84 protein-coding genes, 4 tRNA genes, 2 pseudogenes and 1 riboswitch (1 of these 91 running past the window's edge) are annotated in these 115,343 nt (G+C 65.4%); of the genes and pseudogenes, 64 read left to right on the forward strand and 26 right to left on the reverse strand.

The window, feature by feature from the left end; genetic code table 11:
* The 5 genes and pseudogenes from LQ564_RS10975 to LQ564_RS10995 form a co-directional block, all read right to left on the reverse strand.
* Nucleotides 1-538 (reverse strand): annotated as a pseudogene (locus LQ564_RS10975) (IS607 family transposase); the annotation flags it as partial.
* A 15-nt stretch (nucleotides 539-553) separates the two neighbouring features.
* Nucleotides 554-700: a Cif family virulence factor gene (locus tag LQ564_RS10980; protein WP_231058157.1), complete on the reverse strand. Its 147-nt coding sequence runs from the start codon at nucleotides 698-700 to the stop codon at nucleotides 554-556.
* 31 nt (nucleotides 701-731) lie between these two features.
* Complete coding sequence (dapF, locus tag LQ564_RS10985) at nucleotides 732-1,583, reverse strand: diaminopimelate epimerase (protein WP_231058158.1); 852 nt, start codon at nucleotides 1,581-1,583, stop codon at nucleotides 732-734.
* A gap of 54 nt (nucleotides 1,584-1,637) precedes the next feature.
* On the reverse strand, nucleotides 1,638-2,501 hold the full coding sequence (locus LQ564_RS10990; protein WP_231058159.1) for an LpxL/LpxP family acyltransferase: 864 nt from the start codon (nucleotides 2,499-2,501) through the stop codon (nucleotides 1,638-1,640).
* The gene (locus LQ564_RS10995) at nucleotides 2,498-3,538 is read right to left on the reverse strand and encodes a lysophospholipid acyltransferase family protein (RefSeq protein ID WP_269143515.1); all 1,041 of its coding nucleotides are present in this window, start codon (nucleotides 3,536-3,538) and stop codon (nucleotides 2,498-2,500) included. The genes LQ564_RS10990 and LQ564_RS10995 overlap by 4 nt, the downstream gene beginning before the upstream one ends.
* Between LQ564_RS10995 and metK the strand changes: the two genes are divergently transcribed.
* From metK to metF, 4 genes are all read left to right on the forward strand, one after another.
* A complete protein-coding gene (metK, locus tag LQ564_RS11000) occupies nucleotides 3,537-4,703 on the forward strand; it encodes a methionine adenosyltransferase (RefSeq protein ID WP_231058161.1) in 1,167 nt (388 codons plus the stop codon). The genes LQ564_RS10995 and metK overlap by 2 nt on opposite strands.
* A gap of 265 nt (nucleotides 4,704-4,968) precedes the next feature.
* Nucleotides 4,969-5,040, forward strand: a riboswitch (S-adenosyl-L-homocysteine riboswitch).
* 28 nt (nucleotides 5,041-5,068) lie between these two features.
* On the forward strand, nucleotides 5,069-6,484 hold the full coding sequence (gene ahcY, locus LQ564_RS11005; RefSeq protein WP_269143516.1) for an adenosylhomocysteinase: 1,416 nt from the start codon (nucleotides 5,069-5,071) through the stop codon (nucleotides 6,482-6,484).
* Between the two features lie 135 nt (nucleotides 6,485-6,619).
* On the forward strand, nucleotides 6,620-6,976 hold the full coding sequence (locus LQ564_RS11010) for a phage holin family protein (protein WP_231058571.1): 357 nt from the start codon (nucleotides 6,620-6,622) through the stop codon (nucleotides 6,974-6,976).
* Nucleotides 6,963-7,793 (forward strand): methylenetetrahydrofolate reductase [NAD(P)H], encoded by an 831-nt coding sequence (metF, locus tag LQ564_RS11015; RefSeq protein WP_231058163.1) that lies wholly within the window; start codon nucleotides 6,963-6,965, stop codon nucleotides 7,791-7,793. Before LQ564_RS11010 ends, metF begins: the two co-directional genes overlap by 14 nt.
* Nucleotides 7,794-7,923: 130 nt before the next feature.
* On the opposite strand, the gene LQ564_RS11020 is transcribed toward metF, so the two are convergent.
* Entirely contained in the window at nucleotides 7,924-8,520 is a 597-nt protein-coding gene (locus tag LQ564_RS11020) for a 5-formyltetrahydrofolate cyclo-ligase (protein ID WP_231058164.1), read from the reverse strand.
* 98 nt (nucleotides 8,521-8,618) lie between these two features.
* Between LQ564_RS11020 and LQ564_RS11025 the strand changes: the two genes are divergently transcribed.
* From LQ564_RS11025 to LQ564_RS11050, 6 genes are all read left to right on the forward strand, one after another.
* On the forward strand, nucleotides 8,619-10,589 hold the full coding sequence (locus tag LQ564_RS11025; RefSeq protein WP_231058165.1) for a lytic transglycosylase domain-containing protein: 1,971 nt from the start codon (nucleotides 8,619-8,621) through the stop codon (nucleotides 10,587-10,589).
* 21 nt (nucleotides 10,590-10,610) lie between these two features.
* The gene (locus tag LQ564_RS11030; RefSeq protein WP_231058166.1) at nucleotides 10,611-11,573 is read left to right on the forward strand and encodes a complex I NDUFA9 subunit family protein; all 963 of its coding nucleotides are present in this window, start codon (nucleotides 10,611-10,613) and stop codon (nucleotides 11,571-11,573) included.
* Nucleotides 11,574-11,595: 22 nt separating this feature from the next.
* On the forward strand, nucleotides 11,596-12,315 hold the full coding sequence (locus LQ564_RS11035; RefSeq protein ID WP_231058167.1) for a glutathione S-transferase family protein: 720 nt from the start codon (nucleotides 11,596-11,598) through the stop codon (nucleotides 12,313-12,315).
* A gap of 2 nt (nucleotides 12,316-12,317) precedes the next feature.
* Nucleotides 12,318-13,394, forward strand: coding sequence for a tRNA nucleotidyltransferase/poly(A) polymerase-related protein (locus tag LQ564_RS11040; RefSeq protein WP_231058168.1), 1,077 nt, complete (start codon nucleotides 12,318-12,320; stop codon nucleotides 13,392-13,394).
* An 84-nt stretch (nucleotides 13,395-13,478) separates the two neighbouring features.
* Nucleotides 13,479-15,029 (forward strand): diguanylate cyclase, encoded by a 1,551-nt coding sequence (locus tag LQ564_RS11045; protein ID WP_231058169.1) that lies wholly within the window; start codon nucleotides 13,479-13,481, stop codon nucleotides 15,027-15,029.
* Nucleotides 15,030-15,079: 50 nt separating this feature from the next.
* Entirely contained in the window at nucleotides 15,080-15,745 is a 666-nt protein-coding gene (locus LQ564_RS11050) for a GNAT family N-acetyltransferase (protein WP_231058170.1), read from the forward strand.
* Nucleotides 15,746-15,947: 202 nt separating this feature from the next.
* Here LQ564_RS11050 and LQ564_RS11055 read toward each other — a convergent pair whose 3' ends face one another.
* Complete coding sequence (locus tag LQ564_RS11055; protein WP_231058171.1) at nucleotides 15,948-16,460, reverse strand: Lrp/AsnC family transcriptional regulator; 513 nt, start codon at nucleotides 16,458-16,460, stop codon at nucleotides 15,948-15,950.
* Between the two features lie 216 nt (nucleotides 16,461-16,676).
* Between LQ564_RS11055 and LQ564_RS11060 the strand changes: the two genes are divergently transcribed.
* The 3 genes from LQ564_RS11060 to LQ564_RS11070 all read left to right on the forward strand — a co-directional run bounded on the left by LQ564_RS11060 (nucleotide 16,677) and on the right by LQ564_RS11070 (nucleotide 23,821).
* Nucleotides 16,677-20,225 carry an indolepyruvate ferredoxin oxidoreductase family protein gene (locus LQ564_RS11060; protein WP_231058172.1) on the forward strand — a complete coding sequence of 1,183 codons (3,549 nt, stop codon included), beginning with the start codon at nucleotides 16,677-16,679 and terminating at the stop codon, nucleotides 20,223-20,225.
* A gap of 121 nt (nucleotides 20,226-20,346) precedes the next feature.
* A complete protein-coding gene (locus LQ564_RS11065) occupies nucleotides 20,347-21,939 on the forward strand; it encodes a S41 family peptidase (RefSeq protein ID WP_231058173.1) in 1,593 nt (530 codons plus the stop codon).
* A 115-nt stretch (nucleotides 21,940-22,054) separates the two neighbouring features.
* Nucleotides 22,055-23,821 carry a M14 family zinc carboxypeptidase gene (locus LQ564_RS11070; protein WP_231058174.1) on the forward strand — a complete coding sequence of 589 codons (1,767 nt, stop codon included), beginning with the start codon at nucleotides 22,055-22,057 and terminating at the stop codon, nucleotides 23,819-23,821.
* 33 nt (nucleotides 23,822-23,854) lie between these two features.
* On the opposite strand, the gene LQ564_RS11075 is transcribed toward LQ564_RS11070, so the two are convergent.
* From LQ564_RS11075 to LQ564_RS11095, 5 genes are all read right to left on the reverse strand, one after another.
* Entirely contained in the window at nucleotides 23,855-25,027 is a 1,173-nt protein-coding gene (locus LQ564_RS11075; protein ID WP_231058175.1) for a helix-turn-helix transcriptional regulator, read from the reverse strand.
* A 66-nt stretch (nucleotides 25,028-25,093) separates the two neighbouring features.
* Entirely contained in the window at nucleotides 25,094-25,606 is a 513-nt protein-coding gene (locus LQ564_RS11080; protein WP_231058176.1) for a SixA phosphatase family protein, read from the reverse strand.
* A gap of 22 nt (nucleotides 25,607-25,628) precedes the next feature.
* Nucleotides 25,629-26,552: a tRNA 2-thiocytidine(32) synthetase TtcA gene (gene ttcA, locus LQ564_RS11085; RefSeq protein WP_231058177.1), complete on the reverse strand. Its 924-nt coding sequence runs from the start codon at nucleotides 26,550-26,552 to the stop codon at nucleotides 25,629-25,631.
* Nucleotides 26,549-26,947: a dihydroneopterin aldolase gene (locus LQ564_RS11090; protein ID WP_231058178.1), complete on the reverse strand. Its 399-nt coding sequence runs from the start codon at nucleotides 26,945-26,947 to the stop codon at nucleotides 26,549-26,551. The genes ttcA and LQ564_RS11090 overlap by 4 nt, the downstream gene beginning before the upstream one ends.
* 12 nt (nucleotides 26,948-26,959) lie before the next feature.
* Nucleotides 26,960-27,757: an SDR family oxidoreductase gene (locus tag LQ564_RS11095; RefSeq protein ID WP_231058179.1), complete on the reverse strand. Its 798-nt coding sequence runs from the start codon at nucleotides 27,755-27,757 to the stop codon at nucleotides 26,960-26,962.
* Nucleotides 27,758-27,796: 39 nt separating this feature from the next.
* Between LQ564_RS11095 and LQ564_RS11100 the strand changes: the two genes are divergently transcribed.
* The 18 genes from LQ564_RS11100 (at nucleotide 27,797) to LQ564_RS11185 (ending at nucleotide 51,509) form a co-directional block, all read left to right on the forward strand.
* Nucleotides 27,797-28,945, forward strand: a complete 1,149-nt coding sequence (locus LQ564_RS11100; RefSeq protein ID WP_231058180.1) for a class I SAM-dependent methyltransferase — start codon at nucleotides 27,797-27,799, stop codon at nucleotides 28,943-28,945.
* Between the two features lie 111 nt (nucleotides 28,946-29,056).
* Complete coding sequence (locus tag LQ564_RS11105; protein ID WP_231058181.1) at nucleotides 29,057-30,061, forward strand: J domain-containing protein; 1,005 nt, start codon at nucleotides 29,057-29,059, stop codon at nucleotides 30,059-30,061.
* 155 nt (nucleotides 30,062-30,216) lie between these two features.
* On the forward strand, nucleotides 30,217-31,878 hold the full coding sequence (locus LQ564_RS11110) for a tetratricopeptide repeat-containing response regulator (protein WP_231058182.1): 1,662 nt from the start codon (nucleotides 30,217-30,219) through the stop codon (nucleotides 31,876-31,878).
* A 14-nt stretch (nucleotides 31,879-31,892) separates the two neighbouring features.
* On the forward strand, nucleotides 31,893-33,431 hold the full coding sequence (locus LQ564_RS11115; protein ID WP_231058183.1) for an HDOD domain-containing protein: 1,539 nt from the start codon (nucleotides 31,893-31,895) through the stop codon (nucleotides 33,429-33,431).
* Between the two features lie 397 nt (nucleotides 33,432-33,828).
* A tRNA-Tyr gene (locus LQ564_RS11120) sits at nucleotides 33,829-33,913 on the forward strand.
* A gap of 35 nt (nucleotides 33,914-33,948) precedes the next feature.
* Nucleotides 33,949-34,022, forward strand: a tRNA-Gly gene (locus LQ564_RS11125).
* Nucleotides 34,023-34,057: 35 nt separating this feature from the next.
* Nucleotides 34,058-34,132 (forward strand) — tRNA-Thr (locus LQ564_RS11130).
* Between the two features lie 86 nt (nucleotides 34,133-34,218).
* Entirely contained in the window at nucleotides 34,219-35,409 is a 1,191-nt protein-coding gene (tuf, locus tag LQ564_RS11135) for an elongation factor Tu (RefSeq protein ID WP_231058184.1), read from the forward strand.
* 100 nt (nucleotides 35,410-35,509) lie between these two features.
* Nucleotides 35,510-35,585 (forward strand) — tRNA-Trp (locus LQ564_RS11140).
* Between the two features lie 36 nt (nucleotides 35,586-35,621).
* Nucleotides 35,622-36,011 carry a preprotein translocase subunit SecE gene (gene secE / locus LQ564_RS11145; RefSeq protein WP_231058185.1) on the forward strand — a complete coding sequence of 130 codons (390 nt, stop codon included), beginning with the start codon at nucleotides 35,622-35,624 and terminating at the stop codon, nucleotides 36,009-36,011.
* Entirely contained in the window at nucleotides 36,011-36,625 is a 615-nt protein-coding gene (nusG, locus tag LQ564_RS11150) for a transcription termination/antitermination protein NusG (RefSeq protein ID WP_231058186.1), read from the forward strand. The genes secE and nusG overlap by 1 nt, the downstream gene beginning before the upstream one ends.
* 107 nt (nucleotides 36,626-36,732) lie before the next feature.
* On the forward strand, nucleotides 36,733-37,164 hold the full coding sequence (gene rplK / locus LQ564_RS11155; protein ID WP_020653552.1) for a 50S ribosomal protein L11: 432 nt from the start codon (nucleotides 36,733-36,735) through the stop codon (nucleotides 37,162-37,164).
* On the forward strand, nucleotides 37,164-37,862 hold the full coding sequence (gene rplA / locus LQ564_RS11160; protein ID WP_231058187.1) for a 50S ribosomal protein L1: 699 nt from the start codon (nucleotides 37,164-37,166) through the stop codon (nucleotides 37,860-37,862). The genes rplK and rplA overlap by 1 nt, the downstream gene beginning before the upstream one ends.
* Nucleotides 37,863-38,144: 282 nt before the next feature.
* Nucleotides 38,145-38,669, forward strand: a complete 525-nt coding sequence (gene rplJ / locus LQ564_RS11165; protein WP_231058188.1) for a 50S ribosomal protein L10 — start codon at nucleotides 38,145-38,147, stop codon at nucleotides 38,667-38,669.
* 69 nt (nucleotides 38,670-38,738) lie between these two features.
* Nucleotides 38,739-39,116: a 50S ribosomal protein L7/L12 gene (gene rplL / locus LQ564_RS11170; RefSeq protein WP_211518321.1), complete on the forward strand. Its 378-nt coding sequence runs from the start codon at nucleotides 38,739-38,741 to the stop codon at nucleotides 39,114-39,116.
* Nucleotides 39,117-39,416: 300 nt separating this feature from the next.
* The gene (gene rpoB / locus LQ564_RS11175; RefSeq protein ID WP_231058189.1) at nucleotides 39,417-43,526 is read left to right on the forward strand and encodes a DNA-directed RNA polymerase subunit beta; all 4,110 of its coding nucleotides are present in this window, start codon (nucleotides 39,417-39,419) and stop codon (nucleotides 43,524-43,526) included.
* A gap of 222 nt (nucleotides 43,527-43,748) precedes the next feature.
* Nucleotides 43,749-47,996: a DNA-directed RNA polymerase subunit beta' gene (gene rpoC, locus LQ564_RS11180; RefSeq protein WP_231058190.1), complete on the forward strand. Its 4,248-nt coding sequence runs from the start codon at nucleotides 43,749-43,751 to the stop codon at nucleotides 47,994-47,996.
* Between the two features lie 207 nt (nucleotides 47,997-48,203).
* A complete protein-coding gene (locus tag LQ564_RS11185; protein WP_231058191.1) occupies nucleotides 48,204-51,509 on the forward strand; it encodes a metallophosphoesterase in 3,306 nt (1,101 codons plus the stop codon).
* Nucleotides 51,510-51,844: 335 nt separating this feature from the next.
* Here LQ564_RS11185 and LQ564_RS26020 read toward each other — a convergent pair.
* From LQ564_RS26020 to LQ564_RS11210, 4 genes and pseudogenes are all read right to left on the reverse strand, one after another.
* A pseudogene (locus LQ564_RS26020) lies at nucleotides 51,845-52,380 on the reverse strand (IS630 family transposase).
* On the reverse strand, nucleotides 52,377-52,688 hold the full coding sequence (locus LQ564_RS11200) for a helix-turn-helix domain-containing protein (protein ID WP_269143522.1): 312 nt from the start codon (nucleotides 52,686-52,688) through the stop codon (nucleotides 52,377-52,379). The pseudogene LQ564_RS26020 and the gene LQ564_RS11200 overlap by 4 nt, the downstream one beginning before the upstream one ends.
* 504 nt (nucleotides 52,689-53,192) lie before the next feature.
* Nucleotides 53,193-53,894, reverse strand: a complete 702-nt coding sequence (locus LQ564_RS11205; protein WP_231058195.1) for a hypothetical protein — start codon at nucleotides 53,892-53,894, stop codon at nucleotides 53,193-53,195.
* A 528-nt stretch (nucleotides 53,895-54,422) separates the two neighbouring features.
* Entirely contained in the window at nucleotides 54,423-54,773 is a 351-nt protein-coding gene (locus LQ564_RS11210; protein ID WP_231058196.1) for a hypothetical protein, read from the reverse strand.
* A 265-nt stretch (nucleotides 54,774-55,038) separates the two neighbouring features.
* Here LQ564_RS11210 and LQ564_RS11215 point away from each other — a divergent pair, with 265 nt between their 5' ends.
* The 4 genes from LQ564_RS11215 (at nucleotide 55,039) to LQ564_RS11230 (ending at nucleotide 60,241) form a co-directional block, all read left to right on the forward strand.
* Nucleotides 55,039-57,801 (forward strand): GAF domain-containing protein, encoded by a 2,763-nt coding sequence (locus tag LQ564_RS11215; protein ID WP_231058197.1) that lies wholly within the window; start codon nucleotides 55,039-55,041, stop codon nucleotides 57,799-57,801.
* A gap of 114 nt (nucleotides 57,802-57,915) precedes the next feature.
* Nucleotides 57,916-58,836, forward strand: coding sequence for a helix-turn-helix transcriptional regulator (locus LQ564_RS11220; RefSeq protein WP_231058198.1), 921 nt, complete (start codon nucleotides 57,916-57,918; stop codon nucleotides 58,834-58,836).
* Nucleotides 58,837-58,937: 101 nt separating this feature from the next.
* The gene (gene sodC, locus LQ564_RS11225; RefSeq protein ID WP_231058199.1) at nucleotides 58,938-59,462 is read left to right on the forward strand and encodes a superoxide dismutase family protein; all 525 of its coding nucleotides are present in this window, start codon (nucleotides 58,938-58,940) and stop codon (nucleotides 59,460-59,462) included.
* A gap of 56 nt (nucleotides 59,463-59,518) precedes the next feature.
* Nucleotides 59,519-60,241: a LamG-like jellyroll fold domain-containing protein gene (locus LQ564_RS11230; RefSeq protein ID WP_231058200.1), complete on the forward strand. Its 723-nt coding sequence runs from the start codon at nucleotides 59,519-59,521 to the stop codon at nucleotides 60,239-60,241.
* Nucleotides 60,242-60,332: 91 nt separating this feature from the next.
* On the opposite strand, the gene hpaR is transcribed toward LQ564_RS11230, so the two are convergent.
* Nucleotides 60,333-60,788: a homoprotocatechuate degradation operon regulator HpaR gene (gene hpaR, locus LQ564_RS11235; RefSeq protein WP_231058201.1), complete on the reverse strand. Its 456-nt coding sequence runs from the start codon at nucleotides 60,786-60,788 to the stop codon at nucleotides 60,333-60,335.
* Between the two features lie 114 nt (nucleotides 60,789-60,902).
* Between hpaR and LQ564_RS11240 the strand changes: the two genes are divergently transcribed.
* Both LQ564_RS11240 and scpC read left to right on the forward strand, forming a co-directional pair.
* Nucleotides 60,903-61,844 carry a bestrophin family protein gene (locus tag LQ564_RS11240; RefSeq protein WP_231058202.1) on the forward strand — a complete coding sequence of 314 codons (942 nt, stop codon included), beginning with the start codon at nucleotides 60,903-60,905 and terminating at the stop codon, nucleotides 61,842-61,844.
* 21 nt (nucleotides 61,845-61,865) lie between these two features.
* On the forward strand, nucleotides 61,866-63,374 hold the full coding sequence (gene scpC, locus LQ564_RS11245; protein WP_231058203.1) for a succinyl-CoA:acetate CoA-transferase ScpC: 1,509 nt from the start codon (nucleotides 61,866-61,868) through the stop codon (nucleotides 63,372-63,374).
* A 137-nt stretch (nucleotides 63,375-63,511) separates the two neighbouring features.
* On the opposite strand, the gene LQ564_RS11250 is transcribed toward scpC, so the two are convergent.
* The 3 genes from LQ564_RS11250 to LQ564_RS11260 all read right to left on the reverse strand — a co-directional run bounded on the left by LQ564_RS11250 (nucleotide 63,512) and on the right by LQ564_RS11260 (nucleotide 68,299).
* On the reverse strand, nucleotides 63,512-65,149 hold the full coding sequence (locus tag LQ564_RS11250; RefSeq protein ID WP_231058204.1) for a M28 family peptidase: 1,638 nt from the start codon (nucleotides 65,147-65,149) through the stop codon (nucleotides 63,512-63,514).
* 65 nt (nucleotides 65,150-65,214) lie between these two features.
* Nucleotides 65,215-67,494, reverse strand: a complete 2,280-nt coding sequence (locus LQ564_RS11255; RefSeq protein ID WP_231058205.1) for a M28 family peptidase — start codon at nucleotides 67,492-67,494, stop codon at nucleotides 65,215-65,217.
* Between the two features lie 136 nt (nucleotides 67,495-67,630).
* Entirely contained in the window at nucleotides 67,631-68,299 is a 669-nt protein-coding gene (locus tag LQ564_RS11260) for an energy transducer TonB (protein WP_231058206.1), read from the reverse strand.
* Between the two features lie 311 nt (nucleotides 68,300-68,610).
* Between LQ564_RS11260 and LQ564_RS11265 the strand changes: the two genes are divergently transcribed.
* The 6 genes from LQ564_RS11265 to LQ564_RS11290 are packed head-to-tail and all read left to right on the forward strand — an operon-like array spanning nucleotide 68,611 to nucleotide 74,287.
* Entirely contained in the window at nucleotides 68,611-69,261 is a 651-nt protein-coding gene (locus tag LQ564_RS11265) for a response regulator (RefSeq protein WP_231058207.1), read from the forward strand.
* A gap of 18 nt (nucleotides 69,262-69,279) precedes the next feature.
* The gene (locus LQ564_RS11270; protein WP_231058208.1) at nucleotides 69,280-70,254 is read left to right on the forward strand and encodes a hypothetical protein; all 975 of its coding nucleotides are present in this window, start codon (nucleotides 69,280-69,282) and stop codon (nucleotides 70,252-70,254) included.
* Entirely contained in the window at nucleotides 70,251-71,759 is a 1,509-nt protein-coding gene (locus LQ564_RS11275; RefSeq protein WP_231058209.1) for a HAMP domain-containing sensor histidine kinase, read from the forward strand. The genes LQ564_RS11270 and LQ564_RS11275 overlap by 4 nt, the downstream gene beginning before the upstream one ends.
* 16 nt (nucleotides 71,760-71,775) lie before the next feature.
* Nucleotides 71,776-73,464, forward strand: coding sequence for a M14 family zinc carboxypeptidase (locus LQ564_RS11280; RefSeq protein ID WP_231058210.1), 1,689 nt, complete (start codon nucleotides 71,776-71,778; stop codon nucleotides 73,462-73,464).
* A 5-nt stretch (nucleotides 73,465-73,469) separates the two neighbouring features.
* Nucleotides 73,470-73,979, forward strand: a complete 510-nt coding sequence (locus LQ564_RS11285; protein WP_231058211.1) for a GNAT family N-acetyltransferase — start codon at nucleotides 73,470-73,472, stop codon at nucleotides 73,977-73,979.
* 14 nt (nucleotides 73,980-73,993) lie between these two features.
* Nucleotides 73,994-74,287, forward strand: a complete 294-nt coding sequence (locus LQ564_RS11290) for a hypothetical protein (protein WP_231058212.1) — start codon at nucleotides 73,994-73,996, stop codon at nucleotides 74,285-74,287.
* Between the two features lie 22 nt (nucleotides 74,288-74,309).
* On the opposite strand, the gene LQ564_RS11295 is transcribed toward LQ564_RS11290, so the two are convergent.
* Nucleotides 74,310-75,071 (reverse strand): AraC family transcriptional regulator, encoded by a 762-nt coding sequence (locus LQ564_RS11295; protein WP_231058213.1) that lies wholly within the window; start codon nucleotides 75,069-75,071, stop codon nucleotides 74,310-74,312.
* A 101-nt stretch (nucleotides 75,072-75,172) separates the two neighbouring features.
* Here LQ564_RS11295 and LQ564_RS11300 point away from each other — a divergent pair, with 101 nt between their 5' ends.
* The 5 genes from LQ564_RS11300 (at nucleotide 75,173) to prfH (ending at nucleotide 79,616) form a co-directional block, all read left to right on the forward strand.
* Nucleotides 75,173-76,099: an NADP-dependent oxidoreductase gene (locus tag LQ564_RS11300; RefSeq protein ID WP_231058214.1), complete on the forward strand. Its 927-nt coding sequence runs from the start codon at nucleotides 75,173-75,175 to the stop codon at nucleotides 76,097-76,099.
* 90 nt (nucleotides 76,100-76,189) lie between these two features.
* Nucleotides 76,190-77,038, forward strand: a complete 849-nt coding sequence (locus tag LQ564_RS11305) for an alpha/beta fold hydrolase (RefSeq protein WP_231058215.1) — start codon at nucleotides 76,190-76,192, stop codon at nucleotides 77,036-77,038.
* Between the two features lie 104 nt (nucleotides 77,039-77,142).
* Nucleotides 77,143-77,556: a YybH family protein gene (locus LQ564_RS11310; RefSeq protein WP_231058216.1), complete on the forward strand. Its 414-nt coding sequence runs from the start codon at nucleotides 77,143-77,145 to the stop codon at nucleotides 77,554-77,556.
* Between the two features lie 243 nt (nucleotides 77,557-77,799).
* Nucleotides 77,800-78,993, forward strand: coding sequence for an RNA ligase RtcB family protein (locus LQ564_RS11315; RefSeq protein WP_231058217.1), 1,194 nt, complete (start codon nucleotides 77,800-77,802; stop codon nucleotides 78,991-78,993).
* Nucleotides 78,993-79,616: a peptide chain release factor H gene (gene prfH / locus LQ564_RS11320; protein ID WP_231058218.1), complete on the forward strand. Its 624-nt coding sequence runs from the start codon at nucleotides 78,993-78,995 to the stop codon at nucleotides 79,614-79,616. The genes LQ564_RS11315 and prfH overlap by 1 nt, the downstream gene beginning before the upstream one ends.
* Nucleotides 79,617-79,670: 54 nt before the next feature.
* Here prfH and LQ564_RS11325 read toward each other — a convergent pair whose 3' ends face one another.
* The 3 genes from LQ564_RS11325 to LQ564_RS11335 all read right to left on the reverse strand — a co-directional run bounded on the left by LQ564_RS11325 (nucleotide 79,671) and on the right by LQ564_RS11335 (nucleotide 83,192).
* Nucleotides 79,671-81,482 (reverse strand): DUF885 domain-containing protein, encoded by a 1,812-nt coding sequence (locus LQ564_RS11325; protein WP_231058219.1) that lies wholly within the window; start codon nucleotides 81,480-81,482, stop codon nucleotides 79,671-79,673.
* Between the two features lie 13 nt (nucleotides 81,483-81,495).
* Entirely contained in the window at nucleotides 81,496-82,623 is a 1,128-nt protein-coding gene (locus LQ564_RS11330) for a branched-chain amino acid ABC transporter substrate-binding protein (protein ID WP_231058220.1), read from the reverse strand.
* A gap of 83 nt (nucleotides 82,624-82,706) precedes the next feature.
* Entirely contained in the window at nucleotides 82,707-83,192 is a 486-nt protein-coding gene (locus LQ564_RS11335; protein ID WP_231058221.1) for an Lrp/AsnC family transcriptional regulator, read from the reverse strand.
* Between the two features lie 149 nt (nucleotides 83,193-83,341).
* Between LQ564_RS11335 and LQ564_RS11340 the strand changes: the two genes are divergently transcribed.
* From LQ564_RS11340 to LQ564_RS11365, 6 genes are all read left to right on the forward strand, one after another.
* Complete coding sequence (locus tag LQ564_RS11340; RefSeq protein WP_231058222.1) at nucleotides 83,342-85,276, forward strand: aminotransferase class V-fold PLP-dependent enzyme; 1,935 nt, start codon at nucleotides 83,342-83,344, stop codon at nucleotides 85,274-85,276.
* A gap of 212 nt (nucleotides 85,277-85,488) precedes the next feature.
* Nucleotides 85,489-93,483 (forward strand): glucoamylase family protein, encoded by a 7,995-nt coding sequence (locus LQ564_RS11345; protein WP_231058223.1) that lies wholly within the window; start codon nucleotides 85,489-85,491, stop codon nucleotides 93,481-93,483.
* Complete coding sequence (locus LQ564_RS11350; RefSeq protein WP_231058224.1) at nucleotides 93,480-94,346, forward strand: outer envelope protein; 867 nt, start codon at nucleotides 93,480-93,482, stop codon at nucleotides 94,344-94,346. The genes LQ564_RS11345 and LQ564_RS11350 overlap by 4 nt, the downstream gene beginning before the upstream one ends.
* Before the next feature lie 107 nt (nucleotides 94,347-94,453).
* Nucleotides 94,454-96,085 (forward strand): CehA/McbA family metallohydrolase, encoded by a 1,632-nt coding sequence (locus tag LQ564_RS11355; protein ID WP_231058225.1) that lies wholly within the window; start codon nucleotides 94,454-94,456, stop codon nucleotides 96,083-96,085.
* A gap of 83 nt (nucleotides 96,086-96,168) precedes the next feature.
* Nucleotides 96,169-98,022 carry a M1 family metallopeptidase gene (locus LQ564_RS11360; protein WP_231058226.1) on the forward strand — a complete coding sequence of 618 codons (1,854 nt, stop codon included), beginning with the start codon at nucleotides 96,169-96,171 and terminating at the stop codon, nucleotides 98,020-98,022.
* A gap of 24 nt (nucleotides 98,023-98,046) precedes the next feature.
* Nucleotides 98,047-99,639, forward strand: coding sequence for a serine hydrolase (locus tag LQ564_RS11365; RefSeq protein WP_231058227.1), 1,593 nt, complete (start codon nucleotides 98,047-98,049; stop codon nucleotides 99,637-99,639).
* Between the two features lie 111 nt (nucleotides 99,640-99,750).
* On the opposite strand, the gene LQ564_RS11370 is transcribed toward LQ564_RS11365, so the two are convergent.
* Complete coding sequence (locus LQ564_RS11370) at nucleotides 99,751-101,322, reverse strand: S1C family serine protease (protein ID WP_231058228.1); 1,572 nt, start codon at nucleotides 101,320-101,322, stop codon at nucleotides 99,751-99,753.
* 104 nt (nucleotides 101,323-101,426) lie between these two features.
* The gene (locus tag LQ564_RS11375) at nucleotides 101,427-102,221 is read right to left on the reverse strand and encodes a class I SAM-dependent methyltransferase (protein WP_231058229.1); all 795 of its coding nucleotides are present in this window, start codon (nucleotides 102,219-102,221) and stop codon (nucleotides 101,427-101,429) included.
* 284 nt (nucleotides 102,222-102,505) lie between these two features.
* Here LQ564_RS11375 and LQ564_RS11380 point away from each other — a divergent pair, with 284 nt between their 5' ends.
* From LQ564_RS11380 to LQ564_RS11425, 10 genes are all read left to right on the forward strand, one after another.
* Nucleotides 102,506-104,140, forward strand: a complete 1,635-nt coding sequence (locus LQ564_RS11380; protein WP_231058230.1) for a TldD/PmbA family protein — start codon at nucleotides 102,506-102,508, stop codon at nucleotides 104,138-104,140.
* Between the two features lie 14 nt (nucleotides 104,141-104,154).
* Nucleotides 104,155-105,489, forward strand: a complete 1,335-nt coding sequence (locus tag LQ564_RS11385) for a TldD/PmbA family protein (protein ID WP_231058231.1) — start codon at nucleotides 104,155-104,157, stop codon at nucleotides 105,487-105,489.
* Nucleotides 105,490-105,597: 108 nt separating this feature from the next.
* Nucleotides 105,598-107,235, forward strand: coding sequence for a TldD/PmbA family protein (locus LQ564_RS11390; protein ID WP_231058232.1), 1,638 nt, complete (start codon nucleotides 105,598-105,600; stop codon nucleotides 107,233-107,235).
* 11 nt (nucleotides 107,236-107,246) lie between these two features.
* Nucleotides 107,247-108,584, forward strand: a complete 1,338-nt coding sequence (locus LQ564_RS11395; RefSeq protein ID WP_231058233.1) for a TldD/PmbA family protein — start codon at nucleotides 107,247-107,249, stop codon at nucleotides 108,582-108,584.
* A complete protein-coding gene (locus LQ564_RS11400; RefSeq protein ID WP_231058234.1) occupies nucleotides 108,585-109,205 on the forward strand; it encodes a DUF4159 domain-containing protein in 621 nt (206 codons plus the stop codon). It abuts the gene before it with no gap.
* Between the two features lie 72 nt (nucleotides 109,206-109,277).
* A complete protein-coding gene (locus tag LQ564_RS11405; RefSeq protein WP_231058235.1) occupies nucleotides 109,278-110,201 on the forward strand; it encodes an AAA family ATPase in 924 nt (307 codons plus the stop codon).
* Nucleotides 110,202-110,203: 2 nt separating this feature from the next.
* The gene (locus LQ564_RS11410) at nucleotides 110,204-111,094 is read left to right on the forward strand and encodes a DUF58 domain-containing protein (protein WP_231058236.1); all 891 of its coding nucleotides are present in this window, start codon (nucleotides 110,204-110,206) and stop codon (nucleotides 111,092-111,094) included.
* Entirely contained in the window at nucleotides 111,091-112,062 is a 972-nt protein-coding gene (locus tag LQ564_RS11415) for a BatA domain-containing protein (protein WP_231058237.1), read from the forward strand. The genes LQ564_RS11410 and LQ564_RS11415 overlap by 4 nt, the downstream gene beginning before the upstream one ends.
* Nucleotides 112,046-114,040, forward strand: coding sequence for a DUF4175 domain-containing protein (locus tag LQ564_RS11420; protein ID WP_231058238.1), 1,995 nt, complete (start codon nucleotides 112,046-112,048; stop codon nucleotides 114,038-114,040). The genes LQ564_RS11415 and LQ564_RS11420 overlap by 17 nt, the downstream gene beginning before the upstream one ends.
* Nucleotides 114,037-115,343 carry the 5' portion of a carotenoid 1,2-hydratase gene (locus LQ564_RS11425; protein ID WP_231058239.1) on the forward strand. Its footprint extends 220 nt past the window's final position, so the window shows 1,307 of its 1,527 coding nt (coding positions 1-1,307); the start codon lies at nucleotides 114,037-114,039; its stop codon lies beyond the right edge, outside the window. Before LQ564_RS11420 ends, LQ564_RS11425 begins: the two co-directional genes overlap by 4 nt.

Genomic DNA, 115,343 nt, shown 5'->3' on the forward strand with positions numbered 1-115,343 from the left:
GAGAACACCGTGATGATCTCCGATACGTCGCTCGCCAGCTCTTCCTCGAAACTGCGGTCCTCACCCTGGTTGATGATCACGACTTCCACTTGTTTCGCCTGGCAAATGGCAAACACCAGTTCGGCACCGAAGCGCAGCAGCCGATCCTGTGGACAAGGACCAGGCGGCCGATGTTCCCGTCGCGGATCTCGCCGAGCAGCTTTTTCAGCCCCTTCTTGTGGTAGTTCATCCCGGAGCCAAGATCGGCGATGATCTCGAACGGCCAGCCTTGGGCGGCGCAGTACAATTCCAGCACCTGCTGCTGTCGCTCGAGGTCTGCTCGTTGATCGTGACTGGAAACCCTTGCATATGCTGAAGTCCTACGTGGCGTAGGTGTTCCGTGGTAGCGCTCTGGATGCATTGCAGCCAGGTCATAGCGCCGCTGCCCACCCTCCGTCCTGGCGGGTACGAGCTTGCCGGCAGCTTCCCAGCGTCTCAACGTACTAGCGGAGACCCCCAGTGCTTTCGCGGCAACGGTAATGGGGACGAACTTGCTCATATTGAATATGACTACTCAACGATGAAAAAGTTCTATGTGAACTGTTAAGCCCTCGGGTTCCGCGCGCAGGACGTCGGGGGCGAAGTACTGGCCGATGGCGTCGATGTCGAAGCGATTGATCGCGGCAAAGAAGCGGGTGAGTGTCTCGACTTCGGTCAGCATTCGCTTCTCCTGGCAAAACATCCTGTTGGAATCAGACCTCGACTTCGCCCTCGAACACCGTCACCGCCGGGCCGCTGAGGTAGACCGGCTCGCCGGGACCGGCCCAGGCAATGCTCAGCTCGCCGCCACGGGCGGACACGCGCACCGGCGAATCGAGCAGGCCTCGGCGGATGCCGGCCACCACGGCGGCGCAGGCGCCGGTGCCGCAGGCCAGGGTTTCGCCGGCGCCGCGTTCGAACACGCGCAGCTTGACGTGATTGCGGCCGAGCACTTGCATGAAGCCGGCGTTGACCCGCTGCGGGAAGCGCGGATGGTGTTCGATCAGCGGGCCGGTCTCGCCTACCGGCGCGCTGTCGACATTCTCGACCACCTGCACCGCATGCGGGTTGCCCATCGAGACCACCGAGACGAAGACGGTCTGGCCGCCGACCGTCAATGGCCAGTTGGTGTCCGCGCCTTCGGTCCGGCCTTCCAGGCCGGCGCTGTCGAAGGGCACCTCACCTGGCTCCAGGCGCGGGGCGCCCATGTCCACCGTCACGCTGCCGTCGCTTTCCAGGCGCGGCGCAATGATGCCCTTCATGGTTTCGACGCGGATGCTGTTTTCCTTGGAGAGGCCCTTGTCGCTGACGAAGCGGGCAAAGGCGCGCGCGCCGTTGCCGCACTGTTCGACCTCGCCGCCATCGTTGTTGAAGATGCGGTAGCGGAAATCGACGCCCTCGGTCACGGGACGTTCGACCACCAGGATCTGGTCGGCGCCGATGCCGAAGCGGCGGTCGGCCAGCTTGCGCCATTGTTCCGCAGTCAAGTCGACGTCCTGGTGGATGGCGTCCACGACGATGAAGTCGTTGCCGGCGCCGTGCATCTTGGTGAATTTCAGTTTCATAGGGACAGGGTAGTTCAGTTCAGCTAATCCATCTACAAAATGGATTAGCGCAGCTTAATCGTAGAACGAAGGTTCACCCGGCGGACGGGTCTTGAACCGTTTATGCGTCCAGAAATACTCCGCCGGCGCCTCGCGCACGCGCTCCTCGATAAAGGCGTTCATGCGGCGCGTCGCTTCGACCATATCGTCGCCCGGGTAATTCTCCCACGCCGGATAGAAGCGCACGCGCCAGCCCTGGTAGTTCGGCAGGTAGGTCGCGATCACCGGAATCACCTTGGCGCCGGTGGTCGCCGCGATGCGGCCCAGCGCCGTCAGGGTCGCGGCGGGGATACCGAAGAAGGGCACGAACTCCGCATCCTTTTCTCCAAAATCCATGTCCGGCAGCATGAAGTAGGGCAGGCCATCGCGCAGGGCGCGCAGGATCGGCTTGATGCCTTCCTTGCGCGTCACCAGGCGCACCGGGCCGTAGCGTTCGCGGCCGTGGCGCAGCAGCTTGTCGAAAGCCTCGTTCTTTTGCGGCACGTACATGCTGCACACCGGGATCACGCGCGAGGCGACGCCGGCCACGTCCAGGCAGACGAAGTGCGGGCACAGCAGGATGGTCGGGCCCGCTTCCATCTCGGCCTGCGGCACCGCCGGCTCGACATGGATATAGCTGCGCACGCGCTCCTCGCTCGCCCACCACAGGATCGAGCGCTCGAAGATGCTGCGCGCGTAGGCACGGAAATGCTGTTTCGCGATCGCACGGCGTTCGCTCTCCGACTTTTCCGGCATGCACAGGCGCAGGTTGATCAGGGTGATGCGCCGCCGCTTGCCCATGATCAGGAACATCAGGCTGCCGACCGCTTCGCCGAAGCGCCCCAGGATGGGCAGCGGCAGGAAATGCAGCAGCCACAGGAAACCGAGCAGGACCCTCATGCCGCGGCCTCGCTGTCCGGCCCGCCCACGCCTTCCGGCTGCTTGTAGCGGTTATAGCTCCAGAAATACTGCGCCGGGCAACTTGCGATCAGCTGCTCCATGGCGCGGTTGATCGCCGCCGCCTGCTCCGCGGCCGTGCCTTCCAGGCTGCCCTCGAAAGGCACGAAGCGCACCACGTAGCCGCGCCCGCCCGATAAACGCTCGGCGTAGACCAGCAGGATGTCGGCCTTGCCCAGTTGCGCCAGCTTGGCGGGCAGGGTCATGGTATAGGCGCTGCGGCCGAACCACGGCGCCCACACGCCTTCGCCTTCCTGCGGTACCTGGTCCGGCAGCAAGCCGATTGGCTCGCCGCTCTTCAGGGTCTTGGCCAGGATGCGTACGCCGGACAGGGTCGCCGGGGCAAGTTTGAGGTTGTGGCGGGCGCGCGCGCCTTCGACCAAGGGTTTCAGCGCATTCTTCTTCGGCGGGCGGTACATGACGGTCAGCGCCGTCTGCAGGGCGATCTGTTGGGCCGTCATCTCGAAGCAGCCCAGGTGTGGCGTCAGGAACACAATGCCGCGGCCGGCGTCGAGGCGCGACTGCACCAGTTCCCAGTTCTCGACACTGGCATGGCGCGCCACGCGCGCCGGGTCGGCGCACCAGACGAAGGCGAGTTCGATGATGGCCTTGCCGGCTTCGGCGACGGCGGCGTTCAGGTGCTGTTCATAGCCGGCCTGGACCAGGTTGGCGCGCAGGCGGCGGCGGTAGGAGCCGGACAGGAGATAGACGAGCCAGCCGAGGGCCGCGCCGAGGGCATGCAAAAACGGCAATGGAAATACCGAAAGTGCACGGAATAAATAAACTAACATGCGATTGATCAGGGTTGAACGCGCGTGGCGTAGTAGAGCAAAATTCTCGAAGGAAGCGTAAAATACCACTTTATGCAGGATCCGCCGAGTTAATAGACAACTTGCGAAGCGGAATATAAATGTCGCTAAAGCGTCGCAGGCAACCGTTGCTGCGGCATATACATAACACAGCAGTAATGGAGCCTCCATGTCCAACGACTACCTCTTCACTTCCGAATCCGTCTCCGAAGGCCACCCAGACAAGGTCGCCGACCAGATTTCCGACGCCATCCTCGACGCGATCTTCGAGCAAGATCCGCGCGCCCGCGTCGCCGCCGAAACCCTGTGCAACACCGGCCTCGTAGTGCTGGCCGGTGAAATCACCACCCACGCCAACGTCGACTACATCCAGGTCGCGCGCAACACCATCAAGCGCATCGGCTATGACAACACCGACTACGGCATCGACTACAAGGGCTGCGCTGTGCTGGTCGCCTACGACAAGCAGTCGCCGGACATCGCCCAGGGCGTGGACGAAGGCGCCGGCATCGACCTCGACCAGGGCGCGGGCGACCAGGGCCTGATGTTTGGCTATGCCTGCGACGAGACCCCGGAACTGATGCCGGCCGCTATCTATTACGCACACCGCCTGGTCGAGCGCCAGTCGCAGCTGCGCAAGGATGGCCGCCTGCAGTGGCTGCGTCCGGACGCCAAGTCGCAGGTCACCCTGCGCTACGTCGATGGCCGCCCGGTCTCGGTCGACACCGTCGTCCTGTCCACCCAGCACCACCCGGACGTGACCCACTCGCAGATCGAGGAAGCGGTCATCGAAGAGATCATCAAGCCGACCCTCCCGCGCGAGTGGCTGCAAGATACGAAATTCCTGGTCAACCCGACCGGCCGCTTCGTCATCGGCGGCCCGCAGGGCGACTGCGGCCTGACCGGCCGCAAGATCATCGTCGACACCTACGGCGGCGCAGCCCCGCACGGCGGCGGCGCCTTCTCGGGCAAGGATCCGTCGAAAGTCGACCGCTCGGCCGCCTACGCCGCCCGCTACGTCGCCAAGAACGTCGTCGCCGCCGGCCTGGCGCGCCAGTGCCAGGTGCAGGTCAGCTACGCGATCGGCGTGGCCCGCCCGATCAACATCACCGTCTACACCGAAGGCACCGGCGTGATCTCCGACGAGAAGATCGCCCAGCTGGTGATGGAACACTTCGACCTGCGCCCGAAAGGCATCGTGCAAATGCTCGACCTGCTGCGCCCGATCTACGCCAAGACCGCGGCTTACGGGCACTTCGGGCGTGAGGAGCCGGAGTTCACGTGGGAGCGTACCGACAAGGCGGCGTTGCTGCGTGCGGAAGCGGGTCTGTCGTAATCAGTGGCTAGTGCGTGCGCTGTCAGTGCGCACGCAAAATTGGGTCCCGGCCTCCGCCGGGACGACGGTCTTTAAGACGCGTTTCGAAATATCGATCGTGTCCTGCAGCCTAAAAGCCGTCGTTCCGGCGAAGGCCGGAACAATGCCACTGGCATTGTTCCGCCCAATTCCGCAGCATAGCGACTGCTTATCCTCGCACCACAAACCCCAGCATCCCAAACAACACAAGCAGGCACAATCAGCCTTCCTTCGTGTTAAACTCTCGAATTCCGAGGAGCGTTGCGACGAAGTTTCCCCACTTCGCCAGGCTCGGATATCAACACCGCGCTCACGTTACTTTTTTCAACCATTGAAAGGAGGGCGTGATGAGCGCCGTACTCAAAGACACCACCCAGGATTACCTCGTTGCCGACATCGGCCTCGCCTCGTGGGGCGAGAAGGAAATCCGCATTGCTGAAACCGAAATGCCGGGCCTGATGGCGATCCGCGAGGAATACGCTGCCAACCAGCCGCTGAAGGGCGCGCGCATCGCCGGTTCGCTGCACATGACCATCCAGACCGCGGTCCTGATCCGCACCCTGGAAGCCCTCGGCGCGCAAGTGCGCTGGGCGTCGTGCAACATCTACTCGACCCAGGACCACGCCGCCGCTGCCATCGCATCGGTCGGCACCCCGGTGTTCGCCATCAAGGGCGAGACCCTGGACGAGTACTGGGAATACACCCACCGCATCTTCGAATGGCCTGGTGATAACCATGCCAACATGATCCTGGACGACGGCGGCGACGCCACCCTGCTGCTGCACCTGGGCGTGCGTGCCGAGAAGGACATCTCGGTACTGGACAAGCCGGGCTCGGAAGAAGAGATCTGCCTGTTCAACGCGATCAAGGGCCGCCTGGCCGTTGACCCGACCTGGTACTCGAAGCGCCTGCCGTGCATCCTCGGCGTGACCGAAGAAACCACCACCGGCGTGCACCGCCTGTACCAGATGCACCAGGAAGGCAAGCTGGCCTTCCCGGCGATCAACGTCAACGACTCCGTCACCAAGTCGAAGTTCGACAACCTGTACGGCTGCCGAGAATCGCTGGTCGACGGCATCAAGCGCGCGACCGACGTCATGGTCGCCGGCAAGATCGCCGTCATCGCCGGTTACGGTGACGTCGGCAAGGGCTCGGCCCAGGCCATGCGCGCGCTGTCGGCGCAAGTGTGGGTTACCGAGATCGACCCGATCTGCGCGCTGCAGGCCGCGATGGAAGGCTACCGCGTCGTGACCATGGACTACGCCGCCGAACACGGCGACATTTTTGTTACCTGCACCGGCAACTACCATGTCATCACCGAGCAGCACATGCTCAAGATGAAAGACCAGGCGATCGTCTGCAACATCGGCCACTTCGACAACGAAATCGAAGTCGCTGCGATCAAGAAGTACGAGTGGGAAAACATCAAGCCGCAGGTCGATCACGTGATCTTCCCGGACGGTAAGCGCATCATCCTGCTGGCCGAAGGCCGCCTGGTGAACCTGGGCTGCGGCACCGGTCACCCGTCGTACGTGATGAGCTCGTCGTTCGCGAACCAGACCATCGCCCAGATCGAGCTGTTCGCCAACACCGCCAAGTACCCGGTCGGCGTCTACACCCTGCCGAAGCACCTGGACGAGAAGGTCGCCCGCCTGCAGCTGAAGAAACTGAACGCCCAGCTGACCACGCTGACCGAAGAGCAGGCCGCCTACATCTCGGTGAAGCAGGAAGGTCCGTACAAGCCGGACCACTACCGCTACTGATCCGAGGACACCTATCTGCTAGGATAGGTTCCAGTAGCTAATGCGGGCGCGGCGTTGATTCAACCCGCGCCCGTTTTTCCAACAGCCGGCGTTTTCATACGTGAAAGCCGCCGTGTACCCATGAAAGACGATGCGATGCGCTTGCTGATTACCTGGCTGATCAATGCCGTGGCCCTGATGGCCTTGCCCTTCTTGATGTCCTCCGTTCACGTCACCAACTTCACGACCGCGCTGATCGCCGCCCTCGTGCTCGGACTGGTCAATACCTTGATCCGCCCGGTGCTGGTCATCCTGACTTTGCCGGTAACCTTGGTGTCGCTGGGCCTGTTCATCCTCGTCATCAACGCGCTGCTGTTCTGGATGGTGTCGCATTGGGTCGACGGGTTCAACGTGGACGGCTTCTGGTCCGCCTTCATCGCCGCCATCCTGTACAGCATCATTTCCTGGGCACTTTCGACCCTGCTCCTCAAAGACAAAGATGGAAACGCATAATTTCAGTATCGAGTTCTTCCCGCCGAAGACGGCAGAAGGCGCCGACAAGCTGCGCGCCGTGCGCAGCAAGCTGGCCGAGCTGCAGCCCAAGTATTTCTCGGTGACCTTCGGCGCCGGCGGCACCACCCAGCAGGGCACCCTGCAGACCGTGCTCGAGATCAAGGACGCCGGCTTCGACGCCGCGCCGCACCTGTCCTGCATCGGCGGCACCCGCGAATCGCTGCGCGCGATCCTGCAGGAATTCAAGGCCAAGGGCATCCGCCGCGTGGTGGCCCTGCGCGGCGACCTGCCGAGCGGCTACGGCGCCGGCGGCGAGTTCCGCTACGCCAATGAGCTGGTGGAATTCATTCGCCAGGAAACCGGCGACTGGTTCCACATCGAAGTGGCGGCCTATCCGGAAATGCACCCGCAGGCGCGTTCGCCCCAGGACGACCTGCAGGCCTTCGCCCGCAAGGTGCAGGCCGGCGCGAATTCGGCGATCACGCAGTATTTCTACAACCCGGACGCCTACTTCCAGTTCGTCGACAATGTGCGCAAGCTCGGCGTCGACGTGCCGGTGGTGGCGGGCATCATGCCGATCACCAATTACACGCAGCTGATGCGCTTCTCGGACATGTGCGGCGCCGAAATTCCGCGCTGGGTGCGTGTCAAACTGGCCAGCTTCGGCGACGACAGCGCGTCGATCAAGGCCTTCGGGCTGGATGTGGTCACTGGCCTGTGCGAGAAGCTGCTGGCCGGCGGGGCGCCGGGGCTGCATTTCTACAGCATGAACCAGGCGGCGGCGACCACGGCGATTTGGCAGCGCTTGGTGAAATAAACGCTGACAGGTGTAGGGTGGACGGCTCTGCCGTCCGCGCGTTCAACTACATGGGAAATTGACACGCATCGTCCATTTCCACGCTGGTTGAACGCGTGGGCGGAGGCCCGCGGGGCCGCCCAGGCCCACCCTACTCGGTAATCACCTGGTCGAGGGGGATGTCATATTCCCCGATCTCGAAATCGACCTGCTGGCACGCATACGCGATGCCCACTGTCTTCGGACGCGGCTCCGCCTCCAGCGTCCTGTCATAAAACCCCCCGCCATACCCGACCCGATAGCCGCGCGCATCGAAGCCGAGGCACGGTATCAGCAAGGCGGACGGCCGATCCACCATGCGCAAGTCCGCCGGCACCGCGATCCCCATGCTGTCCGCCAGCGTCGCTTCCCCCGGCAGCCACTGCGCAAATCCCAGCGCCGCATCGCGCGCCACCACGACAGGCAGGGCCAGCCGTACGCCTGCCTCCGCCAATTCCGCGTAGGCTGGACGCAAATCCGGTTCGCCGGCGAGCGGCCAATAGACTCCCAGCACCTCGACCGCATGCTCGCGCGCCCACGCCACCACGCGCGCGCCGATGCGGTCGTCCCAGGCGCGTTTCAGGGGCGGAGCGATGGCGCGGCGCGCCTCCTTCAGCAGGCGCCGCAACTGTGGTTTATCGGGTGCATGGCGTGCGCCTTCGTCTGGCAGGAGCCCGGGGGCGCGTGGTATTCTTGGATCGCCGGTCATGGTGTAAATGCAGCGTTGAATGAGAGTTGTGGATGTTTCAATCGAGATTGACAACCGGCGTCCTGCCGGCCGCCATTTTGCTTGCAACTGCTTCGTGGATGCTGCCCGCCGCCGCAGTCCATGCCGAATCTCCGCCAGACGCGGCGCCCGCGGAACAGCAGACCATTTCTCCGGTGCCGGCCGGCGCACCCACGGTGCCCGGCGCCACCGCGCCCGACTCGCGCGCCGATGACGATACCTTCCTGCTGCTGCGCGAAGCCGCGCGCCAGAACGATGCGGCCAAGGTCAATGCGCTGGCATCGCGCCTGCCGAACTACGTGCTGGCGTCCTACGTCGACTATTATCGTCTGAAACCCCGCCTGCGCGAGGCCACGCAGGAAGAGATCCGCGAGGTCCTGCGCCGCCACGAGGGCACGGCGGTAGCCGAGCAGCTGCGCACCGAATGGCTGCTCGATCTCGGCCGCCGGCGCGACTTCGCCGGCTTCGAACGCGAAGCCGGCCAGCTGGCGCGCGGCGACAACCTGCAGATCCGCTGCTACGCCCTGCTGGCGCGCGCCGCCCGCGGCGAACAGGTGGCCAATGAAGCACGTGCCCTGCTGCAAAGCCCGCCAGGCTACGGCGAGGCCTGCGCCGGCCTGATCGCGCAACTCTACCAATCGCGCCAGTTCAACGAGGACGACCTCTACTGGCAGCTGCGCCTGGCCGGCGAAGCCGACGCCACCGGCCCGGCGCGCCGCATCGCGCTGCTGCTGGGCGCTTCCGACACCCGTGCGGCCCAGGCCGTCGACGTGCCCGCCGTCGCCATGGCGCGCGGCATCGGCAAGACCCGCGCCGAACGCGCGATCTACCTGGTCGCGGTCGGCCGCATGGCGCGCACCAGCCTCAAGCTGGCCGCCGTCGCGCTGGACAAGAACAGCCCGAAACTCACGCCGGACGAACGCGCCACCGGCTGGGCCAGCCTTGCCCACGCCGCCTCGATCGGCCTCTCGCCCGACGCCGCCACCTACTGGGGACGCACCAACGGCATCCGCCTCAGCAACGAGCAATTGCAATGGAAGACCCGCATCGCCCTGCGCCGCGGCGACTGGAAGCTTGTCCGCGCCACCATCGAGGCCATGCCGCAGAACCTGAAGGCGGATAACGCCTGGGTCTACTGGCTGGCCCGCGCCGACAAGGCCGAGGGCAGGGCGCAGGAAGCGAACGCGGCTTTCGAGCGCATCGCCAGCCAGCACAATTATTATGGCCAGCTGGCGCTGGACGAACTCGGCCGCCAGGTCACGGCGCCGCCGGCGCCGAGCCCGCTCACGCCCGACGAACTGGCCCAGGCCGGCAACAACCCGAGCCTGCTGCGCGCCTTGAAGTTCTATTCCTTGCGCCTGCGCGCGGAAGGCAACCGCGAATGGAACTGGGGGCTGCGCGGCTTGTCTGACCGTCAGTTGCTGGCCGCCGGCGAACTCGCACGCCGCAACGAGCTGCTCGACCGCACCGTCGAGACCTCGCTGCGCACGCGCACCGAATTCGATTTCGCGCAGCGTTTCCCGGCGCCGCACTACGACGTCCTGCACCCGACCGCGCAGGGCCTGGGCCTGGATAAAGCCTGGGTCTACGGCCTGATCCGCCAGGAATCGCGCTTCGTCACCGATGCGCGCTCCGGCGTCGGCGCCTCCGGCCTGATGCAGGTGATGCCGGCCACCGGCAAGTGGGTGGCGGCCAAGATTGGGATGGACAATTTCGTGCATGGCATGCTGACCGACCTGCGGACCAACATCACGCTCGGGGCGAATTACATGAACATGGTGCTGGAGAACTTTGACGGCGACGAGATCCTAGCCACGGCCGCCTACAACGCCGGCCCGGGGCGGGCGCGCACCTGGCGCGGCCAACTCGACCAGCCGATGGAAGGCGCGATCTTCATCGAATCGATCCCGTTCTCCGAGACCCGCAACTACGTGCGCAACGTGCTGGCCAACGCCACCAACTACGCCGCCGTGTTCGAGAACAAGCCGCAGTCGATCAAGACCCGCGTGCGGCCGGTGCAACCGCGCGAGCGCGCCGCCATCCTGCCCTGAACCTGTCATGAGGAGCTGGCCATGCGTACACAGAACGTGGTGGTCATCGGCGGCACCGGTTTTATCGGCTGCCACCTCCTGAACCGGCTGGCGCGGGACGGCTTCAACACCCTGGTGCCGGCGCGCCATTACGAGCGCGCCAAGCACCTCACCACCTTGCCCTATTTCGATCTGGAAGTCGCGGATATCCACGACGACGCCACCCTGCGCCGCCTGCTGACAGGCCGCGACGCGGTGATCAACCTGGTCGGCGTGCTGCATGGCGGCCAGGGCAGCCCCTACGGCCCCGTTTTCAGACGCCTGCACGTCGAGCTGCCGCGCCGCATCGTCCAGGCCTGCGCCGAGATGGGCGTGCCGCGCTACCTGCACATGAGCGCCCTCGGCGCCAGCGCCACGGGCGCCTCGATGTACCAGCGCTCCAAGGCCGACGGCGAGCTGGCCGCGCGCAGCCAGCCGCAGGTCGCCGCCACCATCTTCCGGCCCACGGTGGTATTCGGCCCGGGCGACCATTTCCTCACCACCTTCGCGGCCCTGCAGCGCCACCTGCCGGCGATCCCGCTGGCCTGCGCCGCGGCGCGCTTCCAGCCGGTCTACGTGGAAGACGTGGCCGCCGCCTTCGCCGCAGCCCTGCGCTCGCCGCGCACGGCGGGCGCCACCATCGAACTGGCCGGCCCCACGGTCTACACCCTGGCCGAGCTGGTGCGCCTGGCCGGGCGCTATGCCGGACACGAACGCCACGTGTTCGCGCTGCCGGAGTGGGCCGCGCGCATGCAGGCGGGCCTGTTCGAACTGCTGCCGGGCGCGCCGGTGATCAGCCGTGATAACCTCGACTCGATGAAGACCGACAATGTGCTCCATCCCGACGAAGCGGTCTTGACAGCGGACGCGCTGGGAATCAAGCTCACGGGGCTCGAGGCCGTCGCGCCGCACTACCTGGCGCCCGCGCACGGACTCGACGACTACCGCGAGCACGCGGGCCGCTGACCTTTCAACCATACCCGACACCATGCAGACCATCGACCTCGACCCGACCCTGTCTTCCACCCTCGAACAGGCGCGCCAGCCGGGCCTGACCCTCGTCATCGGCAACAAGAACGTCTCGTCCTGGTCGATGCGTCCGTGGGTGGCGGCGGTGGCCTTCGGGATCCCGTTCACCGAGGTCCGCGTCCTGCTCGACCAGCCCGACACCTCCGCCAACATCGCGCGCTACTCGCACGCCGGCCGCGTGCCGGTGCTGCTGGCGGGCGAGATGACGGTCTGGGACAGCCTCGCCATCATCGAATACCTGGCCGAGCAGTTCCCGGACAAGCACATGTGGCCGCAGGACGTCGCGGCGCGCGCGCTGGCGCGCTCGATCGTGGCCGAGATGCACTCGGGTTTCAGTGAGCTGCGCACCCAGATGTCGATGAACATCCAGGCGCGCCTGCCGGGCCGCGGCCGCACCCCGGGCGCCCAGGCCGACATCGGCCGCATCTGCGAAATCTGGGAAGACTGCCTGTCGCGCTTCGGCCACCATCGCTTCCTGTTCGGCGAGTTCTCGATCGCCGACGCCTTCTATGCGCCGGTGGTGTGCCGCTTCAAGACCTATGGCGTGGCGCTGGCGCCGGCCATGCAGGCGTATTGCGAGCGCGTGTTGGCGCATCCCGCGGTGGCGCGCTGGGTCGAGGAAGCGATGCGCGAGAACGACCCGACCCCGCTGCACGACCTGGACATGCCGCGGGAGTAAGGATGCGCAGTTACGTCGTCGGCGGCGCCGTGCGCGACGCCCTGCTGGGACGCCCGGTGAGCGACCACGACCACGTGGTGGTCGGCGCCACGCCCGAGCAGATGCTGGCCCGGGGCTTCCGCCCGGTCGGCAAGGACTTCCCGGTCTTCCTGCATCCGCAGACCCAGGAGGAATACGCGCTGGCGCGCACCGAGCGCAAGACCGCCCCCGGCTACCACGGCTTCGTGTTCCACACCTCGCCCGAGGTGACGTTGGAGGACGACCTGGTGCGGCGCGATCTGACCATCAATGCGATGGCGCGCGCCGAGGACGGCGGCATCGTCGACCCCTATGGCGGCCAGCAGGACTTGCGCGACCGCATCTTCCGCCACGTGTCCGATGCGTTCGCCGAAGACCCGGTGCGCATCCTGAGGGTGGCGCGCTTCGCGGCGCGCTTTCCGGATTTCCGGGTGCACGCGAGCACCAACGAGCTGATGCGCGCGATGGTCGCCGGCGGCGAGGTCGATGCGCTGGTGCCGGAACGCGTCTGGCAGGAACTGGCGCGCGGCTTGATGGAGGAACGTCCCTCACGTATGTTCGCGGTGCTGGACGATTGCGGAGCGTTGGCGCGCATTCTGCCGGAACTCGCGGCCGATGCGGCCCTGATGGCGCTGGTCGACGGCGCCGCAGGGCAGGGCGCGCCGCTCGAGGTGCGATTCGCGGTGCTGCTGCACGCCCTGGATCAGCCGGCCGTCCTGGAAGTGAGCAAGCGCTTGAAAGTGCCGAACGAGTGCCGCGACCTGGCCCAGATGACGGTGCGCGAACGCGCCACCCTCGAGCGTGCCGGTGAACTCGATGCCGAGGCCGCCGTCACCCTGTTCGAACGCTGCGACGCCTTCCGCAAACCGGATCGCTTCGGCCAGCTGCTGCAGGCAGGCGCCTGCATCGGCTTCGACGGGCCGGCGCGCCTGCCGCCCGCCTTGGGGGCTGCGCGCGCCGTCGATGCCGGTGCGGTGGCCTCGCGCTGCGCCGGCGACAAGGCCCGGATCCCGCTGGCCGTGCACGCGGCGCGGGTCGATGCGGTGGCGACCGTGTTGTAGTGCGGCAACTCAGGAGTGCGCGGCTGATCCGCAAGCTTTTGCTATGCTTCTCCGGATAACGATGGATGTAACGAAGGAGACAATATGGTTGCAGTGCCGGCACAGCGGGTAGCACCTTGGACACCGCGCCGCCGCCTGCAACTGGCCGGCGTGACGGTGCTGGTGCTGGCCTTGCTGCTCGCCTTCCTGTTCGTCCGCTCGGAAGCGGCCGACCCCGAGATCCGCAACGACGTCATGCTCGGCGTGCGCGAGCTGGAAAAGCTCGACGCCGAGTGGGACGCCAACATCCTGCGCGCCCACATCGGCCGCGCGCCCGCCACCCCGCAGCTGACCACCGGGCTGCCGCGCATGCGCGCCCTCCTGGTGCGCCTGGGCGAAGCGGTGCCTGACAAGGGCAATCCGGCGCTGCGCAGCGCCTATGCCCAGCTGAGCGACGCCATGCAGCGCAAGGAATTGATCACCGTCCAGTTCGCGCGCCACAATCCGCCGCTGCGTGAAGCGCTGACCTATCTGCCGCCCGCCGTAGCCGATTTGAAAACCGAACTCGGCGGCATCGAAGGCGCGCTGGCGCCGGCGCGGCTGGTGGTGCGCCTGGACGCCTCGCTCAACGCCCTGCTGACCGAAATCCTGCGCTACAACGTGATTCCCTCGGCGCCGCTGGCCGCGCGCATCGACGAGATCCTGGGCGACGTCGCGGCCCAGCAGATCGCCTTTTCGCCGGCGGTGGTCGAGAAGATGGACGCCATCATCAAGGCCTCGCGCGTGATCCTGGAAAAGCGCCCGCTGGAAAACCGCCTGGAAGCGCAGATCGCCGCCACCGCCACCGGCGCCGCCCTCGACCGCCTGGGGCGCGAGTTCGACCGTTCTTTCGACGCCGCGCTGGCGCTGCGCGAACGCTACCGCGGCTACCTGTTCGCCTATTCCGCCTTCCTGCTGTTACTGCTGGCGTATGCCGGCATGCGGCTGCGGCGCAGCTACCGCATCATCGGCGAGGTCAACCACCGCCTGCAGGCGGCCAACGAAAACCTCGAGCACCGCGTGGCCGAGCGCACCGCCGAGCTGGAATCGCAGTCGAAGCAGCTGGAGCGCCTGGCCCAGCACGACAGCCTCACCGGCCTGATCAACTACCGCCAGCTGACCCGCCTGCTGGAGCGCGCGCTGGCGCGGGCCGACCGCCGCGACACGGTGGTGGTGATCATGTTCATCGACCTCGACGGCTTCAAGGCCGTCAACGACACCTACGGCCATGCCACCGGCGACCTGGTGCTGCAGATGGTCGCGCGCCGGGTCCAGGACAAGCTGCGCGCCGAGGACGCCCTGGCGCGCCTGGGCGGCGACGAGTTCGTCATCATGCTGGAAGAGGTCGCTTCGCGCGAGGGCGCGCTGCGGGTGGCCCAGATTGCGCTCGACGAGATCAAGTCGGTGACCGAGGCCGACGGCAATCCGATCTCGATCTCGGCCAGCATCGGTATTTCCAGCGCGCGCGGCCACGCCGGCGCGGCGCGCGGCTCGGCGGCGCTGCTGGCGGAAGCCGACAAGGCCATGTACGAGGCCAAGAATTCCGGCAAGGGCGTGTTCGTGGTGAGTCCGGATGCGCAGTGGGTGGTTCCCGGCGACGGCGGCGCGACTGGCTAGAATCCGCTAGAATCCCGGTATTGCTGCGCTGCACAAAAAAGGACACCATCATGCTGGACAATCCGCTGGGACGCTGGATACGCGGCCTGGGTGGCAAACGCGACGGAGGCAAACCCGGCCGCCCGACCGTGCTCGTCAAGGAACTCGGCGAACGCGACCGCCGCCGCATCCTGCGCCACTTCCTGGCCCTGGACAGCAACGACCGCCTGCTGCGCTTCGGCAGCATGATTCCGGACGAACAGATCACCGCCTACGTGAACAAGCTCGATTTCAAGCGCGATATCGTGTTCGGCGTGGTCAACAGCGTTTTTCAACTCGTGGGCGTGGGGCACCTGGCGTTCGCCGCGGCGGACAAGGGCAAGCCGACGCAAAAGGCGCGGGTGGCGGAGTTCGGGGTGTCGGTGTCGAAGTCGGCGCGCGGCCAGGGCGTCGGCTCGCGCCTGTTCCAGCGGGCGGCGATCAACTGCCGCAACGCCGACGTCGATACGCTCTACATGCAGTGTCTGACCTCGAACCAGACCATGATGCACATCGCGCGCAAGGCGGGGATGGAGATCAAGCGCGAGTATGGGGAGGCGGACGCCTACCTGCAACTGCCGCCGCCGAGTCCGGCGAGCGTGATGGCGGAGGCGATCGAGGAGCAGTGGGCGGTGATTGATTACACCGTCAAGGCGAATGCAAGGGCGGCCGTGAAGTGGCTGACGCCGAAGAAGTAGACTTCGAATACGCTGCTCACTCACCAACGTCGTTCCGGCGTAGGCCGGAACCCAATTTCCTTCGCGTTCCACGGTTTATGCGTACACCCGGGTACGCACACAAAATTGGATTCCGACCTTCGCCGGAAGTCATGGGCGCCAGTGGCGCGCATGACGTTTTTTAGCCAACAATAAAAAAAACGCTGGCGGTCTGATTCGGTTATCACCCCACCGGCAACGCCGTCGTCTCCTTAATCCTCTGCAACGCAAAACTCGACTTCACATCCAGCACCGCCGGATGCTTCAACAGCGTCCCCATCATGAAGCGCGAAAAGTGGTCCATATCCTCCACGTGCACGCGCAGCAGGAAATCCATCTCTCCCGTCATCGCATAGCAGGCCACCACTTCCGGCCACGTCCCCACCGACACCGCGAAGTCATTCCTCGGCGAGGTCGCCGGCAAACTGGGCGCCCCACGGGCGCCGCCCGCCACTTCGCTGTGCTTCTCCAGCCGCACATTCACATAGGCCAGCAGCCCCAGGCCGATCTTGTCCGGATCCACCAGCGCCACGTACTGGCGGATCACGCCGGCTTCTTCCAGGCGCTTGATGCGGCGCAGGCAGGGGGAGGGGGACAGGTTGACTCTTTCGGCCACGTCCTGGTTCGACAGCCGGCCATCCGTCTGTAGTACTGCCAGGATCTTGCGGTCGGTCTTGTCGAGCTCGATTTTTGACATGGTTTCCTCGCTTGATTCGCAAACACGGCAATTTTATTGCGCAAATCGTCTGGCGTGGGGAATTGTTTGGAATTTAATGCCGGATCACCAGCCCTATACTGTGCGCCAGACAGGAGCAGGCTGGACAAATCAGCCGTGCGCACAACAGGCCAGCAAGAGCCGGGCGCCAGCTTCCGACACGCAAGCGAGCACACGCGAACCCCACGGAGACACCGCATGAACGCACCCCTCGAGCGCGCCAAGCTGGCGCTGCCCCAGCACGACATCACTCTCGACGACAAGTGGACGCTCGAACGCGGCCGCGCGTTCATGACCGGCACGCAAGCCCTGGTCCGCCTGCCGATGCTCCAGCGCGAGCGCGACGTCAAGGCCGGCCTGAACACCGCCGGCTACATCACCGGCTACCGCGGCTCGCCCGTCACCGCCGTCGACCAGACCGCGATGAAGGCGAAGAAGCACCTCGACGCCCACCACGTGAAGTTCCACCCGGGCATGAACGAGGACCTGGCGGCGACCGCTGTCTGGGGCACCCAGCAGACCAACCTGTACAAGGACGCCAGGTACGACGGCGTCTTCGCCATGTGGTACGGCAAGGGCCCGGGCGTGGACCGTTGCGGCGACGTCTTCAAGCACGGCAACAATGCCGGCTCCTCGAAGCACGGCGGCGTGCTGGTGCTGGCCGGCGACGACCATGCGGCCAAATCCTCGTCCACAGCGCACCAGTCCGACCACATCCTGACCCACTGCGGCATCCCGGTCCTGTATCCGTCCTCGGTGCAGGAATACCTGGACTTCGGCCTGCACGCCTGGGCCATGAGCCGCTACACCGGCCTCTGGGTATCGATGAAGTGCGTCACCGACATCATCGAATCCGGCGCCGTGGTCGACCTCGACCCGGACCGCGTGCAGATCGCCCTGCCGACCGACTTCGAAGTGCCCGCGGGTGGCCTCAACATCCGCTGGCCGGACGCCGTGCTGGACCAGGAAGTCCGCATGAGCAATTTCAAGTGGTATGCGGCCCTGGCCTATGCGCGCGCCAATAAACTGAACCGCATCATCTGGGACAGCAAGCAGCCGAAGATCGGCATCATCACCGCCGGCAAGAGCTACGTAGACACGCGCCAGGCCCTGGCCGACCTCGGCATCGACGAGCAAGCCGCCGCCGACATCGGCCTGCGCCTGTACAAGGTCGGCATGACCTGGCCGCTCGAATCCGAAGGCGTGCACGAATTCGCGCGCGGCCTCGACGAGATCCTGGTGGTGGAAGAGAAGCGCCAGGTGATGGAATATGCGCTCAAGGAAGCGCTGTACAACCTGCCGGACGGCGAGCGTCCGCGCGTGGTCGGCAAGTTCGACGACACCGGCGAGTGGAGCAACAAGGACCGCATGGGCCACGGCGACTGGCTGCTGCCGGCGACGTATGAATTGAACCCGGCCCAGATCGCGCGCGCCATCGCCTCGCGCATCTCGCACTACTGCGCCGGCCATCCGGTCGAGCAGCGCGTGAAGGAACGCATCGCCTACCTGGAGAACAAGGAGCTGGTGCTGAAGTCGATTCCGGCGAAAGCCAATCCGGAAACCGACCGCATCCCCTTCTTCTGCTCCGGCTGCCCGCACAACAGTTCCACGAAAGTGCCGGAAGGCTCGCGCGCCATGGCCGGCATCGGCTGCCACTACATGGTGCTGTGGATGGACCGCGAGACCTCGACCTTCACCCACATGGGCGCCGAAGGCACGACCTGGATCGGCCAGTCGCCCTTCACCGACGAGAAGCATGTGTTCGTGAACCTGGGCGACGGCACCTACTTCCACTCGGGCATCCTGGCGATCCGCGCGGCGGTGGCGGCCAAGGTCAACATCACCTACAAGATCCTCTACAACGACGCGGTCGCGATGACCGGCGGCCAGAACGTCGACGGCCCGCTCGACCCGGGCATGATCACGCGCCAGATTGCGGCCGAAGGCGTGCGCCCGATCATCGTGGTCACCGACGAACCGGAAAAATACCCGGACGACTACAACTGGGCCGAGGGCGTCACCGTGCGCCACCGTTCCGAGCTGATGGACGTGCAGAAGGAACTGCGCGAGATGCCGGGCGTCTCCGCCGTGATCTACGACCAGACCTGCGCCTCCGAGAAGCGCCGCCGTCGTAAAAAGGGCGAGTTCCCCGACCCGGCCAAGCGCGCCGTCATCAACGAAGCCGTGTGCGAAGGCTGCGGCGACTGCTCGGTGCAGTCGAACTGCCTGTCGGTCGAGCCGCTGGAAACGGAACTGGGCCGCAAGCGCCAGATCAACCAGTCGTCCTGCAACAAGGATTTCTCCTGCGTCTCCGGCTTCTGCCCGAGTTTCGTCACCGTCGAAGGCGGCGGCCTGAAGAAGCCGAAGAAAGCGGCGACCTCGGACGCGGCGCCACCGAGCCTGCCGGCGCCGCGCATCCCCGCCATCACCGATCCTTTCGGCATCCTGATCGCCGGCGTCGGCGGCACCGGTGTCGTCACCGTCGGCCAGATCCTGGCGATGGCGGCCCACGTCGAAGGCAAAGGCGCGCTGGTGCTGGACCAGTCGGGCCTCGCGCAAAAGGGCGGCCCCGTGATGTCGCACGTGCGCCTGGCCGAACACCAGGCCGACCTGCACTCGACCCGCGTCGGCACCGGCAGCGCGGACCTGGTGATCGGCTGCGACCAGATCGTCACCGCCGCCCGCGACGCGCTTTCCCGCATGGGTGAAGGCCGCACCTGGGCCGCCGTCAATTCCACCGGCGCCACCACCGCGGCCTTCGTGAAGAACCCGGACTGGCAATTCCCGGCCGAAGGCTCGCAGGGCGCGATCGTGCAAGCCTGCGGCCAGGAGAACGTCGACTTCATCGATGCCGGCAAGATCGCCACCGCGCTGATGGGCGACGCCATCGCCACCAATATGTTCATGCTCGGCTACGCCTTCCAGAAAGGCCGCGTGCCGCTGCAGGAAGCCTCGCTGATCAAGGCGATCGAACTGAACGGCGTCTCGGTGCCCTTCAACAAGGCCGCCTTCCACTGGGGCCGCAGCGCGGCGCACGACCTGGCTGCGGTGAAGAAGCTGGCGACGCCGAGCCAGGTGATCGAGTTCAAGCGCGCCGAAAGCCTGGACGACATCGTCAACCGCCGCGTCGAGCTGCTCACCGCCTACCAGGACGCCGCCTACGCCGCGCAGTACAAGGCCTTCGTGGACACGGTGCGCGCCGAGGAAGCGAAACTGGGCAAGGGCACGCGTTTGACCGAATCGGTGGCGCGCTACTTCTACAAGCTGATGGCCTACAAGGACGAGTACGAAGTCGCCCGCCTGCACACTGATCCGGCCTTCAAGGCCAGGATCTCGGCCATGTTCGAAGGCGACGTCAAGCTGAAGTTCCACCTGGCGCCGCCGCTGCTGGCCAAGCACGACAAGGAAGGCCGCGCGCTGAAACGCGAGTACGGTTCGTGGATGATGGGCGCCTTCGGCGTGCTGGCTAAACTCAAGCGCCTGCGCGGCACGCCGTTCGACGTGTTCGGCTACACCACCGAGCGCCGCGTCGAGCGCGCCTTGATTGGCCAGTACCGCCAGACCGTGGAAGCGCTGCTGCCGAAGCTGACGGCGGACAAGCTGGCGCAGGCGGTGGCGATCGCCAGCATCCCGGAAGACATCCGCGGCTACGGCCACGTGAAGGCGCGTCACCTGGCGGCCGCCAAGCAAAAGGAAGCGGCGCTGCTGGCCGCCTTCCACGTACCCGCGGTGTCGCAGGCCGCCTGATGACAGCTTGATACGGCCGGCGCCACCGGCCGTATCAAGCCGACATGCTTTGTTGTTCTGCCGCTTCAACTGTTACAGTTGGTTGCACTTCGGCCGATTTGGCGCGTCTATAATCGACCGAATGAGCTCGCCATCCTTCGCCGGTCGCGTGACGACCGCCACCCGCACCATCCTTCCCTTTGTCCTTGCAAGCGTCGTCCTCGCCGGCTGCGGCGGCGGTGGCGGTTCGCCCGGTGTCGGCGCGCGTCCGCCGGCCACCGGCGGTGGCGGCACGACGAACCCCGTGCCGCCGGTTACCTCGACGCCGGCGACCGAGGCCGACCTCAATCCGAGCACCCTGGGCGACGCGTTCTCGACCTACTGGAATATGTGCGCCAAGCCGCGCACCGGCGTCGATTTCGAAGGCAAGCCCTACCCGGACCGCCAGGGCACCCTGCTCGACGAGCTGAAGTTCCTGCGCGCGTATACGAACCAGTACTACCTCTGGTACAACGAGATCCCGAACACCTTCAAGATGGCGGATTTCACCGATCCGGTCGCCTATTTCGACGTGCTCAAGACCAGCGCGATCACGCCCTCGGGCAAGCCGAAGGACCAGTACCACTTCACCTACGACAGCGACGAGTGGGACAAGATGCAGAACGCCGGCCTCGACCTGGGCTATGGCGTGACCTGGAAGCGCAACAGCTCGACCGCCCCGCGCACCTGGCTGGTGACCCTGGTCGAGCCGGGCTCGCCAGCCGCCGCGGCCGGCCTGAAGCGCGGCGACATGCTGATGCGGGTGGACGGCGTCGACTTCGTCAACGGTTCGGATGCGAATTCCGTCAACCGCATCAACGCCGGCCTGTTCCCCGAAACGGCGGGCGTGGCGCACAGCTTCACGCTGCGTCGCGCTAGCGCTACCTACGACGTCAGCATGACCGCGCTGGAAGTCAGCGTGGATCCGGTCAAGCACGTCAAGGTGCTCGACACCCCGGGCGGCAAGGTCGGCTACCTGAGCTTCGAAACCCATAACGGCGTGTCGGAGAAGGAGCTGCTGGACGCCTTCACCACCTTCAAGCAGGCGGCCGTGAGCGACCTGGTGCTCGACATGCGCTACAACGGCGGCGGCCTGCTCTACGTCGCGGCCCAGCTGGCGTACATGGTGTCCGGCCCCGAGCAGACCGCCGGCAAGATCTTCGAGCGCCCGATGTACAACGACAAGACCCAGCAGGAGCCGGCGATCCCGTTCCGCTCGACCGCCTACGGCTTCCCCTCGACCAGCCCGGTCCGCGCCGGCACGCCGCTGCCCTACCTGGGGCTGAAGCGCGTCACCGTGCTGACCACGCCCGGCACCTGCTCGGCCAGCGAAGCCGTGATCAACGGCCTGCGCGGCGCCGACATCCAGGTCGACGTGATCGGCAGCCAGACCTGCGGCAAGCCCTATGGCTTCACGCCGGTGCCGAACTGCGGCACGACGTATTTCGCGATCGAATTCAAGGGCGTGAACGACAAGGGCTTCGGCGACTATGCCGACGGCCTGGCCGCGACCTGCCAGGTGGCCGACGACCTGGCGCACGAGATCGGCGACCCGGCCGAAGGCCTGCTGGCCGCGGCCCTGAACTACCGCCAGACCGGCGCCTGCCCGCCGGCCAGCCGCGCGCGCATGATTCCGATGGAGATCGTGCGTCCGCCGGTGAAGGAGATTGCGATCCGCACGCGGCCGCGAAGCTGATCCGCAGCTGCGCATGAACGGCCCGGCCAGCACTCGCTGCCCGGGCCGTTTCATTTGGGAAAACGGGACTATAATCATCCGCTTTGTTACCTCGCCAATTGCCGGAGATTCAAGGATGATCCGTTCCGCCGTATTGCTGGCCCTGCTGGCCGCCTTCCCCCTGTCGCACAGCGCCCACGCCGCCCCCGACCTGACCACCGTTTCCGAGCGCTCCGGCTTCACCGCCACCGGCCGCTACGAGGAAGTCGTCAAGCTGTGCGGCGCGTTCCAGAAGGCCTATCCGAAGCAGGTCAAGTGCATCGAGTTCGGCCGCACGCCGGAAGGGCGTCCGATGCTGGCGCTGGTCGTCAACGGCAAGGGCGTGTTCACCCCGCAAGCGGCGCAGAAGGCGAACCTGCCGGTGACCCTGATCCAGGGCGGCATCCACGCCGGCGAGATCGACGGCAAGGACGCCGGCTTCCTGGCCGTGCGCGAAATCCTGGACGGCAAGCTCGCCAGTGGCGTGCTGGACAAGCAGGTGCTGGTGTTCGTCCCGGTCTTCAACGTCGACGGCCACGAGCGCTTCAGCAAGAACAACCGTCCGAACCAGCGCGGACCCGTGGAGATGGGCTGGCGCACCACGGCGCAGAACTTCAACCTGAACCGCGACTACGTGAAGGCCGACGCGCCCGAGATGCAGGCGATGCTGAAACTCGTGAACGCCTGGGATCCGCTGACCTACGTCGACCTGCACGTGACCGACGGCGCCATGTTCCAGCACGACGTTTCGATCCAGGTCGAGCCGGTGTACTCGGGCGATCCGGAATTCCGCAAGGCCGGCCTGGCGCTGCGCACCGGCGTGATCGCCGACATCTCGAAGCAGGGCTCGACCCCGCAGTCCTACTACATGTCCTTCGCCAAGACCGACGACCCGATGTCGGGCTTCGTCGACAGCGTCTCGGACCCGCGCTTCTCGACCGGCTACTTCCAGCTGCGTAACCGCATGGCGCTGCTGGTCGAGACCCACTCGTGGAAGGACTACCCGACCCGCGTGCGCGTGACCCACAACACCTTCATTTCGATCATGGAGCAGGTTGCGAAGAATGGCGCGACCTGGCAGGCCGCGGCCCGCGCCGCCGACGCCCGCGCCTCGAAGCTGGCCGGCGGCGAGGTCGCCCTGAGCTACCGCACCACCGACAAGACCACGATGGTCGACTTCAACGGCTACGAGTTCACCCGCACCCAGTCGGACATCTCGGGCATGCTGATGACCCGCTACGACGAAAGCAAACCGCAGGTCTGGCGCGTGCCGCTGCGCGACGAGGTCGTGGCCGACAAGGTCGTCGCCGCGCCGCGCGCCGGCTACATCGTGCCGGCGGCCTACGCCGACATCGTGGCGAACAAGCTGGCGCTGCATGGGATCAGCTTCCAGAAGATCGCCAAGCCGCTCGCCGATGTGCAGGCCGAGACCTTCCGCGCCGACAAGGCGACCTTTGGCGCGACCTCCTTCGAATCGCACCAGCGTTTGACGGTGGAAGGTAACTGGAAGCCGGAAGCACGCCCGGTGCTGGCCGGTTCCCTGTACGTGCCGGTGAACCAGCCGAAGGCGCGCCTGGTGGTGGCGATGCTGGAACCGCAGGCGCCGGACTCGCTGCTGGCCTGGGGCTTCTTCAACAACGCCTACGAGCGCAAGGAATACATGGAAGAGTACGTGGCCGAGGACGTGGCGCGCGAGCAGCTGAAGGATCCGGCCGTGGCCGCGGAATTCAAGCGCCGCCTCGAGACCGACCCGGCCTTCGCCAAGAACCCGCACGCGCGCCTGGAGTTCTTCGCCCAGCGCCATGCGTCGTGGGACGAGCGCTTCAAGCTGTATCCGGTCCTGCGCACCAACGTCGCCCCTTGACGTTGCAGGGTGGGCGGAGGTGGACCGCCTATCCTACGGCATTGCCGCCTCGGATTTCACCGCGCGCTTGACGGCCGACGCGGGAAGATTCATCAACAAGCGCACCAGCTCCGGCTGCCGGTTCGTCGCCGTCTTCTGGTAAATCGACAGCAGCTGCTTGCGCACCGTGTCGTACTGCACCCCCAGCTTCTCCGCGATCGCCCTGGGCGGCATCCCGTCCGCCAGGTGCGAGGCCACCCGGCACTCCGCGTGCGACAGCCCGAAGGCGGCGCTCAGGAGCGTCGCATCGATCGCCTGCGCCGACCCCGGGTGATAAAAACTCAGCATCACCAGCGGCCGCAGGCCGAAGCTGCCCAGGGTGCGCTCCGGCGCCAGCAGGGTGAAGAAGCCGTACAGCACGTCGGGCGCCGCATCCGGCTCGCTGCTCATGTGCAGCGCCCGGAACTCCCTGCCGCCGCTGCTGCGCACCGCATGTTCCAGCTCCGCGCAGCCGTCGAGAAAGGTGCGCTGGTAAGCCTGCGGCAGCAACAGCCGGCCATCGGCCACCTGCACCAGGCTCGTGGCGCCGAGCAGGCTGTGCGCCGCCTCGTTGGCCAGCACCACCTCGCCGGTGGTGGTGAGCAGCATCACCGGCTGGCGCAGCTTGTCGACCAGCGCGTGGCCGACCAGGGCCTGGGCCGAGTACACGAAGCGGGCGAGGCCCAGGCGCACGGCGCGCTGCAGGTGCGGACGCAGGCGTTCGAGGAAGCCGAGGGCATCGGGCGGCATCGCGCCTTCGCCGGGCCGGCGCAGGCAGGCCAGGATCACGGTGGCTTCCGCGTTCTCCGCCAGCTTGCAGGCCGACAGGTAGCGCGCCCCATGCGGGATCAGGAATTCCTGGTAGAAGGGATCGCCGGCCACGAAGGCATCGTCGAAATGCTCGTGGCAATGCAGCCAGGCGTCCGGCGCCATGGTGCGCAGCAGGCCGACGCGGGCGTCGATGAACTGGTATTTCTGGATGTACTCGAGGTCGATCTGCGGCGCCATGTCGGCGCCTTCGCTGTACGACAGCGCCCCGTGCCCGGCGTCGAAGGCGAGCAGGTGGATGGCGCGCCCGCCGACCGCTTCATGCAGGCACTCCAGCACCGGCCGCCAGCCGCCGCGCTGCTCCAGCGTCCCGTAGATGAGATTGACGATGCGCTCGAAGCGCGCCTGTGACAAATCCAAGATGATCCCCGTATTGATGCTTTTTTAGCATCGTAACCGATACGGGTTAAATATCTTGACTTATGGTTATTTAACAGATGTAACAGGAAGGGTCGTCAGCACCACCGTGCGCACCGCGCCGGGAGCGCCGGTGAGCTGGTAGAGGCGATCGAATTCGTCGTCGGCGATGACCAGGTTCTGCTCGCCGCCGAACAGGCGCACCAGTTCCGGCAGCGTGTTGGAATGGCCGACCACCAGCACCGCGCCGCTCAGCGTCCTGACCTTTTCCACCAGCGCCTTCGGATTGCGCGGATCGTAGAGCTGTACTTCCAGCCCGGTACGCTGCGCCAGCGGTGCGGCGGTCTGGCGCGTGCGCTGGGTCGGGGTGCTGAAGATGTGCTGGACGCCGGCGCGCTGCAGCAGGATGCCGACGTGCTCGGCCCGGGCCCGTCCCTGGGCGGTCAGGTCCGGGTCGCCATGCTCGCTGGCCTTTTCGCCGTGGCGGACCAGGTAGATCGCGCTCGGCTCGGCCAGCGCCGCGACGGGCGCGAGCAGGGCCAGGCTCAGGGGGAGGTGGCGGAACAGGCGGGGCAGTCGCATGGCGTCCTTTCTTTCGGTTGGATTACAGCTGCGTCAGCGAAATCGTGTTCGGCGCCGGCGTCGAGCAAGGCTCCTCGTCGAAAGCGATGTCGCCCAAGGGGTTGGGCACGCCGTCGGTCTTCAGGTCGACGAAGCCGAACAGGTCGCGGTCCTGCAGGTGCGACGGCACCACGGTGGAGAGCGACGAGAACACGTTCTCCACGCGCCCCGGATGCTTCTTTTCCCAGTCGCGCAGCATCGCCTTGATCTGCTTGCGCTGCAGGTTTTCCTGCGAGCCGCACAGGTCGCACGGGATGATCGGGAAGCCTTTCACTTGCGCATAGCGCTCGGTATCCGCTTCCTTCACATAGGCCAGCGGACGGATCACCATGTGCTTGCCGTCGTCCGACACTAATTTTGCTGGCATGCCCTTCAGCTTCCCGCCGAAGAACATGTTCAGGAAGAAGGTTTCGAGGATGTCGTCGCGGTGGTGGCCCAGCGCGATCTTGTTGCAGCCGAGCTCGTCCGCCACGCGGTACAGGATGCCGCGCCGCAGTCTGGAACAGAGCGAGCAGGTGGTTTTACCCTCCGGGATCAGGCGCTTGACGATGCTGTAGGTGTCCTGGTTCTCGATGTGGAAAGGCACGCCCAGTTTTTCCAGGTAGGCCGGCAGGATGTCGGCCGGGAAGTTCGGCTGCTTCTGGTCCAGGTTCACCGCGACGATGTCGAAATGGATCGGCGCGCGTTCGCGCAGGGTCATGAGGATGTCGAGCAGGGCGTAGCTGTCCTTGCCGCCCGACAGGCAGACCATCACCTTGTCGCCGTCCTCGATCATGTTGAAGTCGCCGATGGCCTGGCCGACCTGGCGGCACAGGCGCTTGTGCAGCTTGTTGTTCTCGTACGCGATTTTCTCGAGCTTCTTGGCTTGCGCGTCCGGGTTCAGTTGGTCGAGATCCGCTTCGCTCATGCTTCTTCCTTCACCTGGAACACTTCCACGCCCACGCCTTCGCAATCCGGATACACGTCCGGCTTCATGGTCGACACGCGCGCGGCGCGCACGCGCGGGTGGGTCAGCATCGCCTTGACCACGTCGTCGCACAGGGTTTCCTGCAGGTGGATGTGGCCCTTCGAAATGCGCTTGGCGATGGTCTCGCGCATGAAGTCGTAGTCGACCACTTCCGACAGCTGGTCGGCCTTCGGCGTCGACTGCTCCAGCGGAATGTACAAATCGACGTTGATCATGACACGCTGTTCCGCCTTCTTCTCGAAGTCATGCACGCCGATGTTGATCATCACTTCGTAATTGCGCAGGAACAGCCGGCGGCAATCGCGCAAGCTCGGGTGAATCAGGGCGGATAACATGGGTAAAGCCTTTTATGAAGAAGAATGGTTGTTCGGTTCGGTCAGGAACATCACGTCGCGCGGCGACGCCTGCAAATGCTGGCCGCCATCGACCAGCAGGGTGGTGCCGGTCAGCGCCCGCGCGCCGGCCGCATACACCACGGCGTCGGCGATGTCCTGCGGGGTCGAGGAACGCCCCAGCGGCGTCATCGCGTGCGCCTGGGCGAAGCCGGCCTCGCTCTGCTCGCCCGACACCATCGTGATGCCCGGCGCCACGCCGACCACGCGCACCTTCGGCGCCAGCGCCTGCGCCAGCATCGTGGTGGCCGTGTGCAGCGCCGCCTTCGACAGCGTGTACGACAGAAAATCCGGGTTGAGATTGTACAGTTTCTGGTCCAGCAGGTTGACCACGACGGCCTGGCTGCCTGCCGGGGTCATGGCGTGCAGGGCCTGGGCCAGCAGCAGCGGCGCCGTGACGTTCGCCGCCATATGGGTGTTCAGCAGGGCCGGCGAAAACGCGGTGGCGCTGTCGTATTCAAACAACGAAGCGTTGTTGACGATGCAAGCCGGCACGCCCAGCTCCCCGGCCACGCGGCCGGGCAGGGCGCGCACCGCCGCTTCGTCCTGCAGCTCGCACTGGAACAATGCCGCGCGCCGGCCGAGGGCGCGGATCGCGTCCGCGGTCTCCTGCGCCTCCTGCTCCGAATGGCGGTAGTGCACGGCCACGTCCCAGCCGGCGCCGGCCAGGCCGAGCGCGATGGCGCGGCCCAGGCGGCGGCCGGCGCCGGTCACCAGGGCCACCTTGGAAGCGTGAGCGATCGTCGTGTGCATGATGTCGTTGATGGAGGCTGATTTCGCTACAATGCCGGCATGTCCCTGCCCGCACCCACTCCCGACGCGCTCGCCGCATCCCACTCCCTGCAACAGCTGATCGCCGCCGACATCGAGAAACTCGGCGGCGCGATGGCGTTTTCACGGTTCATGGAACTGGCGCTGTACGCGCCCCGGCTCGGGTATTACAGCGGCGGCGCGTCCAAACTGGGCGCGAGCGGCGACTTCACGACCGCGCCCGAGATCTCTCCCCTGTTCGGGGCCGCCCTGGCGCGCGTGGCCGCCGCTATTATCGCCCAAAGCGCGCCGGAGATCATCGAATTCGGCGCCGGCACCGGCAAGCTGGCGCGCGACGTGCTCACCGCCCTGGACCGCATGGGCATCGAAGTCGGCTCCTACACCATCATCGAACTGTCGGGCGAACTGCGCGCGCGCCAGCAGGAAGCATTGCAGGACCTGCCGCAAGTGCGCTGGCTGGACGGCATGCCGGAAACCTTCAGCGGCGTGGTGCTGGCCAACGAGGTGCTGGATGCGATGCCGGTGGAACTCGTGATCAGGAAGGATGGCCGGTGGATGCGCCAGATGGTCACCGTGCAGGATGGCGCTTTCGCCTTCGTGCAGGCGCCGCTGCCGGATGATCTGGCGGCGCAGGTGGCTCGCCAGATCCCTGACGCCGAGCACCTGCTCGATGGCTATGTCACCGAAATCCACCCGGTGGCCGAAGGCTTCATGGCTTCGCTGGCGCAGATGATGAAGGACGGCCGCGGCGCCGCCATCCTGTTCGACTACGGCTTCCCGGCCCACGAGTACTACCTCGACCAGCGCATCGGCGGCACCCTGATGTGCCACTACCGCCACCACGCCCACCCGGATCCCTTCTATTTGCCCGGCCTGCAGGACATCACGTCCCACGTCGACTTCACGGCGATGGCGCTGGCGTCCCAGGACGCCGGCCTGCCGGTGCTGGCCTACATGAACCAGGCCTCCTTCCTGCTGGGCGCCGGCATCGGCGAGCTGTTGATGGAAAACGACCCGGAACAGGCGCGCGACTTCCTGCCGCAATCGCGCGCGGTGCAGAAGCTGGTGTCGCCGGCCGAAATGGGCGAGCTGTTCAAGGTGCTGGTGGTGGGCCAGGACGTGGAATTGCCCGATGCAATCGTGCGTGCCGACCGGAGCCACCGCCTGTAGAATTTTTGACATCTTGCGCTCTGGATACAAATCCGGCTAAGCTGTACTACTCCGGACCGGGTCGGATCGCCTGAACATTCATTCGACCGGCAGCGGGACACATCACAGACCATGGCCAAGATCCATACCCACTATGACAACCTGAAGGTTGCGCGCGGCGCGCCGGGGGAGGTCATTCGTGCGGCATACAAGGCCCTGAGCCAGAAATACCATCCCGACAAGAATCCGGGCGACGAAAAGGCCGCCCGCATCATGGCGATCGTCAACACCGCCTACAACACCCTGTCCGACCCGGTGCGCCGCAAGGAGCACGACGAGTGGATCGCCTCGGAAGAGTGGGAAGTCGAATGGCTGGAAAGCAGCGGCGCCGAGGAAGGCGAGCACGGCGCCGGCCGCGGCCGCCCGGACAGCTGGGAGCCGCGCGCGACCGGCGAACGGCGTCCGCGCGCGCGCCTGATGCGCGATCCGCGCTGGTGGCTGGGCTTGTCCGGCTGCCTGGTGCTGGGCGCCGCCGCCGCCTTGTTCGTGGGCCAGCAGCCGCGCGCCAGGCTGCCGGAGATGCTGTCCTGGGCCGGCAAGCCTGACGCCATTGCACCCGTACCCGCTGCGCCGAACGCGAAAACGGCCCCCACCTCCGACCGCCCGGACGAGCTGGGCAGCGACGCCAGCACCGAGGGCTGGGCGCGCCGCTTCGGCGGCGACGGACCGGCGCCGCCGCCCGAGATCAAGGCCCTGGCCGTGACCCAGCTGGTGGTGCCGGCGCGCGCGCCCGACTGCGGCACCGACCTGCAGACCCTGGCCGCCCCCAGCGGCGATGCGTGGCCGGCCGAGTCCGGCTACCTGCCGGGCTACCCGGTCGGCAACAGCGGCAGCGAAATGCAGATGATCATCGACAACGGCGAAAATCCCTCGCCGATCTTCGTCAAGCTCTACGACCTCGACCGCCGCTCGAACGTGCGCCATGTGTATGTCCAGGCGAACGGCAATTTCATCATCGACAAGCTGGCCGCCGGCAAGTACGAAGTCCGCTACCAGAATATCGTCGTCGGCGACGGCAAGACCGAGTGCGTCAACGGCCGCCGCGCGCCCCTGCGCCAGGCGGCGGCAGGTGGCTGAGCAGCGACTTGTCGTTTTTTCCCCGCATCTATTGCCAGTAATTATTAGGTCTTTACCCAATTTAACTAATTCGTTCCTGAGCCGTAATATACTGAAATGATGCGGCAAGCCCATGCAGCAGCCGCCCACGCCCAACGCAGGCCTACGGACAAGGAATGAACGAACTGGAAGGCCTCACGGCCCTGATCATCGAGCCCCACGCGGGCATGCGCGCCAACATCCACAGCATGCTCAATATGTGCGGGCTGACGCGCATCGAGCACGCCAGTTCGTCGAACCTGGCCGTCAAGCACCTGGGCCTGCGCACCTTCGACATGGTGCTGTGTGAATACGACCTCGAGGGCGGACAGGACGGCCAGCAGCTGCTGGAAGACCTGCGCCACCACAAGCTGATGTCGCTCTCGACCATGTTCTTCATGGTCACCGCCGAGGGCAACCACAGCAAGGTGGTCAGCGCCGCCGAGCTGGCGCCCACCGACTACATCCTGAAACCCTTCACCGCCGACCGCCTGCTCGAGCGCATCGCGCGCGCCCTCGACCGCCGCAGCGCCTTCATGGCGGTGTACGAGCTGATGGAGGCGGGCGACCAGCGTGAAGCGATCGAGGCCTGCATCGAGGGCGAGGGCCTGCACCCGCGCTATGCCGTCGACTTCATGCGCCTGCGCGCCGAGCTGCACGTGTTCCTGGGCGAGCCGGAGCAGGCCGAGCCGATCTACCGCAAGCTGATCGAGGTGAAGGCGATCGCCTGGGCCCGCCTGGGCCTGGCCAAGACCCTGTTCCTGCGCAAGCAGTTCGGCGAAGCCAAGGAGATGCTGGAAGAGCTGGTCGACTCCAACAAGAACTTCGTCGATGCCTACGACTGGCTGGCGCGCACCCATGCGGCGGTGGGCGACCTGGCCAAGTCGCAGACCGTGCTGACCGAGGCGGTGGCGGTGTCGCCCCACGCGGTGCGGCGCCTGCGCACCCTGGGCGAGACCGCCTTCGAAGCCGGCGACAACGAGTCGGCCGAAAAATTCCTCAAGCAAGTGGTCAGCAAGGCCAAGTATTCCGAATTCCGCGACCCCGAAGACCACGTCAAACTGGTGCGCACCCTGGTGAAGAAGGGCGACCCGGTGGCCGCCGCCGCCGTGATCCGCGAGCTCGACCGCTCGCTGGGCGGGCGTCCCAATACCCGGCTGTGCAGCGCGATCTCGGCCGCCATGCTGCACGAGTTCACCGGCAACGAGACGCGCCTGAACGACGCCCTCACGGCCGCGCTGGAAGAATGCAAGGATGCGCCCAACCTGTCGCCCGACATCAAGCTCGAGCTGGCGCGCACTTGTTTAGAGAACAATAGGGAAGAGGGCGGCGCCGACATCGTGCGCGAAGTGATGCGCAACGCCGCCAACGACGCCGGCATGGCGCGCGCCATGGGCGTACTGGAAGGCGCCGGCTTTCCGGACCTGGCGCGCACGCTGGCGCAGGAAAGCCGCCAGCACGTGGTCGACCTGGTCAACGGCGGCGCCGCGCGCGCGAAAAGCGGCGACTACCGCGGCGCGGTCGAGCTGATGCTGGAAGCGGCGGCCAAGCTGCCGAACAACCCCTCGGTGGCCTTCAATGCGGCCCTGGCCGTGCTGCGCTGCCTCGAGCACGACGGCTGGGACGACCGCCTCGGCCTGCAGATCACCGGCCTGATCGGCAATGTGCGCAAGGTCGATCCGGGCAACCCGAAACTGGGCGCGCTGTCGGCCCTGCACCACCAGATCCTCAAGAAATACGAACGCAACGGACAAGGGCGCGTCAGCAAACCGGCCGCGGTTCAAAAAGCGGCAGTTTGAAAGATATTTGAAGCATGGCTGAATCCTCCTTGCCGCCGGAAGGCGCGACCCGCCGCGTGCGCGCGGCCCTGATGAACAAGGTCTGCGGCGACGAAGAAATGTTCGCCCTGGGCGCCTCGATAGCCCGCGTGGTCGACATGGCTTCCAGCGACGACCAGGGCACCCATGACCTGGCCTATTACGTGGTCTCCGACCCCGCGCTGACGCAGCGCATCCTGCGCCTGTCGAACACCATCCAGTACCGCACCGCCTCGGGTTCCCAGGTGACCACGATTTCGCGCGCGATCTCGCTGCTCGGCTTCGACAACGTCAAGGCCACCGCGCTGGCCATGCTGCTGGTCGACGCCCTCGACAGTTCCGAGCACGCCGACAGCGTGCGGGTGGAGCTCGAGGCGGCCCTGTGCGCCAGCCTGGTGGGCCGCGAGATGGCGCGCCACAGTTTTTATCAAGGCGCCGAGGAAGCGGCGATCTGCGCGCTGTTCAAGAACCTGGGCCCGCTGCTGGTGGCCAGCCACGCGCACGAGCGCTACCGCGAGATCGCGGCCCTGGTCGCGGGCGGCAAGCACACCGTGGGGCAGGCTTCCCAGATGATCCTCGGCTGCAGCTACGACGCGCTGTCGCAGGCGGTGCTGCAGGAATGGAAGATCCCGGACGTGATCGTGCGCGCCCAGAACGGCTTGCCGCCGACCGCGGTGCGGGTCGCCGCCAATCGCGGCGAGTGGATGCGCCAGGTCGCTTCCCTGAGCCAGGACGTGGCGCGCCTGCTGGCGAAGACCCACGAGCCGGTCGGCTCGCCCGAAGCCAAGGCCCTGCTCGGCCGCTACGGCGACGCGCTCGACCTCGACGGCGGCCGCATGGACGCCCTGCTCACCGCGGTGCAGGACGGCATGCGCAGCCTGCTCGAGAGCATGAACATGCAGCCGGCCCCGCGCAGCGAACCGAAGCAGCCGGAGAGCAGCCTGCCCAACGTGCTGATGCTGGCCACGCTGGACGCCGGCGAGGAAGAGCAGGAAGGCCTGCATCCCAGCGGCAAGCCGAAGAACGCGCGCGAGCTGCTGCTGGCCGGCGTGCAGGACGTGACGCAATTGCGCGCCACCGGCGGCAAGGTCAACGACGTGGTGCTGGCGGTGCTGGAAACCATCCACGGCGCGCTGGGCTTCCGCTTCGCCACCGTGTGCCTGCGCGACCCCAAGAACGGCCAGTTCCGCGCCCGCCTGGCGCTGGGCGAGGAGGGCGCCAGATTGCAGGCCGGCTTCGCCTTCCCGCTGGCCTCCAGCCGCGACCTGTTCCACCTGGCGATGGAGAACGACGCCGACCTGATGATCTCGGACGCGTCGAGCCCCAAGATCCGCGACCTGCTGCCCGAGTGGCACCGCCGGCTGCTGCCGGACGCCAAGAGCTTCATCGTGCTGCCGCTGGTGGTGGGGAAGGTGCAGCTGGGCTTGTTCTATGGGGACCGCACGGTGGAGGCGCACGAAGGCGTGCCGCCGGACGAGACGGCGTTGATCAAGGCGCTCAAGGGCCAGGTGCTGGCGGCGCTGGCGCCGGCGTAACGCCAGCACCGCCGCCGCCATCTCTCCTGTCATTAGCTTTGAGACCGTCATCCCGGCGCAGGCCGGGATCCAATTCCGTCGAGCAGTGACGGGCGCATCCGCGAAGCGCTGCGGTAAGGCACACAAAATTGGATTCCGGCCTGCGCCGGAAGTCATGGGCGCCAGTGGTGCGCATGACGGTCTTAGGGCCGGTGGTCAACAAAAACGCCAGTCAAATTCGCCCTCTAAAACCCCCTTTTCATCTTTCCTTTCAATTCCCACAAAATCACCCTTGTAGTTTTGCATCCCGCCCGTTACAATCACGCCCCGAAGCAACGCTGCTATGCGAAGCGGACAAAGTCTGCCGAAACATAGTTGACAATACGTTGAGCTTGCTTCATACTCTGCGGTTCTTCGCGGTGGGGTGGCCGAGTGGTTAAAGGCAGCAGACTGTAAATCTGCCCTCTCTGAGTACGCTGGTTCGAATCCAGCCCCCACCACCAAAAAGAAGAGTCGAAGGAATTGAAAGTTGTACCTCGCGGGTGTAGCTCAATGGTAGAGCAGAAGCCTTCCAAGCTTACGACGAGGGTTCGATTCCCTTCACCCGCTCCAGTTAGTGCGGTGTTATTTCTAACCGCAAAAAATAAGCCCTTGTAGCTCAGTGGTAGAGCACTCCCTTGGTAAGGGAGAGGCCACGTGTTCAATCCACGTCAAGGGCACCAGAATTTTGTACGGCAGTCGCGTTGTACTCGTCCGTCAGGTGTGCCTGGTAATTCTCAAAAAAATCGTTAGATCTTAGGAGTCTGAAATGGCAAAGGAAAAATTCGAACGGACCAAGCCGCACGTCAACGTCGGCACCATCGGTCACGTTGACCACGGCAAAACCACCCTGACGGCTGCAATCGCAACCGTTCTGTCGAAGAAGTTCGGCGGCGAAGCCAAGGCCTACGACCAGATCGACGCGGCTCCGGAAGAAAAAGCACGCGGCATCACCATCAACACCGCGCACGTCGAATACGAAACCGCGAACCGTCACTACGCGCACGTCGACTGCCCGGGCCACGCCGACTACATCAAGAACATGATTACCGGTGCTGCGCAGATGGACGGCGCGATCCTGGTGTGCTCGGCCGCTGACGGCCCGATGCCGCAGACCCGCGAGCACATCCTGCTGGCGCGTCAGGTTGGCGTTCCGTACATCATCGTGTTCCTGAACAAGTGCGACCTGGTCGACGACGCGGAACTGCTGGAACTGGTCGAAATGGAAGTGCGTGAGCTCCTGTCGAAGTACGAGTTCCCAGGCGACGACCTGCCGATCATCAAAGGTTCGGCACGTATGGCGCTGGAAGGCCAGCCGGGCGAAATGGGCGAAGAGTGCATCGAGCGCCTGGCCGAAGCCCTGGACAGCTACATCCCGACCCCGGAACGTGCCGTCGACGGCGCCTTCCTGATGCCGGTGGAAGACGTGTTCTCGATCTCGGGCCGCGGTACCGTGGTGACCGGTCGTGTCGAGCGCGGCATCATCAAGGTCGGCGAAGAGATCGAAATCGTCGGTATCATCGACACCGTGAAGACCACCTGCACCGGCGTGGAAATGTTCCGCAAGCTGCTGGACCAGGGTCAAGCTGGCGACAACGTCGGCCTGCTGCTGCGCGGCACCAAGCGTGAAGACGTCCAGCGTGGCCAGGTCCTGGCCAAGCCGGGCTCGATCAAGCCGCACACCGACTTCACCGGCGAAGTGTACGTCCTGTCGAAAGACGAAGGCGGCCGTCACACCCCGTTCTTCAACAACTACCGTCCGCAGTTCTACTTCCGTACGACTGACGTGACCGGTTCGATCGTGCTGCCGGCTGACAAAGAAATGGTCATGCCAGGCGACAACGTGTCGATCACCGTCAAGCTGATCGCTCCGATCGCGATGGAAGAAGGTCTGCGCTTCGCAATCCGCGAAGGCGGCCGTACCGTCGGCGCCGGCGTGGTTGCCAAGATCATCGCCTGATAAGCGATGCTAGAGGGAAGCAGAACAACGCTTCCCTCGAACAGCATTGCCGGGTACGCGCGTACCCTGTATAATGCTGGATTCAGCGAGAAGTTTTCGTAGGGGTGTAGCTCAATTGGCAGAGCGTCGGTCTCCAAAACCGAAGGTCGCGGGTTCGATTCCCTCCGCCCCTGCCACCGAATTCTGGTGCGTAGGCACCGAAAGTAAAGAAGATGTCCAATCAATCCGTGCAAACTGTCAGCACCTCGAATGACAAGTTCAAGGTCGCACTGGCGGTAGTTGCCACGATTGCAGGCGTTGTCGGGTTCTTTTACCTGAAAAGCCAGAACAAACCAGCCTTGGTCGCCGCCGGCGCCCTCGTGGCTGGTTTAGTTTTTGCTGTCCTGCTTTTGTGGACTTCCACCACCGGTCGTGAATTCCTGAGCTTCGCCAAGGAGTCGGTGCGCGAGACCAAGAAAGTTGTTTGGCCGACCCGCAAGGAAGCCACCCAGATCACCGGCATCGTGTTCGCCTTCGTGGTCGTGACGGCGATCTTCCTGTGGGGCACGGATAAGGTTCTGGAATTCCTGTTGTACGACCTGGTCCTGGGATGGAAAAACTGATGAGCGAAAACGTGCAAGACAATGTGCCGGGCGACGTCCCGGCACAAGACGCTGGTGCGGCTCCCGTGAGTGTCCCGGTCAGCAACAAGCGCTGGTACGTCGTCCACGTCTACTCGGGCATGGAAAAGAGCGTGATGCGCGCACTGACCGAGCGCATCGACCGCGCCGGCATGCAGGAGCAGTTCGGCCAGATCCTGGTTCCGACCGAGGAAGTCGTCGAAATGCGCAACGGCACCAAGGCCGTCTCCGAGCGTCGTTTCTTCCCGGGCTATGTCCTGGTTGAGATGGAAATGACCGACGAGACCTGGCACCTGGTGAAGAACACCTCGAAGGTCACCGGCTTCATCGGCGGCAAGTCGAACAAGCCGACGCCGATCCCGGCGCGCGAGATCGACAAGATCATGCAGCAGGTCCAGGAAGGCGTCGAGAAGCCCCGCCCGAAAGTGCTGTACGAAGTGGGCGAGCAGGTGCGCATCAAGGAAGGCCCGTTCACCGACTTCAACGGCAACGTCGAGGAAGTCAACTACGAAAAATCGAAGGTGCGTGTCTCTGTCACCATCTTCGGCCGCGCAACTCCGGTGGAGCTGGAGTTCGGGCAGGTAGAAAAGGTTTAAAGCGCTTAATCGGAGCGTCGCAGCAGCAAGGCGGAATCCGGTAAGAGGAGCCCCGCCAGAGTAGTCGTGGTGGGGCGCTACTACTCAAACCAAATCAAGGAGCCATCATGGCCAAGAAGATTATTGGTTTTATCAAGCTGCAAGTCGCAGCTGGTAAAGCAAACCCCTCCCCACCGATCGGCCCGGCACTGGGTCAGCGCGGCCTGAACATCATGGAATTCTGCAAGGCGTTCAACGCCCAGACCCAGGGCTTCGAGCCGGGCATGCCGATTCCTGTCGTGATCACCGCGTTCGCCGACAAGTCCTTCACCTTCGTGATGAAGACCCCGCCGGCAACCTACCTGATCAAGAAAGCCGCCGGCATCACCAAGGGTTCGCCGAAGCCACATACCGACAAAGTCGGTACGCTGACCCGTGCCCAGGCTGAAGAAATCGCAAAAACCAAGCAGCCGGACTTGACCGCAGCCGACATGGACGCCGCAGTGCGTATCATCGCCGGTTCGGCACGTTCGATGGGCATCACGGTGGAGGGTGTGTAATGGCTAAGCTGTCCAAGCGCGTTAAAGCAATGAAAGAAAAAGTGGACCGCAACAAGGTCTACGCGTTCGACAACGCGGTGTCGATCGTCAAGGAATTCGCCACCGCCAAGTTCAACGAGTCGATCGACGTCGCCGTGCAACTGGGCGTGGATCCGAAGAAGTCGGACCAGGTGGTCCGCGGTTCGGTCGTCCTGCCAGCAGGCACCGGCAAGACCGTGCGCGTCGCCGTCTTCGCTTCGGGCGACAAGGCTGAAGCTGCCAAAGCAGCCGGCGCCGACATCGTCGGTATGGAAGACCTGGCCGACATGGTCAAGGCCGGCAACATGCCGTTCGACATCGTGATCGCGTCGCCGGACACCATGCGTATCGTCGGTACCCTGGGCCAGATCCTGGGCCCGCGCGGCCTGATGCCGAACCCGAAAGTCGGCACCGTGACCCCGAACGTCGCAGAAGCCGTCAAGAACGCCAAGGCCGGTCAGGTCCAGTACCGTACCGACAAGGCAGGTATCATCCACGCCACCATCGGCCGCAAATCGTTCTCGGACGAGCAGCTGAAGACCAACCTGGCAGCGCTGCTGGACGCCCTGAACAAGGCCAAGCCGGCAACCTCGAAGGGCGTGTACCTGCGCCGCGTCGCGATCTCGTCGACCATGGGCGCCGGCGTCCGTATCGACCACGCGTCGATCGCTGCTGCCTAATAAGCACTGAATCAAGTCCTCGCGGAACCTCGTGAGGCGCATCTTTGGGCTGTCGGAGCAAATCACCGCTCCGTCAGGCAATCAAAGACCGTTGGGCCGAAGGCAGAGCGAGTTTTAAACCCTGCTGGAGGTTAATAGACAAACCCAACGCAGATGGTGACCCGAACAAGTTTTGTAGTCCACGCTGCGTGAGTTCATCCGCGTTAGATTGACTTCTTAACTTCGGACGCCGTGTTCGAACCGATGCCAACATGTTGTTGGCATCATTTAAGGAGATTGACCGTGGGTCTTAATCTGAATGACAAAAAGGCCGTCGTCGAAGAGGTAAGCGCGAAAGTTGCAACCGCGCAGACCATCGTCGTGGCTGAGTACCGTGGCATCCAGGTTGCTCACTTGACCAAACTCCGTGCAGCTGCACGTGCCCAGGGCGTCTACCTGCGTGTTCTGAAGAACACGCTGGCTCGTCGCTCGGTCGAAGGCACGCAGTTCGCTTCGCTGGCAGATTCCATGACCGGTCCGCTGATCTACTCGATCTCGGACGACGCCGTTGCAGCAGCTAAAGTCATCAATGACTTCGCTAAAACCAACGACAAGCTGGTCGTGAAAGCTGGTAACTACGCCGGTAAGCAACTGGATGTTGCTGGCGTGACCGCGCTGGCAAGCATCCCGAGCCGTGAAGTCCTCATCGCCCAGCTGCTGGGCGTCATGCAGGCACCGGTGTCGGGCTTCGCACGGGTTCTGGCTGCAGTCGCAGCACAAAAAGGCGAAGGCGCCGCTGCTCCGGCAGCGGAAGCCACCGAAGCGTAATCGCTTCGCGTCTTTCTGTTCAAGTAGAACCAAACCTGTACTACACACACACAATATTTGGAGTTTCAAATGGCAATTAGCAAAGAAGAGTTCCTGGACGCAGTTGGCGCAATGTCGGTCATGGAACTGAACGACCTGGTCAAGGCTTTCGAAGAGAAGTTCGGCGTGTCGGCAGCTGCAATGGCAGCACCGGCAGCTGGCGGCGCCGCTGGCGGCGCAGCTGCTGCTGAAGAGCAGACCGAATTCAACGTCGTGCTGTCGGAAGTCGGCGCGAACAAGGTCGGCGTCATCAAGGCCGTCCGCGAAATCACCGGTCTGGGCCTGAAAGAAGCCAAGGACCTGGTCGACGGCGCACCGAAGACCGTGAAAGAAGCCCTGCCGAAGGCAGACGCCGAAGCCGCCAAGAAGAAGCTGGAAGAAGCTGGCGCCAAGGCCGAGCTGAAGTAATACATAGGCATTGGGCACTCATCGTAGTGCCCAGCGCGGGAGTCAAAGCTTTGCGGAACCTGCCGAAAGGGAGGGGATGCGGCTTTGGCTCTTTTGTCGTCCCTGCGTCAAACGTTTGCGCACGGTTCTGGCAAGCAACAAAGCAGTATCCGCAGCACCAAGCTTCAGAAATATCGTAACACAGCAGTACGGCTGTCTTAATCACTTGACGGGAACGTAGAGGCTTCAGGCCTTGCATGTGGTGCGACCACCACTGGCAATTCCTGAATTCTCATCCTTTCTGTCACTCACGGAGTGTCCATGCACTACTCATTTACTGAGAAGAAGCGCATTCGCAAGTCGTTCGCGAAGCGCGCCAACGTTCACAACGTTCCCTATCTTCTGGCTACCCAGCTCGAATCCTACGAGAATTTCCTGCAAGCGGACGCCGTTCCCTCCGTGCGCAAGAACGAAGGCCTGCAATCCGCCTTCAGCTCGATTTTCCCGATCGTGTCGCACAACGGTTTTGCGCGCCTCGAGTTCCTGTCCTATGTGCTGGGCGACCCCGCGTTCGACGTGAAAGAGTGCCAGCAGCGCGGCCTGACCTTCGCGTCGCCGCTGCGCGCCAAGGTGCGTCTGGTGATCCTGGACAAGGAATCGCCGACCAAGCCGGTCGTGAAGGAAATGAAAGAGCAGGAAGTGTACATGGGCGAACTGCCGCTGATGACCACGAACGGTTCGTTCGTCATCAACGGTACCGAGCGCGTCATCGTCTCGCAGCTGCACCGCTCGCCGGGCGTGTTCTTCGAACACGACCGCGGCAAGACGCACTCGTCCGGCAAACTGCTGTTCTCGGCCCGTATCATTCCTTACCGCGGCTCGTGGCTGGACTTCGAGTTCGACCCGAAGGACATCCTGTTCTTCCGCGTCGACCGCCGCCGCAAGATGCCGGTGACGATCCTGCTGAAGGCCATCGGCATGACGCCGGAACAGATCCTGGCGAACTTCTTCGTCTTCGACAATTTCACCCTCCGCAATGAAGGCGGCGAGCTGGAGTTCGTGTCCGAACGCCTGCGCGGCGAAGTCGCGCGCTTCGACATCGTCGATCCGAAGTCGGGCAAGACCATCGTCACCAAGGACAAGCGCATCAACGCCAAGCACGTGCGCGACATCGAGAACGCCGGCATCAAGTCGATCTCGGTGCCGGAAGACTACCTGCTGGGCCGCGTGCTGGCCAAGAACATCGTCGACCAGGACACCGGCGAAATCATCGCCGTGGCCAACGACGAGCTGACCGAAGAGCTGCTGGGTAAACTCCGCGACGCCTCCGTCAGCGACATCCAGACCCTGTACACCAACGACTTGGACCAGGGCGGCTACATCTCGCAGACCCTGCGCACCGACGACACCGCCGACCAGACCGCCGCGCGCGTGGCGATCTACCGCATGATGCGTCCTGGCGAACCGCCGACCGAGGAATCGGTCGAGGCGCTGTTCAACGGCCTGTTCTACATGCCGGAACGCTACGACCTGTCGGCCGTCGGCCGCATGAAGTTCAACCGCCGCATCGGCCGTGACGAACTGACCGGCGACATGACCCTGTCGAACGACGACATCCTGGCCGTGATCAAGATCCTGGTCGAGCTGCGCAATGGCCGCGGCGAAGTCGACGATATCGATCACCTGGGTAACCGCCGCGTGCGTTGCGTCGGCGAACTGGCTGAGAACCAGTTCCGTGCCGGCCTGGTGCGCGTGGAACGCGCCGTCAAGGAACGCCTCGGCCAGGCCGAAGCGGACAACCTGATGCCGCACGACCTGATCAACAGCAAGCCGATCTCGGCCGCGATCCGCGAATTCTTCGGCTCCTCGCAGCTGTCGCAGTTCATGGACCAGACCAACCCGCTGTCGGAAGTCACCCACAAGCGCCGCGTCTCGGCACTTGGCCCGGGCGGCCTGACCCGCGAACGTGCAGGCTTCGAGGTGCGCGACGTGCACCCGACCCACTACGGCCGCGTGTGCCCGATCGAAACGCCTGAAGGCCCGAACATCGGCCTGATCAACTCGCTGGCACTGTACGCCCGCCTGAACGAATACGGCTTCCTGGAAACCCCGTACCGCAAGGTCGAGGGTTCGAAGGTCACCGACCAGATCCACTACCTGTCGGCGATCGAAGAAGGCCGCTACATCATTGCGCAGGCGAATGCCGCGATCAATGAAGAGGGCCAGCTGGTCGACGAACTGGTGTCGGCGCGTGAAGCGGGCGAAACCATCCTGGTGTCGCCGGAACGCATCCAGTACATGGACGTGGCCCCGGGCCAGATCGTGTCGGTCGCAGCTTCGCTGATCCCGTTCCTCGAGCACGATGACGCGAACCGTGCACTGATGGGCGCCAACATGCAGCGCCAGGCCGTGCCTTGCCTGCGTCCGGAGAAAGCGGTCGTCGGTACCGGCATCGAGCGCACCGTGGCGGTCGACTCGGGCACCACCGTGCAAGCCCTGCGCGGCGGCGTGGTCGACTACATCGATGCGGGCCGTGTCGTGATTCGTGTGAACGATGACGAAGCACAGGCCGGCGAAGTCGGTGTGGACATCTACAACCTGATCAAGTACACCCGTTCGAACCAGAACACCAACATCAACCAGCGTCCGATCGTGCAAGTGGGCGATCGCGTGGCGCGCGGCGACGTCATCGCCGACGGCGCCTCGACCGACCTGGGCGAGCTGGCACTGGGCCAGAACATGCTGGTGGCCTTCATGCCGTGGAACGGTCTGAACTTCGAAGACTCGATCCTGATCTCGGAAAACGTGGTCAAGGACGACCGCTACACCTCGATCCACATCGAGGAACTGAGCGTCGTCGCACGTGATACGAAACTGGGCGCGGAAGAAATTACCCGCGACATCTCGAACCTGGCAGAAAACCAGCTGGCGCGCCTGGATGAATCGGGCATCGTCTACATCGGCGCCGAAGTGCAGGCCGGCGACGTGCTGGTCGGTAAGGTCACCCCGAAAGGCGAGACCCAGCTGACGCCGGAAGAGAAGCTGCTGCGCGCGATCTTCGGCGAAAAAGCGTCGGACGTGAAGGACACCTCGCTGCGCGTGCCTTCGGGCATGGTCGGCACCGTCATCGACGTGCAAGTGTTCACCCGCGAAGGCATCCAGCGCGACAAGCGCGCCCAGCAGATCATCGACGATGAGCTGAAGCGCTACCGCCTGGACCTGAACGACCAGATGCGTATCGTCGAAGGCGACGCCTTCCAGCGTCTGGAGCGTATGCTCGTCGGCAAGATCGTCAACGGCGGTCCGAAGAAGCTGGCGAAAGGTGCAGCGATCACCTCGGAATACCTGGCTGACCTGGACAAGTTCCACTGGTTCGACATCCGTCCGGCCGACGACGACACCGCGAACGCGCTGGAAGCGATCAAGGAATCGATCAACGAGAAGCGCCACCAGTTCGACCTGGCCTTCGAAGAGAAGCGCAAGAAGCTGACGCAAGGCGACGAGCTGCAGCCTGGCGTGCAGAAGATGGTCAAGGTCTACCTGGCCGTCAAGCGCCGCCTGCAGTCGGGCGACAAGATGGCGGGCCGCCACGGTAACAAGGGTGTGGTCTCGCGTATCGTCCCGGTCGAAGACATGCCGTTCATGGCCGATGGCCGTCCTGCGGACGTCGTGCTGAACCCGCTGGGCGTTCCGTCGCGTATGAACGTCGGTCAGATCCTGGAAACCCACCTCGGCTGGGCAGCGAAGGGCCTGGGCTGGCGCATCGGCGAAATGCTGGCCGCGCAAGCGAAGGCAGCGGACCTGCGCACCTTCCTGGGCAAGATCTACAACGAAACCGGCCGCAAGGAAGACCTGGACAACTTCAGCGATGAAGAAATCCTGAGCCTGGCGCACAACCTCAAGAACGGCGTGCCGTTCGCGACCCCGGTGTTCGACGGCGCCCACGAAGACGACATCCGCCGCATGCTGGATCTGGCGTTCCCGGACGACATCGCCGCCCACCTGGGCATGACGCCGTCGAAGAACCAGGTGTCGATGTTCGACGGCCGCACCGGCGAAGCGTTCGAGCGCAAGGTCACCGTCGGCTTCATGCACATGCTGAAGCTGCACCACCTGGTCGACGACAAGATGCACGCCCGTTCGACCGGCCCGTACTCGCTGGTGACGCAGCAGCCGCTGGGTGGTAAAGCCCAGTTCGGCGGCCAGCGCTTCGGTGAGATGGAGGTGTGGGCACTGGAGGCGTACGGCGCATCGTACGTGCTGCAGGAAATGCTGACCGTCAAGTCGGACGACGTGAACGGCCGTACCAAGGTCTACGAGAACCTGGTCAAGGGCGACCACGTGATCGACGCCGGCATGCCGGAATCGTTCAACGTGCTGGTGAAGGAAATCCGTTCGCTGGGTATCGACATCGATCTCGAGCGCAACTAAGCCAGCACGGCCGCCAGCCTTCGGGCTGGCCCGCGACCTTGGAATCGTCGCCCCGGCGCAGGCCGGGGCCCAATTTCAGCTGGTGAGCTGAGAAACTTGGATCCCGGCCTGCGCCGGGATGACGGTTTTAGGGGTAGGTGGGACAGCAAGCGCCGGCGAAAATCGGCGAGAACCTGGCGGTAGTAGTATTTAGTACAGAATCAATCACCTCTGGAGTGATACATGAAAGCACTGCTCGATCTATTCAAGCAAGTTCAGCAAAACGAGAGCTTCGACGCCATCAAGATTGGCCTGGCGTCGCCCGAAAAAATCCGTTCGTGGTCGTTCGGCGAAGTCAAGAAGCCGGAAACCATCAACTACCGCACCTTCAAGCCTGAGCGCGACGGCCTGTTCTGCGCCAAGATCTTTGGCCCGATCAAGGACTACGAATGCCTGTGCGGCAAATACAAGCGCCTGAAGCACCGCGGCGTGATCTGCGAGAAGTGCGGCGTCGAAGTCACGCTGGCCAAGGTGCGCCGTGAGCGCATGGGCCACATCGAGCTGGCCTCGCCGACCGCCCACATCTGGTTCCTGAAGTCGCTGCCGTCGCGCCTGGGCATGGTCCTGGACATGACCCTGCGCGATATCGAACGCGTGCTGTACTTCGAAGCATACGTCGTGACCGATCCGGGCATGACCCCGCTGAAGAAATGCCAGATCATGTCGGAAGACGACTACGCCGCCAAGTACGAAGAGTACGGCGACGACTTCACCGCATTCATGGGCGCCGAAGGCATCCGTGAACTGCTGCGCTCGATCGACATCCACCGCGATGCCGAAGCCCTGCGCGTCGAGCTGAAGGAATCGAAATCCGAAGCCAAGATCAAGAAATACGCCAAGCGCCTGAAAGTGCTCGAGGCGTTCCAGCGTTCGGGCATCAAGCCCGAGTGGATGATCATGGAAGTGCTCCCGGTCCTGCCGCCGGAGCTGCGTCCGCTCGTCCCGCTGGACGGCGGCCGTTTCGCGACCTCCGACCTGAACGACCTGTATCGCCGCGTCATCAACCGTAATAACCGCCTGAAGCGCCTGATGGAACTGCGCGCGCCGGAAATCATTACGCGTAACGAGAAGCGCATGCTGCAGGAAGCGGTCGACTCGCTGCTGGACAACGGCCGTCGCGGCAAGGCGATGACCGGCGCCAACAAGCGTCCGCTGAAGTCGCTGGCTGAAATGATCAAGGGTAAGGGCGGCCGCTTCCGTCAGAACCTGCTGGGCAAGCGCGTCGACTACTCGGGCCGTTCGGTCATCGTGGTCGGCCCGCAGCTGAAACTGCACCAGTGCGGCCTGCCGAAGCTGATGGCCCTGGAACTGTTCAAGCCCTTCATCTTCAACAAGCTGGAACTGATGGGTCTCGCGACCACCATCAAGGCCGCCAAGAAGCTGGTCGAAGTGCAGGAACCGGTGGTCTGGGACATCCTGGAAGAGGTCATCAAGGAACACCCGGTCATGCTGAACCGTGCGCCGACCCTGCACCGTCTCGGTATCCAGGCGTTCGAGCCGGTCCTGATCGAAGGCAAGGCGATCCAGCTGCACCCGCTGGTTTGCGCGGCGTTCAACGCCGACTTCGACGGTGACCAGATGGCAGTCCACGTCCCGCTGTCGATCGAAGCGCAGATGGAAGCCCGCACCCTGATGCTGGCTTCGAACAACATCCTGTTCCCGTCGAACGGCGAACCGTCGATCGTCCCGTCGCAGGATATCGTGCTGGGTCTGTACTACGCGACCCGCGAAGCGATCAACGCCAAGGGCGAAGGCATGCTGTTCCCGGACGTGTCGGAAGTCATCCGCGCGTACGACAACAAGGAAGTCGAGCTGGCGACCCGCATCACCGTGCGTATCGTGGAATTCCCGAAGAACGCCGCCGGCGAATTCGAGCAGACCGTGACCCGCTACGAGACCACCGTCGGCCGCGCCATCCTGTCCGAGATCCTGCCGAAGGGCCTGCCGTTCTCGGTGCTGAACCGCGCCCTGAAGAAGAAGGAAATCTCGAAGCTGATCAACACGTCGTTCCGCAAGTGCGGCCTGCGTGCGACCGTCGTCTTCGCGGACAAGCTGATGCAGTCGGGCTTCCGCCTGGCGACCCGCGCCGGCATCTCGATCGCCGTCGACGACATGCTGATCCCGGACGTCAAGAAGGGCATGATCGCGACCGCTGAAGCGGAAGTGAAGCAGATCGAGCAGCAGTACGCTTCGGGTCTGGTCACCGCCGGCGAGCGTTACAACAAGGTCGTCGACATCTGGGGCAAGACCTCGGACGAAGTCGGCAAGGCGATGATGGACCAGCTGAAAGTCGAGCCGGTCACCAAGCGCGACGGCACCGAAGGCACCCAGGAATCGTTCAACGCGATTTACATGATGGCCGACTCGGGCGCCCGTGGTTCGGCAGCCCAGATCCGCCAGCTGGCCGGTATGCGCGGCCTGATGGCCAAGCCTGACGGTTCGATCATCGAAACCCCGATTACCGCGAACTTCCGCGAAGGCCTGAACGTTCTGCAGTACTTCATCTCGACCCACGGCGCTCGTAAAGGTCTGGCGGATACGGCACTGAAGACCGCGAACTCGGGTTACCTGACCCGCCGCCTGGTCGACGTGACCCAGGATCTGGTGGTGATCGAGGATGATTGCGGCACCAGCAACGGCACGCACATGAAGGCGATGGTCGAAGGCGGTGAAGTCATCGAGCCGCTGCGCGACCGTATCCTCGGCCGCGTGACCGGTACCGACGTCGTCAACCCGGAAACCCAGGAAACCCTGTACGAAGCCGGCACCCTGCTGGACGAAGACATGGTCGAAGAGATCGAACGCGTCGGCATCGACGAAGTGAAGGTCCGCACCCCGCTGAACTGCGACACCCGCTACGGCCTGTGCGCCAAGTGCTACGGCCGTGACCTCGGCCGCGGCATGCTGGTGAACTCCGGCGAAGCAGTCGGCGTGGTGGCAGCGCAGTCGATCGGTGAGCCGGGTACCCAGCTGACCATGCGTACCTTCCACATCGGTGGCGCCGCATCGCGCGCCGCGGTGGCGTCGTCGGTCGAAGCGAAGTCGAACGGCACCGTCCGCTTCACCTCGACCATGCGTTACGTCACCAACGGCAAGGGCGTCCAGATCGTGATTTCGCGTTCCGGCGAAGTCCTGATCACCGACGACCACGGCCGTGAGCGCGAGCGCCACAAGGTGCCGTACGGCGCGAGCCTGATCGTCAAGGATGGCATGGCCGTGAAAGCCGGCACCGCCCTGGCGACCTGGGATCCGCTGACCCGTCCGATCATCACGGAATACGGCGGCACCATCAAGTTCGAAAACGTGGAAGAGGGCGTCACCGTCGCTCGCCAGGTGGACGAAGTGACCGGTCTGTCGACCCTGGTCGCGATCGATCCGAAGCGCCGCGGTTCGGGCAAGGTCCTGCGTCCGCAGGTCAAGCTGCTGAACGAAGAAGGCCAGGAAGTCAAGATCGCCGGCACCGAACACGCCGTGACGATCGGTTTCCAGGTCGGCGCGCTGATCATGGTCAAGGACGGTCAGCAAGCCACCGTGGGTGAAGTGCTGGCGCGTATCCCGACCGAATCGCAGAAGACCCGCGACATTACCGGTGGTCTGCCGCGCGTTGCCGAACTGTTCGAAGCACGTTCGCCGAAAGACGCGGGCATGCTGGCGGAAGTCACCGGTACCGTGGCCTTCGGTAAGGAGACCAAGGGTAAGCAGCGTCTGGAAATTACGGACATGGACGGCAACAAGCACGAGTTCCTGATCACCAAGGACAAGCAAGTGCTGGTCCACGATGGTCAAGTCGTGAACAAGGGCGAGATGATCGTCGACGGTCCGGCCGATCCGCAGGACATCCTGCGCCTGCTGGGTATCGAGGCGCTGGCCCGTTACATCGTCGACGAAGTGCAGGACGTGTACCGTCTGCAGGGCGTGAAGATCAACGACAAGCACATCGAGGTGATCGTTCGCCAGATGCTGCGCCGTGTCCAGATCACCGACGCCGGCGACACCGACTACATCGTCGGCGAGCAGGTGGAGCGTTCGGAACTGCTGGAAGAGAACGACAAGGTCAACGCCGTCGGCAAGCTGCCGGCACAGTACGAAAACGTGCTGCTGGGTATTACCAAGGCATCGCTGTCGACCGACTCGTTCATCTCGGCCGCATCGTTCCAGGAAACCACCCGCGTGCTGACCGAAGCGGCGATCATGGGCAAGCGCGACGGTCTGCGCGGCCTGAAGGAAAACGTCATCGTCGGCCGTCTGATTCCTGGCGGTACCGGTCTGGCATTCCACCGCGCCCGCAAGGAGAAGGAAGTGTGGGAGGCGGAAGAGCGCCAGGCACTGCTGCAGCAGGAGAAGGCCAATATGGCTGCCGAGCTGCAGGCGATGGAAGATCAGCAGAATGCTGTGGCTCCGGCGGAGCAGCATCAGGGTGAGGGCGAGTGATCGTCTGAGCTAGCTGGTAGTTGAATGAGACGGCACCTTCGGGTGCCGTTTTTTTATTCTTCTATATAGTCGAACTATTTAGCAAGTGTGTTCCGACGCAGTAAACAAATCCTATATATGTAAATTGCATAATGCGACTATTGCTATATAGACACTTCTACATGACGAGAGTAGACTTTAAGTACTTATTTCGACTGGGTGGCAACTGTGAAAGAACTGCGCTGGATACATCTAACAGATTTGCATGTTGGCCAATATTCTCAGGATTGGTTATGGCCAAATTTTAAAAACTTATTTTTCGATGACTTAGAACTACTTTGTCGGCAGATTGGTGGATTTGACCTCCTCATTTTTTCAGGCGACCTTACCCAGAAGGGTTCCGCCGAAGAGTACGACGCCCTAACGTCGGTCCTAAAAGACATATACGACAAACTTCAGGGATGGGGGGCAGTTCCTAAGTTTTTCGCGGTACCTGGCAATCACGATCTCGTAAGGCCAAACGGTGACTTGCCAGAGTCACTCTTGCTTAAACGATGGTGGGAGGAGCCTGCAGTACGCAAAACCTTCTGGAGTAATGACAAGAGTATCTATCGTCTACATCTCGTCAAAGCATTTGAAAACTATACTAAATGGTACGATGGGCTGGCTGCTGCGGGAATTCCGACTTTGGATACTCACAATGGTTTGCTTCCTGGAGATAAGTCTGCACGAGTCGAAATCAACGGTTTAAACGTTGGAGTTATTGGCTTAAACAGCACATTTCTACAAATAGATGGGGGTGATTACAACAATAAGCTTGAATTAGATCCTCGTCAATTGTTGGCGGTTACTGATGCCGACCCGACCAAATGGTGTGCTTCAAATGACGTTAACTTTTTAGTTACACATCATCCAGCAGCTTGGCTTGCACCTTCATCATTTGGGTCGTTTAACACTGAGATCTCGCCGCCTGGCCGATTCACAGCGCATCTCTTCGGTCATATGCACACAGCTGCTTCTTCGACTGTTTCACTAGGCGGTGGACCGACTCGTCGTAGCATTCAAGGGTGTTCAATCTTCGGCCTCGAACATCTACGAGACGGGACAACTGATAGACGTCACGGTTACTCTGCAGGAAGGATATTAATCCAATCTGATGAAACAGAGTGGAGGTTATGGCCTCGCGTGACGCATGTCCGACCCGACGGCGCACGCCAAATGATCCCCGACTATGATTTTGCCTTGGTCCCTGGCGAACAATATGCCACCGAGAGGACAGCAGCGTCACGCGATAAATCTGTTGGACTGTCGAGCCCAACGCTTTCTAAGATCTCTCCAGAATTAATCTTGACATCAATAGGAGAAGGAAGTACTCCATCCAATATATTGGATCAATGTCAATATGTAATTAAAGTACTCGAACATCATCTGGTTATTCGCAATACTGCCCAGCAAGCTTGTGCAACGGCGATTGCATTAGATCGGATGGTATGGCTTTGTACAGACTGGGGACTTGGCACAGACGGGTTTATTTATTCTTTCATAAAATTTACCGGACGCGCAAGTCATCCTATCTATAAAATCAGTCTGGGAAACTACACGAATCGGCAAGAATTCTTAATAAAGTTCTCTGAACAGTATGGGTGTTCATTCGCTGAATTTTGTCGCGATTTATTAAAGGTAGGCCCTGCCACATTGATATTTGATGACGCCCCCACCACAAGCGTTGCGCAAGCGGACACGATCGTTTTAGATGTTGAAGCTCTTGGGCAGATGGTTTTGGACTTCTGTCCACAAGTCGTAGTATTAGCTGTCACAAGGGTCCGACCTATGGGTGGACAACTAAGTCATGTTGAGCTAGCTCCATTAGACGAACCTGACACGCGTGCATACATCTTCGCACATCCCGAAGCGGCGAAGGATATCAAGAATTCCAGAGGTGTAAGCGAAATTTTCCGGATTACCGAAGGGGTACCAAATAAAATTGATAGGGTGCTGAAGACACTTCGGGTTGTAACTCTTCCAGAAATAGCACTTAACGGAATAGACCGTACAGACGATCAAAGGAAAAGCAAGGAAGAGGTACCGAGAGCATTATCAAGTGCGGTTTCAGCAATCTTAGAGTCTTCTGACCCATCAACGCAACGTACAGCCTTAATGCTGAAACTGTTGTGCATTTTGCCGCATGGAGAAACGCTGCAGAAAATTAAAAGATTTGATCCCCAAAAAGTATTCTATTCTCAACACGCTGAAGAGCTTTTGGACCGGGCTTTGATTGATGTAAAGACTAGTTTTGGAGTCATGAATAAGGGCGCTCAAACGAATTCGGAAGTTAGGCTCTTGAGCGTACCTGCACATGTACGCGATTATGTGCGCTCCCTTTTGAGCGAGCGTGAAGTTGAGGCCCTGATACGGAAAGCTATGGGGCTGTACTTTGAGCAACATAGAACGACTTCCCAGTGGAAGCTGCGCGCCCGGGAAGGCAAGAATTTGTCAGATGACGTAACGACTTTAGATAACGCGCATGAGCTGGCGCTTCGAACGTTGGTGCGTGCAGTAGACGCCAAGCATATCTCAAAAGCTAAATCGGCGCTTGCATTGGTTCAACTTTACTGCGGCGAATTGATGGCTGGTCGCCATTATCGTAGCTGTGCAGTTGCATGCGAGTCGATTCTTCGCGCTATTCAAGAGGACGTGGCAACATTTAGCAAGGAGATTTTATCTCTGCAATATTCGCTAGCCCGTTGTCTTAGAATGTTAGGCGAAAGTGAAAGAGCGAAATCACTATTTGAAGATTTGCGATTTAAAGAGTGGCCTAAAGAGATGAAGGTCTCTTTGTTACTCGACTATGCGCTCTGTCTCCAGGCGGATGGAGATCAAAATGCGATAACTGTTGCTAAAGAGTTGATTTCATTGTCTCCCAAATCCGGGTCTGCTATCCAAGCTAAAGCAATAATACTTGAGTTAGAAAATGAAGATGACGCTGGTACTCAACTTCTCAAGCTAGAGAATGAAGCCAAAAAGCGCGGCGCTTTAATAGTACGAAACAATCTAATTTTGTCGCGAGCTAATGATAGTGCAGATGATGATGAGATACTTGAAGCGTTAGAGGAAGTACTACAAACTTCGTTAAAAAGCAAGGATGCTTACAATGCTGGGCGAGCTTCAGTAAAAATAGCAACACTTATGCTTCGTCGAAAAGAAACACTTACAAATGAAGTATTAAATAGGTTGATGGCAACTTACCAATATTTCTACGGACAGCGTTTTGATAAATTGTTCGTTGATGCACATAAAGCTTTGTGGCAAGTTTTTGAGGAGAATGGGGATATTCCAAACCTGCTAAGTCTATTCAAGCATAGCTCATTTATATGGCGGTTGGGAGGAAACGAAGCTCGAGAAAAGCCTTATATTCAAAAGCTTTTAACGGAGGCTTCTCACATTCTAACAACTGACCTGCGAACGGCTGACCAAGAAACAGCCTATTTTGTCGCGCGAACGCGAAGCGCAAAAGATAGAATCAGTCAATGGTGAGCGGATCAAACGATTTGGTTAAGACGCCAGCAAACGAAAAGCGATAAGTTGAAGCTGCGCAGTTGGACGGCATTTACTTCACTTGTTGCACACTTAGTTGCGACGGAGGGGGCGTCGAATTTATTAGGCCATTGTTCGGCGATAAATAGGAAATTAACTTAAAACTAACGATGCTTGGGTGACGGTGAATGAGCCTTGAAAGGATTTTTTCCTCAGGCAAGGCTTAGGTCAGATGTGCGTTAATGACTGCAGCAGGAGAAAGCTACATGACTGACGAACAGCAGTTGATTGAAAATCAGCAGGATGTTGCAGTGGCTGGACACCATCCTAAGTAGTCACCCAAAATTTATCGTGAACTTGCTTCCGAAGCCGCTCATCAAGGACTGAACTTCGTCGAGTAGATCTGCGCCGTTCTTTGCAACGAAACGTCGCCAGTAATGCTTGGCGTGCTTCCACAGGATCTCGATGCGGTTAAGTTCGGGGCTGTAGGGCGGTAAATAGTACAGATACAGGCCATGCTTGGCCCACTGGCGCCGCTTTTTGTCTATCGGGGCGCCCTTGTGTATGCCGGCGTTGTCGATCAAGACGATTCGGGGAACCTTGTGCGGCTGAGCCGCAATCTGGTCGAGAACGCGATGACGTCGCCACGTGTCGTCGGCCGCTGCTGCGTCGTCCAGGTCAACAAGCCATCGTGACGCAATGCCCCAAGCACGTTTACGCGCTGCCGATGCGCGAGCGGTTCAACGGCGCGGGTCTGGCCGATTCTCCCCCATCCGTACTGCACCGGCGGGTTCGGACTGAAACCTGATTCGTCAAAATACAGCAGCTCGCACTGCCGCTCATGATCGAGGCGTGAGAGCGCGCCGATCACTTTGCTGGCGTGCTCGAACGTCTCTTGATTTCGCTTTTTTTTAAACTGTAGCGATAGCGCTTGTACGTGTAATCCATCTCCTTGAGGTACCTTTTGGCGGTGTTTTCGCTGATCGGCACCTGATCTTGGTTCTCCTTAATCTGGCGCAGCAGTGCACCCACAGTGCCGCCTTCGGATGCCGCCAACTCACCAAAAGCCTGCTGCTGCTGTGGCGTCCACTTTCTCGGTCGACCGGTATGACGTCCTTCGTACAACCCGGCCAGGCCAAGCTTGCACCACCGTTGCCGCCACTGCTCGACGCTGTTCAGATGTACGCCGAATTCATCAGCCGTCTTCTGAAGGTTAGGCCTTGGCTCAGGCGCAAAATCCCTTGGGCTCGCATGCGCGTCCGCGGGTGCGGATGAAAAACGCCCATTTCACGCAGCGTGCGCTGTTCGTCCACGGTCAACTCCAAGTGCTTCATCGCTCAACCCCTGCTGCATTGCCAATCTGACTTTGACAGCAAAAAATAGGCGACTACTTAGCGGGGGCGAGTGATCGACTGAACTGGCTTAATATCTGAAATGAAAATGGAACTCTGAAAGGTGCCGTTTTTTTTCAAAATAAAAAATTTGATTTGTCCAACTTATACTGATCAATATCTTTCTTTGGGCTGGTTAAGGCCGAAATACTGTGGCATTAAAAAATTAGACCATCGTAGATCTCAAGCTTATTAGCAATCGCATCATAATAAACTAAATGAATAATTACTAGGGCTTGTTGGGTGGTGTTCGGATCGGAAGATATGGAGCTTCTTTTGCTATTTAAAACACTTATTTAGCATACTGACCTCGATGATCTTGCTTTGGAACTGTTGCTGTTGAGTGGTTTTCGTGGACCGTTGGCGTGTTCAATGTTCTCGGCGCGTAGTTGATTTGAACGATTAAGTTAACTACTGGGAGAGCTAAAACGACTAAGGCCCAAAGAGTGCCTGCCACAATTAGCACATATGTCGTAGTCTTAACTGCATTGTGATATTCGTTTTCTCCAGCTTTGACGGTATGCCATTCGCTCTTCAAGACTGTTTGCGCAAATGCTAAAGCGCTTTCTAGCTTTTCAATAGCGGCATCTGCATCATTCTTTTTCCCCTCTAGATAATCTTGAGTCGAAACCATCATAATTTCAAGACGGCGTAAAAGTTCCTTGTGATTTTCTTGATTAGGGTTAAGTCTCAGTTTAACCTTGTGCAGAGTCTCAGCAGTGCCGTGCCTAGCCTCGGTAAATTTGGCTTGATCGAAATGAAACGCTGAATCAGAAAATTCAGAGCGCTTCTCTTCCATGGCCCGAGTCAATGTCCTGACATTTGAGAAAAGTCCTGCAAGCTCATCCCTCAAAGAGTCAATCCACTTCTGTCGAAACTCCGAAACCTTCACTTCCTTTGAGGCAATTAATGTAGATCTTGCAATTCCACCAGCTACAAGTGCAGCAGCAAAGGTCACTGCGGCAGGCAATAACGCCGAAATTTCTAAAGTCATTTCCCTACCCCCGTTTTAAGTTGATTAATATTATTAAATATAGCATTGTTGCCGGCGGGGTGACTCGTTAGTATGCGAACATCTGAATGTTCGTCCCCGCAGACGACATCGCGTTCCAGTGTACATACTTATAAAAGTCGTTGCAGCGAAATTGGCTCGTCCTACACATCAAATTCAAGCGTCCAGTTGCATGGCGCATCGATTACTTTCAATAGCGAGATGACCAGAGAAAGAGGCGAATACTTATGTTTTAGTCCGTCGCCTTCCTGGAATGGCTGATAGCTCTATGGACTTAAATTGATGCATGCTCGAAACGCAATGACGCAGTGCATTTCATTCCACAGTCACACATAGCCCGACGGATTACTGCTACGGACGCGCGATTGAAACGTTAAGCGGGCCGATCGTCAGCTGCCGATGAACCACGGCGACGTGTCCTGAATTTCGTGTCGGCACCCGCGAGCTGCCATACGGCTTGTCCTAGCATCGGGACCTGACACAGCGCATACGTCCTTCCAGGAGATCCGCTTATTTCACTAACGACGCTTTTTCCGAGCGAACCGAAGCCGCCGGCGCACACGACCGGGTGCAACGCAAATAGCTCGCATCGCACGCATCTAGCCGCTCCCGCTTGCGCTTCATGAAATCGCTCCGCTCCGCCGATCGCGCGGTTTCCGAGCGCATCTGGTTGGCGGTATGCGCAAGCGGATTCTTTTCTTCCCCTGCAAAGGTATCGAGCTCGGTCAACGTCCCCGCACGCTTCGCGCATTGCTGTTTATCGGCCGCGCACATCGATTTGCACATGGCTGTCTCTTCGGCGCGCGTGACCGGGGAGAGGAAAACCCCGAGGAGGGCGACGAGCAAGGTAAAACGCTTCATGTAAATTCCTTTTCACTGACAAGGCAGCCTTCGCAATTCGCTGCAAGCCGGAACGATGCCGGCGACATGCAACCCATTCTAGATCGCCCCCCCATGCCCAATGGCACCGCGATACAAGCAGCAACAATTTCACGCACTACGGGTAAAACCATCCACGCCGCCCTATGTGGCCCACCTAACTCATCCGTACGCCCTTCCCGTGTAATGACTGCTATGATTCGCCGCTGAATTATCGATATTTACACACCTTTGCCCAGCGAGCATCATGCCTTGGCCCTTTGATACGACACCGGATGCCTCCGGCGCATCCACCATCATGTCGACGATGGAGCGCCAGATGCGCGACTTTGCGTGGGAAATCACGCCGTTGGGTCCGGTGGCCGACTGGCCGAGCAGCCTGAAGCATGCCGTGCGGACCGTCCTCGATCTGCGCATGCCTGCCTACCTCGCCTGGGGCGACGATTACACGGCGATCTTCAACGACGCCTACATGCCGCTGCTCGGCGCGAAACTCGACGGCGCGCTGGGGGCCGATACGCGCGTGACCTGGGCCGAGGCCTGGCCGACCTTCGGCCCCCTGTGGGACCAGGTGCGCCAGGGTGCGACGTTCGGCCACGACGACTTTCCGCTCACCTTGAACCGCAACGGCTACCCTGAGCAGTGCTATTTCAGGCTCTCCTACAGCCCGATCTACGACGACCAGGGCAGGATCGGCGGCGTGCTCGCCACCGTGGTCGAGACCTCCAGGGCTGTGATGAGCGAGCGGTGCCAGATTTACCAGCTCGAGCTGGCCGACACCCTGCGCCGCGAGACCGCCTTCGGCCCCATGCTCAAGGCGACCATCCGCCTCACCAGCGAGTACTTCACCGGCGCCAACGTCGCCTACGTCGAACTCGACGAGGCCAAACGTATCTTCACGGTGAAGGAAGCGTGGAAGGATGGTGTCGAGACCGGCGCCGCGCAAGGCACTTTGCCACTCGACATGCTCGCTCCGAGCCAGCTGGAACAGTTGCGCAGCGGCGCCACCATCTGCATCGACGACGTCTCGACCGACCCCGAATGCGCCTCCGTCGCCGGCCCCTGCCTGATGCTGGGCATCCATTCGGTCATCGTCATCCCGCTCAAGGACGGCAACCGCCTGCATGGGGCCGGCTTCCTCTACCGGGACCATCCCTACCGCTGGACCGACGACGAACGTACCCTGGCCGAGGACCTGGCGCGCCGCACGTGGGAAGCGCTGCGCCGCATCCGCGCCGAGGAAGCGCTGCGCGAAGAAACGCGCATGCTCGAACTGCTGAACCGCGCCGGCAGCGTGCTGGCCTCGACGCTCGACATCGACACCCTGCTGCAGGCGATCACCGACGCCGCCACCGAACTGACCGGCGCCGAATTCGGCTCCTTCTTCTACAACGGCCAGGACGCCAACGGCGACGCTTACCTGCTGTACACGCTCAGCGGCGCGCCGCGCGAGGCCTTTACCCACCTCGGCCACCCGCGCCCGACCGCGATCTTCGCGCCCACCTTCAACGGCGGCGCGCCGATCCGCAGCGACGACATCACCAAGGACCCGCGCTACGGCGGCATGGGCCCGCACCACGGCATGCCCAAGGGCCACCTGCCGGTGCGCAGCTACCTGGCGGCCTCCGTGAGTTCGCGTTCGGGCGAGGTGCTGGGCGGCCTGTTCTTCGGTCATTCGCAGCCGAAGATGTTCGACGAGCGCACCGAGGAGCTGATCGCCGGCTTTGTGGCGCAGGCGGCGGTCGCGATCGACAACGCGCGCCTGTACGAGATGGCGCAGCGCGCCGCGCGCGAGCGCGAGGGCCTGCTGGCGAGCGAACGCGCCGCGCGCGCCGAGGCCGAGCGGCACAGCAAGATGAAGGACGAGTTCCTCGCCATGCTGGCGCACGAGCTGCGCAATCCCCTGGCGCCGATCACCAGCGCGGCCCAGCTGCTCAATATGCCGACCGTCGACGAGAAGCTGCGCCTGAAAGCCGGCAGCATCATCGCGCGCCAGGTGCGCCACATGACGGAGCTGGTCGACGATCTGCTCGACGTCTCGCGCGTCACCCGCGGCCTCGTCAAGCTGGAGAACGAGACGCTGGAGCTGAGCGCCGTGCTGCGCGCCGCCGTCGAGCAGGCGCGCCCGCACATCGAGGCGCGCGAGCATGTCCTCAGCGTGGAGGCGCCGCCGCAGGAGGTAGTCGTGGTGGGCGACCGCACGCGCCTGGTGCAGGTGCTGGTCAACCTCTTGAACAACGCGGCCAAGTACACGCCGCCGCGCGGCCGCATCGTGCTGCGCCTGGAGGCCGGCCTGGAGTCGGCGCGCATGACGGTCATCGACAACGGCGCCGGCATGGACGCCAAGCTGCTGCCGCACGTGTTCGACCTGTTCACGCAAGCCGAGCGCACGCCGGACCGCTCGCAGGGCGGCCTGGGCATCGGCCTGGCGCTGGTGAAGACCATCGTGCAGATGCACGGCGGCCAGGTCGAGGCGCACAGCGACGGGCCGAACCTGGGCGCGTCGGTGTCGGTGCTGCTGCCGCTGGCGGGGCTGGATGCGGCCAGTCCGCAGGCGCCCGCGCGCTTGCAAAGCAGGCGCCGCAACGCCGCGCCCTGCGTGCTCACCATCGTCGACGACAACGCCGACGCCGCGCAGTCGCTCGCCGTGCTGCTGCGCGAGCAGGGCCACACCGTGAACGTGTTCGAGGATGGCGTGCGCACCCTGGCCTCGAACGACATCGGCTCCACGCAAGCCTTCATTCTCGACATCGGCCTGCCCGACATGACCGGCTACGAGCTGGCGCGCCGCCTGCGCCGCGAGCACCGCGAAGCCACCTTCATCGCGCTCACCGGCTACGGCCAGGCGCGCGACCGCGACCTGTCGAAGCAGGCCGGCTTCGACCATCACCTGGTGAAGCCGGTGGAATTGCGCGCGCTGGCCGACATCCTGGCGCAGCTGGATTGCACGCCGCGCCGGGAAGCCGGCGTCGGAGGGGTGGCTCGAGGCGAGTTGACTTTGTTGCCATAACTCCGCACTATTCTCCTGTCCCCACATCCGTCCTGTCCTTCGTCCGTGTCCCGTAAAAAGAACAGTCGCCAGTGGGCGCGCCTGCGGATCCTGTGTGCCGGCGGCCTGCACCTGATGACCTTGATCCCCGATGCGCTGGAGCTGGTGCGCGAGCTGATTCCCAACAGCGCGTCCCAGCTGTTCCTGCTCGCGCAGCGCGCGCCGGAAGACGTGCAGGAAGCGAACGTGCTGGGCGTGCTGCCGCCGCCGAACGGCTACTTCTACAGCGACTCGGTCGACTTCGGCGTGAGCCCGCACGTGGCGCGGGCGCGTGCCCAGCACGTGCTGGAGGTGCGCCTCGGGTCGGCTGCCAGGCCGCTCGGCACCTTGACCCTGCTGCGCGACAGCGGCCCCGCCTTCGACAAGGACGACGAAGAGGACCTGGGCCGCGTCGCCAACTACTTCGACCACGCGCTGCGCCATGCGGCCGGCGCCGGCGCGGGCCTGTCGGGCGTGATCGAGGACGAAGCCATGCTGCTGGCGACCACCAGCGGCGACATCCTGTTCCTGAGCGATTCGGCCGGCGCGCTGCTCGGGCAGCTGGCCTCGCAGGAGCAGCAAGTGTTCGACCGCCGCACCCTGCCGCCGTTCTGCCTGCGCCTGGTGGAATCGGTGGTGTTCGGCGAACGCTATCCCTGGCGCCTGCCGGCCGGCACGCTCGAATTGGCCGGCGGCGTGCTGGAAGCGCGCGCGCAGTGGATGAGCGCCGGCTCGCACGACGCGCTGCACGGCCGCACCGTTGGCATCTTCCTGAAGTTCGTGGTGCCGATGCCGCTGCGGATCTGGCGCGCGCTGGGCAGCGTGGAGCTGTCGCCGCAGCAGATGGAAGTGGCGTTCTGGATGGGCCTGGGCGGCGGACGCGAAGCCGCGCGCTCGAACATGGACGTCAGCGACGCCGTGCTGCGCGACTGCGTCAAGGCGGTCTACGAGAAGTTCGGCTGCACCTCCGAAGCGGGCCTGAACGCCATCCTGCGTCCCGCCGTATCGCGCATGTAACCCCCGCTCGTCCGGGTTCTCCGGAACACCCCCCACCCGAGGGGATGGAATACACTTGCTTGGCTTTTTATTATCTAACCCGAATCCGGAAGGAGCTTGTCATGAATGTTCGCTGGATGTGCGCCCTTGTCCTGGGCGCGAGCTGCGCGGTCGCCAACGCCGCCGACACCAAGGTCACCCTGAAGATGGCCAACGAGAAGGGAGCGGGCGAAGACGTCGGCACCGTGACCATCAGCGAAACCGGCCACGGCCTGGTGTTCACGCCGATGCTGAAGGGCCTGCCGCCCGGCCTGCACGGCTTCCACGTGCATGAAAACGGCAGCTGCGGCCCGAACCAGAAGGACGGCAAGCCGGTGCCCGCGGGCGCGGCCGGCGGCCACATGGATCCGGCCAAGACCGGCAAGCACGGCCTGCCGTGGGGCGATGGGCACCTGGGCGACCTGCCGGCGCTGACGGTGGACGACAAGGGCATGGCAAGCAATCCGGTGCTGGCGCCGCGCCTCAAGAAGCTGGCCGACGTGAAGGGCAAGGCCCTGATGGTGCACGCGGGCGGCGACAACCATTCCGACCACCCGGCGCCGCTGGGCGGTGGCGGCGGGCGCATTGCCTGCGGCGTGATTCAGTAGCCATCCTTGATGCTGTCAGGGATGAAATAAAATTTCAAAAGCAAGGCAAAAACGAAATGAAATTTCACTCCCTGATGGCAGCGGCGCTGCTGTCCTTTTCCATGCAGAGCCACGCCGGCCTGATCCACCACTTCACGCTGAACGGCTCGCTGGCGGATTCTGCCGGCAGCACGTCGCTGGTGGCGCTGGGCGGCGAGCTGCGCGCCAATGACTACCTGTTCGGCGCCGACCAGGGCTTGCGCCTCGATGCGCGGCTGGGCGGCGTATACACCATCGACCTGCGCTTCCATTTCGACAGCCTCGCCACATATGGCCGCATCGTCGACTTCAAGAACCTGACCGGTGACAGCGGCTTCTACGCCGTTGGCGATGGACTGCGCCTCTACAGTGTCAGCAACGTCGGCGGACACCTGGATGCCGGCGTGGATAGCCGCCTGACCCTGACCCGCGACGCACAGAATATGTTCAAGGTGTATCAGAATGGAGAGCTGGTGGTCAGTGTGTCCGACACCAGCGGCATCGCCGACTTCGGCCAGAACGTCGCTCATTTTTTTCGTGACAACGACGGGACTAACTCCGGAGAAGCCAATCCCGGGGCGGTCGACTATATCCGGATTTACGACGTGGCCCTGAGCCTTGACGAAGTGCGGGCGTTGACGCCGCCGGATGCGCAAGTCGCGGAGCCTGGGCCGTTGGGGCTGATGGGCGTCGGGCTGGCGCTGTTGGGCTTCATTCGTCGCAGAGCGGACGGCAGGGCCGTCCACCCTACGAGGGTGTGAAAAATTCGTCTACAGCTGCGTTACTTCGTCTCGCCGTACTAGCGTACTGTCTTCGACTCGGCGCCTTGCCGTAGCCGTTTTTTCACACCCTCTACGGCAATTCGACTTGCGGCACCTCGGTCGCCTGCGCCGCGATGAACCCTTCGAGCGCATCGGTCACATCGTCGACCACACTCTTTCCCCACGCCTCTTCCATCAGCCGGTACTGCTGCTCGATCAGGGGCGCGATCTCGTCGATCAGCCGGTCGCCTTTCTCCCCCAGCCGCACCGTCACCCGGCGCGCATCCGCCGCCACGCGCTCGCGCGCCACCAGCCCCAGTTCTTCCATCCGCGCCAGCACCCCCGCCATGCTCGGGCTCAGGATCTGGCACAGCTCGCACAGCTCGCGCGGCTCCAGCTGGCCGTGCTCGTCGAGCGCGCGCAGGATGCGCCACTGCTGCTCGGTCACCCCGAAGTGGTTCAGCACCGGGCGAAAATGCGCCATCAGCGCCTCGCGCGCCTTCAGGAAGAGCTGTGGCAGGTTACGGTGGGTGATCCTGTAAGGCAAAGGCGCTCCGTTCCATCAAGCCGAGCTTGACTGACTAAGATATTAGTGATTAACTTGCGAACATATTAGCGAATATTCCGTTCGCTGGCTTCTTTTTCGTATGCGGCAAAGACCGTGATTATCCGAGACAGGCCCTCCGGCCTCAAGCTGTTCCTCCTGCTGCGCGGGTCAGTTCTGCTACGTATCCTGCCGACGCTGGCGGTCAACGTGGTGGTCGCCATCCTGGTCACCTGGTCGCACGGCGACCTGTGGGACCTGAAGATCACGCTCACCACCATTCCCTTCACCCTGATCGGCCTGCCGATCGCGATCTTCCTGGGTTTCCGGAACAACTCGGCCTACGACCGCTTCTGGGAAGGCCGCAAGCTGTGGGGCGAGCTGGTGCTGCGCAGCCGGAACCTGGCGCGCCAGTGCCTGGGCCTGGTCGACGGCGACGGCCCGGCGCGCATCCGGAACGGCCTGGACGACGTACGCGTGCGCATGGTGCTGCGCGCCATCGCCTTCTGCGGCGCCTTGCGTGACCAGCTGCGCCATCGCCCCGTCGACCCGCAGCTGGCCAGCCTCCTGCGGCCGTGCGAGTTCGAGGAGCTGGGCCGGCAGGCGAACCGCCCGGACTACCTGATGCGGCAGATGGGCCAGGACCTCGGCGCGTGCGTGCGCGACAAGCGCATCGATCCCTGCCTGGCCGCCAATATCGACACCACGCTGTCCGCCATGACGGCCGCCGCCGCGTCCTGCGAACGGATCAAGAACACGCCGATTCCCTTCTCCTACTCGGTGCTGCTGCATCGCACCGCCTACATATACTGCTTCCTGCTGCCCTTCGGCCTGGTCGATTCGATCGGTTTCATGACGCCGGTGGTGGTGGCCATCGTGGCCTACACCTTCTTCGGCCTGGACGCCCTCGGCGACGAGCTGGAAGAGCCGTTCGGGATGGAGCCCAACGACCTGCCGCTGGATGCGATCTGCCGCGTGATCGAGATCGACCTGCGCACCGCGCTCGGCGACGAGCAGGTTCCGCCGCCGCTGCAACCGGTCGATTTCACCTTGATGTAGCACGCTTTTCGAAGGACGCCCATGCACCACGACCAACACGTTCAACACGACCGCATCCGCCTGCCCGCCCTGCGCGAGCGGATCACCAGCGCCGCCGGCGCAGCCGAATGGATCAGGGACGGCATGACCGTCGGCATGAGCGGCTTCACCCGCGCCGGCGACGCCAAGGCGGTGCCGCTGGCGCTGGCCGACCGCGCGCGCCAGGAACCGCTGAAGATCACCCTGATCACCGGCGCGTCGCTCGGCAGCGACATCGACAAGACCCTGGCCGAATCCGGCGTGCTGGCGCGCCGCATGCCCTTCCAGGCCGACCCGGCGCTGCGGGCAGCGATCAACCGCGGCGAGGTGATGTTCGTCGACCAGCACCTGTCGGAAACCGTCGAACTGCTGCGCACGCGCCAGATCGCGCCGGTCGACGTGGCCGTGATCGAAGCGGTCGCCATCACCGAGACCGGCGCCATCATCCCGACCACCTCGGTCGGCAACAGCGCCAGCTTCGCGATCCTGGCCGAGAAGGTGATCGTCGAGATCAACCTGAGCCAGTCGCCGGCGCTGGAGGGCCTGCACGATATCTTCATTCCCAAGCACCGCCCGCAGCGCGAGCCGATGCCGCTCATGCACGTGGACGACCGCATCGGCACGCGCGCCATCGAGATCCCGCCCGAGAAGATCGTCGCCATCGTGATGACGGAAAAGCAGGACAGCGCCTCGACCATCCTGCCGCCCGATGCGGAGACCGCGGCGATCGCCGGCCACCTGATCGATTTCTTCAACGCCGAGATCGCGCAAGGACGCCTGACCGAGCGCCTGATGCCGATCCAGGCCGGCATCGGCACCATCGCCAACGCCGTGGTCAGCGGCTTGATCGACGGGCCGTTCAAGCACCTCACCATGTATTCGGAAGTGCTGCAGGACTCGACCTTCGAGCTGTTCGACGCGGGCAAGCTGGACTTCGCCTCGGGCTCTTCGATCACGCTGTCGGAAGCCAAGGCGCGCGAGGTGTTCGGCAACATCGAGCGCTACAAGGATCGCCTGGTGCTGCGGCCGCAGGAGGTCAGCAACCATCCGGAAGTGATCCGGCGTCTGGGCATCATCGCCATCAACACCGCGCTCGAATGCGACATCTACGGCAACGTGAACTCGACCCACGTGCAGGGCACCCACATGATGAACGGCATCGGCGGCTCGGGCGACTTCGCCCGCAACGCCTATTTAAGCGTGTTCGCCACCAAGTCACTGGCCAAGGGCGGCAGGATTTCGAGCATCGTGCCGATGGTGCCGCACGTCGATCACAACGAGCATGACGTCGACATCGTCGTCACCGAGATCGGCCTGGCCGACCTGCGCGGGCTGGCGCCACGCGAACGGGCGCAGCACATCATCGAGCACTGCGTGGCGGAGCCGTATCGGCAGATGCTGAAGGCGTATGTGGAAGAGGCGAACCAGGGGGGAGGGCAGACGCCGCATGTGTTGGAGAAGGCGTTCTCGTGGCATGTGCGGTATCGGGAGACGGGGTCGATGCTGCCGTAATGCTGGCAGAAATTGGGTTCCGGCCTTCGCCGGAACGACGGTGCTGAGAGTACCACTCAACCATGAGCCGTCATGCGCGCCACTGGCGCACATGACTCCCGGCGAAGGCCGGGATCCAAGTTCCCATCCGAAGCCGCTTACTTCGCCGCAGCACGCGCCTTCCCAAACGGATCCCCCGCCTTCCACTGCGGCGCCTTCGGCGCATCCGCCACCATCCGCCCCAGGTTCAGCGTGAACTGCGCCTGCTGCACCATCCCCGCCAGGTCCCAGTTCGGATCATACTCATCCGACACCTGGTGATAGCGCGCGCGATACGCCGCCTGCTTGGCGTTGCTGGCCTCCACATCCTTCACCCAGCCATGCCCCGCCCCGACCGAGAACGCCGGCACGCCCGCCTTGGCGAAGCTGAAGTGATCGCTGCGGAAGTAGCCGCCCGCCAGGTCCGGACGCGAAGGCGCGACGGTGAGGCCCATGCGCTTGGCGGTGCTCGCGGCCATCGCGCCCAGGTCGGTGCGCTCGCTGCCCGGCGTCGACACATCCTTTACCAGCCCCACGAAGTTCAGGCTGTCCAGGTTCAGGTTGGCCACCGTCTTCTCGATCGGCCACAGCGGCTTGGCGGCGTAGGCCGCGCTGCCCAGCAGGCCCTGCTCCTCGGCCGCCACCCACAGGAACATCTGGCTGCGCTTGGCCGGGTTGCGCACGGCTTCCTGGGCCATGGCCAAGAGCGCCGCGGTGCCCGAGGCATTGTCGACGGCGCCGTTGAAGATGGTGTCGCCCTCGGTTCCCTGCTTGCCCATGTGGTCCCAGTGGGCGCTGTAGATCACGACTTCATCCTTCAGCTTCGGATCGGTGCCCGGCACCACGCCCGCCACGTTGAACTCGTTCAGCGTACGCACCTCGGCGCGCGCCTCGCCCTTCACGCGCGCATTCAGCGCGACCGGCTTGAAGTCCTTGCTTTCGGCGGCCGCACGCAGCTTGTCGAGATCCTGGCCGCCGGCCGCGAACAGCTTGCGCGCCGTGGCGTCGGTCATCCAGCCCTGCAGGCCGGTGCCCAGCTTGCCCTCGGCCAGCTGGAAGCGCTCGGCGTTGGCCCAGCTGTTCTGCACCACGCTCCAGCCGTAGGAGGCCGAGGCGTCGGTGTGGATCAGGAGGACGCCGGCCGCGCCCTGGCGCGCCGCTTCTTCCAGTTTATAAGTCCAGCGGCCGTAGTAGGTCAGGCCGTCGCCGTTGAAGCGCTTCGGTTCCGCCGCGGTCGGCTTCGGATCGTTCACCATCATCACCAGCACCTTGCCCTTCAGGTCCTGGCCCTTGTAGTCGTCCCAGCCGCCTTCTTCCGGCGCCTGGATGCCGTAGCCGACGAAGACCATCTCGGCATCGAGCGTGTGGTCGGCCTGGGCGTCGCCCGGACCCCAGACCCAGTCGGGACCGAACTGCAGCGCCAGCGCCTGGCCGCCGGCGACCAGCCCAATGCTGCTCTTGGCGGGCAGCGAGCGCACGCCGGCGATCTTGACCGGCTGGCGGAAGCTGCCGTTGTTGGCAGGCTGCAGGCCGGCCGCGGCGGCTTGCGTCTCGAGATAGGTGACGGTCAGCTCGCCGCCGCGCTGGCCGGTGCCGCGGCCTTCGACGGCGTCGGACGACAGGAAGGCCAGGTGGGCGCGCAGCGGCGCTTCCTTGACGGTGGCGGCGGGCGCCTTGCCGGCGGCGTGGGCCGGGTAGGCCACGGCAAGGCCGGCTGCGAGGGCGGTGAGGGCAAGGGAGGAGACGATCTTGTACATGGAATCCTGCTGCATGGTTGATGGGGTTGGCGCACCGGGTGCGTCTTGCATTGTATGCCAAGCCATCAGTAAAAACGCAGCACGTCGGACGATACCGTCATGCCCGTCCCCGGCATCTTGCCTGGCGCCCCGGGCGGCAGCAGGTGGACCGGCAGGCCGGGCATGCGCTCCTCGACCACCACCGCCAGCACCTCGTCGGCCTTGATGTCGAAGGTGTAGCGCAGCAGCGTGTCTTCCATCCCGTACAGCGACATCGACCAGATGGTCTCCTTGCTGCTGATGGCGCGGCCATTGACGGTGGACGCCAGCGGCTCGGTGCCGCCCGCCCACAGCTCGATGTGCGGCGCCCGGTTCTTCGAGCGCAAGGTGAACTCGACCTGGCGCCGGCCGCTCGTCCCGACGGGCTTGGGCCTGGGTTTACGCAGCAGGTAGCCCTCCGGATAGGCGATGGCGTCCTCGCGCGGCGCGACCGCGAACCACTGGCGCGGGCTGTGCCAGCCGAAGACGTCGACGTGGATCGAGGGCTTGGCCAGGTCCGGAAACAGGCGCTTGCTCCAGTCGTCGAGCGGGTCCGGCGGCAGCAGCCAGTAAGCGCGCCAGCTGTTCATGTCCTTGAAGTAGACCAGGCGGTCGGGCGCCAGGGTCGGCGTTTCGACCGGCGCCGGCCGCGCCGCCGGCGTCGGCAGCATCAGGCAGCCGGCACAGGCCAGCAGCATCGCCGCCGCCACCACGCGGCCCACCGTCAGCAGCAGGAACAGGCTGGTGAAGGCGGCCAGCAGCACGGCGATCGCCAGCGACGGCAGGTACAGGCCGTGCGGCGCCATGGCGCGCCAGGTCTCTTCCAGCGCGGGGACCAGCAGCAGCACGCTTGTGAGCAGGGCGGCGGCCAGCAGCAGCAGCTTCGCGGCAATGGAGCGCAGCCGGGGAAGCGCGGTCCAGGCGCCCAGCGCCGCCGCCAGCGGCCACGCCAGCACGTAGGCGGCGCCCGGCGCCAGCGCCAGGGCCAGCAGCAGGCCCGCCAGCAGCCAGGCCATGGTGCCGAGGAAGACCGGCGCCGCGCCGACGAAGCGGCGCAGCAGGTAGAGCGCGGCCGTGAACAGGCAGACGCCGACGATGACGACCGTCAGCGCCGCATCGATACCGGTATCCCGCGTCAGCGCGGCCAACTCGCCGCGGCGCTCCCACAGCCACATGCGCGTCGCCAGCAGCACCAGCGCCACGCCGAAGAAACCCTGCACCAGCGGCGCCACCGTGTCGCGCGCCTGCGCCAGGACCTGGCGATAGCCGTGCACCAGCATCAGAGCGCTCAGGGCTGCCAGCGTCCAGCACAGGATGGCGGAATGCTGGACCGGACCGAGGCCCGGGACCGTGAACCAGGCGCGCGGACCGTGTCCGCCGCGTTCCAGGTCCGCATCGCCGTAATGCCGCGCCATGCCCAGCATCGCCGCGCCCAGCTGCGCCGGCAGCGCGGGATCGAGGCGCTCGATGGTGTCGAGCACGCGCTCGCCGTCGAAGCGTTTGCCGGTGTTCGCGATCAGCAGGCTCGGCGCACCGAGCCGGCCGAGCGGTCCGATGCGCGGCGTGTCCGGCAGCAGCCGGTACAGGCCGGCCAGCAGCGCCGAGCCCTCGACCTGGGGCGCGGCGGCGGGCAGGGCGCCCAGCACCGCGCCGCCGGCATTGCTCGCGTCGAGCAGCAACAGGGGCCCGCCGCTGCCCATGCTGTCGAAGCGCAGCGCCAGGCCGACGTCGCGCGCCCAGGGATGGTGCTCGGCGAAGCCCTGGGCGCCGAGCGCGCCGACGTCCTCGCCGTCGGCGAACAGCAGCACGATGTCGTTGGCGTGCGCCCGCTTCGCATGCAGGGCGCGCGCGCTTTCCAGCAGCGCCGCCACCGGCAGCGCCGCGCGCGCCGCGCCCAGTGTCGTCTTGCCGCTGTCGTAGTGGGTGGCCAGCAGCAGGGCGGGGCGGCGCGCGCGCTCCAGCGCGCTGCCGGGCAGGCGCACCACCACGTTGTGGACCACGCCCATCGTGTAATGGGTGCCGCCCCCGAACCGGATGGTGGCCTTGCTGACCGTGGCGCGCTGCACGCCCGGGTCCAGGCCCATGCCGCGCAGCTGGTTCAGGATGTAGTCGCGCGCCGCGGCGTTTGCTCTTGTGGCGATCGGGCGCGGCGCGGCGGCCAGGTTGGCCAGGTGGCGCTCCATGCGCGCGGCATCGATGACGGGCGGCGCCTCCGGAATGGCGCCGGTACGGGCCAGCCAGGCCAGCGCCAGGGCGATGCAGACGGCCGCGAAGGCGGCCAGGCCGAGGGCGCGCGTGGGCGCCGCCGGTAGTCCTGCGGTAAGCATGATTCTCTCTCCATTGTTCGTCTTGTTGTGGGTGCTGCGGGCGTGCGTGTCGGATCGGCTCCTTGTGAAGGGTCGAAAAAAAGCCCGCCACGCGGTGAGCGATGGCGGGCGAAGAAGGGTTCGTTACAGGCTTTGCTTAATCGAGGGTCCAGACGTAGGCGATCTGCGCCCACCCGGCTTCGGCCACGCCGTTGTTCATGGCCGGCTTGAACTGGCACAGGCTCAGGGCATTCACCGCGGCGCGGTCCAGCACGCGCGAGCCGCTCGAACCCTGGATGCGCGAATCCTTCACGCGGCCGTCGGCGCCGACCATGAGGGCCAGGGTGACGGTGCCGGTTTCGCCGTTGCGGGCGGCGCTGGTCGGGTAGGCCGGCTTGGCGCAGCCGTCGGCGTCGGCCAGCACGGCGCTGCGCATGTCGCCGCTGTTGCTGCTGGTGGCTGGCGCCTGGCTGGGAGGAGCCTCGCTGGCGGATGGCAGCGCCGGTTCCGGCGTCGGCTGCACCTCGGTGGTCGCCTGCACCACCGGCTCCATCGGCGGCGGCGGGATGTCGACTTCCACCTTCGGCACCACGATCGGCGGCTTGACGGCCTCCACGCGCGGCGTCGGCGGCTGGGGTGGCGGTGGAGGCGGCGGGATGTCCGGGTTGACCCAGACCAGCGTGTCTTCCACCAGGGCCGGGAGGCTGATCGACTTCGAATTCATCACATTGACCACGCCCATGGCCACCAGCACGTGCAGCCCGGCGACGAGGGCGAACTTCCCGGCCTTGCCGCCGGTCCCATCGTTGATTTGCGAGAAATGCATGACGATCTCCTTTATTTTGACGCCCAGCAACCATGTGGCAGAGCTTTTTACTTCAGGAAAGATACAGATCAGACAATTGATGGAAATAATATATGCCAGGGCATAGCAATGTGTAAAGCGCTTTCTTGGTAATTTTGCTTCCAGATGTAAGTCTTCTTGGTGCGGGAGCGGCCGAAATGGGCACTCGCGTCCGTGTCAGTTGTATGAAATAATCCTCTTGCAACCCGCATGCTTTCTGTCGTCTGGCACACTTGGCTGCCAGAGATTGGCAAGCAGACCCCGGCGGGTTCCAGAACAGGAGTAAAAGAGTGGTGTCCGAACAGAAAAAACCTATCCGCGTGATGCTGGCCGACGACCATCCGATCGTCATGACCGGCTTCGCCATGTCGCTGGAGGCGGCCGGCATGCAGGTGGTAGGGCAGGCCAAGACCCCAAGCGAGGCGGTGGCGCTGTACGCCGCGCAGCAGCCTGACGTGGTCATCCTCGACATGCGCTTCGGGACCGAGCTGACCGGCCTCGATGCGGCGCAGGGCATCCTGAAGGACGACCCGCGCGCGAAGATCATCTTCCTGAGCCAGTTTGACCAGGATAGCCTGATCAAGGAGACCTACCGCATGGGCGCGCACGCCTTCGTGACCAAGGATTGCGACCCGTCGGACCTGGTCACCGCCGTGCGCCACGCACACGACGGCAAGCTGTACTTCCTGCCGCAGATCGCCTCGCGCCTGGCCAGCATGGCGGTGCGCGGCGACGTGACGCCCCAGTCGCAGCTCGACGAGCGCGGGCTGGAAATCTTCAAGCTGATGGCCGAAGGCCTGACCAATGCGGAGATCGCGGAAAAGCTCGACCTGTCGACCAAGACCATCAGCAACGTCAGCCAGTCGATCAAGGAAAAGCTGGGCGTGCACCGCCAGGCCAACATCACCTTGCTGGCGGTGAAGCACGGCCTGATCGAACCCTGAGCGAACCCTGAGACGACCATGTCCCTCTTGCGGAACACGCGCGCATTCCTGGGCGCGCTGAGCGTCCTTGCGCTGCTGGCCGGCCCCGCCCACGCGGCCGGCCAGGATGACGAAGTCACGGGCTTCCGCTTCCAGATCGTCACCGGCGACGACAGCGAAGTCACGCGCCGCATCGCCGAAGACCTGTACAAGCGCCTGGTGCCGACCTTCGGCGCCTTCCGCACCGAGCTGGCCCAGCGCCGCCGCATGCTGTACGTGGCGATCGGCCCCACCGCCCTGCGCGACGCGCTGGCGCGCCGCTGCGACTGCGTCGTGATCTCGGCCTTCACCTCGAGCCAGGTGTGGCGCGCGCTCACCGCCAAGGTTCCCGCCAGCCGCAGCGCGATGCTGACCGCCGTGTATGCGGAACCGGCGCCGGCCGACCAGCTGCGCCTGGCGGCCCTGCTGTACGGTCGTCCGGTGCGGGTCGGCGCCATCCTCGGGCGCGACACCGCGTTTCTGCGCACCACGCTGGAAGACCTGGTCGAGGTGCAGCCCTTCGCCGCCGGCGACGACATCAACCACACCCTGAGCGGCATGACGCGCGCCGAGGTGCTGCTGGCGCTGCCCGACGGCGACGTCTACAACCCGGAAAACGTGCGCAACATCCTGCTCTCGACCTACCGCCGCAAGCAGGGCGTGATCGGCTTCTCGGCCGACATGGTGAAGGTCGGCGCGCTGGCCACCACCTATTCCGAGATCGAGGACATCAACACCCAGGTGGCCGAGATCGCGGCCGCTTTCGTGGCCACCGGCGAACTGGCCCCGCCGCAGTTCCCGCGCTACTTCCGCACCGTCGTCAACGAGGGCGTGGCGCGTTCGCTCGAGGTGCGCGTGACCGATGGCGCGCGCCGCTTCGCGCGCCACCCGGCGAAATCAGTCGCGCCCGCGGCGCCCGCACGGGTTGCCACCGCTACCCCCGCTGCGCCGATCGCCGCGGCGCCGACGCCATGACCTTGCGCTTCTGGCGCGGCTGGAGCATCGGCCGGCGCATGACCGTCATCACCATGCTGCCTGTGGTCTGCCTGTTCACCGCCTTCGTCTCGTATTCCTGGTACTCGCACCGCGCCCAGGTGACCGAGGAGCTGGCCGAGCGTGGCCGCATCCTGGCGCGGGCGCTGGCCGAGACCAGCGAATACAACGTCATCTCCGGCAACCTGTCCGACCTGCGCCTGACCATCAACGGCCTGGTGCAGTCCGACTCCAGCATCTACCGCATCGAGGTGGTCGGCGTCGACGGCGCCCAGGCGGTGCGCGTGAATTCCGAATCCGCGATCGACGCCCAGTCCTTCCACTACGAGGCGCCGATCAAGAAGCAGGTGGTGTGGATCAACCTGTTCACCGACAACGGCACCCCGCACGTCTCGGCCTCGAGCGACCTGCGTCCGCCCACGCTCACCACCGAGATCGTCGGCTGGGTGCGGGTGACGATGTCGCCCTCGAACATGATGGCCAAGCAGACCAGGCGCTTCCGCTTCGAGCTGTCGATCGCGGCGGCGGCGCTGGCCGCCAGCGCCATCATGGCCTGGGTGCTGGCGCGCTCTCTTACCGTGCCGCTGCGCGAGGCGATCGGCGCCCTGATCCGCATCCGCAACGGCGACTACCGCGTGCAGCTGCCGGTCAAGACCGGCGGCGAGGTCGGCGAGCTGCAGGCCTCGATCGGCGAGATGTCGCTGGCGCTGGACGAATCCAAGCGCGACCTGGAAAACAAGGTGGCCGAGCGCACCCGCGACCTGCTGGCTTCGCGCAACGAGGCGCTGCGCGCCGACGCCGACAAGCGCAAGCTGATCCAGAAGGTCAACTCGATCATCGAGGACGAGAGGAAGAGCATCGCGGTCGAGATCCACGACGAACTGAACGCCTCGCTGATCGCCGCGCGCCTGGAAGCCCAGGCCATCGGCGCGCTGGCCGCGAAAGCCGCGCCGGGGCCGGAGATCGAAGAGATCGGCCGCAAGTCGCAGGCCATCACCAAGCTCGCGCTCGACCTGTACGCCAACGGCCGCCGCCTGGTGCGCCGCCTGCGTCCCGAGGTGCTGGACATGCTCGGCCTGCACGGCGCGGTCGAGGAGATGACGCGCCACTACGACAGCAGCTCCGGCTGCAGCTTCGAATTCCACGGCGAGGGCGACTTCTCGCGCCTGTCCAACGAGCTGGCGATTTCGGCCTACCGCATCGTGCAGGAAGCGCTGTCGAACGTCATGAAACACTCGCACGCGACCTCGGCCCAGGTGCGCCTGGTGCTGGACGAGAGCGCGCAAACGCTGCGCATCGTGGTCGCCGACGACGGCAACGGCTTCGACCCGGCCAGCGTCTCGGAAGGCATCGGCATCATCGGCATGCGCGAGCGCGTCTACGCCGTGCACGGCGCGATGGACGTGCGCTCGCGTCCAGGCGGCGGCACTGTCGTCGCATTTACCTTGCCGCTCAGCGCCCCGGCGCCGGCATCGCAAACCTCTTAATCCAATCAAGTCATCCATGTCCCAAGAACTGCTCACGCCCTACGAGAAGGGCAATCGTAACCAGACCACCACGCATGCCGAGTGCATCGCCTGGTATCAGGACCTCGCCGCGCGTTATCCGAACGTGCTGCGCTTCGATCAGGTTGGCGTGTCCGATGCGGGCGTGCCGATCCACGCGGGCGTGGTGAGCAGCGACGGCGTGTTCGACCGCGCGGCGATCAAGGCCGAGGGCCGTCCGGTCTTCTTCAACAACAACGGCATCCACCCGGGCGAACCGGAAGGCGTCGACGGCTGCATGGCGATCGTGCGCGACTTCTGCACCCGGCCCGAACGCTTGGCCGCGCTGGGCAAGACCGTGTTCCTGTTCGTCCCGCTGTACAACGTCGACGGCAGCCTGAATCGCGCCGACACCTCGCGCGTGAACCAGGACGGCCCCGAGCAGTTCGGTTTCCGCGGCATGAGCCGCCACCTCGACCTGAACCGCGACTTCGTCAAGTGCGACACCCTGACCGCCCAGGTGTTCAACAAGCTGTTCACGGCCTGGGACCCGGACGTGATGGTCGACACCCACACCTCCAACGGCGCCGACTACAGCTACACCATGACCCTGATCCACACCCAGCCGGACAAGCTGGGCGGCGACCTGGGCGAGTTCCTGCGCACCACCATGCTGCCCGCGATGTACGCCGGCATGGATGCGCGCGGCTGGCCGACCTGCCCCTACGTGAACCCGGTCAAGGACAGCCCGGACCACGGCATCGCCGACTTCCTGGAGACGGCGCGCTTCTCGACCGGCTACGCGGCCCTGCACCACACGATCGGCTTCATGCCCGAGACGCACATGCTCAAGCCCTTCCAGGACCGCTACGAGTCGATGCGCGCGCTGGTCGAGACCGCGCTCGAATTCACCGTCGCGAATGCGGACCGGATCCAGGCCTTGCGCCGCGCGGCCAGGCAGGCGGGCCGCACGCGCGCCGAGTGGCCGATCCACTGGGCGATGGATGCCGAGAATCCGGGCACCTTCCGCTTCAAGGGCTACGAGGCCGGCTACAAGCCGAGCGTGCTGGGCACCTACTCGCGCCTGTGGTACGACCGCAGCAAGCCGTGGGAACGCGACATCGCCTGGTACAACCGCTTCCCGGCCGACATCCACATCGCCGCGCCGCGCGCCTACGTGGTGCCGCAGCAGTGGCGCGAAGCGATCGAACGCTTGCAGTGGAATGGCGTGCAGATGCAGCGCGTGGAAGCGGACCGCATGGAGGAGGTGGACTACTACCACGTCGTGACCGTGGCTTCGCGTCCGAACGCGTACGAGGGCCACATGTTCCACGACGACGTCGTGCTCGAGAAGCGCCGCGGCCAGGTCCTGCTCCGCGCCGGCGACTGGATCGTGCCGCTGGACCAGGACAATGCCCGCTATGCGGTCGAGACGCTGGAACCGCTGGGCCATGACAGCTTCTTCCGCTGGGGCTTCTTCAACAGCGTGCTGGAGAAGAAGGAAGCGTATTCGGATTATGTGTTCGAGGACCACGCGGCCGAACTGCTTAACGACGAGCCCGCGCTGCTGGCGAAGTTCGAGGCGTGGAAGGCAGCCAATCCGGTGCTGCTGTCCAACCAGGAAGCGGTGCTGGACTTCATCTTCGCGAACTGCGAGCGCTATCGCGAGCCGGAGTGGCGCCGTTATCCGGTGTTCATGCTCGGCTGACCGGCATGCGGATCGCGACCCGTCTTGCGCAACCGGCCGACAAGGCGGCGATCTGGGAGATCTACCAGGCCGCCTTGAAGCCGCACATCCAGGCGATATGGGGATGGGACGAAGCATGGCAGCTTGCCCATTTCGACGACGCCTATGCGCTCGCCGTGACCTGTGTCGTCGCGCACCAGCAGGAAATGAGCGGCTACATCCAGCTCGATATCGGCGACACCGAGGTGTATCTGCGGATGCTCGTGCTGGCGCCGGACGCCAGGTCGAAGGGCATCGGCGCCGCGCTGCTGTCGGAAATCCGGCGGCGTGTGCAGCAGTCCGGGCGCCAGCTGGGCCTGCGCGTCTTTCGCGTGAACGAAGCGGCGAAACGCTTCTATGAACGCGAGAGATGGCAGGTGCAGTCGGAAGACGAGGCATTCTTCACGATGGCGTATCCACAGGATCGCTCGACGCAGACGAAGGGTTCGCCGCGCCACCTTTCGCCGCAGGATATCGAGTTCGTTCTGGAACTGTGAGCCGGGTGACGCGCATGCTCCTCCAAGCTGACCAGGAAATCGTCAAGACCGGGACCTTCCTGTATGACGGACTTGTCACGTGCGATGTCATCATCGTGCGCGGTCCGGTCTTGTTCGGGTCCGGCGACGCCGAGGATCCTCCGGAGCTGGCCGAGGACCGTGAGCAGGAAACGTTCTATATCTGGTACGGAAGCACGACGGCGCGCGGCCATTTCAACGCCGGCGGGGCGCGAACTACTTTGGCGGAAGCGATGAAGGTGGTCGAGGAAGCACCTGGTATCGGCAGTGCGGTCCGCTGGATCGACTGACGACATTGGTGTCATCCACTAGCTATCCGGTGTTCATGCCCGGCTGACCGACAAAGCTGGTCGGCGTCATGTTCGTAACCTGCCGGAAAGCGCAGGAAAACGAGGCCACGCTCGCGAACCCGACCTCCGCGGCCACCTGCGCGACCGGCTTGCCCCTGCCCAGCCGGTCCATCGCCTGCACGATCCGCGCGCGTTGCCGCCATAGCTTGAAGCTCAAGCCGGTCTCGGACTGGAACACCCGGCTGAGGGTGCGCACGGACGTCGCGGCGCGCGCCGCGATCTGCTCCGCGCCGAGCTGGTTGCGCACGTCGCCGAAGACGACATCGGCGACGCGCCGGCCGGTGGCGCCCGTGGGCAGCGGCAGGAAGGTGGGCGCCTGCGCGGTCTCGCTCAGTTCGTGGAGCATCAGCTTGATCACGAGTTCCGACTTGTCCGCCGATACGCCGGGAGCAAACGCCGCATCGAGCAGGGCCCGCATGAGCGGCGTGATCCGCAGCGCAAACGCGCGGTCCAGCTGCGCCGGCGGTTCCGAGCCTTGAGAGGCCGGCAGCGCGCAGTGCACGACCCACAGCTCGGCATCGGTCAACACCTCGGCCTGGTGCGGCAGCCCCGCCGGAATCCAGACGCCAAGCTGGGCGGGCACCAGCCAGCGGCCTGCCTCCGTATAGACCTGCACCATGCCCGACCGGGCGAACGTCAGCTGCGCTTCCGCATGCGTATGCACGGGCGAGATACTGCCGCGCGCCTTGACGCCCCGCTCGAGCTTGAACAACGGTTCCTGCATGATGGCCTGTCATCGATGTCACTTGGCCTCACATCGTAAAGCCGTCGTCCTATGATGGCAATGCCTTGCCAGGCATTGAATAACGAACCCTGAGGACGACAATGCAAGCAGTCTCGATCAATCAATATGGCGACAACGGCGTGCTTCACATCGGCCCGGTCGATCGTCCAATACCTGAAGCCGGCCAGATCCTGGTGAAGGTCCATGCGGCTGGCGTCAATCCGGTGGACTGGAAGATCCGCGGCGGCGCGGGCCAGCGCATGGGCTTGACCCTGCCGCTGGTCCTGGGCGGGGAAATCAGCGGCGTCGTGACCGCGGTGGGCGAAGGCGTCGACCGCTGCGCCGTGGGCGATGCCGTGTACGGCATCGTCAAGTCGGGCGGCTTCGCCGAGTATGTCGCGGTGGACGCCGCCGACATGGCGCCCAAGCCCGCCAGTCTGGGCTTCATCGACGCCGCCGCCATTCCGCTGGGCGCGCTCACCGCGTGGCAGGCGATGTTCGGCCTGGCCCAGCTCGCCGCCGGCCAGCGCCTGCTCATCACCAATGGCGCGGGCGGCGTCGGCTCGCTGGCCATCCAGATCGCCAATGCCGCGGGTGCGCACGTCACCGCGATGGCGTCAGGGCGCAACGAGGCGTTCGTGCGCGGCCTGGGCGCCGATGCCGTCATCGACTACACCGCGGGACCCTTCGAAGCGCAGGCCCGCGACATGGATGTCGTGTTCGACACGGTCGGCGGCGACACGTACAGGCGCGCGTTCGCGACATTGAGGCCGGGCGGCTTCCTGGTGACGGCGGTCGCGTTCCCGCTCGAGGAGGATGGCCGGCAGGGCGTCGGCGTGGCGCGCGTGTCCTGCAAGCCCGATGCGGAGCAACTGGCGGCGATCGGCGCACTGGTGGAGGCGGGCAAGCTGACGCCGCAAGTTACGACCGTGCTGCCGCTTGCGCAAGCCGGGGAAGCGCTCGCGCTGTCCGAAGCCGGGCGAACCCGGGGCAAGATCGTGCTGCGGATAGCCGAGAGCCAGGACTGAACCTAAAGTCGATAATGTGTTCGCCGATGTCGAAATGCCGCAGCCCGGAACGTCGTGGTGGTGCATGCCACTGGAGGAGAGGACACGACGATGAGAGACGCTACCCTGGAGCTGGCAGATGGCCGCACGCTTCACTTCCATGACCGTGGTCCGCCGGATGGCAAGCCGGTATTCTGGTTGCATGGGACGCCGAATATCGGGCCGCCGCCCGCGCCCCTGTTCGCCGATGCCGATCGCCTGGGCCTGCGCTGGATCGGCTACGACCGGCCTGGCTACGGCGGCTCCAGCGCCCAACCCGGGCGCAACCTGGCGTCAAGCGCCGGCGACCTCATTGCGATCGCCGACCGCCTCGGCATCGAACAGTTCTCGGTGATGGGGCATTCCGGTGGCGGTGCGCATGCGCTGGCCTGCGCGGCCTGCCTGCCGCACCGTGTCACTGCGGCCATCAGCGTCGCGGGCCTCGCACCGTTCGGGAGCGATGGCTTGGATTGGTTCGCCGGCATGCACCCGGCAGGCGAGGCGGGCTTGCGTGCGGCGCTCGCGGGCCGCGCCGCCAAGCTGGCGTACGAGAAATCGGCGCCGGAATTCGACACCACGCTGTTCACCGACGCCGACTGGGCAGCGCTGGCCGGGCCCTGGTCCTGGTTCGACACGGTCGTCGGTCCGGCCACGTCAAGCGGGCCTGCGGGCCTCGTCGATGACGACATTGCCTACATTACGCCACCCGGCGCCGACTATGCCCGGATCGCTGCGCCAGTGCTCCTGCTGCATGGAGAGCAGGATCGCATTGTTCCCATCAGCCACGGCGAATGGCTGGCGCGGCAGTGTCCTTCTGCGCAGCTCTGGCGGCGGCCGGGGAATGGCCATATCTCGATATTGGGCGCCGCATCCGATGCGCTGGACTGGCTCGCCAGTATCCCGCACACGCGGAGCGCCTGAATGAACGCGCCCGGCTGATGACAGTGATTGGTCGAGGAAGCGTGTCGAAATCGCGCCTCCTTGATCGTCGTTGTCCGTCACGTCGACAAAATCGAAAGGAAACCATGATGAACCAGGAGCGGATGAATCCTGACGCCGAGCAGGTATGCCAGCTATTGCTTGCGTGGGCGAACGCAACCCGGACCGGCGCGCGCGACGCGATCCTGCAAGGGCACGATCCCGATGCCCTGATTTACGATGTGCTGCCGCCCTTGCTCTACCACGGGACAGATGCCTACCGTGCCGGCTGGGGCGACTGGCAGCCGCAGACCCAGGGGGATGACGTCTTCGAATTCACCGCGTTGAATGTCGTGGCGGGCGCCGACGTCGCGTTTGCGTGCGGATTGATCAAATGCGGCGGCATCCTGGTCGACGGCAGGACCTTCGACGACCTCGTCAGGGCCACGTTCTGCCTGCAAAAGCGCGCGGATGCATGGCTGGTCACCCACCAGCACATCTCGAAGCCGGCGGGCGGCTGAAGAGGGATGCGCGGCATCTCCGATGTCGCGGCTTGACAACAAATCAAGCCGGGCATTGCATCGGCGCGCCTTCACCGATAGTATTGCGCCTCCATCAACCGACCCTATAGGAGGCACCCATGCGTTACCCAAACAGCCCAGCAGCCTCCAATCTCTGGGTCGGTGTCGTCGCGTAGCACCAACAACCTTTCAGCTTCGCTTCGTCCCGCTCCCGGAATTCGCAACAATGAATACGGGAATTCAATGGGAAATTTCATTTCTCCGGTCGCCGATCGTGCGACCCTCGTTGCCGCCCCACGCCTGTGGATCGAGGGCGCGGCAATCCAGCAGTTAAGCAAGACCGTCCAGCTGCCCGGCATGGTGCGTGCCGTCGGCATGCCTGATCTTCATCCGGGCCGCGGCTATCCGATCGGCGCATCGTTCTTCACCCATGGCCGCTTCTATCCGGCGCTGGTGGGGTCGGATATCGGTTGCGGCGTGTCGGTCTGGACCACCGGCCTGGCGGCGGCCAAGGTCAAACTCGACAAACTCGATCGCCTCCTCGGCAATATCGATGGTCCGATCGAGGACGGCGAACTGGGACGCATGAACGATGCGTTTCCGGAGGTCGCAACGCGGATGGCGCAGGTCGAACAGGCGCTGGCGGACGCCGGCCTGGACACGGGCTTCATGCGTGCGATCGCCAACCTCGGTTCGGGCAATCACTTCCTCGAGCTGCAAAAACTCGAACAGCGCATCGACGCGAACGAGGCGGCGGCGGACGTCCTCAACGCCCGGCGCCTGAACCTGGTCGTGCACAGTGGCTCGCGCGGCCTGGGTTCGAGCATCCTGCGCGAGCACGTCGAGCGCTTCGGCCACCACGGCCTGGAGGACGCGACGCCGGACGCCATCGACTACGTACGCCGCCACACGGCGGCTGTAGCGTTCGCGGAACTCAACCGCTGGCTGATCGCGGTGCGGGTGCTGGTGCGCCTGGGCGCGGAAGGCACGCTGCGCCTGGACGTGAATCACAATACGGTGACGCGCGAGCGTTTCGACGACATCGATGGCTGGGTGCACCGCAAGGGCGCCACGCCGATGGCCGGGGAGCTGGTCCTGATTCCCGGCTCGCGCGACCACCTGAGCTTCCTGGTGCGGCCGATCGCCGCGGCGGCACCGGCAAGCCTCGGTTCGCTCGCGCACGGGGCCGGACGCAAGTGGATGCGCTCCGACTGCAAGGCGCGGCTCGGGCGCAGCATGTCGCTCAAGGATGCCGCCAAGGGTGCGCTGGGTAGCCGGATCATTTGCAACGACAAGGACCTCGTCTTCGAGGAAGCCGGCGCGGCCTACAAGCCGATCGATACCGTGATCGACAGCCTGGCCGGCGCGGGCCTGGTCGAGGTGGTGGCGAGCTTCCGTCCGGTGCTGACCTACAAGACGCGTGGGGAGTGCTGCTGATGGCGATCCTCATGCAAATCTCGGCCAACACCGGCCCGGAAGAATGCTGCCTCGGCGTGGTCAAGCTGCTCGCGCACCTGGAAGCGAAGGCGCGCGCCACCAGGGTCGCCGTCACCCTCGTCGACGAGGTGCGGGCCGGCGCGACCGGCCTGCTGCAGTCGGCGGTGCTGGCGCTGGAAGGCGACGAAGCAGCCTGCCGCCAGTTCGCCGCGCCCTACGCCGGCACGATCCTGTGGGTCTGCCCGAGTCCTTTCCGCCCGCAGCACCGGCGCAAGAACTGGTATCTGGACGTGATGCTGTTTGCCGAACCGGCGCGCGACTTCGACAACGAAGTCAGGTTCGAGACGATGCGCTCGTCCGGACCCGGCGGCCAGCACGCCAACAAGACCGAGACGGCGGTGCGCGCGACCCACGTGGCGACCGGCCTGTCGGTCAAGGTCGGCGGCTCGCGCAGCCAGAGTGCGAACAAGGCGGCCGCGCTGGCGCTGCTCGGTGCGAAGGTGAGGGAGCACCTCGACCAGGCCAGCCAGGAGGCCAGGGCGCAGCGGCGGCTGCGGCATGCGTCGAAGGCGGGTGACCTGGTGGTCAAGCGCTTCGTTGGAAAGGAGTTCGCGGAAGCCTGACGGTCGATCGAACAAAAAACCGGGGTGCTCCCCGGTTTTTTGTTCATGCTTGCATTACCTGCTCTCGGCGATCCAGCGATCCACCTTCGCCTCCAGCACCGCCAGCGGCAAGGTGCCTTCGCCCAGCACGATCTCGTGGAACTTCGGCAGGCTGAACTTCTCGCCCAGCGCCGCTTGCGCGCGCTGGCGCAGTGCCATGATCTTCAGCGACCCGATCTTGTAGCCCAGCGCCTGGCCCGGCCACACCATATAGCGCTCGATCTGGGCGCGCGCATCAGGCTCCGAGTAGCCCAGCGTGTCCTGGAAATACTGGATCGCCTGCGCGCGGCTCCAGCCTTTCGCATGCAGGCCGGTATCGACCACCAGGCGCGCCGCGCGCAGCATCTCGTCGTTCAGGTGGCCGAAATAATCTTCCGGCTTCTCGAACAACCCCATCTCCTTGCCCAGGGTCTCGGCATACAGCGCCCAGCCCTCGGTGAAGGCATTGTTGCCGCCGAACTTGCGGAAGTTCGGCAGGCCGAGTTCCTGCACCAGCGCGATGTGGAAGTGGTGGCCCGGCTGGCCTTCGTGCAGGTACAGGGTCACCATGCCGGTGCTGCCGTACTGCTTCGGATCGTTCACCACCGACCAGAACACGCCCGGACGCGAGCCGTCGACGGCCGGCGGGGTGTAGTGGTCGGAGGCGGTCGCGCGCGACAGTTCCGGTTCCAGGCGCAGGTCGAGCGGCGACTTCGGCATCAAGGTGAACAGCGCCGGCAGCTTGGTGCGCACCCTGGCGTCGAGTTCGCGGTAGACGTCGATCACCTGCTGGCTTGATGTGAACGGCTTGTACTTCGGCTGCTCCGACACCCAGCGCGGCAGGCCGGCGGCGGGGCCGGTATAGCCCATCTTCGGCCCGACGACGCCGTACTCGCCCTGGATGCGCGCGACTTCCTTCAGGCCGATCTCGTGGATCTGCTCGGGCGTGAGGCTGGTGGTGGTCATGCCCGCTACGCGCGCCGCGTACCAGGCGGCGCCGTTCGGCAGCGCGTTCCAGCCGGCGCTGCTGCGGGACTTCGGCAGGTAGTCCTTCTCGAGGAAGGTGCTCAGGCGCCTCAATGCCGGATTGAGCTTGTCGGCGATGGTCTTGCGGTAGGCCGTCGTCAGGCGCTTCTTGTCCGCGCTCGAGAACGAGGCCGGGAAGTTGGTGATCGGCGTGTAGAAGATGCTGTCCTCGGCCTTCGCGGCCACCAGCTGCTTGAACTGGGGCAGGGCGGATTGCATGGGTTCGCGCGGCTGCACGACGCCGCGCTTGATCCCCTCGCGCATGTTGACGATCGACTGGTCGATGTGCGGCACCAGCTCCGCCAGGCGGCTCAGGTAGGCGCGGTATTCGCGCGGCGTGCTCAAGGGCTGGGCGCCCTGGCCGCTGGCGTAGTTCGCCAGGATCACCGGCATGCTGACCATCTGGTCGATCGGGATCAGGTGCTCGGGGAAGGCGGCCAGGCGCAGCGCGGTGTCGAGCTCGAACTTGAGGATGTCGTAGCTGGTCTGGTCGCGTGCGTTCAGCCTGTCGCGCGGGATGTTTGATAAGCGCTTGAGGTAGGCGCGGTAGCGCGCGAACTGCTGCTGGCGCACCTTGGGCGAGATCGACAGGCCCAGCTTGTCGTTGAAGCGGCTGTCGCCGTTCTCGGTGGCCCAGACGGGTTCGAAGCGCGCCAGCGATTCGTAGTATTCGTCGGCGAGGGCGTTGATCTGGCGGCTCTCGAGCGTGGCTGCGGCGGCAGCCGGTTTGGCGGCGGGAGCAGCCTGCTGCGCCGCGCCGGCCGGGGCGCAGGCCAGCAACGCGGCCGCCGCGAGAGCGGCCAGGGTAAACCGTTGTTTCATCGTTGCGAAATCCTTAGTAACTGGCCAGCGGGCTCAGGACGCCGTTCTTGAAGGTGTAGACGGTGACCGTCGTCTTTTTCAGGTTGCCCTTCGGGTCGTAGCCATAGGTGCCGACCACGCCCTGGTAGCTGATCGTGTGCATGGCGGCGCCGACCTTGGCCGGGTCGACCGAGTTCGCGCTCTTCATGGCCTGGGCGATGAACTTGGTCTGGTCGTAGAAGGAGGGCGCGTACACGTCCGGATCGCGCTTGAAGCGCGCCTTGTAGCCGTCGATGAAGGCCTGGCCGCCGGGCTGCCTGGCGACGATGGCGCCGGCCTGGGCGCAGCGCACGTTCTCGCCGACCGCGGGGCCGCCGAGTTTCGCCATCTCCGGGCTGCACAGGGTGTCGCCGCCGAGCAGCGGCACGTTCAGGCCGAGCGCCTTCATCTGGCGCGCCATCGGGGCGGCCTGCGGGGCGTAGCCTCCGAAGAACACCGCGTCCACGCGCTTGGCCTTCAGGGAAGTGAGGATGGCGGCGAAGTCGGTCGCCTTGTCGTTGGTGTATTCGTGGCCCGCGATCTTGATGCCGGCCGCCTGTGCCTGGCGCTTGAACTCCATCGCGATGCCCTGGCCGAAGGCGCCACGGTCGTCGATCACGCCGACGTTCCTGATCTTCAGGTCCTTGGCCGCGTAGTTCGCGACCGAGCCGCCCACTTGCGTGTCGCTGGCGACGATGCGGAACACGGTGGCATAGCCGCCGGCCGTGATCTTCGGATTTGTGCCGACGGTCGACATCAGGATGCCGTTGTCGTTGTAGACGCGCGAGGCGGGGATCGCCACGCCCGAGTTGTAGGGGCCGAGCACGAACTTGACCTTGGCGTCGGCGAACTTCTGCGCCACGGTCACGCCCTGTTTCGGGTCGCCGCCGTCGTCCTCCGACTGCAGCTCGAAGCGGATGGTGTTGCCGCCCACCTGCAGCTTCTGCGCGTTGAGTTCTTCGATGGCGAGGCGCACGCCGTTCTCGTTATCCTTGCCGGCAAAGGCGTTGGCGCCCGAGAGCGGGCCGCTGACGCCGATCTTCACGACCTGTTCGGCGGCGTGGGCGGTATGGACGGTGGCGAGCAGCGCGGTGATCAGCGCCAGAGGCAGTTTCGATGGCATTCCCTTGGTCTCCGTTGTAGTCAACGGACGCCATCATCGCACGAATCGATAGCCGGGCGAAGAGGCCGTCCGGCACGAAAGAATCAGGAGGGCAGGCCGTGCGAGATCAGCTCCAGCGGCAGCGCCGTGGTCGACTTGATCTGCTCCATCGAGAAGGCGGAAGAGACGCCGGTCAGGCGCGCGGTCTTGATCAGCTTCTTGTAGAAACGGTCGTAGCCGGCGATGTCGGTGGTGACGACCTTGAGCAGGTAATCGACGTCGCCGCTCATGCGGTGGAATTCGAGCACTTCCGGCAGCGCGATCACGGCCGACGCGAAGCGCGCCAGCCATTTCTCGTCATGTTCGCTGGTGCGCACGCTCACGAACACCGTCACCGGCAGGCCGACCTTGTCGCGGTTGACGATGCTGACCCGGCTTTCGATATAGCCCTCTTCCTCGAGCCGTTTGACGCGCTTCCAGCAGGGCGTGCTGGACAGGCCGACCTTTTCGCTGAGGCCGGAAATCGAAAGGGTGGCATCCGCCTGCAGTGCGGCGAGAATGGCGCAATCAAACTTGTCGAGAGAGTTCATTTTCCCTATATCGATATGTGGAGAACATATATGCCAATTCTCAGCCACAAAGGCGAAAATTTGGGATATCTTTACCAGCACGACTCCGTAACATATTACTTAAAAATAACAGGCTCCGCAGCAACTATTTACTTTTTTGTAATTCGTTCATGAACAGCGAACTCTACCTCGACGCCAACGCCACTTCCCCGGTCCTGCCGGCCGCCATCGAGGCCGCCACCGCGGCCATGCACAGCTGCTTCGGCAATCCGAGCAGCAGCCACGCCGCCGGCCTGCGCGCCAAGGCGCTGCTGGACGGGACCCGCGCGCTGGCGCGCCGGGTGCTGGGCGCCGCAAGCGGACGGGTGATGTTCACCAGCGGCGCTACCGAAGGCATCCAGACCGCGGTGCTGTCGGCCCTGTGCGCGGTGCGCGAACGGCGCGCGCGCGGAGAAGCCGCGGGCGAGCTGCTGCTGTACGGCGCGACCGAACACAAGGCGGTGCCGGAGAGCCTGGCGCACTGGAACCGGGTGCTGGGGCTCGGGCTGGAGCTGCGCGCGCTGCCGGTGGGCCGCGATGGCCGCCACCGCCTCGAGGTGCTGCGCGAACTGGCGCCGCGCGCCGCCTTTGTCTGCACGATGGCCGCCAACAACGAGACCGGGGTCGTGTCCGACCTGGACGGCATCGCCGCGGTGCTGCAGGAAACCGCCAGCCCGGCCCTGTGGATGGTCGACTGCGTGCAGGCGCTCGGCAAGCTGCCCTTGCAGCTGGACCGCACCCGCATCGACTACGCGCCGTTCTCGGGCCACAAGCTGTACGCGCCCAAGGGCATCGGCCTGCTCTACGTGCGCGAAGGCGCGCCTTATACGCCGCTGATGTGCGGCGGCGGCCAGGAAGCCGGGCAGCGCTCGGGCACCGAGAACATGAGCGGCATCGCGGCGCTCGGCGCCGTATTGAAAGCGCTGGAAGAGGGCGGCACCTTCCGCGGCCACGGCCAGCTGCAGGCGATGCGCGAGCGCCTGGCGGCAAGCCTGGTCGCGGCCTTCCCCGGCCTGGAATTCAACGCGCCGCTGGCGCAGACCCTGCCCACCACCCTGAACTTCTCGGTGCCGGGCGTGAGCAGCAAGGAGCTGCTCGACGTGTTCGACGCCGCCGGCGTGCGGGTCAGCGCCGGCTCGGCCTGTTCCGCATCGAAGGCCGCGCCCAGCTACGTGCTCGATGCGATGGGCGTTGCGAACGCCTGCAGCGCATCGGCGGTGCGCCTTTCCTTCGGTCCGCTGGCGGACGACGCTTTCATCGACGCCGCCTGCGAACGCATCCTGCGCTGCGGCCGCGCGCTGTTCGCAACGCGTCCGGCGGCGCGGCTGCAGCAGCTCGAATCCTCCGGCGCCAGCGGCTGGCTGCTGTTCGACGAAGCGGGCGCCGAATGCATCGCGATCGATCCGCCCGCGGCGCTGGCGCCGCGCATCGCGGCCGAGCTGCGCGCCCGCGGTTGCCGCCTGCTCGCCTGTTTCGATACCAGCATCGGTTCCGGCGGCGCCGACGCGCTGGCCGAATCGATGAACCTGACGGCCGGCTGGCCGGGACAAGGCGCCGGGATCGCCCTCGGTGAGGACCTGCTGGTGCAGCGCGGCGAGGCTTTCCTGTTCGGCCGCGCCCGGGACGGCGTGCTCGACCCCGGCGCGGTGCGCTTCGTGTTCGGCGCCGCGCCTGCCGAGGGCGTGGCCGGCGCCACCCTGTGCTGCCACCGCGCCGGCGAACCGGCGGTCTCGCGGCCCGGCTGCGAGCCGCTGCCGGACGAAGGCATCGACCTCGACGCCGTCTCGGCCGCCGCCTACCTCGAATCGCACCCCGACGCGCTGCTGGTCGACGTGCGCGAATTCCCCGAACACAGCGCCGGCGCCGCCCGCCTGCATGGACGCGCGGCGCAGCACGTGCCCTTGTCGCAGCTGGCCGGCCAGGCGGCGCAGTGGCTCGACCAGCCGCGTCCCCTGGTCTTCGTCTGCCGCAGCGGCAACCGCAGCGCACGCGCCGCGCGCACCTTGCGCCGCCTCGGCCATGCCCAGTGCTGGCACGTCGCCGGCGGCCTGGCCCTCGCCGGCTGATTCTCACTTCGCTGTCAATCTGACCGCATTCCCGGGAGGTGGACGGCAAGCCGTCCACCCCTACCGTAACATCCATCCACCGCCTGTGTACGCCACCGCACAGTGCCCACCGCCCGCATCTCCTAGCATGGCAATGGCCGTGCGCGCCCAGTCTCTCCCATCCTCCGATCCGCCAGCGGTCGATTGCGCACGCCTCTGTGTCGAGGTCCCTGTTGAAGCAAGAAAGCAAAGCGAAGGCCGGATCCGCCGCCGGCGACGAGCAGGCGGCGCATTTCCAGCAACTCGCCTCACGGCACCGGCTGGGACGCGGCGACGGCGCGCCCGCGCTGCGCACGCTGCTGGCCGCCCAGGCCGGGGCGCTGGACGCCGCCTGCGACGCGCTCGAACGCGCGCGCCTGGACGGCGGCGAACTGCCGGCCGCGGCGAGCGTCATCCTCGACGGCTATCCCCTGATCGACGTCCAGCTGCGCGAAGCGCGCGGCCAGCTGCTGGATGACGGCGGCGTGCTGCCGCTGCTGGAATCCAGCAAGACGGCGCGCATCCACGCGCTGGCCGGCGACATGGTGGCGCAGGCGGGAGGACGGATCACGCGCGATGCCCTGGCCGCCATGCTCGCCGCTTACCGCGACGGCCTGGACGAGGACGCCCGGCCGCGCCTGGCCGAGCTGCGCCTGCTGCCGGCCGCGCTGCGCCTGGCGCTGCTCGACACCCTGCGCCACGTCGCGGTGCGCAGCGCCGAGGCCTGCCGCGAACGGGTGCTCGCCGCCGATTGGGCCGGCCGCATGCTCGACACCGCACAGGGGCGCTCGGGTGACCTGATCCTGCTGGTGGCGGACATGGCGCGCGCCGTGCAGCCGCTCGGCTCGGCCTTCGTGGCCGAACTGGCGCGCCGCCTGCAGGGCCGCGGCGGCGCCCTGGAGCAGGCGCTGGCCTGGATCGATGCGCGCCTGCAGGACGAGGGTTCCGGCATCGGCCAGCTGGTCGAGCGCGAGCGCAGCGCGCTGGCGCTGGATGGCGCGGTCGCCGCGCATTGCCTGGCGAGCCTGCGCCTGTTCGGCGGCATCGACTGGCGCGCCCTGCTGGAACAAGCCAGCCCGGTCGAGGCGTTGCTGCGCGCCGACCCGGACGGCAGCTACCCGCGCATGGACGGCCCGACGCGCGACCTGTACCGGCGCGCCGTCGAGACGCTGGCGCGGCGCACGGGCCGCACCGAACCCGAGGTCGCGCGCGAGGCGCTGGCGCTGGCCGGCGTGCACCGCGCGCCGGGCGAGGGCGGCCTCGACCTGCGCCGCCGCCACATCGGCTACTACCTCGCCGGCTGCGGCGTCGACCTGCTCGAGCAACGCCTGCAGCCGCGCTCCGGCTTCCTGAAACGCCTGCGCACGCCGCGCGTCCCGCTGCTGCTGCGCATCGGCGCCGTCGCCCTGTTCACCGTGCTGTTCGCCCTGACCCTGGTAGCCTGCGCCCGCACGCAAGGGGCCGGGCTGGCCGTGCAGCTGCTGATCGGCGTGCTGGCCCTGGTCGGCGGCAGCCAGCTGGCGGTGGCGCTGGCCGGCATGATGGCGGCCTGGCTGGCGCCACGTTCTGCAATCACGGCCACGCCGCGCATGGATTTCGAGGGCGGCATCCCGCAGGAGGCGATGACCCTGGTGGCCGTGTCGGCGCAGCTGGCGCATGCGGAGCAGGTGACGAGCCTGTGCCGCGACCTCGAACAGCGCTACCTCGCCAACCGCGATCCGCGCCTGCGTTTCTGCCTGCTGGCCGACCTGGCCGCGACGCCCGGGGAAGTCCGGCCGGACGCCGCCGCGCTGGTGGCGCGGGCGGTGGAAGCCATCGATGCGCTCAACGCCAGGTACGCGCGCGAACACCGGTTCGCCATCGTCGACGAGGACGGCCAGCCCGCCACGCAACGGGTGCGGGTCGAACCTTTCCTGCTGCTGCAGCGCCCACGCGGCGCCGCCCGGCAGGGCCTGCGCGGCCAGCTGGCCGACCTGCATGCCTGGCTCGCCGCGAAAACCGAGGAAGACGGCCGCGCGCGCTTCGCCACCGTCGCCGGCGGCAGCGCCGGCCTGGCCGAAGTGCGCTACGTGCTCGCCCTCGACGCCGCGGTAGGCCTGCCGCGCGACGCGGCGCGCCTGATGGCCGGGGCGATGGCGCATCCGCTCAACCAGCCGGCGCTGGACGCCCGCGCGACCCGGGTCGATGAAGGCCACGCCATGCTGCGCCCGGCGATCGGCGGCGCGCTGCCCGGCCGCCAGGATTGCCGCTACCAGCGCCTGTGGGCCGAGGGCCGGGGCAGCTGGGCCGCGCCGCATGCCATGCGCGAGTGCGAGGTGCAAGGCATGTTCGGCTGGGCCGCGATCTACGACGTCGATGCCTGGGAGCGCGTGCTGGCAAACACCCCGCCGGCGGCGCACGAAGTGGTCATCGAGGGCCTGTTGCATGCGCGGCGCGACGACGAAGTGCGCCTGGAACAGGCCATCCCCTGCGACTATGGCGAGCACGCGCTGGCGCGCGAGCGGGCGGTGTGCGCCGCCTGGCAGTCGGCCGGCTGGCTGCGGCGCGCGCCGGGTGCGGCCGCGCATCCTCTCCCTCTGGAAGCGCGCTGGCGCCTGTTGGACACCCTGCGCGACAGCCTGGCGGCGCCCGCGCTGCTGCTCCTGCTGGTGTTGTGCTGGACCGCGCTGACCGAGACCGCCTTCTGGACCGCGGCGGTGCTGTCGGTGTTCTTCCTGCCGGTGCTGCTCGGCAGCCTGGTGGCCCTGGTCGACCGGCCGCACGACGCCCCCTGGCGCCAGCACATCGAGGCCTGGGCCCGGGGCGCGCGCGTGCCGCTGGTGCGCGCGGCGCTGGCCACCAGCTTCCTGCCGCATGCGGCCTGGTCGCAATGCGATGCGCTGCTGCGCGCCCTGACGCGTCGGCGCGCGCCGGAACGAAAGCGCGCCGCGTCGGCGGTGGCGGCGTATCTCGTGACGATGGCCTTCGCCCCGGCGCTGGCGGTGGCGACGGCGCTGCTGCTGACCTTCGCCAACCCGTATTCGCTGTTCCCGGCCGCGCCGCTGCTGCTGGTGTGGTTCCTGTCGCCGCCCCTCGCGTGGTGGACCGGCCTGCCGTCGCGTCCGCGCGCGCCGCGCCTGTCGCCGGCGCGCCACGCCTTCCTGCTGCGGGTGGCGCGGCGCAGCTGGAGCTTCTTCGAGGACTTCGCCGGCCCCGCCAACAACTGGCTGCCGCCGGAGAGCGTGCAGGAGCATCCGGAGATGCTGGCCGACGCCCGCAGCACGCCGGAGGGCATGGCCGTGTCCCTGCTGGCGGCGCTGGGTGCGCGCGACTTCGGCTTCGTGCCGCTGGGGGGACTGGTGGAGCGGGTGGACGGCGCGCTGTCCTCGATGGCCATGCTGGAGCGCTGGCGCGGCCACTTCTTCGCGGCCTACGACAACGCGCGCCTGGCGCCGCTCGAACCGGCCCAGGTGTCCACGGCGGGCAGCGGCTGGCTGGCGCTGTCCCTGCGCATCGTGGCCTCCGGCCTGGACGAGCTGCTTGATGCGCCGGTGGCCGGGCCGCAGGCATTGGAGGGCATTCGCGCGACCCTGCACGTGGTGGACGAACTCGCCGCCGGACGCCCGATGCGCGAACGCGAACTGGTGGCCGCCGCCTGGGCCGCGCTCGACCCGCAGCGCTGCCGCGCGGCCGACACGCTGCCCGGCCTGGCCGAATGCCTGCGCCACGTGGTCGCCGCCGGCGATGCGCTGCGCGCCGGCTTGCCCAGGCAGGATTTGATCGAGGAGGATGCGCTGCACGACTGGGCGGCGCGCCTCGGGGCGCAGTGCCATGCGCTGCAGGACGAGCTCCTGTCACTCGCCCCATGGATGCGCGCCGAGCAGGAATACGTGCTCGACGCGGGCCTCACGCGCATCCCGACCTTGCGCGAACTGGCGGCCTTCGATCCGGCGCCCGGCATGCATCCCGGCCTGTCGCGCCTGGTGCGCGACGGCCGCGAACGCGCGCGCAAGCTGCTGGCGCGGCTCGGACAGCTCGCCGCGCAGGCACGCGATTTTTCCGCGATGGATTTCCAGGCCCTGCACGACCCCGGCGCCGGTGTGCTGGCCGCGGGCTGCCAGGTGCGCGAGGAAAGGCTGGACGCCGACAGCTGCGACCTGCTGGCGTCGAACGCCTGCATCGCCAGCTACCTGGCGGTGGCGCAGGGCCAGCTCGGCCAGCGCCACTGGTGGGATTTGCGGCGTCCGATGCGCATCAGCGGGTCCGAACAGCTGCTGCTGTCACGCGACGGCGGCCTGGCCGACTACCTCGCGCCCCAGCTGCTGCTGCCGTCCTGGCGCGACACCCTGTTCGACCATGCCGGCCGCGCCGCGATGCGCGCCCAGATCGCCCACGGACGGCGCCACGACATGCCCTGGGGCGTGTCGGAGTCGGCCTGCAATGCGGTGGACGCCAGCCTGCTGTACCAGTTCCATTCCTTTGGCATCCCCGGCGCCGCGCTGCGCCGTGGCGGCGGCGACGCACTGGTGGCCGCGCCCTACGCGACCCTGCTGGCGCTGCCGCTGGCGCCCGGCGCCGCGCTGGCCAATCTGGAACGCCTGGCGGACAACGGCTTGCTCGGCGACTACGGCTTCGTCGATGCGATCGACTACACGCCCGGCCGCCTGCCGCATGGCGAAAGCCGCCACGTGGTGCGCACCAATGCCGCGCGCCACCAGGGGCTCGGCCTGCTCGCGCTGCTGCAGGTCCTGCACGACGCGCCGATGCAGCGCCGCTTCGCGCGCGACCCGGAACTGCGCGCCGCCCAGACCCTGCTGCAGGAACCGGTGCCGGCGCGCGGCGCTTCCATGCCCACGCCGTACATCGCCGCCGCGGCGCCGGACGCGCCTGGCCAGGCCCGGGTGATCGACCGCGCCGGCGCCGCCATGCCGGAAGTGCAGCTGCTGTCGAACGGCAGCTACCACGTGCTGGTGGAAAGCAGCGGTGCCGGCTACAGCCGCCTGGGCGAGGTCGCGCTGACGCGCTGGCGCCCGGACCCGCTGGGCGGGCAGGGCGGCATGGCCTGGGTGCTGCGCGAGACGGGCAGCGGCGAATCGTGGCCGTCCACGCTGGAAGGCATGGAAGCCGTGTTCGCCGAGGGCCGCGCCGCCTTCCGCTTCGAGGAGCGCGGTCTGGCGCTCGTGCTCGATATGGCGGTGGCGCCGGAAGACGACGTCGAGCTGCGCCGCATCCGCATCCGCAACACCCGTGACACTCCACTGGCGCTGGACATCACCAGCCAGGTCGCGCTGGCCCCGCACGGGGAGCGCTGCCGGCTCCAGGTCGACGAGGCCTCGACGGCGCTGCTGTGCTACGCCGGTCCGGCCCTGCCGACCGTGCTGCATGCGCTGTCCGTGCGCGGCATGTCCGGCGCGCCGCAGTACAGCGGCGCGGGCCTCGACCCCCTCGCGAATTTGCCGCCGCTGGAAGAGGAAGCCGACGATGCCCCGGTGCTGGCGATCCGCCGCGCCTTCACGCTCGAACCCGGCCAGGAAGCGACGGTCGACCTGCTGCTGGGCGCCGCCGTCACCCCCGCCGCCGCGCGGGCGCTGGCGGCGCGCCATCTCGACGCGGCCGCCGTGGCGCAAGACCTGGAAGCGGCATGGACCCACGGCCAGGCCGCGCTCGACCGCGAAGGATTGACGGCTGCCCAGGCCCAGCGCTTCAACCGCCTGGCCGGCTGCCTGCTCGACCCGGTGCCCGGCCTGCGCGCCGACCCCGGCGTCATCGCGCGCAATGTGCGCGGCCGCGCGGACTTGCAGCGCTTCGGCATGGACGGCAGCCGCCCGCTGCTGGTGCTGCAGCCGGATGCCGACACGGCCCTGGCCTACGAGGTGCTGCAGGCCCACGCCTACTGGCGCGCGCGCGGCCTGGCGGTCGACCTGCTGGTGCTGTGCCAGAGCCGCGCGCTGCGCGAAGAGATCGAGGCGATGGCGCCGAGTGACGTGATGCACCTGCACCTGCATCTGCTGGACGAGGTGGCGCAGGAAGACCGCATCCTGCTGCGCGCCGCGGCCCGCGTGCTGCTGCTGGCCGAACGCGGCCCGCTGGCGGAACAGCTGGGCCGCGCCGCGCCGCCGCTGCCGGCCTGGCCGGCGCCCTTCGCGCCGGCGGCCGAGCCGCCGCAATGGACCGTGGACGTGCCCCTGCCCGCCGGCGGCGCCGACGGTTTCGATCAGAGTGGGCGCGAATACCTGGTGCACGGCGCCGCGCGCTTGGCCAATCCGCTGGCGAACGGCGAGTTCGGCGCCGAGGTCCGGGCCAACGGCGCAGGCACAGTCTGGTGCGGCCGCCGCACCCAGCGCGTCACGCTGGAGGATGGCGGAGCCTTCTACCTGCGCGACGAAGAAAGCGGCGCGGCCTGGTCACCCACGCCCTGGCCCATGCCCTCCGGCGAGCCCTACCAGGCGCGCCACGGCTTCGGCTATACGCTGTTCGAGCACCGCGCCCACGGCATCGATTCGACCCTGCGCTGCTTCGTCGCCCAGGACGCGCCGCTCGAGTACGCGGTGCTCACGCTGCGCAACGCCTCGAGCGCGCCGCGGCGCCTGGCGGTGACCGGCTTCGTGCAGTGGTGGCTGGACGAGGTCGATGCGCCGGCCGGCCTGCAGGTCGTCACCGGCGTCGACCTCGCCAGCGGCGCGCTTACCGCCCGCAACGCCTTCGGCGCCGGCTTCGCCGACCGGGTCGCGTTCTTCCACGTCGAGGCCGCGCAGGTGGCGCACACCGCCGACCGGCGCGAGTTCGTCGGCCGCCATCGCAATCTGGCGCGGCCGGCCGCGCTGGAGAGGAGCAGCCTGTCGGGCAGCCACGGCGCCGGGCTCGATCCCTGCGCCGCCCTGCAGGTGCGGGTCGCGCTGCAGCCGGGCGAGGAACGCGAGCTGGTGTTCCTGCTGGGCGTGGCCGGACCGGACGCGCTGGCCGCCAGCGCGGCGGTCCAGCAGCACGGCGGATCGAAGGGCGCGGCGCGGGCGCTGCGCGCGCTGCACGCGTACTGGGACGGCCTGCTGGGCAGCGTGCGGGTAGCGACGCCCGACCCGGCATTCGACCTGATCGCCAACGGCTGGCTGCCCTACGGGGCGCTGGCCTCGACCTTCGGCCTCGATCCGGCCGTGCAGCTGCAGGGCGCGCTGGCGGCGCTGCACGGCAGCCCGGCCACCGTGCGCGCGGCCTTGCTGCGCGCCGCCCGCGCCGACATCGGCAGCGCCGGCGCCATGGTGGAGGATTTCCTGTGGCTGCCCTTCGCGCTGGGGCGCTACCTCGAGGTCAGCGGCGACTATGGCGTGCTGCGCGAGCCGGCCGGCGGCGACCCGTCGAGCGGCACCCGCCTGGCCCACGATGACCTGTACCAGTACTGCGTGCACGGCCTGCGCGGCTGCCTGCGCTTCGGCGAACATGGCCTGCCATTGCGGGACGCGCGCATGCACGAGGAGGAAACCGGGCGGCCGGAAGACTTGCGCCTGGCCTTCCTGCTGGCCGCGGTGCTGCAGCGCTTCGCCGACGTGGCCGACCGCCGCGCCGACTTCGGCTTCGCCACCACCTGCCGCGGCGCCGCGCTGGCTCTGCGCGCGCAGGCCGAGGAGCATGGCTGGAACGGCAAGGCCTACGGGGATGGGGACGCCGCGACCCAGGCCTGGGCCGCGCTGGCGGGCGCCGACCCGGCACGGGTGTCGGCCGCACTGGCCACGCTCGACGCTGCCCCCGATTCACGGGCAGCGGCCTGGCTCGGCCTGGCCCTGGCGCAGGAGGGCGCCGCCACGCGCGCCTGGCGCCTCGCCATGGCTGCCGTCGACGCCGATGCACGCGTGCGCTCCGCCGGCGCGCCTTGTTTCATGATGGACGGCGCGGCGAGCGGCTGGACCTGCATGCTGCTGGCCGACGCGCTGCTCGGCATCCGGCGCGAGGCCGACAGCCTTACGCTGGCGCCGCTGCTGCCGGCCGCATGGGAGGGCTTGCGCCTGCGCTACCGGGTGGGCAGGGCGGACTACGACATCCGCGTGCGCCATGCCGGCCAGGGCGAGGCGCTGCTGCTCGATGGCCAGCCGCAGCCGCACGCCACCATCGAGCCGCTCGACGATGGCCGCGAGCACAAGGTGGAGCTATATGTGGAACGCAGGCCGGGAGACGTGCTCCCCGGCCCGCACGACAACCAGCCAGGACCGACGACATGAGCAAACACTCGACCCCTATGAGACTGGCGGCCTGCGCCGCCCTGCTGTGCTGCGCCGCGCCCGCGATGGCGGTCGACTGGAGCGACAACGCGATCAGCTACCGCTACGGCACGCGCTTCGCCGAACCGTTCAACCCGGAGCACATCGACAAGCACATCGTGGCCTTCACCCACGCCAGCGGCTACAAGTACGGCAGCAACTACCTGAACCTCGACGTGCTGAAGTCCGACGCCAGCGACCCGCGCGCGCCGGGCAGCAGCAGCGGCGCGCGCGAAGCCTACCTGCTGTACCGCCACACCCTCGACATCGGCGCGCTGCGCGGTTCCGAACTCCGCTTCGGCAAGGTGAAGGGCGTCGGCCTGACCTTCGGCTTCGACCTCAATCACAAGGACGACGTCGGCTACAACTCGCGCAAGCGCATGCTGGTGGCGGGGCCGACCCTGATGTGGGACGTGCCGGGTTTTCTGAACACCAGCATCCTGTGGCTGCGCGAATCGAATGCGCCCAGCGGCCCCTTCCCGCCGATCGCCGACGTGCGCGGCCGCTACACCTACGACACCCACCCGATGTTCGGCGCCAGCTGGGCGATTCCGGTGGCCGAAGGCTGGTCCTTCGAGGGCTTCCTGAACTGGATCGCCGAGAAGGGGCTGGACGAGACCGGCGCGCCGACCGGCGCCGAGACCAACCTCGACGTGGCGCTGATGTTCGACCTCGGGCCGCGCCTGGGCCAGCCGAAGAACAAGATCCGGGTCGGCGTCGGCTATCAGTTCTGGAACAACAAGTTCGGCAACACGCGCCGCACCACCGGCGGCGCCGGGCAGCGCGCCAGCACGCCGATGCTGCGCGCGGACTTCCATTTCTAGGGCGAGGTACGGCGCTGTTGAACCCGCTCAAGGGTACTTAATAAATTTACAATTAATGGGGTGGGCAGGCGCAAGGTGGTTTTCAATGCAATTGCAAAAATTGCATTATGAAAACCACACACCTCTCCCCCCTCTTCGGTGCGCTGCTGCTGGCCCTGTGCCACGGCGGCGCGTTCGCGGCGCCTGCCGAACACCAGGAACTCGAAGCCACGCTGCACGCGCCGTTCAAGGCCGCGGATGCGCGCCGGACCTTCAGCATGAGTTTCCACTATCCCGGCCTCGAGCGGCCCGGCACGGTGGACTGGACGCTGGAACTGGTCGACCCGCGCGGCCGCGTCGCCAAGCGCTGGCGCGGCCGGCGCGTCATCCGGGGCGATGCCGCGAGCGTGACCGTGCCGGTCGCCTGGGATGGCCGCCTCGGCGGCGTGGCGGCGCCGGCCGGCCTGTACCGGGTGCGCCTGCGCGCCGGCCTGATCGGCGACCATGAAGAACCGGTGGTGCAGGACTGGCAGATCGCGGTCGGCGCGCTGCCCGCCCAGCGCACGCCGCGCTTCGCGCCGCTGCCGGGCGTGCGCGAGATGACGGGCCAGGCCGGCATGGCGCCCGCTCCAGGCGCCTTGCCCTACACCGTCTACCTCGCCAACCTGCACAGCCAGAGCAACCACAGCGACGGCGGCGGCGCGCTCGACGATTGCAAGGGCGCCCAGGATCCGCTCGGCGCCAAGTACGGTCCGGAAGCCGCCTTCGCCTATGCGCGCGGCCATGGCCTCGACGTGCTGGCCGTCTCCGAGCACAACCACATGTACGACGGCTCCGACGGCACCAACGCGAATGGCGACGCGGCCCGGGCGCGCGCCCTGTACCAGGCCGGCCTGGCCAGCGCCGCCGCCTTCAACGCCACCAAGCCCGACTTCCTGGCGCTGTACGGCATGGAGTGGGGCGTCATCAACCAGGGCGGCCACCTCAACATCTTCAACAGCGACGAGCTGCTGGGCTGGGAGAGCAACGGCCGGGGCGAGCTGTTCGCCGACACCGCCACGCCGCGCAGCGACTACGCCGCCCTGTACACCCTGATGCGCCGGCGCGGCTGGGTGGGCCAGTTCAACCATCCGGCCCACAGCGGCCAGTTCGTCGTCGGCGGCGTCCCGCTTGGCTACACCGAGGACGGCGACGAAGCCATGGTGCTGTGCGAGGTGATGAACAGCACCGCCTTCTCCACCAACGACAGCGAGACCGAGACCCGGCGCAGCAACTTCGAGGGCGCCTGCAACCGCCTGCTCGAAGCCGGCTACCACCTGGCCTTCAGCACCAACCAGGACAACCACTGCGCCAACTGGGGCGCCTCGTACAGCAACCGCACCGGGATCCTGCTGCCGAACGGGACACCGCTCAACCGCGAGAACTTCGTGGCGGCGCTCAAGGCGCGGCGCGTGTTCGCGACCATGGACAAGACCGCGCAGCTGGTGTTTACGGCAAACGGACGGATGATGGGCGAGCGCTTCGTCAACCGCGGGCCGCTGACCCTGCAGGCGAACTTCGCGTCCAGCAGCGGCAAGAAGGTGGCGGCGGTGGCGATCATGGAGGGCGTCCCCGGGCGAAACGGCACCGTGACCGAGGTGTCGAACCTGGCGACCGCCAGCTTCACGCCGTCGCCCGGCGCCCACTTCTACTATGCGAAGGTGACGCAGGAGGATGGCAACATCCTGTGGTCGGCGCCGGTGTGGGTCACGCAGGAGTAGGGCTGTAAGCACAGCGACCTTGTGCTTTTCCGTCTCGCGCAAGGATGCTATTCTGCTCGCGCCCTCATCCTTCCCGAGAGACCATGAAGACTAGCATCCTGCTGCGCGCCACTGCCTGCGCCATCCTCGGTCAGTGGAGCGCCTACGCGTTCGCACTCGATCCACTCAGCTACGCCAAATACGACCAGGTCAAGACCACCGCCCTGCACCTCGACCTGAAGGCCGACTTCACCCAGAAGACCCTGGGCGGCTATGCCGAACTGACCCTGAACTGGATCGACAAGAAGGCCGCCACCCTCGACCTCGACACCCGCGACCTGGCGATCTCGAAGATCGAGGCGCAGGATGCGAAAGGCGCCTGGGCGCCGGCAAAGTACACGCTCGACAAGCTCGACGCCGAAAAAGGCCAGGCCCTGCACGTGGCGCTGCCCGGCCAGCCGGCCAAGGTGCGCATCCACTACAAGACCGCGCCGACCGCCGCGGCCCTGCAGTGGCTGACGCCGAAGCAGACCATGTCGGGCAAGTACCCCTTCATGTTCAGCCAGTCGCAGCCGATCAATGCGCGCTCCTTCATGCCGGTGCAGGACACACCGGCGGTGCGCTTCACCTACACCGCGCGCATCCAGGCGCCGGAAGGCATGCGCGTCGTGATGAGCGCGGATAACGATCCGAAAGCCACGGGCAAGGGCGGCTGGAACTTCACCATGCCGCAAGCCGTGCCGTCCTACCTGGTGGCGATCGGCATCGGCGAGCTGGAAGCGCGCACCCTGGGCGGACGCACCGGCGTCTACGCCGAACCACAGCGCATCAAGGCCGCCGAGTACGAGCTGGCCGACACCGAGAAGATGGTGGCCGCCGCCGAATCGCTGTACGGCCCGTATCGCTGGGGGCGCTACGACATGCTGGTGCTGCCGCCGTCGTTCCCGATCGGCGGCATGGAGAATCCGCGCCTGACCTTCCTGACCCCGACCATGATCGCCGGCGACCGCAGCCTGGTCGACCTGATCGCCCACGAGCTGGCGCATAGCTGGTCCGGCAATCTGGTGACCAACGCCTCGTGGAAGCACTGGTGGCTCAACGAAGGCTTCACCACCTACGTCACTACCCGCATTATCGAGAAGCTGTACGGCGAAGAAGTGGCGACCATGAACCTGCAGCTCGAGCAGGAAGAGGCGATCGAGTCGCTGAAGGGCATCCCGGCAGCAAAGCAGGCCCTGGTCTCGCGCGAGCCGGACACCTCGTCCAAGCACTACACCGACGAAGGCCTGGCCTATCCGAAAGGCGCCTGGTTCCTGCGCACGCTCGAGCAGCGCGCCGGCCGCGCGGCGTTCGACCCATTCCTGCGCAGCTGGTTCGACCAGCATGCCTTCCAGAGCGTGACGACCGAGCAGTTCGTGGCCTTCCTGCGCGCGAACCTGCTGGCGAAGAATCCGAAGATCATGAGCGACAAGGAGCTCGATGAATGGCTGTACGGCCCGGGCATCCCGTCCAGCGCCAAGCATGCCGTGTCGACCCGCCTGACGAAGCTGAACGAGACCACCGCGCGCTGGCTCAAGGGCGACCTCAAGACGGCGCAGCTGGACACCAAGGGCTGGAAGGCCGAGGAGTGGATGAAGTTCCTGAACGACATCGACAACAAGGCGAATGCGGCCAAGCTGGAAGAACTCGACAAGGCCTTCGGCCTCTCCAAAACCGGCAACAACGAAGTGGCGTTCCGCTTCTATCGCGCTGCCGTGCACGCCGGCTACCAGGGCGTGCGTCCGCATCTGGAAGCCTTCCTATTGAAGGTGGGCCGCCAGAAGTTCGTGGTGCCGCTGTACACGGCGCTGCGCGCCAAGCCGGACGACCGTGCCTGGGCCGAGCGCATCTACAAGTTGGCGCGCGAGCGCTATCACCCGGAGACGCAGGGCAGCGTCGACAAAGCGATGAACAAATAAATGGGGATGAACAGCGTGTTTTCCATGAAACGAGTAGCAGCCGCGGTCCTGATCGCGTTTTCCACCACCGGCGCCGTCCTCGCACAAGATGCGGCAAGCAGTAGCGCTGCGGTGGCGCCGGCCTACAACTTGCAGGCCGACGTCGAGCGCGTGATGAAGGAGTTCGACGTGCCCGGCATCGCCATCGCCGTGGTCAAGGACGGCAAGGTCGTCACCACCCAGGGCTTCGGCGTGCGCAAGCGCGGCGAAGCGGCCAAGGTCGACGGCAAGACCATCTTCGAGATCGCCTCGAACTCCAAGGCCTTCACCGCCGCGGCGCTGGGCATGCTGGTCGACCAGGGCAAGCTGTCCTGGGACGACCCGGTGATCAAGCACCTGCCGGACTTCCGCATGTACGACGCCTACGTCACCGCCGAGATGACCGTGCGCGACCTGCTGACCCACCGCAGCGGCCTGGGCCTCGGCGCCGGCGACCTGCTGTGGTGGCCGACCACCACCTTCAGCACCGACGAGATCATCCACAACCTGCGCAACGTGAAGCCGGCCACCAGCTTCCGTAGCGCCTACGCCTACGACAACCTGCTCTACATCGTGGCCGGCAAGATCATCGCCGCCAAGTCGGGCAAGACCTGGGGCGAGACCATGCACGAGTGGATCCTGGACCCGGTCGGCATGACGGGCACCACCACCAGCCTGGAAGAGAGCGCGAAGTTCGCCAACGTCTCGGCGCCGCACAGCAAGATCAACGGCAAGGCCGTGCCGGTCAAGCCGATGCCGGTGGCGAACGCGGTCGGCGCGGTCGGCATCAACACCAGCGCCGAGGACATCGCGCGCTGGATGAACGTCCTGCTCGATAACGGCAAGGTGGGCGAGAAGCGCCTGTGGTCGGACAAGCAGGCGCGCGAGATGTGGACGGCGCAGACCCCGATGACGATCACTACCCCGCGTCCTCCGCTGGCCGCCACCAAGCCCAACTTCTACGCCTACGGCCTGGGCTTCCAGCTGCGCGACTACCAGGGCAAGCTGGTCGCCATGCACGGCGGCGCGCTGCAGGGCTTCTATACCCGCGTGCTGATGGTGCCGGAAGCGAAGCTGGGCATCGCGATCTTCACCAATGCCGAGAGCGGCCCGTCGCTGAACGCCCTGCAATACCGCCTGCTCGACCAGTACCTGGGCGTGGCACCGACCGACTGGATCGGCCGCATCGCCGACATCGACAAGGAAATGCAGGCCAAGGAAGCGGCCCGCGTGAAGGGCGAAGCCGCGTCGCGCGCGGCCACGTCCAAACCGTCGCTGGCGCTGGCGGCGTATGAAGGGGATTACGAGGATGCCTGGTACGGCAAGGTGAACATCAAGCGTGTGAACAACAAGCTGGTGATGTCGTTCACCCGCACGCCTGATTTGACGGGGGAGATGGAGCACTTCCAGCACGATACCTTCATCGTGCGCTGGAAGGAGCGCAACTTCAATGCGGACGCGTATGTGACCTTCTCGCTGGACCATGACGGCAGCATCGAGCGGGTGCGCATGAAGCCTGTGTCTACGGAGACGGACTTCAGTTATGACTTCCAGGATTTGCTGCTGGTGCCGGTGAAGAAGGAAAAAGAGAAGAGCTAATCCAACTTGGGCCCCGGCCTGCGCCGGGGCGACGGTCTTCAGGCCTACACACCATGATCCGTCATCCCGGCGCAGGCCGGGATCCAAGTCTGCATGAAGAGCCGCTAGCTCTTACTTCCCACCCCACACCTTCATCATATCCTCCGACCCCTGCGTCCGAATCCCGTTATCCGACAGGATCCCCTCGGTCGCATCCATCACCGCCTTGCGCGGCAAAATCAGGGTCTCGCCATAGCGCTGGTCGAACTTGAACACCACATGCTCGTCCTTCAGATCGCGCAGGGTCGACACCAGGTGCGCCAGGCTGCGGATCTTGACGCCGTTGACCGTGTCCACCACCGAACCGAAGCGGTTGCCGTAGCCGGTCACCAGCTTGTGCGGGAAGAAGGGGCTGCTGATCACGACCAGTTCCTCGCGCGCCGCGTCGGGCGAATCGCCGCGGCGGTTAACCAGCGGGCTGTCGTTGAAGCTGTAGGCCGCCATCCCGGCCGCATTGGTCATCAGGAAGCTCGCGAATTCGGCGGTCGCGCGGGTAAACGCCACCGGGCCGTAGACGAAGTAGGACGGATAGCCGCCGTTCAGGTCCGGGATCAGGAGCGCGCGCGGGCCGCTGGCCGGCACCTCGACCTTCATGCTCTTGCCGGCGCGGACGATGGTCATCGGCACCTTGCCGTTCTTCGCCACCTGCTGGATACGGTACTGGAAGCGCACGCGCAGGTTCGCGCCCAGTTTCACCATGCCCTGGTTGTCGACCGGGTACTCGCCGATGTGGGTGATCACGTCCCACTCCTTCAGCGGCCACGACGCGTCGGTTTTATACGGACGGTGCACCACCGCGCCTTCGACGGACTTGTCCAGCTTCAGGTAGGCGCGCAGGGCCGGGTTCTCCAGCGTCTGGGTGCTGTCGTGCAGCAGCGGCTTGCCGTCGTAGCGGCCGTCCGCCACGTCCTTCAGGAACAGCTCGATCTCCTCGTTCGGGATCACGTAGCCGATGTTCTGGGCGCCGGCCGCCATCGAGAAGGCCAGGCCGATCATCTTGTCGCCGGCGATCACCGGGCCGCCGCTGTTGCCCGGGTTGATCGGCGCGTCGATCTGGATGCGCAGGCCCGAGCTGAAGGAACCGTAGCCGACGAACTCCACGCGCGAGACGATGCCGCGGGTGGTCGAGAGCGAGTTGCCGCCGACCGGATAGCCGTAGGCGTAGACCGCTTCGCGCACATCCGGCAGCACCGCTGCGCGCTGCACCGGCGGGCGCTTGTCGAAGAAGCTCGGATCGTCCAGTTCCAGCACCGCGAGGTCCAGGCCGCGTGCCAGGGCGATCACCTTGGCCGACACCTTGTCGCCCGACTGGCTGGCCTGCACCTCGACCTGGCTGGCGTAGCCGACCACGTGGGCATTGGTCAGGATGCGCTTGCCCTCGATGATGACGCCGGAGCCGGTGACGTCGCGTGGCGACTGTTTCGTCCACGGCTTGTACGGGTCCGGCGCGCGCACGGTGGAGAAGATCTTGACCACCGAGTTCTCGACCGCCGGCAGGGCCGGGGCAGTGGTGGCGGAAGGGGTGGCGACCGCCGTTGAAGGCGGGGTGCCGGGCGTCGGGGCCGCGGGCGGGGTGGTGTCCTGTGCGTGGACGATGCCGGCCAGGGTGAATGCCACGGCGGCGGCGAGGCGTGCGGTTTTCATGGTTTCCTTCGGTGGCTCTGCGCTTATCTTGACCCGCAAGAATATACACGCTCGCCGCCGAAGGAAATACACCAAATTTCACGGGGGCCAGGCCCCTCGAAGGCTTACTGCTTGACGAACTTGAGCGTCATGCGGTCGCTCTCGCCGATCGCCATGTACTTCTCGCGGTCCTTGTCCTTGTTGGTCAGGACCGGCGGCAGGGTCCACACACCCTTCTCGTAATCGGCCTTGTCCTTCGGATTGGCGTTGACTTCGGATTTGCCGGCCAGCTTGAAGCCCGCGCCTTCGACCAGCTTGATCACCCAGGCCTCGTGCACGTAGCCGCTCGAGGCTTTCGCGTCCTGGGTCATCGATGCGGGCAGGCGGTGGTCGACGATGCCCAGCACGCCGCCGGGTTTCAGGACCTTGTGGATCTCCTTGAAAGTGACCTTCAACGCGTCCTCGCCGGTGCCGACCCAGTTGTGCAGGTTGCGGAAGGTGAGCACCATGTCGACGCTGTTCGGGGCCGCGATCTGGTAGGTCGCGGGCGGTTCGAACACGGCCGGGACCACCTTGTCGTACAGCGCGGGCGCCGCATCGAGCTTGGCCTTGAAGGCCATGCCGCCGCGCTTCTCCGGCACGAAGGCCTGGCCGGCGGCGATCAGCTTGCCGTTGGGGCGCAGGTAGGGCGCGAGGATCTCGGTGTACCAGCCGCCGCCCGGCGCCAGTTCGACCACCGTCATGGTCGGCTTGATGCCGAAGAAGGTCAGCGTCTCGTAGGGGTGGCGCGCCGCGTCGCGCGCCTTGTTGGCGGCGCTGCGGTGTTCGCCGGCGATGGCGGCTTTCAGGGCGTCGTCGGCGTAAGCGGCGCCGGTTGCCAGGCTTGCAGCCAGGCCGGCGGCCAGGATCAATCGTTTCATCGGTGCGAAGTCTCCATGGTGGTTGTGCGCGGCCGCACGGGTCGCCGCCGCCGCGCCCGATGATCAAGCACCCACGCCCGACAGTCAAGCACTGTTCACAACCACATATGCATTGATCTGGCACAACAATTGCCTATTCAAAAGGTCAAGTTGCTGCTAATGTTGACAAGTTTGCTGGCGCCGTTTGACGCCGGACAAAACCCTTCCCACGCCGTAAATACTCAAGCGGGCCGCGTCGTCGGCGGGACCGCTGTCCAAGAAGTAGGTTGATTTCAGGAGATTCTATGGAACGCCGTACCTTTCTAAACTTCAGCAGCCTGGCGCTCGCCTCCACGATGGTCCCCTTCACCCGCGCGATCGCGGCCGAAGAACTGCTGAGCAGCATGCCCACCGCCGCCAAGAAGGCCCTCGCCGACGTCGCGCTGAACGCCGCCACCAAGGCCGGCGCCAGCTACGCCGACGTGCGCATCGGCCGCTACCTGAACCAGTTCATCACGACGCGCGACCTGAACGTCGAGAACGTGGCGAACACCGAGTCGGCCGGCATCGGCGTGCGCGTGATCGCGAACGGCGCCTACGGCTTCGCCGCCACCTCGGACATGTCGAACGACGGCATCGCCAATGCGGCGCGCCAGGCGGTCGCCATCGCCAAGGCCAACGCCAAGCTGCAGTCCGAACCGGTGCGTCTTGCACCAGTCAAGGGCGTCGGTGAGGTATCGTGGTCCACGCCGATCAAGAAGGACTGGCGTACGGTGCCGATCAAGGAAAAGGCGGACCTGCTGATTGCGGCGAACAAGGCCGGCATCGACGGCGGCGCGGCCTTCATGAACGCCATGCTGTTCCAGGTGAACCAGCAGAAGTATTTCGCCTCCACCGACGGCTCCTACATCGAACAGGACGTGCACCGCCTGTGGGCCCCGTTCCAGGCCACCGCGGTCGACAAGGCGACCGGCAAGTTCCGCTCGAGGTCTGGCTTAGGAGCTCCAGTCGGCATGGGTTACGAATACCTGGACGCGCGCCCCGAGCACAAGCTCAAGGCCGCGGGCGGCGTCGCTACCCTGTACACCGGTTCCTACGACATCATCGAGGACGCGCGCGCCGCCGGCCGCGATGCCAAGGCCAAGCTGACCGCGAAGTCGGTCGTGCCGGGCAAATACGACCTGATGCTGAGTCCCGAACACCTGTGGCTGACCATCCACGAGAACGTCGGCCACCCGACGGAACTGGACCGCGTGCTCGGCTACGAGGCCAACTACGCCGGCACCAGCTTCGCGACCCTCGATAAATGGGAGACCAAGAAGTTCAAGTACGGGAACGGCATCGTCAACCTGTTCGCCGACAAGACCACCCCGGGTTCGCTCGGCTGCGTGGGCTTCGACGACGAGGGCGTGCAGACCAAGAAGTGGGACATCATCAAGGACGGCATCCTGGTCAACTACCAGGCCACGCGCGACCAGGCCCACATCATCGGCGAGAAGGAATCGCACGGCTGCTCGTATGCCGACTCGTGGAACTCGGTGCAGTTCCAGCGCATGCCGAACGTCTCGCTCGCCGCCGGCAAGAAGAAGCTCACCCCGGACGAGATGGTCAAGGACATCAAGAAAGGCATCTACATCGTCGGCGACGGCTCGTTCTCGATCGACCAGCAGCGCTACAACTTCCAGTTCGGCGGCCAGCTGTTCTACGAGATCAAGGACGGCAAGATCGGCCCGATGCTGGAAGACGTGGCCTACCAGGCCAACACCCAGGAATTCTGGAACGCCTGCACCGCGATCTGCGACGAGCGCGACTGGCGCATGGGCGGTTCCTTCTTCGACGGCAAAGGACAGCCGCCGCAGATCAGCATCGTCTCGCACGGCTCGTCGACGACGCGCTTCAACGGCATCAACGTGATCAACACCGCCCGCAAGATCGGCTGAGGCGAAGGACATCCATGAGCATCCTCACCCAAGACCAGACCAAACGCATCACCGACCGCGTGCTGTCACTGTCGAAAGCCGACGAGTGCACCGTCAGCGTCAAAGGCGCCCGCATCGGCAACATCCGCTTCGCGCGCAACGCCGTGTCCACCGCCGGCCTGTCGGACGACACGCAAGTGCAGGTGCAGGTCGCCTTTGGCAAGCGCCAGGGCACCGCCACCCTCAACGAGTTCGACGACAAGTCGCTGGAACGGGCCGTGCGCCGCGCCGAAGAGCTGGCGCGCCTGGCGCCGGAGAATCCGGAATTCATGCCGGCGATCGCCAAGACGGCTTACAAGCAGTCCGAGACCTTCGTGCAGAAGACCGCCGACATCGACCCGGAATTCCGCGCCCAGGCCGCCGCCTATGCGATGGAAGCCTGCCGCAAGAAGGGCCTGGTCTCGGCCGGCTTCTTCACCGACCGCTCGATGTTCGAGTCCATCGCGAATTCGAACGGCGTATTCGGCCACCAGGTCGCCACCTCGCTCGACTTCACCTGCACCGTGCGCACCGAAGACGGCCGCGGTTCGGGCTGGGTCAAGCGCTCGGCGCGCGACGTGGCCAAATTCGATCCGCGCGAGGCGGCCGACGTCGCCATCGAGAAGGCGCTGCGCTCGGTCGATGCGAAGGCGCTCGAGCCGGGCCGCTACACGGTGGTGATGGAGCCTTCCGCGACCAGTGACCTGCTCACCTTCATGATCGGCGGCTTCAACGCCCGCATGGCGGACGAGGGCCGCAGCTTCCTCTCTAAAAAGGGCGGCGCGAATCGCCTGGGCGACAAGCTGTTCGACCAGCAGGTGAACATCTGGTCCGACCCCTGGGACCAGGACGTGCCGGTGCTGCCGTGGGACGGCGACATGCTGCCGCGCGAACGCACCCACCTGGTGAAGGACGGCCGCATCAACGCGCTGAACTACTCGCAGTACTGGGCCAAGCAGAAGAACCAGCGCGCCATCGGCCGCGCCGGCAACATCATCATGGCCGGCACCGACAAGAGCACGGCGGAGCTGATCGCCAACACCAAGAAGGGCGTGCTGGTGACCCGCACCTGGTACATCCGCATGGTCGATCCGCAGTCGGTGCTGGTGACGGGCCTGACCCGCGACGGCACCTTCTACATCGAGAACGGCAAGGTCAAACACCCGATCAAGAACTTCCGCTTCAACGAGAGCCCGGTGTCGATGCTGAACAATATCGAGGAGATCGGCAAGCCGGTCGTGATCGGCGGGGATGAGGCGAATTATTCGATGCTGATTCCGTCGATGAAGATCAGGGATTTCAACTTCACTTCTCTTTCGGACGCCGTCTAACAACGCCTATTTCGACCCGCTCCCTTTGATCCGTCGGGAGTCTTCCCAGCCAGTGGCTGGGAAGACGTGCATGGGCCGCGGGTGAATGCATGCACACGGAAACTTACCATGGAACGTCGTAAATTCCTCCAAATCGGCGCCGGCACCGCGGGCGCCATGCTGATCCCCGTCTTCGGCAACGCCATCGCCGCCGAAGACCTGCTCAACCCCATGGCCGCCAGCGCCAAGAAGGCCATTGCCGACGTCGCGCTGAACGCCGCCACCAAGGCCGGCGCGTCGTACTGCGACGTGCGCATCGGCCGCTACCTGAACCAGTTCATCGTCACGCGCGACCTGAACGTCGAGAGCATCAACAACACCGAATCCAGCGGCGTCGGCGTGCGCGTGATCGCCAACGGCGCCTACGGCTTCGCCTCGACCAACAACATGAGCCCCGACGGCGTGGCGGAAGCCGCGCGCCAGGCGGTGGCCATCGCCAAGGCCAACGCCAAACTGCAGACGGAGCCGGTGCGCCTGGCGCCGGTGAAAGGCGTAGGCGAAGTCGCCTGGGCCACGCCGATGAAGAAGGACTGGCGCGCCATTCCGGTCAAGGAAAAGGCCGACATGCTGATCGCCGCGAACAAGGCGGGTCTGGACGCCGGCGCCACCTTCATGACCGGCTCGCTGTTCCAGATCAACCAGCAAAAGTACTTCGCCTCCACCGACGGCTCCTACATCGACCAGGACATCCACCGCCTGTGGGCGCCGGTGAACGCCACCGCGGTCGACAAGGCCAGCGGCAAGTTCCGCTCGCGCGCCGGCCTCGGTTCGCCGGTCTCGATGGGCTACGAGTACTTCGACGCCAGGGCCAGCGACAAGGTGCGCGCGGCCGGTGGCGTGACCACGCTGTACACCAACTCCTACGACATCGTCGAGGATGCCCGCCTGGCCGGCAAGCAGGCGCGCGAGAAGCTGACGGCGAAGTCGGTCGAACCGGGCAAGTACGACCTGGTGCTGAGCCCCGAACACCTGTTCCTCACCATCCACGAGAACGTCGGTCACCCGACGGAACTGGACCGCGTGCTCGGCTACGAAGCCAACTACGCCGGCACCAGCTTCGCCTCGCTCGACAAGTGGGAGACCAAGAAATTCAAGTACGGCGCCGAACGCGTGAACTTCGTGGCCGACCGCACCACCCCGGGTTCGCTCGGCCTGATCGGCTACGACGACGAAGGCGTGCGCGCCAGGAAGTGGGACATCATCCGCAACGGCGTGCTGGTGAACTACCAGGCCACGCGCGACCAGGCCCACATCATCGGCGAAGCCGAATCGCACGGCTGCTCCTACGCCGACAGCTGGAGCACGATCCAGTTCCAGCGCATGCCGAACGTGTCGCTGGAAGCCGGCAAAGCGCGCCTGACCCCGGACCAGATGGTCGCGGACGTCAAGAAGGGCATCTACATCCTGGGCCGCGGCTCCTACTCGATCGACCAGCAGCGCTACAACTTCCAGTTTGGCGGCACGCTGTTCTACGAAATCAAGAACGGCAAGATCGTCGGCCCGCTGGAAGACGTGGCCTACCAGGCCAACACCCAGGAATTCTGGAATGCCTGCAGCGCGATCTGCGACGAGCGCGACTGGCGCATGGGCGGCTCCTTCTTCGACGGGAAGGGCCAGCCGAGCCAGGTCAGCGCGGTCTCGCACGGTTCGAGCACCACGCGCTTCAACGGCATCAATGTCATCAACACCGCACGCAAGATCGGTTGAGGAGGAGACCCATGAAACAGCTGAACCAGGAAGAAGTCAAACGCATCACCGACCGCGTGCTCGGTTTCTCGAAGGCCGACGAGTGCAGTGTGTCGGTCCAGGGTAACCGCACCGGCAACATCCGCTTCGCGCGCAACGGCGTGTCCACCGCCGGCCTGACCGAAGACACCGAGCTGTCCGTGCGCGTCGCCTTCGGCAAGCGCACCGGCACCGCCGTGGTCAACGAGTTCGACGACAAGTCGCTGGAAAAGGCCGTGCGCCGCGCCGAGGAACTGGCGCGCCTGGCGCCGGAAAATCCCGAGTTCATGCCCGCCGTCGGCAAGCAGGAATTCCGCCGCACCCAGACCTTCGTGCCCGCCACCGCCGCCATCGACCCCGACTATCGCGCCGAAGTCGCGGCCGCCGCGATCGGCCAAGCGCGCGCGAAGAAGCTGGTCACCGCCGGCTTCTTCACCGACAGCACCAGCTTCTCGTGCATCGCCAACTCGAACGGCGTGTTCGGCTTCCAGGAATTCACCGACCTGTCCTTCACCTGCACCGCGCGCACCGAAGACGGCCGCGGTTCGGGCTGGGTGACCCGTTCGGCCAACGATGCGCGCCGCTTCAATGCGGGCGAGGCGGCGGCGATCGCGATCGACAAGGCGCTGCGCTCGGTCGATGCGAAGGCGCTGGAGCCGGGCCGCTACACCGTGATCCTGGAACCGGCGGCGACATCGGAAATCCTCGGCAATATGTTCAGCTCCTTCAGCGCGCGCAGCGCCGACGAGGGCCGCAGCTTCCTGGCCAAGAAGGGCGGCGGCAACCGCCTGGGCGAGAAGCTGTTCGACGAGCAGGTGAACATCTGGGCCGACCCGTGGAACCCGGAGGTGCCGGTGGCGCCCTGGGACGGCGGCAGCATGCTGGCGCGGCAGCGCACCGACCTGGTCAAGAATGGCCGCGTCGCCTCGCTCGGCTACAGCCGCTACTGGGCGCAGAAGACCGGCAACGTCGCCACCGCCGGCCACGGCAACATGATCATGGCGGGCGGCACCAAGTCGCTGGACGAGCTGGTCGCGGGCACCAAGAAGGGCATCGTGGTCACCCGCACCTGGTACATCCGCATGGTCGACCCACAGTCGCTGCTGCTCACCGGCCTGACCCGCGACGGCACCTTCTACGTCGAGAACGGCAAGATCAAGCACGCGGTGAAGAACTTCCGCTTCAACGAAAGCCCGGTCACCATCCTCAACAACATCGAGGAACTCGGCAAGCCCGAAGTCATCGGGGGCGACGAGGTGCCGTACCAGATGGTGCTGCCGCCGATGAAGGTCCGCGACTTCAACTTCACTTCGCTTTCCGACGCGGTATAAATGGCGGCTTTCGATTTCTACTTCACGCGCCTGAGCTACGAGTCGGGCGACTGGGACGTGGATATCCGTATGCCCAGCAACGTGCTGAACTCGCTCGTCGAGTACACCACCTTGCGGGTGGATCCGACCGAGCGCATCGTCGCCCTGTCGGATCCGAAGATGCTGGAAGCGCCGTTCTGCTATTTCGCGGGGCACAAGCTGGTGCAGTTCACCCCAGCCGAGCGGCGCAACCTCGAGAAATACGTGCGCGGCGGCGGCTTCGTGTTCGTGGACGACTGCAACCACGACATCGACGGCCTGTTCGCGAAGTCGTTCGAGTCCGAGATGGTGAAGATTTTCGGTGCCTCTGCGCTGAAGAAGATCCCGAATACGCACCCGCTGTATTCCTGCTTCTTCAAGTTCGACGGCCCGCCGACCACCGGGGGCGAACTGAATGGCTGGGGCGACGACCTGGTGCACGAATACCTGAAGGCCATCGAGTTCGGCGGGCGCATCCGCCTGCTGTACTCGAACAAGGACTACGGATGCGAGTGGGACTACGACTTCCGCAACAAGCGGTTCCTCGCGGTCGACAACACCCGCTTCGCGGTCAACATCATTCAATATGCGTTGGGAGCTTGAAGCGTGTCGGTAGCTTGGAATGAAGAAGACATCGCCAGTTTGACGGCGAAAATCGGTGCGCTGAAAACCAGCATGGCGCGTGTGATCATCGGCCAGGAAGACGTGGTCGATCTGCTCGTGACCTGCCTGCTGGCCGGCGGCCACGCGCTGGTGGAAGGCGTGCCGGGCCTGGGCAAGACCCTGCTCGTGAAATCGCTGGCCCAGGCCACCGACATGCAGTTCCGCCGTGTGCAGTTCACGCCGGACCTGATGCCCTCGGATATCGTGGGCACCGAGATCCTGGAAGAAGACACCACGACGCGTCAGCGCGTGTTCCGTTTCCAGCCGGGTCCCGTGTTCACCCAGGTGCTGCTGGCGGACGAGATCAACCGCGCGCCACCGAAAACCCAGTCGGCGCTGCTGGAAGCGATGCAGGAGCGTGCGGTGACGTTTGCGGGCACCACGCACAAGCTGCCGCGTCCCTTCTTCGTGCTGGCCACGCAGAACCCGATCGAGCAGGCCGGCACCTATCCGCTGCCGGAAGCGCAGCTGGACCGCTTCCTGCTGCGCATCGACGTGGTGTACCCGACCGAAGACGAAGAGGTGCTGATGGTTTCGCGCACCACGCACGCGGGCCTGGACGATGCCGAACCGGCGATGTCGGTCGAGGACCTGCTGCGCCTGCAGCAACTGGTGCGCGACATCGAGATCGGCGAGCACCTGCTGCGCTACGCGACCCGCCTGGTGCGCGCGACGCGCCCGTCGGAGACGACGGTGGCGGCGGTGAAGAACCACATCGGCTGGGGCGCCGGTCCGCGCGCCGGCCAGGCGCTGGTGCTGGCCTCCAAGGCGCGCGCGCTGATGCAAGGGCGCCTGGCGGTGACCCGCGACGATATCCAGGCCATGCTGCTGCCGGTGCTGGCGCACCGCGTGCTGCGCAACTTCGAGGCCGAGGCCGACGGCATCGCCATCGCCGACATCCTGCAGTCGCTGCGCAACGAGATCCGGGTCGACTGATCTTGTCGCTGGCGAAGACCGCGCTGATCGCGCACACGCAGAAGCTCGACCTCGTCATCCGCCACGTGCTGGCGGGGCTCGGCCATGGCATCCACGCCGGGCGCGAACGCGGGGCGGGCGTCGAGTTCTCGGAGTACCGGGCCTATGCGCCCGGTGACGAGTGGCGCCGCGTCGACTGGAAGCTGCTGGCGCGCGCCGACCGCTATTTCGTGCGCGAGGCCGAGCGCGACAGCCACGTCGCCGTCTGGCTGGTGCTGGACGCCAGCGCCTCGATGCAGGAACCCAGCCGCGAGGTGGAAGGCGTGGACAAGCTGACGTATGCCCGCACGGTGCTCGGCTGCGTCGCCGCGATCGCGCAGCGCCAGGGCGACGCCTTCGGCCTGGTGGTCCTGAACGATGGGAAGGTCCAGTTCACGCCCGCCCTGCGCGGTCCGCGCCAGCTGCAGCGCGTGCTGCTGCAACTGAGCCGGGTGCAGGCGGAGGGCGAGCTGCCCGACGCCGACACATTGCGCGCCAGCCTGCATTTTGCCCAAGCGCCGAGTGCCATCTATGCCGCCAGCGACCTGCTCGACTGGCCTTCGCCGCTGTCGCAAGCCCTGGTCCGCCTGCGCGGCATGCGCCACGACGTGCGTGTGCTGTGCCTGCAGACCCAGGCCGAAGTCGATGCCAGTTTTTCCTCGAGCGCGGCCTATCGCGACCCGGAACAGGAAGCCGGCGTGTTCCGCTTCGGCGCCGACCTGAAGGAAGGCTATCGCCGCGCGCGTGAGGAACACTTTGCGCGGGTGACGGCGAGCTGCCGCAAGGCGGATATTCCGCTGACAGCCGCCCGCATCGAGCAGTCGCCCGGCGAGGTGCTGCGCCTCTGGCTGCGCAGGCCGGGGAGCCGGGCATGAACGCATTGTGGTGGCTGGCGCTGCCAGTCCTGCTGCTGCCGGTCTGGTGGCACCGCAAGAAGCGCGAACAACATCAAGCCGAGCCGCTGGCGACCAGCCGCTTCCTGCCGCGTACCGAGCCGCGCCAGACGCGCGAGTGGCGCTGGAACGATTTGCTGCTCCTGCTGGTGCGCTGCCTGCTGCTGGCCTGCGCGATCGCCTGGCTGGCCGATCCGGTCATGCCGTCGCGTGGCGATACGGTGGTCGTTGCGGAAGGGACTGACGCGGCCTGGGTGGAACGCGAAGCGGCGCGGGCGGGCCTCGCCAAGGCCGAGCGAATGACGCTGCCGGCAGGGCAGGCGCTCGCTTTCCTGCGCGCGCACCAGCGCGAATGGCGGCTTGATGCACGCCTGCTGGTGCTGGGCGATATTCCGATGCCGTTCATGGCGCCGGAGTTCGGCCGCCGCATCGAGGTGCGCACGCTGGCGCGTCCGGCCTCGACGCTCGAGCGCCACGTCCACATCGCCAGCGCCCGTCCCGATCAATGGCGGCGCGTGTTTGCCGGACAGGGCGTGGTGTTCGACGACGCGCCCGGCGCGAAGACCTCGCTGATCGTCTGGGACCGTCCGGATGCGCCGCCGGCTTCGCTGCGCGCGCCCCTGTGGCTGGCCGCCGATCCGGCCGCTTTCCCGGAACTGAAGAATGCGCCGCACGTCCAGGGTCTGCATGTCGCCGACAGCCCACGCGGCCGCCTCTGGCATGCCGCGAGCTGGCCGCCGCAAACCGCGGATGCGGCGCGCACCCTGCTCGAGGACTGGCAGCGCCTGCATGCGGGGCCGCCTGCCTACACCATGCCCGCCCGTGTCTTCGACGCGGCAAGCGGCGTCCGTGCGCCCGAGCCGAGCGGCGCGCTGCGCGGCATCCTGATGGCCCTGTTGGCCGGCCTGTTCGTTTTAGAGAGAATCCTGAGCCATGCAAGAAGGCGCTGAGATCGTCCGGCGCGTCTGGCGCGCCGCCCAGTTGCGCCGCCTGCCCCTGTGGATCGTGGGCGCGCTGCCCTGGCTGGTCATCCGTTCCGGCCCTGGCCTGGTCGCCTGGAGCGCCTTTTGCGCCTGGGACTGGGCCGTCCTGCGCCGCCGCGTCGCCATCGAATGGACGTCCTGGGTCGACGGCGCCGTGCCGGAGATGGAAGACAGCAGCGCCTTGCTCGCCCATGCGCCGACTCCTGTCGCCCAGTTGCAGCAACGGCGCCTGCTGGCGCGCATCGACGCCAGCGTGAGCACGCCGCAACTGCGCGCCATGGCGCGCGGCCGCATCAAGGCCGGCGCGCCCTGGCTGCTCGGCAGTGTGCTGGCCGCCGCCGGTGTCTGGTTCGCCGGCGCCGCCGCGCCCCAGGCCAGCGCGGTCGCCCAGAACCGCCCCAAGCCTGTACTTGCCACGCTCGCCACCAACCAGGTCATCGTGCGCACCGCGCCACCGAATTACACGGGCGTGGCGCCCGTCGAGACCACGCCGCAGGATCTGCAGGTGCCGGAACAGACGCTGGTGATGTGGTGCGTGATGGACCCGACCTCGCCGGAAGAGACCATCGAGGCCAGCAACGGCCAGGTCTTCAAGCCGGGCCGCGAATGCGCGCGCTGGACCGCGACCGAATCGGTGTTCTGGCGCTGGCGCGGCAAGCGCTACACGATCAAGGTGATTCCCGACCAGCCGCCCGAGATCACGATCACCGCGCCGACCCAGATGGTGCAGGAACTGCTTGATACGGCGACCGGCGCCGCGATGGGCGTGCAGATCCGCGACGACTACGCGATCAGGCAGGCGACCCTGCACATGACCCTGGCGCGCGGCAGCGGCGAGAACATCCGCTTCACCGACCGCGAGATGCCGCTGCCGGCCGGTCCCGATCCGAAGCAGCGCAACTGGTCCAGGCAATGGACCCTTTCGGAGCTCGGCATGGAGCCGGGCGATGAACTCTACTTCTTCGTGCGCGCCGTCGACAACGCGGCGCGTCCGCACGCGGTGCAGTCGCCGACCTACACGCTGCGCCTGCCGGCCCCGGTGGAAGAGGCCGAAGAGGACACCGCCGCCATGCCGATGCTGGTCAAGCCGCAGAGCCTGCGCAGCCAGCGCCAGATCATCATCGACACCGAGCAGCTGGTAGCCGACATGCGCAGCACGAAGATCGGCGCGGACGCGGTGCGCGAGCGCAGCGAGCGGATCGCCGCCGACCAGGGCGCTCTGCGGCGCCGCTACGGCCAGTTCCTCGGCGAGGAATCGTCGCTGTTCGCCGATGGCGAGGAGCATTCGGAAGACGACGGCCATGACCACGGCGGCGAGAAGGGCGGCACCCAGGACATCCTGCACACCTACGGCCACGCCCACGACGAAGCCGAGAACGCGACCCTGTACGACGAGGACACCAAGAAGGTCCTGCGCCGCGCCTTGACGGCAATGTGGGACGCCGAGAAGGCGCTGCGCGCGCTCAGCCCGAAGGTGGCGCTGCCGCCCGAGCACAAGGCGCTCGACGCGATCAAGGAGCTGCAGCAGGCCGAGCGTGTCTACCTGCACAAGACTGCCTTCACGCCGCCGCCGATCAAGGAAGAAAAGCGCATGACCGGCGATATGGACGGCACTGCCAGCTACCGCCGCGCGCAGGGCGGGAGCGAAGAACGCGTGCCGGAGGACGTGCGGCTGCTGGTGCAGGCGCTGTCGAGCGACGGTCCGCTGCCGGCGCTGTGGACGCGCAGCGCCCATGACTGGGTGCGCACGCACATCAAGGACGACGAGCAGCGGCTGGCCGCACAGGGCGCGATCCAGGACGTGGCGGATGGGCGTGCGGCCAGCCGTCCGGTGCTGCGCGCCTGGCTACGCGCCGGTGCGGGGCAGGGCAAGGTGCTGCTGCAGGCGCAATCGAAGGTCGAGACGCCGTTCGTGCGCGCCTGGCGTGAAGGAGCGCCGAAATGAATCAGATGTGGATGCTGGCGCTGATCGGCGTTGCAGGGGTTGCGAGCACCGCGCTGTATGCGCGACGGCGCCAATGGATCGACGCCTTGCTGGTGCTGGTTGCTGCGATTGCACTTGGCTTGTTTGCTGCCGGCTTGAAGGTGCCCGGTGATGGCGGCCGCGTGCTGGCACTGGAGCCGGACCAGCCCGCGCCGGTACTGGACGGCGTACGCGGCTTTTCCGTCAAAGGTGACGGCCTGCGCGCGGCGCAGTGGAACGACCTGCCGGCGCTGCCCCTGCAGTGGGAACAGCCCAAGGGCGGCACGATGCGCCTCGACTTCACGCGCCAGCTTGCGCTCGGCCGCACCTTCACGCTGCGCCTGCAGCGCGAAGAGAAGGCGGAGGCACGCCTACAGCTGCTGGCCGAAAACGGCCAGCCGATCGGCGAGGCGCGCGGCACGGGTGAATTGAAGGTCGACTGGATGCCGCCGCTGGCCGAGCGCATGGTGCTGCGTGCGCGCCTGCTGGACAAGGACGGTAACAAGCTCGCCGAAGGGCCGGTACCGGTGAACGTGCACGCGCCGGCGATCCTGCACGTGCAGGGCCGCTTCGGCGCGCCGTCCTTCGATTTGCGCACCCTGAACGAACTGTTGGCCGGCAGCGGCGCGCTGCTCGACTGGCAGGTGGTGCTGGGCCGCGCCATCAACCGCACGGAAGTGCCGCGCGAAGAGATGAAAGAGCCGAACCTGCTGGTGGTCGATGCGGCCTGGCTCGAGCGCGCTGGCGCCGGCGAGCGTTCCGCGCTGCTGGGCCGCGTGGCGGGCGGCGTGCCGCTGCTGGTGCTGGGATCGAATGCCAACGATCCGGGCTTCTGGTCGCGCGCCTTGCAACTGCCCCTGAAGGCCCAGCCAGCGGATGCGAAGACGGATGCGCCGCTCGAGCTGGCGGTGGCGCCGTTCAATCCGGGTGCGCGTGAAGCCGGGCCGTGGAGGGGATCGGACAATCTGGTGTGGATCCGCGGCTGGCAGAAGGGGCGCATCGCCTGGCTGGGTGCGGCCGAGTGGCACCGCTATGCGATTACCGATCCGCAGGCGCTGGCGCTGTGGTGGCAGAGCGTGCTGGATCGCGTGGGCGTGGAGCGTCCTCAGGAGGTCGAGTGGCTTGAGCCGGACGAGCTGCCTTTGCCGGGGCAGCGCATGGAGCTGTGCGCGCGTGGCGTGAGCAGGGAGGTGAGTTTCCCGGAGCTGAAGCTGGCGCGCAGCTGGGCGCCGCGCACGGACAGTGCCTGCGTGGCGGTGTGGCCGCAGGAGGCGGGCTGGCTACG

It is taken from the genome of Massilia phyllostachyos, assembly GCF_021044825.1.
GTDB classification, from domain to species: Bacteria; Pseudomonadota; Gammaproteobacteria; order Burkholderiales; family Burkholderiaceae_D; genus Telluria; species Telluria phyllostachyos.

Bases quoted from the DNA above. Each gene is read 5' to 3' on its own strand.
- LQ564_RS11355 (WP_231058225.1), top strand. From the start codon at position 94,454: ATGAAAACCACACACCTCTCCCCCCTCTTCGGTGCGCTGCTGCTGGCC.
- LQ564_RS11365 (WP_231058227.1), top strand. From the start codon at position 98,047: ATGAAACGAGTAGCAGCCGCGGTCCTGATCGCGTTTTCCACCACCGGC.
- LQ564_RS11065 (WP_231058173.1), top strand. From the start codon at position 20,347: ATGAGCTCGCCATCCTTCGCCGGTCGCGTGACGACCGCCACCCGCACC.
- LQ564_RS11045 (WP_231058169.1), top strand. From the start codon at position 13,479: ATGGTTGCAGTGCCGGCACAGCGGGTAGCACCTTGGACACCGCGCCGC.
- ahcY (WP_269143516.1), top strand. From the start codon at position 5,069: ATGAGCGCCGTACTCAAAGACACCACCCAGGATTACCTCGTTGCCGAC.
- LQ564_RS11285 (WP_231058211.1), top strand. From the start codon at position 73,470: ATGCGGATCGCGACCCGTCTTGCGCAACCGGCCGACAAGGCGGCGATC.
- LQ564_RS11105 (WP_231058181.1), top strand. From the start codon at position 29,057: ATGGCCAAGATCCATACCCACTATGACAACCTGAAGGTTGCGCGCGGC.
- LQ564_RS11310 (WP_231058216.1), top strand. From the start codon at position 77,143: ATGATGAACCAGGAGCGGATGAATCCTGACGCCGAGCAGGTATGCCAG.
- LQ564_RS11270 (WP_231058208.1), top strand. From the start codon at position 69,280: ATGTCCCTCTTGCGGAACACGCGCGCATTCCTGGGCGCGCTGAGCGTC.
- LQ564_RS11350 (WP_231058224.1), top strand. From the start codon at position 93,480: ATGAGCAAACACTCGACCCCTATGAGACTGGCGGCCTGCGCCGCCCTG.
- ttcA (WP_231058177.1), bottom strand. From the start codon at position 26,552: ATGAGCGAAGCGGATCTCGACCAACTGAACCCGGACGCGCAAGCCAAG.
- LQ564_RS11080 (WP_231058176.1), bottom strand. From the start codon at position 25,606: ATGCGACTGCCCCGCCTGTTCCGCCACCTCCCCCTGAGCCTGGCCCTG.
- LQ564_RS11390 (WP_231058232.1), top strand. From the start codon at position 105,598: ATGGAACGTCGTAAATTCCTCCAAATCGGCGCCGGCACCGCGGGCGCC.
- LQ564_RS11275 (WP_231058209.1), top strand. From the start codon at position 70,251: ATGACCTTGCGCTTCTGGCGCGGCTGGAGCATCGGCCGGCGCATGACC.
- LQ564_RS11360 (WP_231058226.1), top strand. From the start codon at position 96,169: ATGAAGACTAGCATCCTGCTGCGCGCCACTGCCTGCGCCATCCTCGGT.
- LQ564_RS10995 (WP_269143515.1), bottom strand. From the start codon at position 3,538: ATGGAGGCTCCATTACTGCTGTGTTATGTATATGCCGCAGCAACGGTT.
- LQ564_RS11305 (WP_231058215.1), top strand. From the start codon at position 76,190: ATGAGAGACGCTACCCTGGAGCTGGCAGATGGCCGCACGCTTCACTTC.
- LQ564_RS11295 (WP_231058213.1), bottom strand. From the start codon at position 75,071: ATGCAGGAACCGTTGTTCAAGCTCGAGCGGGGCGTCAAGGCGCGCGGC.
- LQ564_RS11025 (WP_231058165.1), top strand. From the start codon at position 8,619: ATGCTGCCCGCCGCCGCAGTCCATGCCGAATCTCCGCCAGACGCGGCG.
- LQ564_RS11250 (WP_231058204.1), bottom strand. From the start codon at position 65,149: ATGTACAAGATCGTCTCCTCCCTTGCCCTCACCGCCCTCGCAGCCGGC.
- LQ564_RS11300 (WP_231058214.1), top strand. From the start codon at position 75,173: ATGCAAGCAGTCTCGATCAATCAATATGGCGACAACGGCGTGCTTCAC.
- LQ564_RS11335 (WP_231058221.1), bottom strand. From the start codon at position 83,192: ATGAACTCTCTCGACAAGTTTGATTGCGCCATTCTCGCCGCACTGCAG.
- LQ564_RS11330 (WP_231058220.1), bottom strand. From the start codon at position 82,623: ATGCCATCGAAACTGCCTCTGGCGCTGATCACCGCGCTGCTCGCCACC.
- rplK (WP_020653552.1), top strand. From the start codon at position 36,733: ATGGCCAAGAAGATTATTGGTTTTATCAAGCTGCAAGTCGCAGCTGGT.
- LQ564_RS11030 (WP_231058166.1), top strand. From the start codon at position 10,611: ATGCGTACACAGAACGTGGTGGTCATCGGCGGCACCGGTTTTATCGGC.
- sodC (WP_231058199.1), top strand. From the start codon at position 58,938: ATGAATGTTCGCTGGATGTGCGCCCTTGTCCTGGGCGCGAGCTGCGCG.
- LQ564_RS11340 (WP_231058222.1), top strand. From the start codon at position 83,342: ATGAACAGCGAACTCTACCTCGACGCCAACGCCACTTCCCCGGTCCTG.
- LQ564_RS11260 (WP_231058206.1), bottom strand. From the start codon at position 68,299: ATGCATTTCTCGCAAATCAACGATGGGACCGGCGGCAAGGCCGGGAAG.
- LQ564_RS11205 (WP_231058195.1), bottom strand. From the start codon at position 53,894: ATGACTTTAGAAATTTCGGCGTTATTGCCTGCCGCAGTGACCTTTGCT.
- rpoB (WP_231058189.1), top strand. From the start codon at position 39,417: ATGCACTACTCATTTACTGAGAAGAAGCGCATTCGCAAGTCGTTCGCG.
- LQ564_RS11380 (WP_231058230.1), top strand. From the start codon at position 102,506: ATGGAACGCCGTACCTTTCTAAACTTCAGCAGCCTGGCGCTCGCCTCC.
- LQ564_RS10980 (WP_231058157.1), bottom strand. From the start codon at position 700: ATGCTGACCGAAGTCGAGACACTCACCCGCTTCTTTGCCGCGATCAAT.
- prfH (WP_231058218.1), top strand. From the start codon at position 78,993: ATGGCGATCCTCATGCAAATCTCGGCCAACACCGGCCCGGAAGAATGC.
- LQ564_RS11010 (WP_231058571.1), top strand. From the start codon at position 6,620: ATGCGCTTGCTGATTACCTGGCTGATCAATGCCGTGGCCCTGATGGCC.
- LQ564_RS11415 (WP_231058237.1), top strand. From the start codon at position 111,091: ATGAACGCATTGTGGTGGCTGGCGCTGCCAGTCCTGCTGCTGCCGGTC.
- LQ564_RS11255 (WP_231058205.1), bottom strand. From the start codon at position 67,494: ATGCTTACCGCAGGACTACCGGCGGCGCCCACGCGCGCCCTCGGCCTG.
- LQ564_RS11215 (WP_231058197.1), top strand. From the start codon at position 55,039: ATGCCTTGGCCCTTTGATACGACACCGGATGCCTCCGGCGCATCCACC.
- tuf (WP_231058184.1), top strand. From the start codon at position 34,219: ATGGCAAAGGAAAAATTCGAACGGACCAAGCCGCACGTCAACGTCGGC.
- LQ564_RS11220 (WP_231058198.1), top strand. From the start codon at position 57,916: ATGACCTTGATCCCCGATGCGCTGGAGCTGGTGCGCGAGCTGATTCCC.
- LQ564_RS11290 (WP_231058212.1), top strand. From the start codon at position 73,994: ATGCTCCTCCAAGCTGACCAGGAAATCGTCAAGACCGGGACCTTCCTG.
- LQ564_RS11385 (WP_231058231.1), top strand. From the start codon at position 104,155: ATGAGCATCCTCACCCAAGACCAGACCAAACGCATCACCGACCGCGTG.
- LQ564_RS11095 (WP_231058179.1), bottom strand. From the start codon at position 27,757: ATGCACACGACGATCGCTCACGCTTCCAAGGTGGCCCTGGTGACCGGC.
- LQ564_RS11325 (WP_231058219.1), bottom strand. From the start codon at position 81,482: ATGAAACAACGGTTTACCCTGGCCGCTCTCGCGGCGGCCGCGTTGCTG.
- LQ564_RS11210 (WP_231058196.1), bottom strand. From the start codon at position 54,773: ATGAAGCGTTTTACCTTGCTCGTCGCCCTCCTCGGGGTTTTCCTCTCC.
- LQ564_RS11395 (WP_231058233.1), top strand. From the start codon at position 107,247: ATGAAACAGCTGAACCAGGAAGAAGTCAAACGCATCACCGACCGCGTG.
- LQ564_RS11370 (WP_231058228.1), bottom strand. From the start codon at position 101,322: ATGAAAACCGCACGCCTCGCCGCCGCCGTGGCATTCACCCTGGCCGGC.
- LQ564_RS11055 (WP_231058171.1), bottom strand. From the start codon at position 16,460: ATGTCAAAAATCGAGCTCGACAAGACCGACCGCAAGATCCTGGCAGTA.
- LQ564_RS11035 (WP_231058167.1), top strand. From the start codon at position 11,596: ATGCAGACCATCGACCTCGACCCGACCCTGTCTTCCACCCTCGAACAG.
- LQ564_RS11315 (WP_231058217.1), top strand. From the start codon at position 77,800: ATGGGAAATTTCATTTCTCCGGTCGCCGATCGTGCGACCCTCGTTGCC.
- LQ564_RS11060 (WP_231058172.1), top strand. From the start codon at position 16,677: ATGAACGCACCCCTCGAGCGCGCCAAGCTGGCGCTGCCCCAGCACGAC.
- metF (WP_231058163.1), top strand. From the start codon at position 6,963: ATGGAAACGCATAATTTCAGTATCGAGTTCTTCCCGCCGAAGACGGCA.
- LQ564_RS11420 (WP_231058238.1), top strand. From the start codon at position 112,046: ATGCAAGAAGGCGCTGAGATCGTCCGGCGCGTCTGGCGCGCCGCCCAG.
- nusG (WP_231058186.1), top strand. From the start codon at position 36,011: ATGAGCGAAAACGTGCAAGACAATGTGCCGGGCGACGTCCCGGCACAA.
- LQ564_RS11375 (WP_231058229.1), bottom strand. From the start codon at position 102,221: ATGAAACGATTGATCCTGGCCGCCGGCCTGGCTGCAAGCCTGGCAACC.
- rplA (WP_231058187.1), top strand. From the start codon at position 37,164: ATGGCTAAGCTGTCCAAGCGCGTTAAAGCAATGAAAGAAAAAGTGGAC.
- dapF (WP_231058158.1), bottom strand. From the start codon at position 1,583: ATGAAACTGAAATTCACCAAGATGCACGGCGCCGGCAACGACTTCATC.
- LQ564_RS11400 (WP_231058234.1), top strand. From the start codon at position 108,585: ATGGCGGCTTTCGATTTCTACTTCACGCGCCTGAGCTACGAGTCGGGC.
- rplL (WP_211518321.1), top strand. From the start codon at position 38,739: ATGGCAATTAGCAAAGAAGAGTTCCTGGACGCAGTTGGCGCAATGTCG.
- secE (WP_231058185.1), top strand. From the start codon at position 35,622: ATGTCCAATCAATCCGTGCAAACTGTCAGCACCTCGAATGACAAGTTC.
- LQ564_RS11115 (WP_231058183.1), top strand. From the start codon at position 31,893: ATGGCTGAATCCTCCTTGCCGCCGGAAGGCGCGACCCGCCGCGTGCGC.
- metK (WP_231058161.1), top strand. From the start codon at position 3,537: ATGTCCAACGACTACCTCTTCACTTCCGAATCCGTCTCCGAAGGCCAC.
- LQ564_RS11040 (WP_231058168.1), top strand. From the start codon at position 12,318: ATGCGCAGTTACGTCGTCGGCGGCGCCGTGCGCGACGCCCTGCTGGGA.
- LQ564_RS11405 (WP_231058235.1), top strand. From the start codon at position 109,278: ATGGCGCGTGTGATCATCGGCCAGGAAGACGTGGTCGATCTGCTCGTG.
- LQ564_RS11090 (WP_231058178.1), bottom strand. From the start codon at position 26,947: ATGTTATCCGCCCTGATTCACCCGAGCTTGCGCGATTGCCGCCGGCTG.
- scpC (WP_231058203.1), top strand. From the start codon at position 61,866: ATGCACCACGACCAACACGTTCAACACGACCGCATCCGCCTGCCCGCC.
- LQ564_RS11100 (WP_231058180.1), top strand. From the start codon at position 27,797: ATGTCCCTGCCCGCACCCACTCCCGACGCGCTCGCCGCATCCCACTCC.
- LQ564_RS11020 (WP_231058164.1), bottom strand. From the start codon at position 8,520: ATGACCGGCGATCCAAGAATACCACGCGCCCCCGGGCTCCTGCCAGAC.
- LQ564_RS11050 (WP_231058170.1), top strand. From the start codon at position 15,080: ATGCTGGACAATCCGCTGGGACGCTGGATACGCGGCCTGGGTGGCAAA.
- LQ564_RS11230 (WP_231058200.1), top strand. From the start codon at position 59,519: ATGAAATTTCACTCCCTGATGGCAGCGGCGCTGCTGTCCTTTTCCATG.
- LQ564_RS11070 (WP_231058174.1), top strand. From the start codon at position 22,055: ATGATCCGTTCCGCCGTATTGCTGGCCCTGCTGGCCGCCTTCCCCCTG.
- LQ564_RS11280 (WP_231058210.1), top strand. From the start codon at position 71,776: ATGTCCCAAGAACTGCTCACGCCCTACGAGAAGGGCAATCGTAACCAG.
- LQ564_RS10990 (WP_231058159.1), bottom strand. From the start codon at position 2,501: ATGAGGGTCCTGCTCGGTTTCCTGTGGCTGCTGCATTTCCTGCCGCTG.
- LQ564_RS11110 (WP_231058182.1), top strand. From the start codon at position 30,217: ATGAACGAACTGGAAGGCCTCACGGCCCTGATCATCGAGCCCCACGCG.
- rpoC (WP_231058190.1), top strand. From the start codon at position 43,749: ATGAAAGCACTGCTCGATCTATTCAAGCAAGTTCAGCAAAACGAGAGC.